Consider the following 115343-nt stretch of genomic DNA (forward strand, 5'->3'; position numbering starts at 1 on the left):
CGATGCGTTCGGCGAGGCCCAGATGATTGCCTGGACCAGCGTGCCGTGGGGTGTCGTCTCGCTCGCCGAAACCGAGGCGATCGTGCTGCCCCCCGCCGAGCGCGGTCCCGCCTTCGACCGCATGAAAGCGTTGGTCACCAGCCACTTCGAGCGCTTTGCGGCCGAAGTCGCGGCGGCCGAGCCGGGGCCGCTGCAACTGCTCGGCACCAGCGGCACGATCACCACGCTGGCCAGCGTCCACCTCGGCCTCGCGGCCTATGATCGGCGTCTGGTCGACGGCTGCTCGGTCGCGACCGATGCGCTTCGCGATATCGCTACGATGCTCAGTGACCGCTCGCCGGTCGAGCGCGCCGAGGTCGCCTGCATCGGCCACGAGCGCGCCGACCTCGTCGTCGCCGGCTGCGCGATCCTGATGGCGATCCTCGACGCCTGGCCCGCCCAGCAGGTCCGCGTCGCCGACCGCGGCATCCGCGAGGGCATATTGCGGACCCTGATGAACCTGGGGCTACGCGGATGAGCCTGCCGGGAAGCAAAGGCGGCAGCGGCAAGGGCGGGGGCAAGGCTGGCGGCGGCGGCAGTCCGGGGAGCGGCGGCGGCTCGGGCCGCTCGCAGGGCGGCAAGACCCGCGTCCTGACCGCCAAGAAGCGCACCAACTCGTCCAACCGCTGGCTCGCCCGGCAGCTCAACGACCCCTACGTCAAGGCGGCCAAGGCGGCCGGTTGGCGCAGCCGCGCGGCGTTCAAGCTGATCGAGCTCGACGAGCGCTTCAACCTGCTCAAGCATGCTGACCGGGTCATCGACCTCGGTGCGGCTCCCGGCGGCTGGTGCCAGGTCGTGCTGCAGGCCCGCCCGAAGGCGACCATCGTCGCGATCGACCTGCTGCCGATGGAGCCGATCGCGGGCGTCACCATCTTCGAGAAGGACATCCTCGACGACGATGCGGAGGCTGTACTGCGCGCGGCGCTCGGCGGCAGCGCGCAACTGGTGCTCAGCGACATGGCGGCAAACACCGTCGGTCACCGCATGACCGACCACATCCGCACCATGGCACTGGTCGAGACCGGCCTCGCGTTCGCTATCGACATGCTCGCGCCCGGCGGCGCGTTCGTCGCCAAGGTGCTGGCAGGCGGTGCCGACCCGGGTCTCGTTGCCGAGCTCAAGCGCCACTTCGTCGACGTCAAGCACGCCAAGCCTCCCGCCAGCCGCAAGGATTCGAGCGAGTGGTACGTCGTCGCGCAGGGCTTCAAGGGGCGGGTCGTCGAGGCTGATGCCGACCCCGAGACAGAGCTTGCGTCTGACGACGAATGACGGGCATTCAGCCCGCACCAGCGTCCCGGAGTCCCGCATGAAGTTCGTCGTCCTGCTTACCGTCCTTCTTGCCACGACTGCGGCACAAGCGAAGATCACCGACGTCGACCTCAAGCGCGATACCCAGGTCCTCAGCTCCGATGCCTTCGAGGGCCGCAAGCCCGGCACCCCCGGCGGCGACAAGGCGGTGGCGTACATCGTCCAGCGCATGCAGCAGATTGGCCTGAAGCCCGGCAATCACGGCAAGTGGACGCAGGACGTGCCGCTGGTGACGATTACCGCCAAGCCATCGACTGCGGGCCTGACCATCGAGGGCGGCGCCGCGCCGATCGCCCTCAAGTTCGTCGACGAGGAGGTCATCTGGACCCGCCACGAACAGCCGCATGTCGCCCTCAAGAAGTCGCCCCTGGTGTTCGTCGGCTACGGCGTCGTCGCGCCCGAGCACAACTGGAACGATTATGCGGGCCTCGACATGCACGGCAAGACCGCGGTCATCCTGGTCAACGATCCGGACTGGCGCAGCACCGACCTGAAGGGCGACTTCGGCGGGCGCGCGATGACCTATTATGGGCGCTGGATCTACAAGTTCGAGGAGGCCGCGCGGCAGGGCGCTGCCGGCGCGATCATCATCCACCAGACCGAGCCTGCGGCCTATCCGTTCAGCGTCGTGGTCACCTCCAACAGCGTCGCCAAGCAGCACCTCGCGACCACCGACAAGGGCGCGTCGCGGACCACCATCGAAGGCTGGATCACCAAGCCGGCGTCCGACCGGCTATTTGCCGCTGCCGGGCTCGACTTCGCCGCGCTTGAGGCGGCCGCGGCCAGATCGGGCTTCAAGGCCGTGCCGATGGGCGCTCTGACTGCCTCCGCGTCGCTCGACAACACGGTCGCCTACGCGGCCTCGCAGAACGTCGTCGGCATCCTTCCCGGCACGTCGCGCCCCAAAGAGACGGTTCTGTACACCGCGCACTGGGACCATCTCGGGCGCTGCCCGGCCGACACGACCGGCGACGACATCTGCAATGGCGCGCTCGACAATGCCAGCGGGGTCGCGGGCCTGCTGACCCTCGCCACCGAGGCGAAGCACGACACGCCGACGGCGCGTAGCCAGTTGTTCATCGCGGTGACGGGCGAGGAGTCGGGCCTGCTGGGTTCGCAATATTACGCCGAGCATCCGATCTACCCGCTCGGCCTGACCGCGGGCGGCGTCAACATGGACGTGCTGAGCGTCAAGGGACGCACGCGGGACGTCACCATCACCGGCGTTGGCAAGTCGGAGGTCGAGCCGATGTTCACGGCCATCGCCGCGAAGCAGGGGCGCGTCGTCGACCCCGAGGCGTCGCCCGAAAAGGGCAGCTACTACCGCTCCGACCACTTCAGCTTCGCCAAGGTCGGCGTGCCGATGGTGGCGGCCACCAGCGGCACCGACGTCATCGGCAAGGACCCGGCACACGACGGCAAGGCCTACGGCAAGTCGCTCGCCGCCGATTATGTCGCGAACCGCTATCACCAGCCCTCGGACCAGTATAACCCCGACTGGGATTGGAGCGGTGCCGTGCAGGATCTCGAGGCCTATTACAGCTTCAATCACGCGCTCGCGAACAGCAGCGCATGGCCGAACTGGTACCCAGCCGCCGAATTCCGCGCGGTCCGCGACAAGAGCCGGGCCGGCCTGTGACCGCCCGCCAGCCCGCCGAATGGACCCCGCACGCTGCGTGCTGGACCGCGTTCCCGTCGCATCCCGAGCTGTGGGAGGATGACCTCGCGGGTGCTCAGGCCGAGGTCGCGGCGATGGTCCGTGCGATTGCCGCTTCGGAGCGGGTCGAGTTGCTGGTCGCTTTCGACGAGGCCGAAGCCGTCGCCCGCGCCGCGCTGGAAGGGGCCAACGTCGGCTTCCACCGCGCACCTTTCGGCGACATCTGGCTGCGCGATACCGGGCCGCTGTTCATCACCTCGGCCGCCGGGATGGCAGCGGCCGGCTTCCGCTTCAACGGTTGGGGCGGCAAGTACCAGCTCGACGGCGACGACACCGTGGCGGCTGTAGTCGCGCAGGGTGCGGGCGTGCCGCTGGTCCGCCACGACTGGGTGCTCGAGGGCGGCGCGATCGAGGTCGACGGCACCGGCCTCGCGGTGACCACCGAGGTTTGCCTGCTCAATCCCAACCGCAACCCGCACCTGGATCTGGTCGAGATCGAGTCCCGCCTGCGCCGCGACCTCGGCATCGACCGCGTGCTGTGGCTCGGCGACGGGCTGGCGAACGACCATACCGACGGCCACGTCGACAACATCGCCAGGTTCGTTGCGCCCGGAGTATTGGCCTTGCCCTTGGCGTCCGGCACCGACGACCCCAACGCCGATGCCTTCGCCGATGCCCATGAGCGCGCCCGCGACTTCGGGCTGGACGTGGTCCTGATCCCATCACCGGGGCGGATCGAGCGCGACGGCGAGGCCGTGCCCGCCAGCCACATGAACTGGTACGTCGCCAACAAGACCGTCGTCGTTCCGGTCTATGGCACGCCCTACGAAGCCGCCGCGCTGGCTGCCATCGAGGCACTGTTCCCGACCCGCGAGGTTGTCGGACTGCGCGCCGACCACATATTGACGGGTGGCGGCTCGTTTCACTGCATTACGCAGCAAGTTCCCGCCTGAACGAACTCGCGCGTCATCCCGGCGAACGCCGGGACCCATCACCCGAAAACAGGAGATGGGTCCCGGCGTTCGCCCGGATGACGGGGGTCGAAGGACTACCAGCGCGATCACCGGAAGGATAAGAGGAGCCCGATGACCCAGATCACCGCCGCCGCGCTGCAGCTCTCCTTTACCGATGACATGGACGCCGACATCGCGGCAACCGTCGCCGAAGTGCGCAAGGCCGCGGCCGCCGGGGCACAGGTGATCCTGCCGCCCGAGCTGTTCCAGGGCTATTATTTCTGCCGGCACGAGCACGACAGCCACTTCGCGCGTGCCTTCCCGGCCGACGCGCACCCGGCGATCGAGGCCATGCAGAAGGTCGCGAAGGAGACCGGCACCTACATCCCGACCAGCTTCTTCGAGCGCGACGGGCCGCATTATTACAACAGCCTCGCGATGATCGACGACGACGGCAAAGTCATGGGCATCTACCGCAAGAGCCACATCCCCGATGGTCCCGGCTATGAGGAGAAGTTCTACTTCCGCCCCGGCAACACCGGCTTCAAGGTCTGGGACACTCGCCACGGCCGCATCGGCGTCGGCATCTGCTGGGACCAGTGGTTTCCGGAGACCGCGCGCGCCATGATGCTGATGGGGGCCGAGATCCTGTTCTACCCGACCGCGATTGGCTCCGAGCCGGCCGAGCCCAATCTCGACACGCGCCGTATGTGGATCCGCGCCATGATCGGGCACGCGGTGTCCAACGTCGTGCCGGTGGTCGCCGCCAACCGCACCGGGGTTGAAGAGGACCAGCGTTTCTACGGCAACAGCTTCATCGCCGACCAGCGCGGTGACATCGTCGACGAACTCGCGACCGACGTGCATGGCCATGTCATCGCCAGCTTCGACCTGGCGGAGGTCCGCGCCAACCGGGCCAGCTTCGGCTTTTTCCGCGACCGCCGGCCCGACCTCTATGGGCGTCTTGCCGAAGACCGGTGATGTTCAAGCCATTCCATTCTCTCGGAGCAACTGGATGAAGACCCGCCTGATGATCAGTGTAGCCGTCGCCGCGATGCTCGCCGTTCCGTTCGCCGCGAACGCCGCTTCTAAGTCGAGTGCCGCTGCCAGTTCCAACCCGCTGCTGGCCCCATGGACCGGGCCGTACGGGGGCGAGCCGGCGTTCGACAAGGTCCGCGTCGCCGACTTCGTGCCCGGAGCCGAGGCTGCAATGGCCGCTTCCATGCGCGAGATCGACGCGATCGCGGCCAACCCGGCACCGCCGACATTCGAGAACACCATCCTGGCGATGGAGGTCGCGGGCGCATCGCTGACCCGCTTTGGGGCCTATTTCGGGGTCTGGTCGGGAGGCCTGAATTCCCCCGAGTTCCAGGCTGCGGAGAGCATCATTGCACCGAAATTTGCCGAATTCGGTGACAAGATCACCCAGAATGTCGCGCTCTTCAAGCGCATCGACGCGGTCTACACCTCGCCCGACAAGGCGAAGCTGACGCCCGAGCAGCAGCGGCTGACCTGGGTCAACTGGAACCGTTTCGTCCAGCAGGGCGCGCGTCTCACCGCCGCCGACAAGGCGACTTTCGCGGCCAACAACCAGAAGCTCGCCTCGCTCTATACGAAGTTCTCGCAGAACGAGCTGAAGGACGAGGAGACCTACACTTTGGTCCTCGACAACCCGGCGCAGATCAAGGGCTTGCCTAAGCCGCAGGTCGACGCCGCGGCGGCGGAGGCGGCGAAGCGCAACCTGCCTGGCAAGTGGGTGATCACCAACACGCGCTCGTCGATGGAGCCGTTCCTGACCTATGCCGATGACCGTCCCAGCCGCGAGAAGGGCTTCCGCATGTGGACGTCGCGCGGCGACAATGGCGGGGCGACTGACAACAACGCCATCGTCACCGAGATCCTCCACCTGCGCGCCCAGCAGGCCAAGCTCATCGGCTACCCGACCTTCGCGCACTGGGTGCTCGCCGACCGCATGGCCAAGACCCCCGAGACCGCGCTGGCGCTGTCGATGCAGGTTTGGAAGCCCGCCGTCGAGCAGGTCCACAAGGACGTCGCGGTGATGCAGCAGGTCGTCGACAGCGAGCACGGCGGCTTCAAGATCGCGCCGTGGGACTATCGCTATTACGCCGAGAAGGTCCGCAAGGCGAAGTACGACCTCGATCTGAACGAGGTAAAACCGTACCTCCAGCTCGACCACGTCCGCGAGGCGATGTTCTGGGCGGCCGGTCAGCTTTACGGCTTCAAGTTCACCAAGGTCGACGGCCCGCCGGTCTTCCATCCGGATGTCACCGTCTATGAAGTCACCGGCCGCGACGGCAAGCACGTCGGCCTGTGGTATTTCGATCCGTACGCCCGCGCCGGCAAGAATTCGGGTGCGTGGATGAACGCCTACCGCGACCAGAGCCGCACCGAGGGCAACGTCCCGACAATCGTGTCGAACAATGCCAACTTCATCCGTGGCACTAACGGCCAGCCGACAACGATCTCCTTCGATGATGCCCGCACGATGTTCCACGAGTTCGGCCACGCACTACACGGCCTCAACTCGAACGTCACCTACGCGACTTTGTCGGGCACCAACACGCTGCGGGACTTCGTCGAGTTCCCGAGCCAGGTGAACGAAAACTGGTTCCAGACCCCCGAGGTCCAGCGCTTCCTGGTAAACGAGAAGGGCGAGCGCCTGCCCGATGCGCTGGTCGCCAAGATCAAGGCCGCGTACCACTTCAACCAGGCGTTCTCGGTCGTCGAGGCGCAGGCCAGCGCGATCATGGACATGAAGCTCCACCTCGCAGGCGACACGAACATCGACCCCAAGGCCTTTGAAAAGGCGACACTTGCCGAGCTCGGCATGCCGTCCGAGATCGTCATGCGCCACCGCATTCCGCAGTTCGGCCACATCTTCGCCGGCGAAGGCTATGCCGCGGGCTATTACGGCTACCTGTGGGCTGAAGTCCTCGACCACGACGCCTACGAGGCGTTCCTGGAGGCCAGCGGGCCCTATGACCCGAGCGTCGCCAAGCGCTTCCACGACACCATCATGTCGGTCGGCAACACCATCGATCCGGCGGTCGCCTTCCGCAACTTCCGCGGCCGCGATCCGAAGGTCGATGCGTACCTGAGGGACAAGGGCTTCCCGCTGCCCAGCGGGGCGGCGGCGAACTAGCGCGCGGCCACCGCCGCCGCGAATGCATCCTCGAACATCGCCGCGGTAAGCCGCCCGGTGTTCGTGTTGTAGCGCGAGCAGTGATAGCTATCGACCAGCGTCACGCCGGTATGGAGCTTGTGAACCGCGGCGTGGGCGAAGCGATGCTTGGGCAATTTGCCGCCGAGTGCCTTGACCGCCGACTGGTGCGCGATTGTGCCGAGCGCGACGACGACCTTGAGGTTGGGCAAGGCGGCCAATTGCGCCTCGAGGAACGGCCGGCAGGCGTGGATCTCGGTGACGTCGGGCTTATTCTGTGGCGGCACGCAGCGCACCGAATTCGAGATGAAGGCCCCGGTCAGCGTCAGCCCGTCATCGGGGCGGGCGTCGTAGACCCCCTCCGCCAGCCCGAACTTGAGCAGCGTCTCGTAAAGCAGCACGCCCGCGAAATCGCCGGTAAACGGCCGCCCGGTGCGGTTCGCGCCGGTCACTCCCGGAGCGAGGCCGGCGATGCACAGCCATGCCGCCGGGTCGCCCCAGCCCGGCACCGGCGAGTTCCACCAGTCGGGATGCGCAACGCGGTTGGCCTCGCGGTAGGCGACGAGGCGCGGGCAGCGTGGGCAGTCGCGCGGCGGATCGGCAGCGGCGGGACTGGCGGGGGCCGTCTCGAAGGGTGTGGCAGCGACGAGTGTGGAGTTGGTGAGCATCGCCGGCCTGTGTATGCGCAGGCGCAGATGGCGGCAAACCTCCTGATCGCGCTCGGCTCGAACCGACGTCACGGCCGCCACGGTGCGCCCGCGGGCGTGGTCGCGGCGGCGATGCTCGCGCTGACCGCTGCGGGCCTGAGAGTGCTGCGCCGCTCGCGCATCCACGCAACCGCGCCGGTGGGGCCAGGTGGCCGCTCCTACGCCAACGCGGTCGTTCTGGCCGACGGCGACCTGCCGCCGGCGGTGGTGATCGCAACGCTCAAGCGCATCGAGGCTCAGTTTGGCCGGCGGGGTGGCCGGCGCTGGGGTGACCGGGTGCTCGACCTCGACCTGCTCGCGGCGGACGGCGTCGTGCTGCCCTCTCGGCTCGGCTGGCGGCATGCATCGGCGGGGGCGATCGTTCCCCATCCGCGGCTGCACAGCCGCGACTTCGTGCTCGATCCGCTCGTCGAGGTTGCGCCCGACTGGCGCCATCCGGTACTCACTGCGACCGCACGCCAGTTGCGCGCCCGGCTCCAGCGCCGTAAACGCAGCCGCGGGAGCCCTTAGCTCAATCGGTAGAGCAACTGACTTTTAATCAGTAGGTTGCGGATTCGAGTTCCGCAGGGCTCACCATTCATCGGGAGACGGTTGCGCCAAGGCGCGTCCGGCGTCGAACCGCGGTTCCAACGAGGGCAAAGCCGCACACCAGCATCGTCCATGTCGCGGGCTCGGGTACGAACGACGTTGGGCCGCCCCCGGCGGACAGCACGATGTAGGTCAGGGTGTCCAGACTGAGGGAAAGACTGGTCGTCCCGGCCGCACGAACCGCGTTGAACGTCCCTAAATCGTGGCCATAGTCGGTTCCGGAATAGTCGAGAAAGAAGTCAGCCGGATTGAGATTGGGATCGTGGAAGACGCCGTCCGCGGGGTTCCCCAGCGGCGACACCGGGTAGACCGGATCGTGCCCGTCGAACATCGACAGCTCGGTGTCCGCTGACGCCACGTCCTGTCGTAGGCTGTTCGCGTTGATATGCAGCAAGACGTTGTAGTCGTTGACACCGGACGTCGATCCGTCGACGAAAACCGCCGTTCCCCCGATCCGTAAACTGCCCGTGACCGCAGGCGGGCCGCCCGTATTCGAGAGTGTGCTTGAATAATAATAGGGGCCCTGACCCCCGATATAGGTGGGGCCGCCGGTGACCTTGCCCTTGGAGGTGTCGATCTCGAACAGCACCGAATAAGCGGTCCCGGCGAGGTCCGACCCGACCGCGCCGAACAGGCCGGCTCCATCGATGCCGCTGCCGATGCCACCGGTGACCGTGACCTCGATTATCGCCGCCGACGCCGGGGCGACGGGCGCGCCCGCGAAGACTGCCACCAGGAGCCAGGCTCCAATCCTGGAATACCGCACTCAGGCCTCCCTCGAGCCGTCGCGCGACTCGTCGCGCAAGGGGGTGTGCCCTGCGGCGAAGGAGATGGTTTCACGGGTTCGGCGTCGCGGCAAGCCGTCTTTTGAACGGCATGGGATGCGGCAGCGGCGCCGGTTCAGTCGTCGCCGGTGAGGGTGACCGTGCCGTTGGTCTTGGCACCGCTCGCGACGACGGCGTAGGCAATCGTCTTCTCGCCCTTGGTGCCGCCGAGTCCGGTTGCGGTGCGCGCGACGCTCCAGCCCTTGGCCTTGGCCTCCGCCTCGGCGTGGACCAGCACCGCGTCGGGCGTGCCGGGGCTGGTGAAGCTGATCGTCACCTTGTCGTTCTTGTCGCCGTCCTTCTCGTGGGAGACGACGCTCATGCCGCGGACCTGCGACCCGGGCAGCAGGTTCATGCCGTCGACGTCGAAGCTCTTGCCGCCCATTTGCAGGCCGGGGATCTCGAGCGAGGCCTTGAAGTCGTCGGTGTCGATCTTGAAGCCGTTGTCACCCGCGGAAGCCGAAGCCTTCGTCCCCTTGGTGTTGAAGGTCACGGTCTTGTCGACGGTGACGCTGTTGTCGGCGTCCTTGCTATCGGACTTGGCGTGGCAGGCCGCGAGCAGGGGCAGGGCGACGAGTACAGGAAACAGTGTCAAAAAGCGCATAGTCGACTCCTTCGTGTATTAGCCAACTATATCACTTCGCCATTGGTGTCGCAACTTCATAGGGCATCGGCACCCGCGCCGGCTCGGGAGCATCCTCCCAGCCGCCACCGAGCGCCTTGAACACCGCGATCTGGTTGGTCACCAGCTGGGCATCCGAAGCGGCGAGGGCGGCTTCGGCGTTGCTCAGCGTGCGTTCGGCGTCGAGCACGTCGATGAAACTTTGAGCACCGGACGTGTAGCGCAAGCGGACGATGCGGACCGCCTCGATGTTGAAGTCGCGGGACAGGCGCAGCGCCTCGTTGCGGTCGCGCTCGCCGGCATAATCCGCAAGCGAGGTCTCGGTTTCCTGCAGCGCGCCGAGGATGGTGCCGTCGAAGGTGGCGAGCGCGGCCTCTGCGGAGGCGCGAGCCTGGCGGATGCGGGCGCGGACGACGGTGAAGTTCGGGAAGCTCCAGCTCAGCAGCGGCCCGACATTAAACGCGAAACTCGAACTCTTGCCGAGATCGTTGGTGTGGAGCGCCGAGCTCGACACGCCGGCACCGAGCGAGATGCGCGGGAACAGGTCGGCGGTGGCGACGCCGATGCGTGCGGTCTCGGCAGCGAGCCGGCGGTCTGCTTCGCGGATATCCGGGCGGCGCTTCAGCATAGCACTGCCATCGCCGACCGGGAGCGGGCGCTCGAGCAGCGGTGCCTTGGTGCAGACGGCGGCTTCGGGCAGTACCGTCTCGGGGGTCTGGCCGGTCAGGACCGCGAGCCGGTACAGCGCGCCCTGCCGCTGCGCGACGAAGGTTGGTACGGTGGCGCGGGTCGATTCGAGCTGGGCGCGGGCGCGGGCGACGTCGAGCGGGGTGCCTCGTCCTGCGGTGTAAAGGCGCTCGGTCAGGTCGAAGGTCTGGCGCTGGACCTCGAGCGAGTTTTTCGCAACCTCGACCTGCCGTGCGTTCGAGCAGGCGTCGGCGTAGGCGCGGGTGGTCTCGGCGGCGACGGTGATGCGGGTGGTGTCGCGGACCGCGGCCTCGGCTTCGTAGTCGGCGCGGGACGCCTGGATCAGACGGGTGACGCGGCCGAACAGGTCGATCTCGTAGCTGACGTCTAGGCCTGCAGAATACAGCCCGCTGGTCAGCACCGAGCTGCCCGTCGCTCCGCCGGCTGTTGTAGCCAGCGCCGTTGCGCTGCTCGCGCCGCCGAAGCGCTCGTACTGGGCTTGCACCGATGTCGAGGTGGTCGGCAGGCGTGCGCCACGGGTCTCGCTGAGTACGGCGCGGGCGCGACGCAGATTGGCGTTGGCGACGCGGATGTCGGTGTTGGCGAGGAAGGCCTGCCCGATCAGCCGGTCGAGGACCGGGTCGTTATACAGCCGCCACCACGTCGCCGGGGAGTCGCTCTGGTCGAAGACCGGACGCGCGGCGGCGTCGAACTTGCCCGAAGCCGAGGCCGGTGTGCGGGCGGTGTGGAAGTTCGGGCCGACGGCGCACGCTCCAAGCGCCAGCGCAGCGACGAGTGCGACGGGCTTCATTCCGCGGGCTCCGGAGCCGTGTCGGGTGCGGGCAGCAGCTTTTGACCGTCGTCATGGGGCCGCCGCGCGATCTTCGACGCCGCCCAGCTGGCGATGACGTAGAACACCGGAGTGAAGATCAGCCCGAAGATGGTGACGCCGATCATCCCGAAGAACACCGCGGTGCCCAGTGCCTGCCGCATCTCGGCGCCCGGCCCGCTGGCGACGACCAGCGGCACGACGCCGAGGATGAAGGCAAAGCTGGTCATCAGGATCGGCCGCAGCCGGGTCCGCGCCGCGCTTTCGGCCGCCTGCCAGCGGTCCTCGCCGCGCTCCTCCGCCTGCTTGGCGAACTCGACGATCAGGATCGCGTTCTTGGCCGCGAGCCCGACCAGCACGACGAGGCCGATCTGGGTCAGGATATTGTTGTCGAAGCCGCGCAGATTGACCCCGACGATCGCCGCCAGCAGGCACATCGGGACGATCAGGATGACCGCGAACGGCAGGGTCAGCGACTCGTACTGCGCCGCGAGCAGCAGGAACACGAACACCACCGCCAGCGCGAATACGATCGACGCGGTGTTGCCCTGGGTCTTCTGCTGGTAGGCGAGCTCGGTCCACTCGTAGCTGAAGCCATCGGGCAGTGTCTTAGCGGCGAGGTCCTCCATCGCTTTCAGCGCCTGGCCCGACGAGAAGCCGGGCTTGGTGTCGCCCTGAAGCTCGGCGGCCGGGTACAGATTGTGACGGACCATGCGGTACGGCCCCGCATCGTCCTTCAGCGTCGCCACCGAACCGAGCGGCACCATCGCCCCGGAGGCCGAGCGCACCTTGAGGTTGACGATATCCGACGGGGCCGATCGGAACGGCGCGTCGGCTTGCGCCGTCACACGATAAGTCCGACCGAACAGGTTGATATCGTTGATATAGGTCGACCCGAGATAGGTCTGCAACGTCGCGAAGACCTCCGATGGCTGGACCCCGAGCTGCTGCGCCTTCTCGCGGTCGATGTCGGCATAGATGCGCGGCGTGCCGGTGTTGAACAGCGTGAACACCGAGGTCAGCCCCTCGGTCTGATTCGCCGCCATCATCATCGCGAAGGTCGCCTTCTCGAGCGCCTCCGGTCCCTTCGAGCCGCGGTCCTGGACCATCATCTTGAAGCCGCCGCCGGTGCCGATACCGCGGACGGGCGGCGGTGCGATGACCAGCAGGTTGGCCGCGTCGATCGAACCGAACTTCTTGCGCAGGTCGCCGAGAATCGAATCGCCCGTCTGATGATTTTTGTGGCGAGTCTCGAAATCGTCAAGCGCCAGAAACATCGTTCCGGCATTGGGGGCGTTGGAGAAGCTCGCACCGTCCAGCCCAGCGATGTTGACGACGAGATGAACGCCCTTCACCGTCAGCGCCTGTTTGACCGCGTTTTGCATGACCGCATTGGTGCGCTGGAGGGTTGCCCCCGGCGGCATCTGGACGACGCCGATCAGATAGCCCTGATCCTGCGCCGGGATGAAGCCTGTCGGCGTCGCCGCGAAGCGCCACCCCGCGAGCCCGAGCAGGCAGACATAGACGACCAGGACGATACCGATCAGCCGGACCGTCCGCGCCGTCAGGCGCCCATAGCGATCCGAAAGCCAGTCGAAGCCACGGTTGAAGCCGTTGGCGGCGCGCTGCAGGGGAGCAAGGATGCCGCGCGGCTCATCGTGATCGGCTTGATGCGGCTTGAACAGCAGCGCTGCGAGCGCCGGCGACAGTGTCAGCGAGACAAGGCACGACAGTAGGGTCGCGGCCGAGATCGTCAGCGCGAACTGCTTGTAGAACTGGCCGGAAATGCCGCTGATGAAGGCGGTCGGCACGAACACCGCGCACAAGGTCAGGGCGATCGCGACAAGTGCGCCGCCGACCTCGTCCATCGTCCGAAAGGCAGCGTCGTGAGGGCTGTAGCCGTTTCTCAACTCGCGCTCGACGTTCTCCACCACGACGATGGCGTCGTCGACGACGATGCCGATGGCGAGCACCAACCCGAACAGCGACAGGTTGTTGAGCGAGTAGCCGAAGGCCGCCATCACCGCGAACGTGCCGACCAGCGATACCGGAATCGCGAGCACCGGGATGATCGCCGCGCGCCAGCTCTGCAGGAAGATCAGCACCACCAGCACGACCAGCGCGATCGCCTCGATCAGCGTCTCCTGGACGCTGTCGATCGACTGGCGGACGTACTCGGTCGGGTTGTACGGGATCGAGTAAGCGACGCCGGGCGGGAAGTCCTTCTTCGCCTCGTCCATTGTCTTGATGACGGCGGCGGCGGTCGCGAGCGCGTTCGAGCCGGGCAGCTGGGTGATGCCGAGGCCGACTCCGGGCGTGTTATTGACGTAGGCGTTGGTGCCGTAATCCTGCGCACCAAGCTCGATGCGCGCGACGTCACTGACCCGGGTCAGGGCCCCGCTCGGGTCGGCCTTGATGACGATGTCGCCGAACTGTTCCGGCGTGGTCAGGCGGCCTTGGGTCTGGACGCTGAGCTCGAAGCCCGAGCCGCCCTTGGCGAACGGCGGCGCACCGATGCTGCCGGCGGCGACCTGGACGTTCTGCCCGCGCAGCGCGGCGACGATCTCCGACGCGTCGAGGTTGCGCGCCGCGGCCTTCTCGGGATCGATCCAGATGCGCATCGCATAGTCGCGGACGCCGAAGACGTTGATGCCCCCGATGCCCTGCAACCGCAGCAGCTTATCGCGGACCTGCAGGGTCGCATAGTTCGACAGATACTGGATATCATGACTGCCGTCGGGCGAGGTCATGAACACCGCCATCAGGATGTCCGGCGTGTTCTTTCGGGTCGTCACGCCAAGCGCACGGACGGTGTCGGGCAGGCGTGGCTCGGCCGACGAGACGCGGTTCTGGACCAGCACCTGAGCGGTGTCGAGGTTGGTGCCGAGCTTGAACACGACGTTGATCGTCAGGGCGCCGTTCGCCGTCGATGACGACGTTATGTACAGCATGTTCTCGACGCCGTTGATCTCCTGTTCCAGCGGCGCGGCGACAGTGTCGGCGAGAACCTCGGCATCGGCACCCGGATAGCTGGCGGTCACGGCGACGGTCGGCGGCGCGATCTCCGGATATTGGGCGACCGGCAGGGTCGGATAGGCGAACGCGCCGATCAGCACGATCAGGATCGAGATCACCCCGGCAAAGATCGGCCGGTCGATGAAGAAATGCGAGAAGCGCATGTTAGCGAGCTGCCGCTGCCGACGTCGCGGAGGTCGCGGGCGGCTCGTTCACCAGGGGTACCTGCGGTCCGGTTCCGGGTGCTGGCGGGATGATCCTGCCCTGCTTGATCGTGACCTTGGTGCCGGGCCGCCCGCGCTGGACACCGGCGATGACGACACGGTCGGTCGGCTTGAGGCCGGAACGCACGACGCGCAGGCCGTCGACGATCGGCCCAAGCTCGACGACGCGCTGCTCGACCTTGTCGTCCTTGCCGACGACGAGCGCGGCCTTGCGCGACTGATCCGTGACGATCGCATCCTCGGGGATCAGCATGCCGTTGTAAGCGCCCGAACCGAGCAGGCGCATATGGCCGAACATGCCCGGCGTCAGGAAGCCGTCTGGGTTGCGGACCTCGGCGCGGCCGCGGATCGTGCCGCTGCCCTGGTCGAGGGCATTGTCGACGAAGTTCATCTTGCCGCGCCAGCGGTACTCGTTCTCGTCGCCGAGCTTGATGTCGACCGGGTTAGGCGAAATCCGCGACGACGGCCGGGTGCCGGCGCGATTGGCGCGCTGATACTTCAGGTAGACGGCCTCCGACCCGGTGAAGGTGAAATAAATCGGATCGAGCGCGACGATGGTGGTCAGCACCGAGGTCCCGGCGGTGACGTAGTTGCCGACATCGAGGCGGCGATCCGACAGGCGCCCGGCGATCGGCGCGGTGACGCGGGTGAACTCGACGTCGAGGGCGCGGGCGCGAACGGTCGCGTCACCGGCGGCAACCGAGGCTTCCGCCTGCTTATAAGTCGCCTCGGCCTGCTCGAACTCCTCCTTGCTGACGGCGTTGGCCTCCAGCAGCGTCTTGGTGCGGGCGAAGGTAGTGCGGGCGACTTCGGACGCGGCACGCAGGCGCTGGGCATCGGCCTTGGCTTGCGCCAGCACGGCCTCGAACGGCCGCGGGTCGATGACAAACAGCAGCTGCCCGACGCGCGCGAACTGCCCATCGCGGAAATTGATCGACTTGATATAGCCCGACACGCGGGGGCGGACCTCGGTCTCGCGGATCGCCTCGAAGCGGCCGACATAATCGTCCCAGTCGACGATCGGCTTCACGAGCGGATAAGCGACGGTGACTTGCGGCGCACCGCCGCCGGGGCCGCCCGGACCACCCGCGCCGTCCTGCTTCTTGCCGCACGCGGCAAGAGCAAGCACGAGGACGGCGGCCGGGATCAATATCTGACGCATCTGCACCCCGAGAATACCGCGATGCAGCATCTTGTAGACCCGGAGACGTACAATTGCCACCAGCTTCGGAGCGTGACTCAACTTAAGCTGCAGGTCGCCTCGCCGCGCCGAGATCAGATTCCGGCGAGCAGCGTCCCGGTCATCGCGACGAAGCCGGCGATGGAAGCGACGCCGATCGAAATACCGCTGGCATACATGACACGCTCGCGGCGCGGCGCGCGGATGCGCTCGGCGCGGGCGGCAGCAGCGACCATGCGCTTCACCGTTTCGGCGTGTCCGGCGGTGTAGCCGGCGGCGTGGAACACCGGCAGGCCATCGGAGCGACCGAGGCGGACGGCGGCGGCATAGCTGCGCAGCGCCTCCAGGCGCGGGTCGGCGAGCTCGTGGCCGCCGCGACGCGCCATCATGAAGTTGGCGATGCGGCGGACGGCGCGGCGCAGCACCGGCTCGACTGCGGTCGACGGGCGCTCGCTGCCCGAGGCGGCGAGGCCAATGACGCGCTCCTCGAGCGGCGTGAACGATGCGAAGTCGGTGCGGCTGCCCTGCGGCGCGGCCAGGCTGGGCAGACCAAATTGGCGGGAAGCGGCGTACATCGTTTCGAGCTTTCGTGAGAGGCGCATGGCGGCTCAGATATTTACGTTTCGGCGAAGTCACCAGTTGCAGCGGCGCTACTGCGGACGGCATGGTCGATGCACCGGGGTTGCATGCCGGTGCAGCGATCGTTGCTTAGATAGAACGGCTGCCGGCAGTCCGGTACGACCAGCCATGCATCGGTCTCATGTCGACCGTGCATGGCTGGATGGTCCGCTGCTCCGCCACCCGTTTACGAGACGCTGGCGTTGCGAACGGCGTCCTTGATGCAGCGCGTCTCGCTGGTGCGCGCCTGGAGGTCGCGGCCGTCGACCTTGCAGACGCTGCGGGCGGCCGACTTGATGCGGGCATTGAGGGCAGCGCGGCCCTGGGCATTGGCGAGGTTGAGGTCGGCATAGCTGACGGTCTTGCTCATCGGCGCGGCAGTTGCAGCGGCGGCGGGCGCGACGGCGATGGTCAGGCAGGCGGTGGCGATCAGGGCGGCACTGGCGGCGCTGACGAAGTTGCGGGCGAAAGACGAGGTGACGAACATTGCTAGGCTCCTTGGCAGAGGCTCCGGACCATCCGGCGTCCCATGCCAACTGCTTTGCATACGCCGTGCCAAGTGGGCCCGCCGAATCTGGCACTAATATAATCAAGGGCTTACCAGTCCATCACCGTGTTAGGGCGGTGACACGATGAACCTGTCTCGCCAATGAACGGGATTTTGCACCAGTTGTTGGGCAGGAGTGCCGCTCGCGAAACGACGTCCGAAATGTTGCTGCCCGGATGCGACCACGATACGGTCGTTTCCGGACAGTAGGGGATCTGAGCCGATGACCACGGTGCCGGAACTGCTCAAGCTTTCGCAGGCCGAACTCGACGCGCGCTTCACCGCCGCCGACGCCGGTTCGATCCCCGACGGGGAGGGCGTCGGCACCGCGATCATCGCGCCCGGCACGACGTGGAGCGACGAGATCGCCGCCGCCGTCCGGCTGGTCGCGTGGCAGGGCAAGATCTTCGATGCGGAGCACGGCTTCCTGCGCAACCACATCCTGCCGTTCGGCATCAAGGCGATCGTTGCCAAGGTCTACAAGGGTCCGAGTTGGCTCGACAGCAAGGAGTGCGTCGTCCTCGACTATTCGGAGACGTCGCTGATCGCGCAGTGGATCCGCGACGAGATCCGCGAAATCGAGCCCAGACTTTATCTGGGCAAGGTCTACTGGAACAAGACGCGGCTGATCGACTTCGCGCTGCAGTTCTAGGGCTCACCCAGGATCGCATCCGCGGCCTTTTCCGCGACCATCATGATCGCCGCCGAGATGAAGAAGCCCGGGATGCGTGGGAAGACGCTGGCATCGACGACCCGCAGTCTAGGCACGCCGCAAACCCGGAAGTCGGTGTCGAGCACGGTGCCGATGGCCGCGGTGCCGCAGGCGTGGTGGCCCCAGGCATGGTCGGCAATCCACCGCTCGAGCGCGGCGCCGGTGACGTCCGCGCCGGGCGAGAGTTCGGCCTCGATCAGGCCGGCCCGGTGCCCGGCGGCGGCGATCTCGCGGGCGATGCCGACCGCCTCGGCGACCGCCTTGAGGTCGAAGTCGCCGTCGGCGAAATACGCGAAGTCGATGACCGGAGGCGCCTTCGGGTCGAGTGAGGCGAGGCGCACGGTGCCGGCGCGGTTACGCGTGCGGCCTTTCAGGATCGCCCACGTCAGGCAGTCGTCGAATTGGCCGATTACACGCGAATAGCCCGTGGCATAGCCTTCGAAGCGCGCCACCAGCGCCATCAGCCACAGGTCGGCGTCGGGGCCGGTCGTGCCCGCCGACCGCCGCGACACCCCGAGCGCGACGCCGTTCGAGGTGTACAGGCCCTCTCGCTCGTGCCGTGCCCAGCGCCGGAACACCGGATCGCCGCGCTCGTAGCAGGCGGCAGCGAGCGCCGCCCAGGGCATGACCATCTTGCTGACGATCCCGACTTCGTAGCGGTCCTGGAGGTTGGCGCCGACGCCGGGGCTGTCGACCACGACCGGGATGCCGTGGCGCGCAAGTTCGTCCGCCGGGCCGATCCCCGACAGCATCAGAAGCTGCGGGGAGTTGAAGCTGCCGCCGCACAGGATGACCTCCTTGCCCGCGATGACCCGGCAGGGAGTGCTCGCCGCGGTCGAGGCACCGGGTGTCGCCCCGTACAGCCGCGCGCCCTTCAGATACTCGATGCCGACCGCCCGGCCCTCGGCATCGAGCATGATGCGCGTCGCCAGCGCGTCGAGTTCGATGTGCAGCCGCTCGGGATGGCGGCGCTGGACCTCGAGCAGGCGCTCGCGGGTGCCCTGCCGCGCGTGGCCGGTGGTCGACAGCGGCACCGTCCAGACGCCCTCCTGGCCCGCCATGCGTGCGTCGTTGGGGTCGCCCTTGCCCGTCAGCAGCCGCATCAGCCAGCCGCGCCTCCGCCCGACCGCGGCCATCGCGCTGACCAGCATCGTGCCCATCATCGTGCGGTCGCGGAGCACGTCCGCCGGCATCGCGGTCTCCACGCCGAGCCAGCCGCGCCAGCCGTGCGCGCTGGCGTCGCGGCCGGTCAGGCGGGCGAGCCAGCGGCGGACCGGGCGGTGGTGGCAGGCCTCGATGCGCTGCCAGTATTTACGCATGTTCGCCCCCGACCAGCTCGGGTCGCCGGTGAGTTCGGCGACGGCGTCCCAGTCGCCGGGCGGCGGCGGCATAATGATCATGGCGTTATGCGCGGTGCACCCACCCAGCGTGCCGGCGCGGGGGTAGAGGACGCCCCGGGCACCGCATTTCGGGTCGCGCGCGGCGCGCTCCGGGTTGGCATAGTGAGCGACCCGGAAATTCCACGCGGTCACCGCGTTCTCGGAGGCCTTGGCGTGGAAGCCGGGGACATCATAGTCGTCGCGTGCTTCGGGGGTGGAACGCGGGTCGCCACCCGCCTCCAGCACCACGACCGTCGCGCCGCGCTCGGCAAGCCGCGCCGCCAGAGTGCCGCCGCCCGCGCCCGAGCCGACGACGACATAGTCGGGGCGTTCGATCACGACTTCAGCGGCCCCGTCACAGGGTTTTCAGATACTCGACCAGGGCGCGCTTGTCGGCGTCCGCCAGCACCGGCTCCTTGCCCCAGCGCTTCTCGTCGGGGGTCAGGCCGTCCTGCTCGTTGAACTTTGCGGTGCCGAAGTAATGCCCCCGGTTGACCACCATGTCGGGGCATTTCGACAGCGCCAGCATCGGTGCTGCAAGGTCCGCGAAGTGCTTGCGCAGCGCCGCGTCGTCAGCGCCCTTGGGCACGCTCAGAAGGTCGAGCTTGAGCTTGAGCAGCAGCCCGGCGACCTCGCCGTAGTGCCTGGTCAACGACGCGCCCTCGGCGAGCGGCTGGATGTTCGACAGCAGGTTGACCGGCACCCCGGCGGGGATCGGCCCGAGGCTGATGTTGCCGCTCGCATCCACGAGTTGCGGCACCACGCGATGACCGGGACCGTCGAGCCGCCTCAGGAACGGCGGCACGTAGCCGCGCGGGATGAAGATCCAGCTGCGCTCTGAAGTCCGGTCGATGGTGCCGTCGACCTTGTTGCCGAGCACCGAATCCATCTGGCGGGTCTCGGGCCACAGCATCTGGCGGATGCCCGCGTCGAACATCGCCATCCGGCCCTGGACGCTCGGGTCCTGGTTGAACGGCCCGACGCTGTTGTTGAGGAGGTACGGCGCGGTCGACCACAGCGAGACCAAGCTCGGCGGCCGGGTATAGCCGCGCCCGCCGCCCGCCATCGCATAGGCCGAGCGCGCTCCGGTAAACGGGTTGGCGATCGTCACCGACCCGACCGCGGGCAGGGTCTTGTAGCTGGCGCTCGAGAAGTTGTCCCAGATGTTGCCGCCGATGGCGTTCGAGGCGAGCGGCGAACAGGCGTTGGTGCGCAGCAAAGTCGCCGGGATGCGCGCTTCCGTCGACAAATAATTGCCCTGCCGGAAGTCCGGCGCGGCCACGATCTGCCGCATCTGCGCCTTGTAACCCGGCGTCTGCGTCCACGCCCACCAGCGGGCGAAGCGCTGCAGATACTCCGGCCCACCGCCGCCGAGGCGAGCGTCCGCAGCTGGAACCGGCCCCTTGCTCGAATGGCAGCGTGCGCAGGTGTCGGCGAAGGCATTGCGACCGCGCTCCAGCGTCTCGGGCGTGGCGGTCAGGAACGCCGCACCGCCGGGGGCGCGCGCGAGGTCGTCCGGTCGTCCGGCCTTGAGGAAGAAGCGCGCCATGTCGGGCGTGCCGTCCTCGGTCGCGCGCCAGTAGGCGGAGTGGGCGCGGGCGCTCGCGATGGTGATCGGGCTTATCGGCTTGCCGCCGACGACCGGGTTGAAGTGCCGCAGCCATTCCTCTGAGAACAGCCCGATGTTGAGGTACACCCGGTTGAGCGCGCCGAGCGCCCCGACCGAGTCCGCGCCGTCCTTCAAAACGTGCGGAGTCAACACCTTATCGGGCGCAGTAAACAAACCGGTCAAGGGTCCGGACTTGATGTAATCGTTGAACTGGCGGTTGTCCTTCTGGCCGCCGGCGATGGTCTCGTTGCCGATGTGACGCGCCATCTCCAGCCGCTCGGGCAGGTTATAGATCGCGTTCATCGTCCTGGGATTGTTGATGTTGTCGCTCGACACCAGCGAGGTATCCATCGCGCCGGGCCGGTAGGTGCGGACCAGCTGGACCATGAAGCTGCGTGGGTCGGGCTTCACCATGAACAGCCGGTCGACCCACATATATTGCGCGCCGACCGTCGAGCTGAGGTTGGCGTAGGCAGGATGTGCCGGATCGGCGGGCGGATGCAGCGGGCTCGGTCCGATGTGGCAGAAACCGCACGACATGCCGACGCGGTAGGGGCGGACCAGCGTGGCGTCGTTGTAGTAGCTCGGGTCGGAATAGAAGCGCACCGGGTCCCAGCGGGCGCGGGCCTTGGCGTCGAAGTCGGGGTTGGTGAATAGTCGCAGCCCGACGATGCCGGTCGGCTCGCCGTACGCGCTGCCGATGGGCAGGGTGACGCCGCCGATGTCCGTGCCGCGCGCGCCGATCTTGACGCCCGGATACGCCTTGGCATCCGCGAACGGGTCGGGCGCGCAGGCGGCGTCGCGCTGGTCAAGGGGCAGGCCGAAATGCCGGGGATCGGGGCCCGTGGCGGCGGCGAAGCATGGCTCGTTGATGACGCCGAGGTATTGCCAGCGCTTGTCGCGCGCGAGGTCGGTGCCCGGCGGCGCGGCGACGATCTTGAGCAGGTCGAAGCCCCCGAAGGTCGGCCTCGACATGGTGTCCCAGAAGCGGTCGTCGCCGGCGGTCCAGACGTTCCACATGTTGCGGCCGCGGATCTCGGCCGGCGTCAGCGCGACGCCATTGTCCATGTCGTGGAAATAATCCTCCGACGCGTGGCGGAAGCCCTTGCCGTCGACCGCCATGCCGGCACGGACAGCCTCGTCTTCGACCGCCGCGGGCTTGCTGCAAGCTGCAAGCAGGAGTGCCGTTCCGATGATCCAGTGCGCCCGCATCGCATCGTCCCCCCCGCGTCTCGTCCAGCGCCAAAGCAACCTGCGACCCGGTGCGGCGGTAGACCCGCCGTCCATGCAACGATGACGCCGCTGCAGCCCCCCGGTCAAGCGATGCCTGACGTGTCTATCCCCGTAATCCTCGCTATCCACAGGCCAGAAGCTTGAGATTCCGCTTTGCAGACCCGGGGTCGAGGCACATCATCCACCTGTAGCCGGAAGCCGGACGGACGCTGAAAAGCCGAAGGAAAGCAGAAGGTTATAGCCGGGCAGACGAGCCGGAATGGCGTGCAAGCGCTGGACCGAGCGACGCGGCCGGGCAGGTGAAGCGAGACGACGTGCGAGCGTGTGAACAGACCGGGCAGCCGGCCGGTCCGCAGACCCGCCACGAACCGGACGTGGATCCCGGTGGGAGACTCCCGAGCCATCGGCCAAGCCTTCGGGCCTGGCTACCGGCGACGGACGATCCCGCTGAAGTGCCGCAGCACTGGCAGGGTCGCAGCGGCGAGAGCCGGAGCGAGACCGCAAAGCGCGGCGACACAGTAGGGGCCGGTGGCGACACCGGCCCCTATTTGCTTGATACGAATTGCTTCGGCTGATTGCTGCGTCAGAAGCTCTGGTGTCATCCCGGGCTTGACCCGGGACCCAGCTAACCCAGCGGTCCGGGCCCGGAGTGAGCTGGGTCCCTGGTCAAGCCCGGGATGACAGTAACAGGCTCGCGCCCTAGAACCGCGTCGACAACTGCACCAGCCCGCCGGTGCTGTCACCGCCCATGCTGACGCGCGTGCTGTCGTTCAGGCGCCGCGTGAACAGGAAGGCAGAGCCCTCGCCAATCGCGGCTCCGGCGACGACGTCGTACCAGTGGTGGTCGTGCGTGTGGACCCGGCTGTAGCCGACCAGCGCTGCGACCAGCTCGAATGGCAATCCTGTCTGCCACCCGTAGCGCGCGTGGAGATAGCCTGCCCCCGCGAACGCCAGCGAGGTGTGGCCCGACGGGAAGCTGTGGTTGCCGCCGTTGGGCCGGCGCTCGTTGACCGCGTACTTCAGGCCTTCGGTCGAGGCGAACGTCAGCGCGCCGGTCTCGGCGAGCTGGACGAGGCCATTGTGGTCGGAATTGAGGACGGTGATCCCTGCCGCAGCGACAGGAATGCCGTACGCGCCGAGGTCGGCAAAAAGGTGCCAGGCCTTGTCGCTGGCCGCGGCTGGTGCGGCGACCACGAGCGCCGCGACACAGGCGCCGATCGGCAGATTATAACGCATGCGAGGGTTCCCCTTCATCGTGTCCAGTTCACGTTCTTGACGTCTACGGATGTTAGCTCCGTTGAAAAACAGACGCCGCGGCGAGCGAAAACCGCAGCGACCTAGAGGGCGAGGCCCCAGAAACTGTCGACCACCATCGCCGCCGCAACCACCAGCGCCGCGACGCTGATGATCAGCACCGCACCCGCCACCATGTCCTTGATGACCTTGATTTCCGGGTGCAATTCGGGATGAAGCAAATCGATCACCGATTCCATCGCGGAGTTGATCAGCTCCAGCGCCAGCACCAGCGCGATCGTCACCGCGACCAGCGCCCACCACACCGGCGCCGGGCGCAGCACGAGCAGCGCGACGCCCGCCGCGGCCGCAAACAGGCAGTGGGTGCGGAAGCTGCTCTCGCGCCGCCAGCCGCTGCGCCAGCCTGCCAAAGCGAAGCCGACGCGCACGCGCAGCGGTCGGTTCTTGAAATCGTCCCCGGTCATTGCCTGGCACGATAGCAGTGTGCCGGTCCGGCGTCTTGCGTCCCCGTCTTGCATCCGTCGCCGCAGCCCGCGACAGTCTGCACGGGGAGATTAGTTGCTATGTTCATAGCCGAGGCCGCGCCCGTGGTTCACCTGCCATGGTATCGGCACCTGTACGTCCAGGTCCTGGCGGCGATCGCGCTGGGCGTGCTGGTCGGGGCGCTGTGGCCCGAGACCGGGGCCGCGTTGAAGCCGCTCGGCGACCTGTTCATCAAGCTCGTGAAGATGGTCATCGCCCCGGTGATCTTCCTGACCGTGGTCACCGGCATCGCCGGCATGAGCGAGCTGTCGAGCGTCGGGCGCATCGCGGGGCGGGCGTTCGCCTATTTCCTGACGGTGTCGACGCTGGCGCTGATCGTCGGGATGATCGTCGCCAACACCGTGCAGCCGGGCACCGGGTTGCACATCGACCCCGCAACGCTCGATGCGAAGGCGGTCCACGAATACACCGTCAAGGCCCACGACACGACGATCGTCGGCTTCATCAGCAACATCGTGCCGTCGACCCTGGTCGGGGCGCTGGCGGGCGGCGAGATCCTCCAGGTGCTGTTCGTGGCGATCCTGTTCGGTATCGCGATGGCGCTGGTCGGCGAGCGTGCCAAGCCGCTGCTCGGACTGTTCGAATCAGCAGTGCAGGTCGTGTTTCGCCTCGTCGGCATCCTGATGAAGGCGGCGTCGATCGGGGCGTTCGGGGCGATCGCCTTCACCATCGGCAAGTACGGCATCGCCTCGATCGTCAATCTCGCGGCGCTGGTCGGGACGTTCTACGCGACATCGCTGTTCTTCGTGCTCGTCGTGCTTGGCGTGATCGCCAAGCTAGCCGGCTTCAGCCTGTGGCGTCTGCTGGTGTATCTGAAAGCGGAGCTGCTGCTGGTGCTCGGCACGTCGTCGTCCGAAGCCGCGCTGCCGGCGCTGATCCACAAGCTCGAGGCGGCGGGATGCGCGCCGCGCGTGGTAGGACTCGTGGTGCCAACCGGCTATTCGTTCAATCTCGACGGCACGAACATCTACATGACGCTGGCGGCGCTGTTCATCGCACAGGCGTGCGACATCCACCTGTCGCTCGGTGAGCAATTGCTCCTGCTCGGCGTCGCGATGCTGAGCTCGAAGGGTGCGGCGGGCGTGACCGGCGCGGGCTTCATAACGCTGGCTGCAACGCTGTCGGTGGTGCCGAGCGTGCCGGTCGCGGGCATGGCGCTGATCCTCGGCGTCGACCGCTTCATGAGCGAGTGCCGCAGCCTGACCAACTTCGTCGGCAACGCGGTCGCCACCATCGTCGTCGCGGGCTGGGAGGGCGACCTCGACCGCGAGCGGCTGACGTCGGTCCTGTCCGGCAAGCCCGCGCCCGATCAGGTCAGGCCTTTGGCAGCCGGCTGACGATATCCTTGACCTCCTGCGCGCGGTCGGCGGCTGCCACCAGCACCGCGCCGTTGGTGACGACGATGATCAGGCCCGCGACGCCGAGCGTGGCAACCAGCGGCCCCTCGGTACGGACCAGGCAGTTGCTCGTGTCCGCGAGCAGGACCGGGCCGCGGGTGACGTTGCCGTGCGCGTCGGGGGTGCCGTGGGCATGGACCGCGTTCCACGAGCCGATGTCGGACCAGCCGATGTCGACGGGAACCACCGAGACCTTCGCGGCCTTCTCCATCACCGCGTAGTCGACCGAGATCGACGGCGCGCTGCCGAACGCGTCGGCGTCCGGGTGGACGGTCGTGCCCTCGCGGTGGGCGGCGGTGAACGCGGCGGTGGCAGCCGCATGCACAGCCGGTGCATGGTCGGCGAGGGCGGCGAGGTAGGCGTCGGCGCGGAACAGGAACAGGCCGCCGTTCCAGGCGAAGTTGCCGGTCGCCAGCATGGCCTCGGCCGTGGCGCGGTCGGGCTTCTCGACGAAGCGCGCGGCGACGTGGACGCCAGGTGCCAGGTCGGTGCCGGTCTCGATATAGCCGTAGCCGGTCTCGGGGCCGGTCGGCGCAATGCCAAAGGTCGTCAGCCAGCCCTCGGCGACCGTCGATGCGGCGCGCTCGACTCCCGCCAGCAGCGCCTCGGGAAGGTCGATGACATGATCGGAGGGCATCACCAGCATGACGCCCGCGGAGTCGCGTGCGGCGACCTCGAGGGCAGCCAGCGCGATCGCCGGGGCGGTGTTGCGCGCCATCGGCTCGACGATCGTTGCGGAAGCGTTAACGCCGATTTCGCCGAGCTGTGTCGCGATCGTCACGGCGTGCGCGGTACCGCAGACGATGACCGGCGCATGGTAGCCGGCACCGGCGGTGCGCAGTGCGGTCTCCTGCAACATCGTGCGCGCGCCGGTCAGCGCCAGCAGTTGCTTGGGGAGCGCCGGGACGGACAGCGGCCACAGGCGCGTTCCGGCTCCGCCGGACAGGATCACCGGCCAAATTATTGTATTCATGGTACTCGCCTTGGACCTTCGTGATGACAAATGCGGGACTTTGGCGTTAGGGTCGTCAACGGGGACGTAGCAACAAGGGCCGGGCAAAGCCAAGTGAAGCTGACCGATGTCGGCCTGTTCAGTCATCTGATCGCATGCGTCGGCTTCGCCGTGCTCGGGATCAGTGCGGTCTCCAGGCGCCGCGCCAGCGAAACCAGCCTGGCGCTCGGCGTCGCGGCGCTGACCACTGCGACGTGGGCCCTGGTCTATGTCGCGGCGGCGCGGTTCGGAGCTGGGCCCACCGCGTGGCTGTCGCCGCTGGAGACGTTGCGCAGCGCCTCGTGGATCGTCTTCCTGCTCTCACTGCTGAGGGTGTCGTGGTCGCTCGACGACCGGCTGCGCTCGTCGTTCGCAATTGCCGGCGCGATCGGGTTCGTCACCACCGTGCAGCTGATGCTCGATGTTTTCGGCCGGGCCGGCGAGGGCGGCGCACCGATGCTGGCGACGCTGTTCATTATTACCCGGTTGACCGTGGCGATCTCCGGACTGGTGCTGCTCCACAACCTGTACGTCAACGCGGTGGCGGGGACGCGAACCGGGATTCGCCTGCTGTGCATCGGGCTGGCGGGCTTCTTCGGCTACGACCTCAACCTGTACACCCTGCAGTTCCTGCTCGGGCACCTGTCGGCCGATCTGTACAACATCCGCGGCGCGGTCGACGCGATTGTCGTGCCGCTGCTGCTGATGTCGGCGAGCAGCTCGTGGGTGGCGCGGGTCCAGGTGTCCCGGCAGGTGGTGTTCCATACGCTGTCGTTCTCGATCATCGGAATCTACCTGATCACGATGGCGCTGACCGCCTACGGCCTCAGGCTGGTCGGCGGCGACTGGGGGCGCCTGCTCCAGATCAGCTTCCTGTTCGCGACCGCGATCGGCGGCGCAATCGTCATCGTCTCGCAGCGCTTCCGGGCCCGGCTCCGCGTTGTCATCGCCAAGAACTTCTTCGCCTACAAATACGACTACCGGCAGGAGTGGCTGCGCTTTATCTCGATTGTCTCGCGCACCGACGGGCAGCCGCTGGCGCAGCGCGTCGTGGAGGCGGTGTGCGTCGTCGTCGATGCGCCGGGCGGGGCCCTCTACATCCCAGGCGACGACGGCGGCTTCGACCTCGTCGACGGCTGGAACCGCGGCGGCTTCGTCGGCGAACGCTTGGCCCCGGCACCGGGGCTGGCGCGCTATCTCGGGACCCAGCAGCGCATCGTCGACTTCGACGAGTGGCGCGACGGCGAGGGTGCCTATGAGGGGCTGGCGATCCCGGTCTGGGCGGCGAACGACCGGCGGGTGTGGCTGGCCATTCCCCTCGTCCACCTCGACAGCCTGGCGGGCGTCATCGTGCTCGAGCGGACGTTGGCCGCGCGCGACCTCAACTGGGAGGATTTCGAGCTGCTGCGCACCCTCGGGCGGCAGGCGGCGAGCTATATCGCCGAGGCGCAGACCCAGACCGCGCTCGACGAGGCTGGCTCGTTCGACGAATTCAACCGGCGCTTCGCCTTCATCATGCACGACATCAAGAATCTCGTGTCGCAGCTCAGCCTGGTATCGCGCAACGCCGAGCGCCACGCCGACAACCCCGCCTTCCGCGCCGACATGGTGGCGACGCTGCAGTCCTCGGTGGGCAAGATGAACGACCTGCTGGCGCGGCTGGCGCAGCACAACACCGGCCGGCCCGACACGCCCGAGCCGGTCGACGCGGCCGAGCTGATCGGGCAGATCGTCAGCACCAAGCGCCGCCAGCACTCGCCGATCTACCTCGTCGTCGACAGCGGCCCGGCAACCGTCGCTGCCGACCCGGCGCGGCTTGAGCAATTGTTCATCCACCTGATCCAGAATGCCATCGACGCCAGCACTGCGGACGCCCGTATCGACATCGCGGTCAAGGCACACGCAGGGCACGGACAGGCCGGCCACGTCGTGGTCACCATCGCCGACCACGGCCACGGCATGTCGGCCGCCTTCGTCCGCGGCGAGTTGTTCAAGCCGTTCCGGTCGACGAAACCGGGCGGCTTCGGCATTGGTGCCTATGAGGCCCGGTCGATCGTTCGCTCCCTCGGCGGGAGTCTGGACGTTTTAAGCCGGGAAGGGGAGGGGACCGTCTTTACAGTGACCGTCCCGACGATAGCCGCGTCGGTGCCGGGTCCGGGACCGACGCTCGGGCCGGGTCCCGGACCAAATGCCGGTACGTGCGTGCCTGAAAGGAATGTTGCTTGAGTAGTGCGCCGGTCCGGAAACTGCTGGTTGTCGAGGACGACGAGGGACTGCAGCGCCAGTTGCGCTGGAGCTACGAGGACTATGACGTCGTCATTGCCGGCGACCGCACTGCGGCGCTGGAAGCCGTGCGCGCGTATTCGCCCGCGGTCGTGACCCTCGACCTCGGCCTGCCGCCCGATCCCGACGGTACCAGCGAAGGCTTCGCGACGCTGACCGAGATCCTGCGCGCCGCGCCTGAGACCAAGGTCATCGTCGCATCGGGCCACGGCGCTCGTGAGAGCGCGCTGCGGGCTATCGCTGCGGGCGCGTTCGATTTCTACGCCAAGCCGGTCGACATCGACGAGCTCGGGCTGATCGTCCGGCGCGCTTACCACGTCGCCGACCTCGAGGCCGAGAACCGCCGTCTGGCGGACGTCGTCGGCCCATCGGACGTGCTTGGCGGCATCATCACCGGCTCACCGGAGATGCTGAAAGTGGCGCGTATGATCGAGCGCGTCGCCGTCGCCGATGTCTCGGTGATGCTGCTCGGCGCCAGCGGCACCGGCAAGGAACTGCTGGCGCGCGGTCTCCACAACGCCTCGCTGCGCAAGAACAAGCCGTTCATCGCGATCAACTGCGCCGCGATCCCCGAGAACCTGCTTGAGTCGGAGCTGTTCGGCTACGAGAAGGGTGCCTTCACCGGTGCCGCCAAGACCACCGAGGGCAAGATCGAACTGGCCGAAGGCGGTACCTTGTTCCTCGACGAGGTCGGCGACATCCCGCTGCCGCTCCAGGTCAAGTTGCTACGCTTCCTGCAGGAGCGCGTCATCGAGCGCATCGGCGGCCGGCGCCCGATCCCGGTCGACGTCCGCATCGTGTGCGCCACCCACCAGGACCTCGACGCGATGATCATCAGCGGGCGCTTCCGCGAGGACCTGTATTATCGGCTCGCCGAGATCGTCGTCCGCATCCCGTCGCTCGCCGAGCGGCCCGGCGACGCGACTCTGCTGGCGCACCACTTCCTCGGCAAGTTCGGGCGCGAGCATGGCCGGCCGTTCAAGGGCTTCACCCCCGATGCCGTCGCCGCGATGACCGACTGGCACTGGCCGGGCAACGTCCGCGAACTCGAGAACCGCCTGAAGCGCGCAGTGATCATGGCGGAGGGCACCCGCCTCGACGCCAACGACCTCGACCTTGGCGACAAGAGCGACGGCGCGGCGGCACTCAACCTCAAGAACGCCCGCGAAACCGCCGACCGCCGCGCCATCCGCCTCGCCATGGCGCGCACCGAGGGCAACATCAGCAGCACCGCCAAGCTGCTCGGGGTCAGCCGCCCGACGCTGTACGACCTGCTCAAGCAATACGGGCTGGAGATACCGAACTAGGCGCGTTGGCGGCCAACAAGCCCAACCGGAGCCGGTAGCGCTTGCATCGCCGCCGACCGCCGCCTACACGAACCGCCGGTCGGAGCGTGGCGCAGCCTGGTAGCGCACTTGACTGGGGGTCAAGGGGTCGCAGGTTCGAATCCTGTCGCTCCGACCAGAACTTACCCCCAGCCAGCGAACCACTGCGTAGCGGTGGGGGGACGAACCATGGGTGACCCCGGCAGCGCGCTCGCAGCGCCGGTCCGGGGTTCGATCATCCAGCTGGAAGCGTGACCTTGGGCACCGTCGTGAATGGCTTGATCCCGAACTTGGGATAAGCCTCGGTCGGGTAGTAGAAAACCCCGTCCTTGACGACCATCGAGATCGTCTTGATCGCCTTCAGGTCCTTGGTCGGGTCGCCCGGAATCAGGAAGAAGTCGGCGAGCTTGCCCTTGTCGATCGAGCCCAGGCGCTGGTCCTGGCCGGTGTACTTGGCACTGTCGTAGGTTGCGCGCTTGAGGATCTCGGGGGCGGTCATGCCGGCCTTCTGGTACAGTTCGAGCTCGCGGTGATAGGTGAACGAGCCGCCGGTATCGGTCCCGAAGACGATGAACACACCGCGGTCGTGGAGCTGGCGGACGACCGCGACCAGCTTGTCGAAGGCGCCGCGGTACAACTTGTCGTCACCGGGCACGGACGTGTCGATCCAGGCCTTCATCGCGTCGCGGCGGTATCCGATCGGCATGTGGTCGATGTAGTCGACGGCCCCCGGCGGCACCTGGCCGTCGCGGTTCTGGGTCAGCTGCTCGTGGATACCGAGCGTCGGGTCGATCGCCTTCTTGCCGTCGACCATCAGCTGGATCGTGTGCTGGACCTTCGGCTCGTTCAGGTCGAGCGCCGGCAGCCGCTTCAGCGCGGTCAGGCGGAACAGGGTGCGGGTGTCCTCCTTCGGCCCGATCACCCAGCCCAGCACGAACTGGTTGATGTGGGTCATCTCGTCGTAGCCGGCCTCGATCATCTGGTCGGCGTTGGCGAAGGCCGGAACGTGTCCGGCAACGCGCATCCCGAGCTTGTGCGCCTCGGCGACCATCGCCGGCACCCAGGCCGGGTTCATGCTGTTGTAGATCTTGATCTGCCAATAGCCCCGCGCGCCGTACCAGCGCACCGCGTCGAGCGCCTGCTGCTGGCTGTCGACGAGGATGCCGTTGTTGGCGCTGAACGGGCTCTTCCCTTCGATGAAGCCGGAGCGGATGACGTGCGGCCCGCCGATCTCACCCGAGTCCATGCGCTTGATCAGCGTGTCGAGGACGGCGTTGTCGTTGCCCATGTCGCGGACCGTGGTGATGCCCGCGAGCAGGTTGAGCAGCGCGATGTCCTGCCCGATGTGCGCGTGCATCTCGTACATGCCGGCGACCAGCGTGCCACCGGCACCGTCGATGGTGACCTCGCCCGGCGTGGCGGGGCTGTCGACGGCTTCGACCGCCGCGATCTCCTTGCCGTTGACCAGCACCGAGACCGGTGCCGTCAGTGCGCTGGTGGCCGGATCGAACAGCCGGACGTTGCGGATGCGGACAGGTGCGCCGTAGTCGTGGGCGACGTCCTTCTGCATCGTCGTGAAGCGCGCCGTGGTCCAGTCGGCGGCCATGCCGCGCAGGCGCTTCTCCTCGGCCTCGTAGCCGGCCCGGACGATGATCGAGTTCGGGCTGACCGAGGCGAACAGCAGCCCCTTGTCGTCGAGCAGCATCGTCTCGGGGGTCAGGTCGATGCCGCTCAGGTCATAGCGCGTCACCTGCAGCGGTCCCCCCGCACCGGCGATTGCGAACGTCTCGCCTTTCTCCAGCCGCAGCGTGCCGCCGGGCAGGGCGGCCATCGTCATGCCGGGCTGCTTCAGCAGGGCCGTGGCGTAGAGCTGGTCCGACCACGGGCTGCCGCTTTGCGCGACATAGAGGGCCGCCTGCTTGACCTTGGCCGTACCCTTGCCGGTGGAGTCGGTCCACGTCGCGACATCGCCCTTGCGGTCGAAGTGCTCCTCGACCTTGCTGCCGAAGGTCGTCGCGCCGGTGATCGCCCAGCTGGTCGGCAAGCCATCGGCGCCGAGCGTGATGACCTCCGCCATCGTCGGGCCACGGCCGTTGTTCTTGATGTCGAAGTCAACCTTGACCGTGTCGCCCTGCCGGTCGGCAATCACGTGCCCGACGTTCTTGCCGCCGAAGATCGCGGTGAACTTCGCGGTCTCGGCGGAAGCCGTCGAAGCGAGCAGGGTGGCGGCGAGGCAGAGCGTTTTGATCATGTCCCAGCTATGTCACTCGCCCCCCGGAAATCAATGGGCTCCCGCAACGGCCGGTTCCGGCTTCCGCTCGCCTGGTTCGTGGGGGCGCCCCGGCGAGGCTGGCTGGGCCCGATGTTCGTAGGTAACGAACTCGGCGTGCCCGTAGACGGAGAGCAGCCTGGTGATCCGCGCGATCAGTCGCCGGTCGGCCAGGTCTCGCAGCACGGGCAGGCGTGACAACAGGCGGAAGACGCTCATCGTCAGGCCGATCTGCAGCGCGGCGAGGGTGAACCACGCCCGGTCGACGTTGCTGATCGTGACGCCCATCAGCGCGGCCGCCTGCCGGTCGCCGTTGAGGAAGTGCTTGAGGAAGAAGACGCGCGAAAAGCTGCGCTCGATGGTCCGGAACAGCCGCTGGCGCAAGGTTGCACCATCCCAGAGTTCCGCCGCCATCGTGGCGCGCACCAGGGAGCCGCAGATCCGGTCGTCGAAGCTGGCGCGCAGCGTCGCGCCCCGGACGTTCATGATATCGACGATACCCTGCGGCGTGTCGGGCAGCAGCGTCTCGGGCAGGCCGAGCAAGCGGCAGCGATAGCGCGCGAACTCGACGACGGCGCGCTCGTCCGGGGTGAATGCCGTCCGCCCCTCCCCGATGAGCTTGTACGACAGCAGGAAAATGTTGATCAGCCCGGCCGGCATCTGGTCGACCTGCGGGATCGGGAAGCCGTATTTCGCCTGATCCCACATCTTGGGCCGCCGCATGATGTTGAAGCGCACCATCGAGTGCATCAGCCTGACCATCGCCGCCGCTTTGAAGCCCGGCCCGAACCGGCTGAGCGCTCCCGGCAACGTCGTCACCGCGAAAAAGTTGGCGGTCTCCTTGACCCGGCGCGCCGCTGCGGAGTCCGACAAGGTGCCGGTCAGCGCCATCGGCAGCGCCGCATATTCGTTCATGAACGTCGCGATGAAGGCGCCACGGATCGCATAGGGCGACAGGTTCGCGGTGCCGTTGCGCTCCAGCCGGGCACCTTTCTCGACCAGTGCCATGTCGAGCCAGTCGGGCCGCTGCTCCATGTCGGCGATGAACGCGACGAGTTCCTCCGGGGCGTTCTCGACCGCTTCGATGCCGTGGTCGCAGGCGATGGTCAGCAGGTCGATCAACTCGCGGAACTTGAGAGTGGCCATCAGCGCGGCGTAGCGGTCGGCGGTAACGTCGCCCATCATGCTGTAGGCGCGCAGGCATTCGACCAGCTCGGTGTTCGCGAGGATCTGCGGTCGCTGCGCGGCGAGGCTCGGCGAAAGCGCCGACTTCACCTGTGGATCGATGGTGAAGCGCTCCGGATGCTGGTCGAAATCGAATGCCGCCCACAGCGCCGGCACACGCTCCCGTTGCGCCAGCACATCCGCCCAGATCGCCGCATTGCGCATTGTCGGTACCATGCTCTTGCCCCCGCCAGACCAAAACATATCAAGTGATACCTATTCGGAGTCAATGGCGGCGTTTTGCCCTCGAGGTTGACCTGGGATGCCGCCGACCGCTCTAAACCGCCGATGACATCCGCCGATCCCGTGGCAAGTCTGCCAGCCAAGCCACGCTACCGGCGCGGGCTGGAAAGCCGCGAGCGCATCCTGTTGGTGGCGTTGCAGGCCTTCGGCGAACGGGGCTTCCAGGCTGTCTCGACGCGCGAGATCGCGTCGGCGGCGCATGTCAACCTGCCCGCGATCCAATATTATTTCGGCAGCAAGGAAGGGCTCTACAAGGCCTGCGCCGAGCATATCGTGGCGCGCTACATGACGGCCAACCTGCCGGTAAGCGCAGCGGCGCTCGAGGCTGTGCTGAAGCGGGCGTCGCCGGGCACCTGCCAGACGCACCTGCTGAATGTCCTGACGACGCTGGGTCGTTTCCTGGTCGATTCAGACGAGGCACGCGGCTGGCCGCTGTTCATCCAGCGCGAGCTGGCCGACCCCGGCCCGGCGTTCGACATCCTGTTCGACCAGTTGTGGCACCCCGGCGTCGAACTTGTGGCCAAACTGATCGACGGCGCACGCGGTGACACCCCCGGCAGCGAAGGCTCGCGCCTCGAGGCGATCCACATGATCTCGGGCATCACCGCCTTCACCAGCGGGCGCGCGGCGATCGATCGCCTGCTGACCGACCCGCAGTCGCCGGTCGCGATCGCCGACCAGCTCTGCCGCCTGATCGAGCGGCAGGTCGCACTGGTTGCAGTGCAGGCGCCGTCCGCGCCTGACGGTGGGCATGACGTCGTACAGCGTGACGGAGTCGCCGTAAAAACTTGACAAATTGTACCAATTAGGTAATAAGATCGAGCTCCTCTTACTGGAGCATGCCACGGCATTTCTCGATGCGATCATCGGCCCCGTTGCGGGCCTGCTCGACAAATTGATCCCCGATCCGCAGGCGCGCGATGCCGCCAAGCTCGAATTGCTCCGAATGCAGGGCGGGCAGGATCTCGAACTGGTCAAGGCGCAGCTGTCGGCGATGGTCGCCGAGGCGCAGTCGACCGATCCGTGGACCAGCCGGGCGCGGCCCAGTTTCCTCTATGTGATGTACACCTTGTTGCTGTGGTCGATCCCGATGGGGCTGATCGCCGCCGTGCGCCCGGAGATGGCGGCCGCGATCGGCCAGGGCATGACCGGCTATCTCGCTGCGATCCCGGAGCCGCTTTATGCTCTCTTCGGAACCGGTTACCTCGGCTACACGGCGGCGCGCGAGTGGGGCAAATCACGGGTCGATCGGTGAGTTTCAGGTCGGTTGCTGGCGTGTCTGGCGCGGCTATAGAATCGTGCGAGGCGGTGCAGGCCGCGATTTCTCAAAAGGCTCGAGGGTGTAAACTCTGACAACTCTCGCGGCTCAAGGTGCCTGCCGGTAGCGTTTCGCCAGTTCGACATAGCCCGCTGCGGCGGCTCGGTTACGGTCGATCTCGGCCGTCGTCAGCCGCCGCATCGGAGCCGCCGGACGCCCGCCCCAAAGGTCGCCCGTCGGGATGCGCTTGCCCGGTGTCAGCAGCGCTCCGGCGGCGAGCATGGCGTCGCTCTCGATAACGCACCCGTCCATGATGATGCCGCCCATGCCGACGAAGGCGTGATCCTCGAGCGTGCAGCCGTGGATGATCGCGAGGTGTCCGATCAGGCAGTCGTTGCCGACGATCGTGGGGCGGGTGCCGGTGGTGACGTGGACGATGCTGCCGTCCTGGATATTGCTGCCGCGCCCGATCTCGATCGGCATGACGTCGCCGCGCAGCACGCAGTTGAACCAGATGCTCGCCTGCGCCCCGATGCGGACGTGGCCGATGACCTGGACACCGGGCGCGATGAAGGCGTCGGGCGCGATTGTCGGCAGGATGCCGTCGAAGGGGTGGAGGGTCACGGCCGCTGGATAAAGTAAGTGATGTGCGGCCGGACCAGGTGACCAACCGGGACCGCGGGGTGCTCGAAGTCGGCGGACGGGTCGCGGCTCATGCCGAGCCGCTCCATGACACGCCACGACTTTTCGTTGCTGGCCGTGGTGATCGCGGCGATGCGCGGGACCGCGGGGTTTGCAAAGCCGTGGCCCAGTGCCGCAAGTGCCGCCTCGGTGGCGTAGCCCTGGCCCCAGCCGTGCCGACCGAGCCGCCAGCCGATCTCGAAGTCGTCGGCGATCGGCGTGTCGGGTGCCCCGATCTTCAGGCCCGCCAGCCCGAGCAGCACGCCGTCGGTCTTGCGCTCGACCGCCCAGAAGCAGAAGCCGTGCTCGGCCTGCGCCGCGAGTTGACGGTCGACCTGCGCGTCGCTCTCGGCGCGGCTCATCGGGGCCACGAAGTAGCGCATCACGACCGGGTCGGCGTTGATCGCAGCGATCGCCTCGCGGTGGTCGTCGCGCCACTCGGCGAGGATCAGGCGCTCGGTCTCGATCATGGAAACAGCGGCGCCTGCAGCAGCCCGGTGGTCTCCGGCAGCCCGAACATCAGGTTGAAGTTCTGGATCGCTTGCCCCGACGAGCCCTTCACGAGGTTGTCGATTGCCGCGATGACCAGGGCCCGGCCGTGGATGCGGTCGGCGAAGACGTTGACCACGGCATGGTTCGAGCCGCGCACCATCCGGGTCGCGGGCGCGACGCCTTCGGGCAGCAGGTGGACGAACGGCTCGTCGATGTAGCGCGCCAGCAGAGCGGCGCGGAGGTCGGCGACGCTGCCACCGGTGAGCTCGACCGCGATGGTGACCAGCTCGCCGCGGTTGATCGGCACGAGGTGCGGCGTGAAGCTGATGCGGATGTCGCCGCCAGAGCGGCGGCCGATCTCCTGCTCGATCTCGGGCATGTGGCGGTGGCTGCCGATCGCATAGGGGTGGACCGCCTCGGCGACTTCGGCGAACAGGTTCGCCTCCTTCAGGCCACGCCCGGCGCCCGACACGCCCGACAGCGCATTGACCGAGACCCGCGCCGGATCGATCAGCCCGGCTTCGACCAGCGGCAGCACCGCCAGCAGCACCGCGGTCGGGTAGCAGCCGGGGCAGGCGACGATCTTCGCCTCCGGCAGGTCGGTGCGCGCGTACTCGGTCAGGCCATAGACCGCGTCCGACAGCAGCGCCGGAGCAGGGTGCTCACCGCCGTACCACTCGCCATAGGTCGCCGCGTCCTTCAGCCGGAAGTCCGCCGACAGGTCGATGATGCGCGGGCCGACAAGGGTCGATAGCAGCGCTGCCGACGCCGCGTGCGGCAGGCAGCCGAACACCGCGTCGATGCCGGTCCAGTCGACATCCTCGGCGCGGGTCAGGCGCGGCAGCTTCGGGTAAGGCGCGAAGTGCGGCCACACCTCCGCCATCGACAGCCCCGCCTTGGCGTTGGCGGACAGCGCCGTGATCTCGATGCCCGGATGCCCGAGCGCCAGCCGCACGAGGTCCGCGCCGGTGTAGCCGGAGGCGCCGAGGACGGCGATGCGGAGGGGAGTGGTCATGGCGGCGGACCTAGCCCAACAACCGCGCCGCGACCACGGCGTGATAGGTCAGCACCCCCGAGCAACCCGCCCGCTTGAACGCCGTCAGCGTCTCCAGCACGCCGCGGTCGCGCTCCAGCACGCCGGCCGCGACCGCCGCCTCGATCATCGCGTACTCGCCGGACACCTGGTAGGCGAAGACCGGGACCTCGAAGCGCTCCTTCACGCGGCGGACGATGTCGAGGTACGGCAAGCCCGGCTTGACCATCACCGAGTCCGCGCCCTCGGCGAGGTCGAGCGCGACCTCGCGCAGGGCCTCCTCAGAGTTGGCCGGGTCCATCTGGTAGGTCTTCTTGTCGCCCTTGAGGTAGCCGCCCGAGCCGACTGCATCGCGGAACGGGCCGTAGAAGGCGCTCGCGTACTTGGCGGCGTAGGCCATGATCTGGACGTCGTGGAAGCCCTCGCTCTCCAGCGCCGCGCGGATCACGCCGACGCGGCCATCCATCATGTCCGACGGCGCGATGATGTCGGCTCCGGCGCGGGCCTGGTTGAGCGCCTGCGCGACCAGCGCCTCGACTGTCACGTCGTTGAGGATGCGCCCGTCGTCGTGGAGCAGACCGTCGTGACCGTGGCTGGTGTAGGGGTCGAGCGCGACGTCGGTCAGGATGCCGATCCTGGCACCGCTGTCCTTGATGGCGCGGATGCCGGCGCACATCAGGTTGTCGGGGTTGGCGGCCTCCGCGCCGTCCTCGGTGCGGGCGCTGGCGGGGGTGTTCGGGAACAGCGCCAGGCACGGGATGCCGAGTGCCGCCGCCTCCTTGGCCGCCACTCCCAGCAGGTCGGCCGACAACCGGTCGACGCCGGGCATCGACTTGACCGGCTCGCGGACGTTTGTGCCCCCGGTCACGAAGATCGGCCAGATCAGGTCGGCGGGCGTCAGCAGCGTCTCGGCGACCATGGCGCGGGACCACGGCTGGGCGCGACTGCGGCGGAGGCGAAGGGCAGGGTAGGGGGCGTGGGTCATGCGCGACTGTTAGCGCCACGCCCCGTCGCGATCAAACCCGCGAGTCATTCGACCGGGACCCCGCCCAACGCTTGCGATAGCGCTGCTGCAAGGCGCGCACGCACTGTCGCGGTCAGCAGCTTGCGACTGGGATAGTCGGCCGGATCGAACGGCTCCAGGAAGCGCACCCGGACGTCGAAGCTGCCGCGCCGCCCGAGCGTCCGCCGGGCGTTCTCGGCCGCGCCCTCGGTACCGATCCACGCCAGGGCCTTGCCGGCATCGTCGAAGTCGAGCAGCACCGGTTGGACCACCATGCCCGGCGGCGGCGGCACCAACCCCTCGAACAGCGGTGCCTTGAAGGGCAGCAGGCTGCGCCCGTCGGTGGTCGTGCCTTCCGGGAACAGTGTCACCGGCTGGACCCGGACGATGGCGGCGCGCAGCCGGTCGACCTGCTCGCCGGCGGTGCGGCGCTCGGTGCGCGACACGAAGATGGTGTCGTTGAGCCGCGCCAGCCAGCCGATGATCGGCCAGCCGGCGATCGCGTCCTGGGCGACGAAGCTGGTCTTCACCAGCCCGCCGAGCACCGGGATGTCGATCCATGACAGGTGGTTGGCGACGTAGAAGACGTTGTCGCGGTGGGGCTCGCCCACGATCTCGACGTGCGCACCGCAGGCGCGTGCGGCCGCGCGGAGGAACATACGTGGCCACGGCGATCGCTTGCCCGCCAGTCGCCACAGCGCGTGCGCCGGCAGGCAGCCGGCTAGCAGCCCTCCGATCCAGACGGCACGACCGGCGATCCGCCACCCCATCCGCCACGTCGTATCGTGATCGTCCCCGCTCATAAGGGCCTTCTCGCAGCCTTTCGCGCTCGCGGGTAGGGGATGACGCGCCGTCGTGCGCAGGCTAGGTCGCGCCGGTGCCCGGCCCCATCCTCTTCTTCGATTCGGGCGTCGGCGGCTTGTCGGTGCTGGCGCCGGTGCGCGCCGCGCTGCCGCTGGCCCCGGTCGTCTACGCCGCCGACAACGCCGGCTTCCCGTATGGGCCAAAGAGCGAGATGGAGGTCGCGACGCGCGTCTGCGCGCTGCTCGGGCGGCTGACCGAACGCTACAAGCCCCGGCTGGTCGTGATCGCCTGCAACACCGCCTCGACCATCGCGCTGTCGCACGTACGGTCCGCGCTGGCGGTACCGGTGGTCGGCACCGTCCCCGCGATCAAGCCCGCCGCGGAGCACACCCGGACCAGGGCGATCGGCGTGCTCGGCACCGTCGCCACCGTTCGCCAGCCCTACCTCGACCGGCTGATCGCCGAGTTCGCCTCCGACTGCCTCGTCCTCCGCCACGGCTCGGGCGCGCTGGTCGAGCTGGCAGAGGCCAAGCTGCACGGCCACGCCACCGACCCCGCCGCCTACGCCCGCGAGCTGGGTGGCCTGCTCGACCAGCCGGGCGGCGAACGCATCGACACCGTCGTCCTCGCCTGCACCCACTTCCCCCTCGTCGCCGCCGAGCTTACCGCCGCCGCGCCGCGCCCTTTGACATTCGTCGACGGCGGGGCCGGGATCGCCCGCCGCGTCTCGCACCTGCTGCGCTCGACCGACTGGACCGGCAGCGCCCCGACCGGCCTCGCGGTGTTCACCCGGCCCGGCGACGATGTTGACGCCCTCGCGCCCGCCCTCCAAGGCTACGGCCTGACCGCATCCGAAATCCTGTGAGGCCGCCGTGGCAATGACCGACGCCGAACTGCTCGAGCGCATGAACACCAAGGTGCCGGCCACCTCTATCCTGCTCGGGACCCGCATCCTCGAGGTCGACAGCGCCGCCGGGCGCGTCCGCATGAGCTTTGAACCCCGCGCCGAGTTCTGCAACCCGATGGGCAACGTCCAGGGCGGCTTCATCGTCGCCATGCTCGACGACTGCGCCGCGGTGGCCGCCGTGGTCATGGCCCAGGAGCGCGTCGTCGTGCCGACCATCGAGCTCAAGTGCAGCTTCTTCGGTGTCGCCCGCCTCGGGCGGCCTCTGTATGCCGAGGGCCGCGTCATCAAGATGGGCCGCCGCATCGCCTTCATGGAGGCCGAACTGACCGACGCCGACGGCAAGCTGCTCGCCAAGCTTTCGACGAGCTGCATGCCGACACCGATGCCCGACAACGCTGTTATGCTGGACAACCCCCAATGACCGACCTTCTCCCCGGCGAAGCCGTCCTGACCGCACACCGCGGCCGCGCCCTGATCATCACCCTCAACCGTCCCGAGGCGCTGAATGCCCTCAACCGCGACATGTGCCTGAGCATCCACCGTGCTTTGATCGACGGCCTCGGCGACCCGGAGGTCGACCGCGTCATCATCGAGGGCACCGGCGACCGTGCCTTTTGCGCCGGCGGCGACGTCGTCGGGCTGTACCACTCGGGCCGCGCCGGCTCGCCCGACTTCGAGGGATTTTTCCACGACGAGTACCGGATGAACCAGACCATCGCGGTCTACGGCCAGGATTACATCGCCCTGATGGACGGCGTCACCATGGGCGGCGGCGTCGGGCTGTCGATCCACGGCCGCTACCGCGTCGCCACCGAGCGCACCCTGTTCGCCATGCCCGAGAGCGGCATCGGCCTGATCCCCGACGTCGGCGGCACCCACGCGCTCGCCCGCCTGCCCGGCGAGATCGGCGTCTGGCTGGCGCTGACCGGTGCGCGCCTGAAGGCGGCCGACTGCTGCTACGCCGGCATCGCCACGCACCACGTTCCCGCCGACCGCATCCCGCTGCTCCGCGAGCTGCTGGCCGACAAGGACGAGCCCGTCGTCGAGATTCTCGACACCCTCCACACCGACCCCGGCCCGTCGATGATCGAGCCGCTGCGCGACGCCATCGACTTTCACTTCTCCCACGACACCGTCGAGGCCATCCAGGCGAGCCTCGCCGAGGGCGACGACTGGGCCCGCGCCCAGCACGACGTCATCGCCCGGATGTCGCCGACCTCGCTCAAGCTCGGCCTGCGCGGCGTCCGCATGGGTGCCGGCCAGTCCATCGAGGCGGCGCTCCGCACCGAGTACCGCATGGTCAGCCAGATCAAGCACGGCCGCGACTTCTACGAGGGCGTCCGGGCCCAGCTCATCGACAAGGACAAGTCGCCGTTGTGGTCACCCGCGACGCTGGCCGAGGTCGATGACGCGGTGGTCGAGAGCTACCTGAAGGAGCCGGCGGGGGGCGACCTGACGTTCGAGTGAGGGGTCCAAGTTGACGCCAGTTCACGCCCAGACAGAGTTTTATTGCTTCTGGTCCCTTCCCTGAACGAGGTTAGGGAGCGCGAGAGTTGTCAGAGTTGACACCCTCGCGAGTTTCGTAAAATCGACGCGCCGTCCGCCAGTCCATATCCTTCCCGTCATTCCGGCGAAGGCCGGAACCCAGTTGCATTACGAGCACGGGGCTGGACCGTGCGATGTAGCTGGGTTCCGACCTTCGCCGGAATGACGAAACATGGGCCATCCCTGCTGTGTACCATATGGGCACATCTGTAGGACACAGGATTCTTGAGCGGCTTCTTGAGTTTCCAGCTTCAACGACCGTTATTGGTCGAAACCGGCCCGACCGCTTTTGAGCGCAATAAAGCTAAAGCGACGCTCGACTAGGCCTCGGTTTATCCGGGCACCGAGCCTGTGTCGGGTTCCGCCATGGCGTACCAGACGTCGGGACAGGTGCCGGCGTAATTGTCACTCGCAAACCGTTGGGACGTACTGTTCATAGTCTGTTGCTTTATGTCCCGAGACACGACATTTCCGTCTCTGTCGCCGGTGCCGGCTTGTCAGACGTGGCGACTAGCGGGAGACGCGGACCGGTCTCAGGTCGTGAAAGTCGAAGCTGAAATCGGCGAGCGGCGACAGTGCCTTGAGGCTGACTTGCGAGACCGCTCCGTCCGTCACGGTAAAGCAGGCGATGGCATCCTCGCCGGCTCCCCGCGCAAGACGAGTCCGGAAACAATCGCTGCCGAACGGCTCGAGCGCGCTCTTCAACGCGGGCGTGCGCGTGAAGTCGATAGCCAGAGCGCCGCCCGTTTTCGCGATCACGATATCGCCGTACCAAGGGTCCCGGTAGCGGCCGGTGTATTGATCGAGCGGCAGGCTCGGGCCACCCGGCGGCGCTTTGAAATCTCCGCTGCCGAGCAGTTGTGCAACCTGTTGCTGCTGCGCCGCGCGCACGGCCCGGGCGTCGCCAAGCCAGTCGTGCGACGGAGCGTCAAGTAGCAGGTCGAGGATTGCGTAGCGCAAGGCGGAAACGGCGTCGGCGTCTTCACAATTGCTATAAACCACGAAACCGATCTGATTGTCGGGCAACAGGGTGGTTCGCGTGATCTGTCCGGCGAGGCCGCCCGAGTGCGACAGCATGCGGTGGCCGCGATAGTCGGCAACGCCCCAGCCGAGCGCATAGGCGGACAGGACCGAGCGCTCCGGGTGGTCGGGGTCCGGCCCCCTGCCACTGGCGGTGATGGTGCGCGGCGTCCACATCTCCCTGGCTTGTGCTTCGCTCCACAGGCGCATGCCGGTCGGCAAAGCGCCTTTGCCGAGCTGAACCTGCAGCCACGGCACAATGCCCGAGACGCTCACGCAAATCCCGCCCGCCGGTCCGATCACCGCGGATTCAGACGGCGGAACGACCTCCATCCGACCGAGGCCGCGTGTCGGCGGACCAAGTCGCGCATGACGCGCAGCGTGATTGGGACCCGTCATCAGCGTGGTGTTGGTGATCGCATCGGCCATGCCGAGGGGCGCGAAGATGCGGCTGGCGACGAACTGGTCCCAGCTCAGGCCCGATACCCGCTGCAGCACGATCCCGGCCACGATGTAGAGGATGTTGTCGTAGGCATACGCCGAGCGGAACGGCATCGCCGGCTTGAAGTAGCGGAGTGCTGCCAGGATGTCCGCCGCACCATGATCGGTCGGCGGGACCTGCATCAGGTCGCCTGCACCGAGCGGCAGCCCGCTGTTGTGCAGGAGGAGGTCGCGGACGGTCATCATTGCCGTGACGGCCGGATCGTACATCTGGAACTCGGGCAAGTGCAGCGTTACCGGGTCGTCCCAGGAAAGCTTTTTCTCATCCACGAGCAGGGCCAGGCTGGCGGCCAGGAACGCTTTGCTATTCGAGGCGATGGCGAACTGGGTGTGGATGTCGATGCGTTCCGGGCGTCCTAATTGCCTTACGCCATAGGCCCGCAGGGCGGGCTCATGGCCCGGCCGGATGATCGCCACCGCGACGCCGGGGATCTCGAACGCCTTCATGAAGCGCGACACGGTGGCGTCGAGCGCGTCCAGCGACAGCGGCGCGGCGCGCGCCGTTCCCGGAGCCAGGACCGTCATGGCGGTCAGCGCGCCGAGCGGAGCGCCCTTCACCAGGTCGCGCCGGCTAACCTCGATGGGAGTTCTCATGACCTGTTCGCTTGCTGTGGCAGCCACAGGCGAAGCCGCTCGATCGCTTCTGCCACCTGCTCGGTCGAGACGGCGAAACTGAAGCGAACGAAGCGGCCGCCCCGGATCGGATCGAAATCCAGTCCGGGTGCCGTCGCGACCCCAATTTCGGTCAACATCTTTTTGCAGAAGCCGAGGCTGTCGTCGGTCAAGTGGGCAACCGAAGCGTAGATGTAAAAGGCGCCGTCGGGCGGGGCGATCTCGCCAAGGCCGAGAGCCGGCAGCGCATCGAGCAGGAGCGCGCGGTTGCGGCGGTAGGTCTCGACATGGCCGTCGAGCTCTTCGGTGCAGTCGAACGCCGCAAGCGCCGCGTGCTGGCTGAGCGATGGCGGCGTCAGGAACATGTTGCCCATGCGCTTGCGAGCCTCGTCGACGAGGTCGTCGGGGACGATCATCCACCCGAGGCGCCAGCCGGCCATGCTGAAATACTTGGAAAAGCTGCTGATGACGATCGCGTCCGGCGCATGCGCCAGCATCGTCTGCGCCGGCTCGCCGAAGCTGAGTCCATGATAGATTTCATCGGAGACGATGCGGATTCCACGATCCCGGCACAGCGATGCGATAGCGGCAAGATCGTCCACGGAAATGATCGTTCCGGTGGGATTGGCCGGGCTCGCGACGATTATCCCCTGCGGCGGCGGCTCGATCGCGGCGATGGCACCGGCGGTGATCTGGAAACGCTCCGGCGCGCTGCATTCGAGTTCGAGTTCGTCCATGTGCAGTGCGCGCAGGCAGTTGCGATAAGCGACATAGCCCGGCCGGGCGAGCGCGACACGGTCCCCCGGGACAAAGGCTGTCGTCAGCGCCAACACGAGTGCCGGGGAGGCGCCGCAGGTCAGCAGGATGCGCTCGGGAGCAACATCGACATCGTAGCGGTCGCGATAGTGCTGCGAGATCCGCCGCTTGAGCGGCACGCTCTCCCAATAGCCCATCGGATCGCTGTCGAGGATCGCCCTTGCCGCAGCGATGGCCCTCGCCGGCGCGCCGGTCGACGGCTGTCCGAACTCCATGTGGATGATCGATCGTCCTTCCAGGCGCAGCTTGTGGGCAAGCAGGCTGATGGCGATCGCGTGGAAAGGCTCGATTGATGATTTCAAGTCAGGATCCGATGGGAACGGCGAGAGTCCCGTCTTGCCATGGCACCACGCGGCCGCGCGAATAGCCATTCTGCAAATCTCGGACGCTCATTAGCTTGGCCAATGGGGTGTCCCACTACTCCGTCGGCGTGATGAGCGTCAGCATCTGTGCCTGCGTCTCGGTCATCGTGCGCGTCCACCAGGCGGCAAACTGACGAGCCGGCGAGCGGGCGTCGCCGGGCCGGTGGGTCATGACGCGGTAGCTCGGGCCAGGGATCGGTGCATAGGGCGTCGCCAGCACGAGTTCCCCGCGTTGCACCAGCCGTTGGACGATTGCCGCCCTGCCCATGGCAATGCCTTGGTCGCACAGCGCGGCGTGGTAGGCGAGGATCGACAGGTTGAAATGCCGGTCGGTGACGGGCGCGTTCGGCCACGTCGTACCGATGTCGCGCCGCCAATCGCTCCATTCAAGGTTCGGCGCCTCGCCCGCGCAGGGAACATCGTCGTGGAGCAGAACGATCGGCGGCGGCTCGCTGGACTGCAGCCGATCGAAATACGCGCGCGAGCAGACCGGAAAGAGCAATTCGCGTACTGCGGCGAGCTCGTGCATGCCGTCGGGGGTCGCGCCGGTGTAGTCGATGACCAGGTCGACACCCTCGTCGACGAGGCGCTCGGCAGTCCAGACGACGAATTCCGAGCGCAGGAATATCTCGATGCCAGGGTGCTCGCGGTAAAAGCTTTCGAGATGCGCCACCAGCCATTCGGTGGCGAGCGACGGCACGCAGCTCAGGACGATGGCGCCGCGCTGTTGCTTGTAGATGCGGCTGATGCTGTGGTTGAGCTCGTTGGCGACATTGGTCATCGAATCCATCAACAATGTGCCGGCATCGGTCAGGACGATGCGGCTCTTGTTGCGGATGAACAGCGGCGTTTCCAGTCGAGCCTCGAGCCGCAGCACGCGCTGGCTGACGGCACCCTGGGTCACTCCGAGGTGGCGGGCGGCGGCGGTAATCGAGCCGAAACGTCCCGCCGCGCGGAAAACCCACAAGTCCGATAACAGCTGTGCGTCCAGCCTGTGTGCATCGGCCTTTTGCTCTGTGGGAAACGCCATCGCTTCGATCTAGACAAGGCAGGCGGTAGCGGCAACGACCGCTACGTCTAATGACGGCATTAGGTTTGAGCGTTTGTCCTGCCCCGGGGGCAGTGGTTCCCTTTGACCGCGAGGCTCGCGACATGCGGGTCGCCCGCTTTAATCGCAGAATGCGACGGTGAGAGCAGATGACGATCAAGCGGCCCTATTTAATCTTCCTTGGTGATACACAGGGCGAGCCGAACACCAAGACCGCGTTCGGTCTCCGCGACTGGCTGCCTGACCAGATTATCGGGCAGGCACGCCTGTTCGGCTGCGACGTCGATCTGGGGTTGCCCGAATTGACGATGGATGAAGCCTTCGAGCGCGGTGCCGGCTCACTCGTGATCGGTGCGGCGCCGGTCGGCGGGCTGATGCCGGTGAGCTGGACGCCGAGCCTGATTGCGGCGCTCGAAGCGGGGCTCGACATCGTCAGTGGGCTGCATACGCGTCTGACCGATATCCCGGCTGTCGCTGAGACGGCTGCAAGGCTCGGTCGCGTGCTTCACGACGTTCGCTCGCCAATGCGGCAGTTCCCCGTGGCGACCGGGCGCAAGCGCAGCGGCAAGCGGATGCTGATGGTCGGCACCGACTGCGCGCTCGGGAAGAAATATTCGGCTCTGGCGATCGCTCGCGCTCTGACGGCGCAGGGCATCGACGCAGACTTCCGCGCTACCGGGCAGACCGGGATCATGATTGCTGGTGAGGGAATCGCGATCGATGCCGTCGTTGCCGATTTTATCGCCGGCGCCGCCGAAATGCTCTCGCCCGATGCGTCGGATGATCACTGGGACGTGATCGAAGGGCAGGGCTCGTTGTTTCACCCGGCTTATGCGGGGGTCACGCTCGGGCTGATCCATGGCTCGCAGCCGGATGCGCTCGTTCTCTGTCATCATCCACTTCGCCGAACGCTCAACGGCTATCCCGACTTCGCGCTTCCCGATCTTGCGACGGCGATGGACCTCTACCTGCGGGTCGCATGGCTGACCAATCCCGCGGCGCGTTTCGTCGGAATCAGCCTCAACACGTCCAAGATGCTGGCCGACGACGCGACGCGTTTGACGCGCGAGCTTTCGCGCCTGCACGGGCTGCCATGCTTCGACCCGATGCGATCCGACCTGCGGCCCCTGATCGACATGGTGATCCCGGAAGCGATACCCGCCTGATGCGCCTGACCATGACCTGCGAGACCACCGTCTGGCCGATGCGCGAGCGCTTCGCCATTTCACGCGGCGTCCATTATGAAACCGTCGGCTTGTGCGTGACCTTAGACGACGGCAACGGTAGCAGGGGACGAGGTGAGGCCTGCGGCGTGGATTATGCCGGCGAGACGCCCGCGAGCATGTTGCGACAATGCGCCGAGATAAATGCGGCAATCGAGGCGGGGCCGAACCGCGAGGATCTGCTCTCGCTCCTGCCGGCCGGTGGCGCGCGCTTTGCGCTCGACAGCGCTATGTGGGACCTCGAAGCCAAACAGACCGCCAAGCCGGCCTGTTTGCTGGCCGGGCTGGAAAGCCAGTCGCCGGTCGACACGGCGTTCACCATCGGAATACGGCCGGTCGCGGACTATGAAGGCGCGGCCCGCGGACGCGCGGAGCATCGCCTGCTCAAGCTCAAGGTGGACCACAGCGATCCCATCGGCGCGGTGAGGGCGGCGCGAGCGGGTGCGCCCGACAGCGTATTCATTGTCGACCCCAATCAATCGTGGAGCGTCGAGCAGCTCAAGGAACTCGCGCCACGTCTCGTAGCGCTGGGCGTCGTGCTTCTCGAGCAGCCGATCCCGGTCGGGTCGGAAGCCGGGCTCGGCGGCTATCGCTGCCCGATCAAGCTGTGCGCCGACGAACTGGTCAACAGTGTCGCCGATCTGGACAAGGTCGTCGGCCGGTTCGACGTGATCAATATCAAGCTCGACAAGGCCGGCGGGCTTACCGCCGGACTACTGCTTGCCGCCGCGGCGCGCGCCAGGGGGCTGGGTGTGATGGTCGGCTGCATGGCCGGCTCCTCGCTGACGATGGCACCGGCAACGATCCTTGCGCAAGGCGCGGACTTCGTCGATCTCGATGGGCCGCTGCTGCAATCGGCGGACTGGCCGCATCCGTTGCGCTACGAAAAAGGTCGAATATTTCCGCCGACAGCGGAGCTTTGGGGCTAGTGGCCGATCCAGCGCCGGCTGCGGCTACCTGGTTCGGACAGCCGCGCGGTCTGACTATCCTGTTCCTCACAGAAATGTGGGAGAAGTTCTCGTACTACGGCATGCGAACGCTGCTGATCTACTACATGGTCAAGCAACTGATGATAGGCCAGGCGCACGCCTCGCTGATCTACGGGCTCTACACCGCGTTCGTCTATTTCACGCCCATCCTTGGCGGCGTCATCTCGGATCGATGGCTGGGGCGGCGGCGGGCCGTCGTCATCGGCGGGTCGATCATGGCGCTCGGCCACTTCCTCATGGCATCCGAGGCGCTGTTCTACGTCGCGCTTGCGACGATTGCGATCGGCAACGGCCTGTACCTGACCAACCTGCCGAGCCAGATCGGCAGCCTGTACGCCGACGACGATCCGCGCAAGAACAGCGCGTACAGTGTCTATTATGTCGGGGTGAACCTCGGGGCGCTGCTCGCGCCGATCCTGTGCGGCACGATCGGTGAGATCTATGGCTGGCACTGGGGGTTCGGGCTTGCCGGGGTCGGCATGCTGACGGGCCTGCTGATCTATGTCTTCGGTGCGCGTTATCTGCCGCCCGAACCGCCGCGCACTGCGCACCCGGAACGCGTCGTGGCAGCGCGTCCGCAAAGCCCGCTGTGGTTGCTGTTCGGCGTCGCCGTGGCCGTCGCGATCCTGCGCGGCGCCTATGAGCAGATCGGGAACACCGTCGCCCTTTGGGCCGACGGCCAGGTCGACCGTCAACTGACGGCAAGCTTCACCATCCCGGTGACTATATTCCAGGCATTCAATCCGCTCCTGATCTTCCTCATCACGCCGTTCCTGATCCGGCGCTGGACCCGGCAGGCGAGCCTGGGGCGCGAGCCCAGTTCGGCAACAAAGATGGCGATCGGCGCAGCCGGGATCGCGTGTGCCTATCTGCTCCTTGCGGCCGCGACCTTCGCGACCAGCCGGCATGGCGTGCAAACCAGTTGGCTCTGGCTCGCCCTGTTCCTCGCGGTGCTGACTGCGGCAGAGCTGTGGGTGCTGCCGATCGGCGTTGGCCTGTTCGCCCGGCTAGCGCCGGCGCACATGACCGCAACGACGATCGCCGCGTGGTTCCTCGCGACCTTTGCCGGCAACCTGTTGGCGGGCCTGCTCGGGACATTGTGGAGTGCAATAACACCGGCAGTCTTCTTCGCGGCGATGGCAGGGGTCGCCGGCGTCTCGGCATTGGCGCTACTGCTGCTGAACGGCCCGACAACCCGTGCCGAGGCGGCGGCGCACGCATGACCGCGCCCCCGTTTCCGCGTGCCGATCTGGCAGCACTGATCGGTCAATATGGCAGTTCCGACTTCCTGCTCGATATCTTCGAGGATGGCGGCTCGCTGTGGGTCGAGGGGCTTGGGCAACCGTCGACGATGATCGATCGGGTCGGGCCGACGACCTTCGTCGATGCCTTCACCGGCCGGCAACTATACTTTGCCGTCGACGGCGCGACCCTCAACATCGGCGGCGCGAGCTTGCGCCGCTGCGATGTCGGGGCCGAGCGGATTGCACTTTTCCAGCGATCGCTCGATCGGCAAGCTGCTGACCTGTTGCAATCCACGACGATGGCGATCGAGGAGCTTGTGACGCTCGCGGACGTCGTGCCGGGAATCCGCGTCGATATCCGCTATGCGACGGCCCATAATTTCATGGGCTTTCCAGTGTACGACCGGGCCGGAGCCTACGCCCGTCCGTCCGTGGCAGCGGCGCTTGCCCGTGTCCAGGCGACCCTGTCGACGCAGGGCTACGGCCTGGTAGTCCACGATGCCTACCGGCCGTGGTCGGTGACCAAGTTGTTCTGGGACGTCGTTCCGCCAGAATACCGCGCCTTCGTCGCCGACCCGGCGGTCGGGTCGAAGCACAACCGCGGCTGTGCGATCGATCTCTCGCTGTGCGATGCTAGGACGGGTGTGTTGCTGGCCATGCCGTCGCGCTACGACGAGCCGACGGTGCGGGCGAGCAGCGCTTATCGCGGCGGCACGAGCCGGGCGCGGTGGCACCGTGATCGGTTGCGCGACGCGATGGAGGCAAATGGCTTCGTCGTGCAGCCCGACGAGTGGTGGCATTTTGATTTCAAAGCCTGGCAGGATTATCCGATCGAAGACGTAAGTTTCGCTGCTCTCGGCGGCGAATAGCGGCATTAGCTTTCGAAGTTTGTCTTTGCGCAGCGCGTGGGATCGCATGAGTCATGTTCGAAATTTTAGAGAAACGCTTTTACATCTCCGCCGATATCGAGGGAATCGCCGGCGTCGCATCGCGCGAAAACCTTAGCCCGGGCCGCTTCGAATATGAGCAGGCGCGCGACTGGATGACCGACGCCGTGCTCGTGGCGTGCGAAACGCTCACCGAACATGGCGCGACCGAAGTGGTCGTCAGCGACTCTCACGGCAACGGCCAGAATATTCATTGGGAACGCATGCCCGACCATGTCCGGTTGGTCCGCTCGTGGCCGCGTCCGCTCGGCATGATGCAGGGAATCGAGGGCGGCCCTTACGAGGGCGCGCTGCTGATCGGGTATCACGCGGGGGCGAGCAACATCGGCGGTACGCTGTCACACACCGTTAGCGGCGAATTCTTCCAGGAAATACGGCTGAATGGCGTGCCGTCTTCCGAAGCGGCGATCAGCGCTGCGATCGCCGGGCACTACGGCGTCCCGATACTCCTGATGGCAGGGGATGACGTTGCGGTCGAGGAAACCAGCGCCCTGCTTCCCGGTATCGCCACAGCCTGCCTCAAGAGCAGCTACGGCTTCCTTTCGATCTGCACGCTTTCGCCCGGTGCTGCCGAAAGGGTATTGCGAACCGGCGTCGCCGAGGCCGTCGAGAAAGCCGGTACGCTCGCGCCCTTTGCGGTTGCGGCCCCCGTGTCGCTGGAGATCCGCCTCCGCACCCGATTCATCGCGGAATGGCTGGCTTACCTGGATAACGTCGAGCGGATCGATGCGTTCACGATCCGCATGCAATGCGCCGATATCATCGGCGTGTCGCACTTTCTCCAGTTCATCACTGCGGCGCGCGGCGCTCTGGCGTGACCGGGCTCAGCCGAACTTCCCCCCGCAATTTCAGGCCACGATTAACTCATGACCAAGATCGCGATCATCGCCGGACCGTTTCAATTCAAGGCTCACCTGGAGGAAGCGCTTGCGCCAAAGACGTGCGCCATCTTTCGCGCCATGCTCCCGTACCGCGGGCGCTTCATCCACGTCCGTTGGAGCGGCGAGGCGCTTTGGATCCCGATGGGCGACGACACCCCCGACTTGCCGTTCGAGAACGCCACCAGCTACCCGGCGCCGGGCCAGATCGTTTTCTATCCGGGCGGCTATAGCGAAACCGAGATCCTGATCGCCTATGGCGGCGTGCGCTTCGCCAGCAAGCTGGGGCAGCTTGCGGCCAATCACTTCATGACAATAGCCGAAGGTGTCGAGCAACTTCCCGAGCTGGGCCGGCTTGCGCTGTGGGAAGGCTCGCAAGACATCGCCTTCGCGCTGGCGTGAACCGCCCGGTCGGCGCTGGTCGCTAATGGACGTATTAGATAAGACGCTTTGTCTCAAATTTGTAAATCAATTCTCCTGACCCTGGGAGCTGGCCGCTACGCCGCGGTGCAGCGAAGGGGATTTCGGTATGTTTCAGATCACGAGGGAAAGTGCGGTCCGTCGCCTCCACCCGATGCGAATGGGCAGCCTGCTCTGCGGCGCTGGAATGTCTGCCTTCCTCTGCACGGCCGCGCATGCAGAGACACAACCGAGCGCTGTTATTGACGACGATATTGTCGTCTCGGCAAACAAGCGGTCCGAACGGCTGATCGACGTTCCCGCGCCGGTAACGGCACTCGGCGCCGACCAGCTTGCCCGGACCCAGGCGGTTCGGCTGGAGGATTTCGCTGCCCAGGTGCCGGGCCTCAACCTGATCGTCAACCGACCGGGCGAGACCCAGATCGTCCTGCGCGGAATCACCACCGGCTCGCCGATCAGCTCGACGGTCGCGGTCTATATCGACGATACACCTTACGGGTCTTCAACCACTCAGGCCCGTGGCGGCTCCCTCAGTCCCGACCTAGATCCGAGCGACATCGAGCGGATCGAGGTACTTCGCGGTCCCCAGGGCTCCCTCTATGGCGCGAGCGCGTTGGGCGGCCTCGTGAAATACGTCAGCAAGTCTCCCGACCTGAAAGATGCAGCAGGGCGTATCGAAGTCGGTGGGAATACCGTCAGCAAGGGCGGCGAAGGCTATTCGGCGCGCGGCATGATCAACCTGCCAATCATCAGCGACAAGTTGGCGCTTCGCGTCAGCGGGTATGACCGCCGTGATGCGGGCTTCATCGACGACACCCAGCTCGGCGTGAAGGACATCAACAAGACCGATGTCTACGGCGGGCGCGCGGCGCTGCTCTGGCGCCCCAGCGACCAGCTTTCGATCGACCTGACCGCGACGCTCCAGAATCTGAAGGGCGACGGGTCTTCGGAAGAGGATATTGTCATCGCCGGCAAGGCGATCTCGGCAAGGACCGGCGAGCTCGAGCATGCGCGCTTCACCTTCGAGCCACGCAAGGCGAAGTATCGGCTCTACGGCGGTACCATCGACTATGACCTGGGCGGGGCGAAGCTCGTCTCGGTCACCAGCTACAGCACTCTCGTCCAGCACGCCGTCGCCGACCAGACCTACCAATCGGGCGCTCTCCTCGGCGTTCTGCTGGGCGCGCCCGGCGTCGGGTTCAGCGTTGGAGACGACATCGATCTCAGCAAAGTAACACAGGAAGTCCGTCTCCAGTCCGACACGAGCGGGCCGCTGGAGTGGCGCATCGGCGGCTTTTACACGCACGAGCGGGTCAATCGGCATCAACCGAGCCGGGCGTTCTTCTACGCCAGCCAGGCAACCATTCCGTTGCCCGCGCCCGTCTATTTTGCCGACCTCTATTCGAAATATGCCGAATATGCCGGCTTCGGCGACCTGACCTACCACCTGACCGAAAGCCTCTCGCTCTCGGCTGGGCTGCGCTACAGCACCAATGACCAGCAATACCACCAGACGACGGGCGGCCTCGCCGTCGGCCCGACGGCATCGCTCGCCAGCAAGTCGTCGGACGACAGCGTGACTTACCAGGTCTCCGCCAAATACAAGCTCGATAGCGACAACATGATATACGCGCGTGTTGCCTCGGGTTACCGACCAGGTGGCCCCAACGCCGTGACTCCTGCGCTGATCGCGGCCGGTGTGCCTGCCGAGTTCGGCCCGGACAAGCTTACGAATTACGACATCGGCTACAAGGCATCGCTGCTTGACCGCACGCTGACGCTCGATTTGTCCGCCTTCTACATCGACTGGAAGGACATCCAGATCCTGACCAATTTCGGCGGCTTCACCAGTGCCGGCAACGGCGGCACTGCGCGGAGTTACGGCTTTGAGGCGAGCGCCGCCTGGAAGCCGGTGACGGGCCTCAACCTGTCCGGCAACGTCGCTTACACCGATGCAACGCTGACTCAGGCCGTACCAAGCGTGAGCGGCGTCGACGGCGATCGGCTGCCGAGCGTTCCGAGATGGGCGGGCGGGCTGTCGGCGGATTACGACTTCCCACTTTCGGACACCATTGGTGCTTACGTCGGAGGTGGCTTCCATGCGATCGGGGCGCGGCGCTCGGGCTTCGCGACAGGGTCGCCGGCGATCTTCAGCCGCCCGGTCATGCCCGGCTACACCACGGTCGACCTCAGGGCCGGCGTCGTGCTGGGCGGGTACAGCTTGTCGGTCTATGCTAGGAATGTCGGTGACAAGCGCGGGCTGAACTTTATCACCTCGCTGAACAACAACGCCTATTCGGCGCCGTACACCGCCTCGGTGATCCAGCCGCGTACCATCGGTGTCTCGTTCGTCGCCAATTTCTAGCTCCGGCGTCGCTGGTGCCGCGGGTTCGAAAGGTAGAAGAATGACGTCGCCGCTGTTCAGGCTCATGTTGGCGTTCGGATGCGTGGCGCTGGCCGTCCCGGCATTGGCGACCAGCGCCACGGCACCGCTGGTCGATCACCATCTCCATATCTTTTCGCCGGCGTCGTCGCGGGTGCTGAAAGGGATATGCGCGGCGTTGGGCCCAGGCCATTGCCCGGACGAGGTCTCCAAGGAGCCGGGAACTGCCAAGGACGTTCTGCAAGCTCTCGACGCTGCGCATATCCGGCAGGGCGTCCTGCTCTCCGGCGCCTATTTCTTCGCGTCGCCGGCGGCGGCGGCGCAAAAGCTCGACGTGCCAGCCGAGACACGCGCGGAAAACACTTTCATCGTCGATCAGGCCAGACTCTCTTGTGGTCGGCTCATGCCATTCATCAGCGTCAGTCCGCTGTGGGATGGCGCGGTGGCGGAGATCGACTATTGGGGGAAGCACGGTGGGGCCGTGGGCGTGAAGCTCCACCTTGGCAACTCGGGCGTCGATCTAAGCTCGCGAGAACAGGTCAGGAAGCTTGCCGCGGTGTTCGGCGCCGCCGATCGCAACCATCTGGCAATCGTGATTCACCTTCAGACGCAGGCGAGCAGCTTCGGCCCCAAAGACGTCCACATCTTCCTGCGTGATGTCGCGCCAGCGGCCCGCCACGTTCCCGTGCAGATCGCACATGCCGGAAGCGGCGGCGGACTGGACAAGAACATTCTCGCTGGCCTGCAGGAATTCGCGACGGAAATTCGTGCGAGACCAAAGGAAACACGATATCTCTATTTCGATCTGGCGATGGTCCCCGACCTATTTTCCAACACCCGAAAGCTCTCCGCTCCAACTGGCGACACTCAGGCGTTGACAAGACTCATGCGGCAGATCGGATTGAAACGCTTCCTTCCGGCGTCCGACTACACTCTCGGCCTCGACCTGTCCGCTTATTATGCCAACCAGAAGCTGTCTCTTGCGTTAAGTGAACGCGAGTGGGCAAGTTTTCTGAAAAACAAGGCACCATATGTCATAACGCCGACGAAAGCTCGGGCACATCACCCATGGTTATACCCTCGGCCTTGTGCGCCAACATGATGTTGACGACTCCGGCGACCTTTCAGTTCGGTCTTACCGACAAAGCGCCGCCGTTGACCAACTTCAGGTCGCGGCTCGCCTCGAGCCCGCGCAGGTCGACGGGCGCGCTGCCGCTGTTCGTGTTACCGACCAAGACAATCGTTGTTGGCGTCGACTTGCTGAACCCGGGGAACTCGATGCGCGAGCCGGCAAGAATAAAATCGGGCTCGCAGGTCCCGGCGCTGGCTTCTTTCGGAGAGGTCATCGCGCGTAAGGCGGCCTACGGCGGCTTGGTTACGCCCGCGAAAAATGATCCTTGACGCGGGCGCGCTGCTCGATCGCCGGCCGTCAATTTCACTGATGCGTGATGTACGTGATTTCCGTCTTCAGGCGACCGAACGGCATCCAGAAATGTGCCAGAATGTCCTTCCGAGGACAAAGTGCATCCCATTGCGCAAGCAAAGAAACTTTTGACTTGCATTCTGTTGACGCTGTCGGAGTGGGCTAATACGATCCTGATCGGAGAACTGGAGTCGGATAATGCTATTTTCGCGCCGGACAGTGTTGGGTGGGGCAGCTACCGCAGCGGCGCTTCCGATCGTTCCGGGAAGCTACCGTGTGAAAGCCGCAGAACTCGAGAAATATTCGCGTCACGCGATCGATCTGGTTCACGGTTCGCTGATCATCGACATGCTTGCGCCGATCAAAATCGCGGAGGGACCGGAGTTCTACGCGGTCCGGATGAGCGCTCAGGACGAGGCGGACTTCCGGGCCAGCGGCATCACCGGCTTTCACCACGCGGTTGGGCTCGGCGGCCCCGATGCCTATCAAGATGCGCTCGAGTTCTTCGCGATCTGGGGCAACTACGTCGCGCGCAACGCCCATTTGTTCTGTGCAGTCGACAACGCATCCGACTTGGTTCGCGCCAAACGTGACGGCAAGTGCGCCATTATCATGGGGCTGCAGAACGCCGACCACTTCCGGCAGGTCGCCGACGTGAAGCACTTCTACGAGATCGGCCAGCGCTGCTCGCAGCTGACCTATAATTCGCAGAACTTCATTGGCTCCGGTTCCACCGACCGGGTCGACGGTGGGGTGAGTGATTACGGCGTGTCGATCATCAACGAAATGAACAAGGTCGGCATGCTGATCGATGTCTCGCACTGCGGCGACCGCACGACCCTCGACGCCATCGAGCTGTCCCCCAAGCCGATCGCGATCACCCACAGCAATTGCCGCGCCCTGCTCGAGCACCCGCGTGTCAAGACCGACGAGGCGATCCGCGCGCTCGGTAAGAAGGGCGGTGTGATGGGCATCACCGGGGTACGCAACTTCGTCAGCAAGACGGACCCGACGACGATCGTCAACGTCGTCGATCACATCGACCATGTCGTAAAGGTCGCTGGCATCGAGCACGTCGGTATCGGCACCGATTCAGACCTCAACGGGTACGACGACATGCCCCCCGAGATGAACAAGCAGCTGCGCGCCGGTTACAAGGACAGCTACGCTTTTCGAGACAAGATCGATGTCGACGGGTTCGACCACCCTCGCAAGATGTACGACCTCACCGATGAGCTGCTCCGCCGCGGTTATTCCGATGCGAACATCAAGGCGATCCTCGGCGGTAATTTCTACCGGCTGCTCGCTGCGACCTGGGGCGGCTGAGCATGGCAGATCATCAGTTCCAGGCGGTCGCGCTGCCGCAGCCCTACCTGCTGTTTCTGGGCCCCGCCGAAGCCGGGGCGGCGGGCGCGCGTTCGATGGTGATCGGCGTCGCGAACAGTGGCGGCTTCGTCCAACCGGGCTGGACCGCGTCGCTGTTCGAAGCGCTGGAGGCGGAGCTCGACCTGGTCGCCGGCATGCACTCCTGGCTCAGTGATATTCCCGGACTTGCGGATGCGGAGCGGCTCGGCCTGCCGGTCGCCGATCCGATCCGCGGCGGTGCTGCCTCGACCGCCTGGTCGACAGCTGCCGCGGCTGACCGGGACCCGTATCCGCGTCTTGCTCGATGCTAAAATATTGGAAAGTCTAAATTAACAGGGGGCGATCGATGAACGTCAGGACCATAACGACACTGTTGACGGGTACAGCAAGTCTAGCGCTGTCTGCCCCAGTGGTGGCGCAGTCGACCGCCGGTGAGATCGGCCAGCCAAACCAAGCGACCCTAACAGCGCCTGAGACCGCCCGAGTCGGTCAGACCGAAGCTACGCCCGACGCGCAGGATATCGTCGTCACCGGCAGTCGGATCCGGTCTTCGAACTTCGAGGCGCCGACCCCGGTGTTGGCGGTGGGCTCCGAGCTGATCGACCAGCGCGGCACGACCAATATCGCCAACGTACTGAACGAAATTCCGGCGTTCACCGGCACCCTGACGCCCGCCTCGACTAATCTGAACAGCCGCCAGAACGGCGTCAATGTGGTCGACCTGCGTGGGCTGGGAACCAATCGGAATCTCGTCTTGCTGAATGGTCGGCGAGGGACTCCGTTCGACGAGTTCGAGAATATCGACCTGAACGCCGTGCCGACGCTCGCCATCGAGCGCGTCGAAGTCGTCACCGGTGGTGCATCGGCCGCTTATGGTTCCGACGCGGTATCCGGTGTCGTAAACCTGATCTTCGACGAGAAGTTCAACGGCGTTAAAACCAACGTCCAATATGGGCTGGCGCAAGCGGGCGACGCGCAGGATTTCCGCGTGTCCGCCGCTTTCGGCACCAAGTTCGGCGGCGACCGGGGCCACTTCATGATCGCCGGCGACTACGATGACAACAAGGGTATTCCGGCGGGAAGTGCGCGTGCCTTCCAGCGGCGAAGCGCTGGGCTCGTCGCCAATCCCGCCAATGTCGACGACACCGATGGCAAGCCGGAATTTCTGATCCGGCAGAACTCGGTGCTGTTTCTGGCTTCGCCCAACGGCATCACCCTTCCCGGGGCCGGCCCGACCAGTAACCTCGAATTCTTCCCCGGCGGCGTCGTGCAGCCGCGCGTGCTCGGCGACAACATCGGCGGATCGCTGATGACCGGCGGCAGCGGCTCGCGGCTAGCGGACAGCGTTGCGCTGTACGTTCCAACCGAGCGCATCAGCGTGCTTGCTGCTGCGCATTATGACGTGACCGAAGGCGTGACCGCGTTCGGCGAGGCGAGCTACGCGCGATCGAAGTCGCGCGGGGCGCTGATCACCCCGTTCACCCTCGGCGATGTCACGATCCAGCCCGACAACCCCTATCTGCCGGCCAGCGTCGCGGCGCTGAACACGCCGTTTTCGTTGTTCCGCACCTTCGAGGAGATCCCGCCCATTGCCTCGGTCTCGGTCAGCAAGAACATGCGCTTCGTCGGTGGCCTGAAAGGTGAGTTCGGCCGTAACTGGTCGTGGGAGGTATCCGGCCAATACGGCCAGACCGATTTCAGCAACGATCAGACCAACAACCTCCTGCCGGGTAAGCTTTTACTGGCGGCCGACGCGGTCTTCGACCCGTCGCGCAACCAGATAGTGTGCCGCGCCAATCTGGGCGGTGCGAACGGCGCTCCGGGATGCGAGCCGCTCAACATGTTCGGCGCGGGTTCGCCGAGCCAGGCTGCACTTGCGTATATCGTCGGCACCGGCACGTCTGACACGCGCGTCAAGCAGACGGTGTTCGCAGGCAACATCGGCGGTGAGCTGTTCCAGGGCTGGGCGGGACCGATCCTCGCTACCGTCGGCATCGAGCATCGCCGCGAGAGCCTCGACCGCCAGGTCAATGCGCCCAACGCCAACGGCGAGTTCCTCATCGTCAACGCGCAGCCGCTTACCGGCAAGTTCAATGTCACCGAAGGCTTCGGCGAGGTCGCCGTACCGATCCTCGACGGCGCACAAAAGCTCGATTTCAACGCCGCAGCGCGCTACACGCATTATAGCACGGTCGGCAATGTCGTGACCTGGAAGACTGGACTGACCTTTAATCCGATCCAGGCGCTACGCCTGCGCGGGACCATCTCCCGCGACATCCGGGCGCCGAGCATCGGCGAGACTTTCGTCACCAGCGTGCTGTTGTTCGACAACGTCTCGAACCCGTTCGTGCCGGGCAGCGGGACGCAGCTCGTCCGGACACCGACATCGGGCAACGTCCACCTTCGCGAGGAGCGCGCGCTTACCAAGACCGCCGGTGCCGTCGTTTCGATCGGGCGCTTCAAGACGTCGGTCGACTGGTTCGACATCAACCTGAAGGGCGCAATCGGCACACTTAATTCCCAGTCGATTGTCGACCGCTGTTTTGCGGGCGACGAAGCGATCTGCTCGGCGATCACCTTCAACCCCGACAAATCGATCTACGAAATCCGCAACCAGAACCTCAATCTCGGAACCTTCAAGGTTCAGGGCCTGGACTTCGAGACGCGCTATTCCCTGCCGCTCGGCAATGGCACTCTCGATCTAGGCGTGGTCGCCAGCTATCTGATCCACAAGTTGATCGCCCCGTCGGGCGCGGCTCCGATCGATGTAGCGGGCGAGGTCGGTGGCGGGTCCGGTTTCGGCCTGCCGGACTTCAAGGCAACCGGAAGCATCAACTACGAGTCCGACAGCTGGGGTGCCTTCGCACAGCTGCGCTACATCGGCAGCGGCGTTTACGACGCCACCTACGGCCCCGAACAGCTCGCTGCGAGCGAGAACCACATCGGCGCGGTCGCCTATGTGGACATGTCGGTAAAGTACAAGTTCGGTCGAAGCAGTGGCGGCAACACCGAACTATACGCCGGCGTCGACAATCTCCTGAATCGCCAGCCGCCGGTCGTGCCGCTAGATTTCATCGCAAATTCTTCGACGAACGCCGCGATCTACGACGTGGTTGGCCGAAAATACTATGTTGGCGTACGGGCAAAATTTTGAAGTCGCGTCATCATTTTGCCAGCATCCTGTCGGACGATCTGGACACATCGGCCTGCTGAACGACCATGACTACATCGGATACGGCGATCTTCCCCCGGTCAGTAGTCGGTCTGGTCTGGCAGGCCGTCGTGTCCTAGATTCGGGTCGTCCAGGTTGAAGCGCCCTGATCAGCAGCGCCGCAAGCTTGCCGCAGGGATCACGGATAGTGTCCGGTGACTGTGCATCGCCGAGCCGCAGGCTTAATTTAGCCATTCCTTGGTCCACGCCCGCAAATGCTAGTAGTTGAGGTCCAAGCTGATCAAGCCACCCTGCGATGCAATCCAGACGACGCCGAGGAGCGACAGGGCAACCACGACCGCGCGCGATTTCGCACCCCAGCCGCAACCCGTCCGGAACATCGTGGCAGCGTTCGTTACCCCGATCACGGCGCCAACGATCGGAATGATCGCAGCGACCTGCATCGCCCTGATCCAGCCGTCCATGCCGTCGTTGTAGACGTCGAGATTGGTCGACAGGATCGGTGCGAGGATCGCATACCAGCCGCCGATGTAGAGCAGGTCGGCGAGTGCTGCGACGCGCGTCAGCCGGCGGGTCGTCGCCGCACGGCCCGTCACCGGATTTCGCGCGGGGCGGGTCCGCTGCAGCCATGCCGCGACCGGCCAGAGCAGGACGGTCAGCAGGACCAACAGGATCGACAGGCCGCCGACCCAAAGATTGAGGTCGGCGTTGCGGGCCAGCGACACCGGCTGCATGACGCCTACGGGGTTGGTGCTGTCGAGGATCTGGCGGTCGTGGCCGGTGCCGGTGACGAGCAGTTCGCGAACACCGCCGGCCTCGCGCCACAGGTTGGGCGCAATCTCGCGGAAGCGCTTGCCCTCGATCGAGGGGAGGCTGATCGAGCCGTCGCCGTTGTCGACGATCTTGTCCTGCTGGATCAGGTAGAACAGGCTGATGAAGCCGTGTTCGATCCGCCGGGAGTTTTCATAGCGGCCGGCGAGTGCCGCGGCGTGGGCGGCGGCACCGGCGATCTCCGGGGCGTCCTTGACCGGCGGCACCGGGAAATAGCGGTCCATGAACAGGTCGAACAGCCGTGACCGCGCACCGTAGACGGCATCGTTCTCGCCGCGGCTGTTGAAGCTGACGAATATCCCGAGCTTCTGGTCGGGCACCATGTTCAGGTCGGTGTGGAAGACGATGGTGTCGCCGCCGTGGCCGATTACCAGGTGGCCGTTGCGCGGGCCGTAGAAGAAGCCGTGGGCCAGCGTGTCGAAGCCGGGTCGCGGCTGGACCTCGGGCGTGTGCATCAGGCGCGAGGTCTCGGGCTTGAGGATCTGGACCTCGCCGAAGCGGCCGTCCTGGAGGTTGGCGATCATGAAGTTCGCCATGTCCGCGCCGGTCGCGGCGACGCTGCCCGCCGGTGCCGTGACGACGAGTTCGTAAGGAACCGGCGGCTGGTCGTCCTGCCGATAGCCTTTCGACATAAGCGGCACGAGCGCCGTCGGCAGCGGCTGGATGAAGGTCGTGTGCTGCATCTGCAAGGGTGTCAGGATGTGACGCTCGATGTACGCGGCGAACGGCTCGCCCGAGACGCGTTCGACGATATAGCCGGCCAGCGCGGCGCCGTAGTTGGAATAGGCCGGCATCGCACCGACCGGGAACAGCGGCGGGCGCCCGTTCTCCTTCAGGAACCGCTCGGTCGACTTGAAGCGCTTGGGGTCAGTGTCGATAACGTCCTTCAACCCCTCCTCGAAGCCGCCGCGGTGAGTCATCAGGTCGTTCATCGTGAGAACGCGACTGGTCTTCGTCACGACCTTGAAGTCGAGGTATTTGTTGACGTCGGCGTCGAGGTCGATCTTGCCGACCTCGACCTGCTGCATGACCGCGGTCCAGGTCAGCAGCTTCGATGTCGAGCCGATCCGCATCAGCGTGCGGTCGGGGTCCATCGGCGTCTTGGCGGCGACGTCGGCGTAGCCGTAGCCCTTCTTGAACAGCACGCTGCCGTCCTTGACGATCACTACCTGGGCGCCGGCGATCTTGCCCTGCTTCAGCGTTCCCGGGAAATAGCCGTCGAGCCAGGCGCCGACGTCGCTGGCCGTCAGTGCCGGTGGCGCGGACGCGTGCGAGGACCGGGGCGCGGGCGTCGCCGCCGTGCCGGTGGGCAGGGCAGGGGAGGGCAGCACCGTCGCAGTCGCAGTCGCGGGCGATCCCGGCGGCTTCTCCGCTGCACCCGGCAGGGCGATCAGCACGCACGCCAGCACTGCTGCCAGTCGCCAGTTCCCGCTCATCGGCTCGGTCTCCACGTGAAGGGGCAGGCGGATCACTTGGCTTCAGCAACCGGCTGCGGAGTGCGGCGCAGCGCCACCACGACCAGCAGCGGCACGACGTAGATCAGGATCAGCGCCCAGGCGAGCGCGCGGTAGCCGGAGGCGATCAGGGTGACCAGCCCGACCCGCTCGGCGATCAGCATACACGGCACCAGCAGCGCCAGCGCCGCCAGCGCCCGCACCATTGGGCTGAGCGTGATCCGCCGCGCCCGGGCGACACGCTCGTTGATCGCGTGCACGGCGCCGGTGCCGCTCTCGAGGAGCGCGGCGAAGATCATCGCCTGGAACATCAGGTGGAAGACCGGGTGGCCGAGCCGGACCAGGATATAGTCGGACGGCAGCACCGCGCCGGCGATGTCGGGCAGGAAGGCGGTCATCGCGACGAAGAACAGCAATGCCGGCAGCATCGCTAGCGGTCCCGCGACCAACCCGGCGACCACCGCGTCCCGGCCGTTGCGGAAATGCCGCGTCACCGGCAGAACGATCACCGCGCCGATGACGTTGTACCCGGCGTAGGTCAGGCCACCAAGCGCCCAGTCACCGGACGGCAGGGTGGCGAAGGCGGTGCCGATGCGGTCGCCGACGCCCGCGAGCGCGAGCCCGAAGAAGATCGCGTACGTCGCGTAGAGCAGCCCCGAAACCCAGACGAAGACGCGCTCGACGCTGGCATTGCCGAAGGCGACGCAGACGATGATGCCGGCCATCAGCGCGAGCGTGCCGACAGCCGGCGGCAAGGCCAGGGTGGCGGCGGCGATCGCCCCGGCCGCGGCGCCGAAGACCGCGAGGATAAGGATGACAAACACCGCATAGGCGAGCTCGAATGCCACCCAGCCGCGGCCGAGCAGAGCCTGGAAAAAGTGTCGGTAGTCCCGCGCGCCGATCTTGTAGGCGAAGTGGAAGGTGGCTGCGGCGACGACGGCCCAGATCACCGTCGCCAGAAGCATTCCCGCCAGCCCGCCCCACGGACCGGCGGGCAGGAAGAACTCGGCGATCTCGCGGCCGGTCGCATAGCCGCCGCCGATGATCACCGCCTTGAACGCCAGTCCCGGGAGCAGGAAGCGTCGGAAGCGGTCGGCGGCGAGGGTCATGCGCAGGCGTCGAGCAGGCGCTGGAAGGCGGGGCCGCCGCGGATCGGATCGGCAACCGGCAGGCCGAGGCGGGCGCTGGTCGCGGCGATAAGTTGCTCCGCCTTGTCCGCGTCCATGTCGGCGGTGTTCAGGCTGACGCCGGCACAGCGGATAGCGGAATTGGTCAGCTGGCCGAGCAGCACGGTGCGCTCGATGACGGTCTCGATCGACGGCAGTGGAAAGCCGGGAAAGCCCAGCATCATCTTGCGCCCGGGCTGGTGGCAGACGACGAACAGGTCGGGCTGACTGCCATGCAGCAGCGCCAGCGACACCGGTGCATAGGCGGGATGGAACAGCGACCCCTGGCCCTCGATGACGTCGAGATGGTCGGCGGCATTGTTGGGACTGAGCAGCTCGGCCGCACCGCTGGCGAAATCCGCGACTACTGCATCCAGGGCGATGCCTCCCCCGGCGATCATGATCCCGGTCTGCCCGCTGGCCCGAAAGGTCGCGGCGAGGCCGCGCTCGAGCAACCCTTTGGCGATGGCAAGGGCGGTGTATTTCTTGCCGAGCGCGCAGTCGGTGCCGACCGTCAGCAGGCGCCGCCCGGAGCGCTTGCGCCCGCTCGCCACCGGCAGGTTCGGTGGCGGCACGCGCAGGTCGATCAGTTGTCGCCCGCGCCGCGTCGCGAGGTCGCGCAGCGGCGCAATGCTGGCCAGCAGGACATGCATCCCGGCGACGAGATCGAGCCCGGCGTCGAGGGCGGCGATCAGTTCCGGCATCCACGACGCGGGTATGGCGCCGCCGGGGCTCGCGACCCCGATGATCATCGAGCGTGCGCCCTTGGCGGCCGCCTCGACCGGTGCCAGCCGCGGCAGGCCGGTGCTGACCCTGGCGGCCGGCAGCGCCCATTCGCCGAGGCAGCGGTCGCCGGCCCAGTCGCGCAGCCCGAACGCGGTCTTGGCGAACGCCGGCTCGACGGTATCGCCGAGGAACAACAGGTAGGGCGACGGCAGCGCGTGGATCGCGCCCACGGAAGGGTCTTCAGGTAACGCTTTACTGGCCATCGGCTTAAAATCCGGCGCCGAAGGTGAGGCCGATCGTGCGCGGGCGGATCACGCCGGTACCGGTCGCGCCGAGCGGAAAGGTGCTTTCGACGACGCTGGTCTTGCCCGCCACGTTGCCGAGGTTCTTGGCGTACGCCCCGACCGAGAAGCGCCCGAACTCGACCCCGGCGCGCAGGTCGGCCACCGCATAGGCCGGCAGGTTCGACCGGCCGCCATAGGCTGCGGTGTAGGTCGGGCTGAACAGTCCGGCCTGGTCGCCCAGGTAGCGGAGCGAGGCACCGACATAGGCTGTTGCGTGCGTGCCGACCGACCAGTCGTAGTCGCCATTCACCGAGACCGACACCTTGGGCGAGAAAGGCAACCGATCGCCCTTTCGGCCGCCGACGATGGGGTCGGTGTCCTCGGTCAGCTTGGCGTCGGTGTAGGCGCCGTTTACCGTGAACGCCAAGCCGCGGGTCGGTCGCAGCGTGGCGGTGAACTCGACGCCGTCGCTGGTCGCCTTGCCGCCGTTCGCGTTGACCCCGTAGGCGCCGATCTGCGCCAGCAGCTGGATGTTGTTCCAGTCGATGTGGAACGCCGAGACGTCGATGCCGAAGCTGCGATCGGCGGTTTCCGCCTTCAGTCCGACCTCGTAGTTGATCACGCTGTCGGAATGGTAGGTCTGCACCTCGACAGGTGCGGACGGCGGCACGATGTTTGGCCCGCCGGGGCGGAAGCCCTTGGCGAAGCGGGCGTAGACCGACCCGGTATCGCTGAACTTGAACTTGGGCGCCGCGGACCAGGTGAAGACCTTCTCCTTTGAAGCCGAGCTCAGCTCGGGCGGGGCGAGGATGCCGACGCCGTCCTGGTGCGCGCGCTGCTTGTTGCCGCTGTAGCGGCCGCCAACCGTGACGTCGAAGCGCGGACCGAAGTGCACCGTGCCGTTGGCAAAGCCTGCGAACTCCCGGTAGCGCGAGGTCAGCGCGCCGTCGAAAAGCTGCGGCAATCCGGCAAAGGTGTTGAAGGTGCCGGGGTCATAAGCCTCGACCTGCTGGATGATCGCGCCCTTCTCGTGGTCGTAATAACCGCCGATCAGCCATTCGAAGGTGTCGCTCTGCGGCGACGCGAGCCGGAGTTCCTGGGTGAAGCGGGTGTTGTTGGTATGCTGCGGCTCGGCAAGGTCGGCAGCCGGCCCGGTCGCATCGGAGTACAGGCCGAGCAGGGATCCGAAATAGACCGTCAGGTCGTCGCGCAACGACTCTTTAAGGGTGCTGTAGCTGGTCGACGACGTGAGAGTGCCGAAGCCGAGATCGACGTCCAGCGTGCCGTTGTACAGTCGATAGGCGATGTTGGTGTATTCGGGCACGAACTGCGACTGGACGTTTCGCGTTATGGTACGCAGGGTCCGCGGGTCGCTTTCCACGACCGAAGATGCGTCCGTGTCGAGGTTCTGGACGATCGCGGTCAGGCGCAGCGACACGGCAGTCGAAGGCTTGAACAGCGCCGACACGCGGCCACCGTAGCTTTTGCTGCCGTTGATGTTCTTGGCGACGTTGGAGCCGCCGATACCCGTTGAGTCGATGAAACCGCCGTAATCGCGGTAGAACCCGGAGGCGCGCACCGCCAGGTTCTGGGCGAGCGGCACGTTGATCAGCGCCGAGCCCATGTACGATAGGTCGCCGCCCGCAACAGTCTCGACGCTGGCCCGGCCGCGCGCCTCGAGCTTGTCGAAGTCGGGCGCGTTGGTGACGAACTTTACCACGCCGCCCAGCGAGCTGGCACCGTAGAGCGTCCCCTGCGGTCCACGTAGTACTTCGATGCGTGCCATGTCGAAGGTATCGAGCTCGCCGGCGAGGATGGCGCCGTTGACCAGGCCCGACGAGGATCCGAACGGTGTTTCGTCGACGTAGGTGGCGACAGTGGCGGCCGTGCCGCCGGTGTCGATGCCCCGCAGGATCAGGCGCGACTCACCCGGGTTGCTCTGGGAGATCTGCAGGCCGGGGACCAGCTTCGCATAATCCTGGAAGCTGAAGGCCTGTTGGCGCTCCAGCGTCTCGCCGCGCACGACCGATATCGACTGCGGCACGTCGATCAGGGCCTCGCTGCGCTTCTGGGCAGTGACGACGATGTCGCTCGACTGGTAATCCGGAGCCCCGGTGTCTGCGGCGGCAGTGTGCGTGTTCGACGCGACCTGCGCTGCGGCCGGGCTATAGACCAGAAAGGCGCCGAGAACGCTCGAAACGGAAAAACTTAGCCGTACCGCTTTCATCGACACGTTCCCCACCCAGCTGATCATGATTACGGATCATTTGTCCTAATCGGAGAATAGTCAATCTGATTCAGACAATCCCATCTTTTCTTCTAATTGCTGTGTCATCAGAAGCATGATGGCGGCTGCCGCGGCGATCGCGGCGAGGACGACGAAAAAGCTTCCGTGGCTAGTGCCGGTCCACAGGGTGCCGACGAACCCGGCCGCGAGGCTGCCGGCGAAGGTCGCCAGGAACCAGGCGGCGACGGTGGTGGCACCGTGTCCGCGCGGGGCCAGCCGGGCAAACATGCCCAAGCCTGTGGGCAGGATGTGCAGCTCGCCAAGTGTCAACACGATGAAGAATAGCACCAGCCACAGCCAATGCGCCGGGCCGCCGGCCGCCTCGACCCCGGCCAGCATCAGGTACGCGCCGGCGACGATGGCGGCACCCAGCGCCATCCGCCGCGCCGGCCGCTCCGGCACTCCGGCGAGGGCGCGGCGCCGCCACCAGATCAGCAGCGGCGGCGTCATCACCATGACGAGCAGTGGGTTGAGCGACTGGAACCACGTCATCGGGATCACCGCGCTGCCGACGCGACGGTCGACCCCGCCATCGGCCCACAGCGCCAGCGTGTTGCCGACCTGCTCATAGGCACCGCGGAACACCGTCACCGACAGCCCGATCGCCAGCAGCACCACAACGACGTTGCGCGCGAACTTCGACCGCGAGCCAGGAGTGTTCGCAACCCGCTTGGAGGCGGTCTGCGACGGCAGGTAACGCTGCCCCCAGACGTAAATTGCCAGTCCACCGAGCATGCCGACGCCGGCAGCGCCGAAGCCCCAGTGCCAGCCGAAGACTTCCCCCAGTGTCCCGCAGACCAGCGGCGCCAGAAAGCCGCCGATGTTCACGCCGACATAATAGACGTTGTAGGCCGAGCCGGCGCGGTCGTCGCCGGGCGGGTACAGGTCGCCGATCTGGCTGGGCAGGCTGGGCAGGAACAGGCCGTTGCCGAGTGCGATCGTGACCAGCGCCGGATAGAACAGCGCCTCCGAGGCCATCATGAAATGACCCGCCGCCATGACCGTACCGCCGATCAGGATGGCCCGTCTTTTGCCGACGAAGCGGTCGGCGACGAAGCCGCCGATGATCGGGGTGAAATAGGCGCAGGCGGTGTAGGCACCGTAGACCAGCGAGGCGCGGCCCTGGCTCATCATCAGCTGCTTGGTCATGTAGTAAACCAGCAGTGCGCGCATGCCGTAGTAGGAGAATTGCTCCCACATGTTCGTCAGGAACAGGATGGTCAGTCCGCGCGGATGACCGAACCAGGTCGGCTCCGCCGTCGTCATGCAGCGGCTCGACCGGACCCCCAGACCTCGGGCCCGACATCGAGCATGCCATCAGCATAGACCGCGCTCGGGACATCATCCTCGACCAGGAAGGTCGGGCCATCGAGGTCGACGAGGTCGCACACCTGTCCCAGGATGAAGCCGGGTGCCGTCGCGAGGCTGGTGCCGATCATCGTGCCGACCATGACGCCGAGCCCGAGCCGCCGCGCCTCGGCGGCCATCAACAGCCCCTCGGTCAGGCCGCCGCACTTGTCGAGCTTGATGTTGACGACATCGAAGCGGTCCTTGGCGTCGGCGAGGTCGGCCAGCGACAACAGGCTCTCGTCGCCCGCGATCGGGATCGGCGAGCGGTAGCCCTGGAGTTCGGCGTCGTGGCCCCGGGCGAGTGGCTGCTCCAGCAAGGCGATGCCGTAGTCGAGCAACCCCGCGACCAGGCGGTCGAGATCAGCCCGGGCGAACCCCTGGTTGCCGTCGACGCCCAGCCACGCCTCGGGCCGCGCCACACGGATTGCGGCGACACGCTCTAGGTCGAGATCGACGTCGCCGGTCAGCTTTATCTTGAGGGATTTGGCGCCGACATAGCTCGTCGCCTTCGCCGCCATCACCTCCGGCGTATCGGCGCTGACGGTAAAGGTGGTGACCAGCGGTTTCGTCCCGTCGAGCCCGACAAGCGCCCAGACCGGCTTCCCGGCGCGCGCCGCCTCCAGCTCCCACAGCGCCGCATCGACGGCGTTGCGCGCGCCGCCGGGAGGCAGGATGTGGCGCAGTTCCTCGCGTGTCGGAGCGGCCTCGATCGCTGCCTGCGCGCCCTCGATCGCCGCCCGCATGTGGGCGAGATCGTCGCCGAGGTAATAGGCGCCCGCACCCTCGCCGCGGCCGCGGTGCGAGCCGTCGTCGAGCGTCACCACCAGCACGTCGGCGACGTCGAAGACATAGCCGGCGATGCGGAACGGTTGTGCCAGCCGCAGCGTCCGGGTGGTAACGTCGATCGAGAGGCGCAACATCAGTAGTTCACCGTCATTGCGAGCAAGCTGTAGGTCGAGGCGACGTACAGCACGACCAGCGTCGCGAGCAGGACCAGCCCGCTCCACAGCTTGCGGGTCCAGCGCCGCCCGTCGCGCCACGTCAGCCAGGCGTTCCAGGCCGCGATCCCGACCGCCCCGACGAAGACGATCGCGCCGCCGATCTGGAGCAGCCACAGCCAGATCGCGGCGCTGTCGTTCAGGTTGCTGACGTCGGCGAACAGCACCGACAGCAGCGTCGCCCAGCCGGCGAGGACACCGAGTACCAGCAGCGCCATGATCCGCGTTGCCCGGTATGCCTTGAGCGCGGCGCCGGTAGCAGCGATCCTCGCGCCATAGTTGCGCCGGATCAGCCAGCCGACCGGCCAGTAGAGGAAGGTCAGCAGCAGGATCCCGAGGCTCGCGTACAGCGCAGGCAGCAGCCAAGCGGCGGAGCGCGCGATGGGAACGCGGTCATAGACCATGAACGGCGAGATCATGTCGAAGCTCCAGCGCACCGGCTGGCCGTCGACGACCTTGGCCGCCAGCCGGTCGTGGCCGTTGCGGTCGCGCCAGACGAACGGCGCGATCTCGTCTCAATGCTGGACCGCGCCACCGGGGCCCTTGAGCGCCGGGATGACCAGCTCACCCTTGTCATCGATGCTGACCTCGACTTGGCCGACCAGGTTGAGAATGTTGATGAAATTGCTCTCCGAGCGGCGGCTTATCTGCCAATGGCCAACCATCGCCTTCGCGTGTTCGCGCGAAGTCGTTGCATCGACACGGCCATCGCGGACGGTCGAGGGGAAGTAGCGGTCGGCGAAATCCTGGAACAGTTGGGCCCGCACGACATGCGCAGCGCCCTCCCGCCCGGCGCTGTTGAAGGAGACGTAGAAGCCGACGCCGTCCTTCATGAACAGGTGCAGCGAGGTGTGGAAATTGTTGGTGTCGCCGAGGTGCGCGATGACCTCGCGACCGTTGATGTTGGTCTCGAAGAAGCCCAGCTCCATCCGGTTGAGCGGCGGGATCAGCGACATCGGATTGACCCGGTCGAGCGGGCTGTCGTGCATCATCGCCGCGGTCTCGGGCTTCAGGATGCCGCGCCCATTCTGGAGGTGCGCGATCATGAAGCGCCCCATGTCGAGGCCCGACGAAGCCAGCGCACCGGCGGGAGCCGGGCCGACGAATTCGAAGCCCATCGGCGGCTCGGACGCGCGCTCATAGCCGACCGCCATGTCGGCCAGCAGCGCCTTGGGCAGCGGCTGGCGGAAGCTAGAATTATTCATGCCCAGCGGCGCGAAGATGCGCTGCTCGACGTAATCGTCGAAGGGCATGCCCGACACGCGCTGCACCATGTAGGCGGCCAGCGCCGAGGCCCAGTTCGAATAGTCGGGCGTGGTGCCGGCGTCGAAGATCCGCGTCGGCACCCAGGTATTCAGGTACGCCTCGAGAGACATGTTGATCTTGGGGTCGTAGAAAATGATGTTCTTGAGAACCTCCTCGAAGCCGCCGGTGTGCGTCATGATCTGGCGCAGGGTCACCGGCTTGCCGTTGCGCGGCGGTATCTTGAAGTCGAGATAGGTGTTCACGTCGGCGTCGAGATCGAGCTTGCCGGCCTCGACCTGCTGCATCACCGCGGTCCAGGTCACCAGCTTGGAGGTCGAGCCGGGCCGAAACAGCGTGCGCGCCGGGTCTACCGGGCGGCGCTTGGCGATATCGGCATAGCCGTAGCCGCGCGCCGCGATGATCTTGCCGTCCCTGACGACCGTCACGACCGCGCCTGCGATGTCGCCGTTGTGCAGTGCATAGGGCAGGTAACCGTCGAGCCATGCCCCGACATCGGCGCCGGTCAGTTCGTGGCTTCCCGCCGGTGCCGGCGGCGTGGCGGCGGCAAGCACAGGAACTGGGGCCATTGGACCTGCGGGGGTGGGGGGTGCCTGCGCCAGCGTCGCACTGCCGAACAAGGCTGCTGCAAGCAGAATCAGTCTTCCTGGACGCATCGCCGACACCCCTTTACCATTGCCGAAACGCCCAATCCTCTGTAAACACGATGGAACGCGTCGGATTGAGACATGTTGATCCGGATCGGAGAATTGGTCAACACGGCCTGAAAGGATTTTCGTGGCCTCAGTTCCGCCTACTTTGGGGGCGCTGCTTCGCGCCGTGAGATCGCGCGAGGGTTGGACCCTGAAGGAGATGAGCGCGAAAAGCGGCATCCCGGTATCGACCCTGTCCAAGATCGAGCACGATCGTCTGACGCTGACCTATGACAAGCTGCTGTCACTGGCGCAACGTCTTGGCCTGCGCCTGTCGGAGTTGTTCGCCGAGACCGATGATAGTCCCGTCCAGCCGGTCACCGCGCGCCGCAGCCTCAGCGACATGGCGCGTTCGGTCCGGGTGGAGACGCCGAATTATGACTATTACTATCTCTGCACCGAATTGCGCCGGAAGCGGATGATCCCGGTCATCACCAAGATCCGCGCGCGCTCGGCCGAGCAGTTCGGCGACCTCGTCCGCCACAGCGGTGAGGAATTCCTGTACGTGCTCAGCGGCAAGGTCGTCGTCCAGACCGAATTCTACGATCCCGTCACCCTCGAACCCGGCCAGGCGCTCTACATCGACTCGAGCATGGGCCATGCCTATCTCGCAGCGGAAGACTGTGAAGAGGCGGAAGTGCTGGCGGTGATGTCCAGTGCCGAGGAAGAGTTGATGGAATCGCTGCTGACCCTGCATGAGGAGCAGCGCCAGAGCGGCGACGCGGTGAACGAGAACACGCCGCCCCTGATCGGCCAGCGCCGCGCGATGCGGACCCGTTGACGCGCTCAATCGTCGCCCTGCTGGCAGGTCGCTGCTGCTGACCTCCGCAGCCGTCGCGGTGCCTTCCGCGTCGATGGATTATTCCGCCCGCGTCGCGCGCGTCCTCAAGGCGACGCCGCTGCTCGATGGGCACAACGACTGGCCCGAGGTGCTGCGGGAGCGCGAGAACGACGCGCGCTGGACCGTCGACCTCAACGACCTGTCTGGCAGCAATGATCGCTACAACACCGACGTCTCCCGCCTGCGCAAGGGCTTGGTCGGTAGGCAAATCTGGTCGGGCTGGGTCTGTGCCGACCTGCCGGGCAAACAGCAGGTCGAGCAGACGCCGGAGCAGATCGACCTCGTCCACTCGATCGCGGCACGCTATCCGCAGGTCTCCACCATCGCCCGCACCGCCGACGACGTCATGCCCGCTCATATGGTCAGTCGCATTGCTTCGATGATCGGCGTTGACGACGGTGGTCAGATCGACGGCAACCTGTCGGTGTTGCGCACCTATGGGGCGCTCGGCGCAGGCTAACTGACCCTGGCCCACTCGCGGACCATCGACTGGGGCAATTCCGCCACAGACGATCCCAGGCACCACGGCCTCGCCGACTTCGGGCGCCAGGTCGTGCTCGAGCTCAACCGGCTCGGCATGCTGTTGGATTTCAGCCACGTCAGCGAGGGCATAGCCGAGCGCGGCCAATCTTTCGGCACACTCCAGAACGTGGTGCCGATGTCGAAGGCTTCCGGAAATACGAGCACACCGGCGTGGAGCCCCCGCGTCCGGCCGGAACGAACAGTTGCCCCAGCATCGCCAGGCCATCGGCAGAATAACGAACGGTCTCAGGGCTCATGTCGACCTCCTGCTTCAGTTTTGCTGCACCTGCACCGGCGTTCCGCTCTGACCAGGAATGCCTGGCGTGATGACAAGATAACGCTGTTGTATGGGCGTGCCCGGTTGCACGAGCGCGCGGATCGGTCCCGTTGCATTGACGATCGCTGCACCGGAAGAATTGGTCTTGAAACTCGCCAATGGTTCGATGTCGCCGCCGCCATCTGCGGTAGTGGCCAACCCGAGTACGTAGGGCGCGGTCGGCGAGAGGCCGGTCACGGCAGCTTCGAGGATCTGGACGAGGCCCTGATCGAACAGACTGACGCTAGTCGGTGCCGGGCCGCTGGCGCCGCGGACGCCAAGGGTGATGTGCGTCACGCCGCCGGCAATGCCAAGTGGCTGAAGCCCGCTCGTGCCGTCACCGCTAGGAACTGCGTTGGCCACGTAGTTCACCGCCTGCGCGGCCTGGCCGATCGGGATCGACGCGATCACCTTATTGCTCGCGGTGTCGATGGCGACCAGTGCGTCGTCATTCTCGAGACCGACGTAGACACGTGTACCGTCACCCGACGGCCAGATTCCGTGCGGCAGCTTGCCGACCGCGATCGTCGCGACCTTGGCGAAAGTGTCACGGCGGAACACCTGCACCTGGTTGAGCCCACCAACCGTGACGTAAGCCAAATGACTACGTGCAGTGTCGACGAAATTGACTTGGTTGGTGATCGGGCCGGTATCGAGCACTTTCAGTGTCGCGAACGGCGGCTTCGCGTCGATCACGACGGTCTTGCCGGTGTCCTTCAGCGTGTACCAAAGCTGCTTGCCATCCGGTGTCGCGGCTAGATTGGGGCAAAAGGGACTGAGCTGCGTGACGCGCCCGACCTCGGCGCGGCTCGCGATATCGAAGACAACGAGCTGCGGGTTGAACGACGAGCAGACGTACGCAAAATGGCCGTCGGGCGAGAAGATCGTCATTCCCGGGCCACCCGGCGTCTTCACACGGGCAGTTTCCTCGTACGTCTTGGCGTCGAGCACCGAGACATAGTCCTCACCGCGTACGGTGACCCACACCTCGCGACCATCGGGTGTGAAGAACGCTTCGTGGGGCGAGCGCCCGATATAGGTGGTGTGCTTGACGGCGTTGGTGGCGGTGTCGATGAAGGTGACCGAGTTCGAGCCGATCGACACGACCGCGATGGTACGACCGTCGGGCGCGAACCCCACGCCATGGACGAGCACCTGGCCGCGATAGAGCGGGCTGAAGTTCGTCGGCTGTGGCTCGCCGAGCCGGATGACACCAAGCAGCCGGTTGGTTGAAGGGTCGACAACGGAAACGGTGTTGGAGAACTGCTCTGCCGCATATACGCGGTCGCGCGCGCTGATCGGAATGTCGGGCGCCGCCGCAGCAAATGGCGCTTGGCCGGCATGGGCCGAGGTCACCGCGTAGAGCATCGCAGCGACCGCGGCGCTTCGTATGCGCAGGGTCACCTTACTCTCCCCTGCTGGGTGGGCACCGGCACTGCTGCGGAAAGCGGGCGCCCGATGGCCATCCGCATCGCATCGATCTCCTGGGTTTGCCCGACGATGATTTCCTGGGCGATGCGCCGCAGCTGCGGATTGGTACCGTAGCGCAGCTCAAGCACAGCCATCTCGACGGCACCGCGATGATGTGGCTCCATCATGTTGACGAAATCCACGTCGACATCGCCCGATGGCGTGGCGTTCATAGCCGCCATCATCTTGGCCATTGCGACTTTGTTCGCATCGACAAACGCAGCCTCGGGCGCACCGGCACCTGCGGGGGATCCAAGTGTCAAAGCGGCTACGGCGGCGGACATCAAACCGAGCTTGAACATGAACTCAATCCTCTCTGGCTCAATGGTTGCCAGAACTGTCGGTCTTCGGAATGACGAACTCGACGGCTTGACTGGTGAACGGCACGTGGTTGGCGTTGACCAGTTCGATCAGCACCTTGTGGCGGCCGGGCGGCATGCCATTCATGATCAGGGACTCGCCGCTGGCGTCAGCCCAGTGCCATGGCAGGTCGTCGACGGTGACGTGGATATGGCCGATGCGCGGCGTCACATCGAGGGCATTGGGCCCGAAGGTCGGCGTGATACGCAGGTTCTCGGCGCGATACTGGATGACGACGCGCCCGAACGACAGCGGACCGGGCACCGGCGGATCGACGATCAGACGTGGTGCAGGCTGCGGGCGATCGAGCGGGACGACGCCGGGTGCGCCGAGGATATCGCGCGCGCTCTGGGCGGCCAATGGTTCGGACATGGTCATGGCTCCGATCAGCAGGAGGGTGCGGGTAAGGCTCACTTCGCCACCTTGCGGTCGAGGAAGTCGTGGATCAGCGGCGCCATCACGTGTAGCTGGTCCTCCAGCGCGAAATGGCCGGTATCGAGCACATGGTATTCGGCCTTGGGCAGGTCGCGCCGGTAGGGCTCGGCTCCCGCGGTCGGGAACACCTTGTCGTTCTTGCCCCAGACGATCAGCGTCGGCGGCTGATACTTGCGGAAGAATGCCTGGAATTGCGGATACAGTGCGACGTTGCTGCCGTAATCGTGAAACAGGTCGATCTGTATGTCCTTGTTACCGGGTCGGTCGAGCAGCGGCTGGTCGTGACGCCAGTTGGCGGGATCGATCCGGGATTCGTCCTGCATGCCATCCTGATACTGGAACTTGGTGGTCTTCAGCGTCACCAAGAACGACAGCGCGTCGCGGGTCTTTGCCGTCGGGTGGGCCCAGTCGGCCTTCATCGGTTTCCAGAAATCGCCGAGACCTTCGTCATAGGCATTGCCGTTCTGGACGATAAGGGCGCTGACCCGCTCCGGGTGCTTGAGAGCGAGGCGATAGCCGACCGGTGCGCCGTAATCGAACAGGTACATGGCATACCGCTTCACGCCGAGCTGGCCGAGCAGGCCGTCGATCAGCGTCGCATAGTGGCCGAACCCATATTCGAACTTGTCGTGGGGCGGTGCGTCGCTTTCGCCGAAGCCCGGGTAGTCGGGTGCGATGACATGATAGCGGTCAGCGAGCAGGGGAATAAGGTTGCGGAACTGGTGCGAGGAGGTCGGAAACCCGTGCAGCAGCAGGACCACTGGGCCGTCCTTCGGACCGGCCTCGACATAGGCAATCTTGACGCCCTCGAGGATCGCGGTCCGGTAATGAGGGACGGGTACCGACAAGATATGGTGCACAGGGGCGGATCGCACCGGAACGGCGGCGCTGGCGAGCAGCAGCGTGGCGAAAGCGAAAGTCGCGAAATTGCGGCGCATCGTAAGTCTCCTTCAGGAAAGCGGCTCAGACGCCGCGGTAGACGAGGGCGGTGAACAGGGCGGGATCGATCAGCGAACCGCCCCACCTGGCATCGAACTGCGCGGTCGGGCGGGCGGCGATGGTCTGGGCAAGCGACTTGCCATGCGCCTTCAGCGCCGCGACCCTGGTCCGCGACGCGACCAGCATGTCGCGAAAGGCGACGAGCGCGGCGCGGTCGCCGACCGGCCCGTGACCGGGGATGACGATGGTGCCGGGGCCGACGATGCGCAGGTTCTCGTTCGCGGCACGGATCGCGCCGTCGATGCTGCCGCCGGTGACATAGTCGATGAACGGATAGACCCCGTTCCAGAAGGTGTCGCCGGTCTGGAGGACGTCGGCGTGCTCGAAGCGCACGTAGATATCGCCGTCGGTGTGGCCGGAGCGGTAATGGCCGATGCGAACGGTCTCGCCGCCGAATTGCAGCGTCTTGTCGCCGGCCAGAACCACGTCGGGCAGCGCGCTGGCCGCGACCGGCGTGAAGGTATGGCCCCACTCGACGATGGTATTGGTCTGCTTCAGTCGCTCGATGGCCTTGGGATCGGCGATCAGCGCTGCGCCGGTCTTGCGCACCCAGCCGTCGCCGTCGCTATGGTCCCAGTGCCAGTGGGTCAGGATCACGGTGCGCAGCGGCTGCGCGCTGAGGCCGGCGATTGCCGCCTTGATCTTTGCCTCCGACACCGCGATGCCCGCATCGACCAGCAGCACGCCGCGAGGCCCGGCGAGCACGCCGATATTGCCGCCCGAGCCGTCGAGCATGGCTATGCCGCCGCGCAGCTTGTGGACCGTGACCGGGCTGGTTGCCGCGACGCGGTTGATCGTGTCGTAGGGCGTCGGCTTGCCGGCAAGCGCCGGCGCGGTCACTAGGCCGATGCCGAGCAGCAGCAGGGCGGCGGGTCCTGCCAGGCGGCTCGGCAGCGGCAGCTCGGTGCCGGTGCAGCGGTTGAGGAGGGATTCGGTCATTGCAAAGCTCCGGGATGAGGCGCGGGCGCAGTGGGTCGTTCGCGCGTCGGCGCGATTTGAAGATCGATCGGGATTTGCCGAACGGGTCGGCAGCGAATTACGCTTTCAGGAACGCCAGCAGATCGGCGTTGATGATCGCCGCGTGCGTCGTCGGCATGCCGTGCGGGAAATCCTTGTAGACCTTGAGCGTGGCCTTCTGGAGCAGCTTGGCGGATAGCGGCCCGGCATCGGCAAACGGCACGATCTGGTCGTCCTCGCTGTGCATGACCAGCACCGGCACGGTGATCTGCTTGAGGTCCTCGGTGAAGTCTGTCTCTGAGAACGCCTTGATGCAGTCGTACTGCGCCTTGGTGCCGCCAATCATGCCCTGCCGCCACCAATTGTCGATGACGCCGGGAATGGCTTTCACGCCGGGGCGGTTGAAGCCGTAGAACGGGCCTTCCGGGACGTCGCGGTAGAACTGCGCGCGGTTCGACATCGCGGCGCGGTAACCGTCGAAGACATCGATCGCGCTGCCGCCGGGGTTGCTCGCCGACTTCAGCATGACCGGCGGGATGGCGCTGATGATCGCCGCCTTGGCGACCCGGCCGGCACCGTGGCGCGCGACGTAGCGAATGACTTCGCCGCCGCCGGTCGAATGGCCGACGTGGATGGTGTTGCGCAGGTCGAGATGCTCGACGAGGGCGGCACAGTCGGCCGCGTAGGTGTCCATCTCGTTGCCGAGCCAGGTCTGCGTCGAGCGTCCGTGGCCGCGGCGGTCGTAGGCGATGACGCGGTAGCCCTCGCCCATGAAGAACAGCATCTGCGCATCCCAATCGTCGGCGCTCAGCGGCCAGCCGTGATGGAAGACGATCGGTTGGCCAGTGCCCCAATCTTTGTAGAAGATCGAAGTGCCGTCCTTGGTTGTGATCGTGCTCATTACCGGTCCTTTCGTCGGGGCTGAGGGAACCCGGGCGATGGCCCGGGTCGAGAAATCGGGGAATGCGAGCGATGCCGCCGCCGCAATGGTCAGGCCGGCCAGAACTGCGCGCCGCGGGGTACCGTAGGCATAGTCGATCGGACTATTCGTGTCGGTCGATGCAGCCATTGGACTGGTCCCTTTCGACGCCCTTGGTGGGTCTCGTAGGGTTAGACGCAGGCCTGTTCAGAACCCCCACCGACAAAGCGGGCGGTGACGCGAATTATTTGGCAGCGATGATTTCAAGATGATCGGTGCCGACCGCGACGACACGCACCGGATAGATTTCGGCCACCGTTCGGGCGAAGCGCGCGGCGTCGTCGGTGCGGAAGCTGCCGCTGACCCGGTAGCCGGCGACCTTGGGATCGCGAACGCGCAGCGGCGTCGCGGCATAGCGGTTGAGTTCGGCGGCGGCGGCCGACAGCGGCGTGTCGTGAAAGGTGACGACGCCGCGCTGCCAGTCACCGACGGCACCGACATCGGCGGCACTGACCACTGGTGCCCTATCGCCGCGCGCCACGAGCTGCTGGCCGGGCAGCAGGAAGATCGGCGGGCCACCGGTGCGCACCGCGACGCTACCCTCGACGAGGACGACACGCATCAGGCCCGGATCGGCGCGGACCTCGAAGCGGGTGCCGAGCGCGGTCACCGAGCGATCCGCAACGGCGACGATGAACGGCCGTGAGGCGTCGTGAGCGACGGCAAACACCGCCTGCCCGTGCAACAGCTCGACGCGGCGTTCACCGCCGGCGCGGAACTCGACGCGAAGCGCGGTATCGGTGTTGAGCGTGACGTTGCTGGCATCCGCCAGAGCAAAGCTGCGCCGCTCGCCGTGCCCGGTCGCGAGCATAACCGGCACAACGTCAACGCCGGCAAGCTGGGTCGCCGCCGGGCCGTCGGGCCCGCGCGTCAGGAAGGTCGCGCCGCCGACCAGTGCGACGGCTAGCGAGGCGGCGATCGCGTACTGCCACGGTGCGCGGCTACGGGCCACCGCTGGCGCCGCGGGTTCGGCTCGCAGCGATCGGAGCTCCGGCGCATCCGGCGTTATCTGCTCCCACAACTGGCAGGCGCTCGCCCATGCCTTACCGTTGGCGGGATCGCTTTCGAGCCACGGGATGAAAATGTGATCGTCGCCGTCGTCGCTGTCGTCAGCCATATCCTGCCGAACCAGCAGGAGCGCAGCCGCCTCCTCGGGGGGCAGGCTCTGCAGGTGCTCGAGTGTGAGGGCTTCGCGAATCACGCGACGCACCCGGGCGAGGTCAGCAGATGTTGCGCGGCGCGCGCCATCTGCTTTTCGACTGCGCTCACCGAAATCTCGAAATGCACTGCGATATCCTTGTAATTCTGTCCTTCCAGGCGGCGCAGGACGAAGATCGTCCGCGTCCGCTCGGGCAGGTTCATGAGTGCCGCTGCCACGGCCCGTAACGCCTGACGGTTCTCGGCGACCCGTCCTGCATCGAAATCGGTGCCGCTGTGCCGCTCGGTGTCGAACGGCACCTGGTCGTCGGCGTGGCGCACAGTGCGGCGCCGATGACGGTCGGCAAGCACGCTGGCAGCAGTCTGAAAGACGTAGCCGCCAAGGTTCTCGACCTCGCCGCCCTGGCGGGCGGCCACCCGCACGAACACCTCCTGAACGAGATCCTCGACGTCATTCACGTCACGCAGTTTGCGGCGGAAGAAGCGGACCAGCGCCGGGCGAAAGGCGACCACGTCCTGCGCACTAATCGGCATCGCTGCTGCCATGTTCGTTTCCCCGCCTACCGATCGATGGTGAGCGAAAGCTCGGATCGGGTCGAGTGGGTTGGGCGATCGGCGAGGCGCGAGTGCAAGCGTGACTTAGGAGTCCTGATGGTCGCACCTATGATGACGCACGCCCGCCGCAAATCCTCACCTCGCATGTCGGTCAGCTGCCGAACGGCACGGCGATAGTCAGCTCGATCCGTCGACGGCGCGGGTCGCCGTAATAGCTATAGCCGGTTGTGTTCGGATCGGTGACGGTCGGCGGCCGGTGATCGAGCAGGTTGACGATGCCGAGGCGCAGCTGCGTCCCGCGCGGCACATATCCGCGCCATCCATCCGCAAATTCGTAGGCACCCGAGAAATCGACGTAGAACTGCGCGGGGATGAAATTGCTTCCCTGGTACGCCAGCAGCTGCGCGTTCCGAACCGGTGACGCCGCAGTCGCGACCTGGTAATGCGCGTAATACTGGCCGTTCAAGCCAAGCCTCAACGATCCCGACGACCAGTCGAAGCCACCGTTGCCGCGCCATTCGAGCGGTCCGTCGCTGTAGCCGACGCGCTCGAGGTGTGGCTGGCCCGGGCCGCTTTGCTGCCAGTAGCGAGGTTCCCAGGTTGCATTGGCGTAGACGCGGAATGTCCCGTGCTTCGTCATCAGCGGATAGTCGATGTTGAGATCGAGCGCATCGATCCGGCTCCGCGCGATGTTGCCGGTGGTCAAGTCGACGCGGGTAACACGGCCACCGGTAAAACCGAGCGCCTGGTCGGCGGCGGTCAGCGGCGCGCGCTCGATCCGACCCGGATACAGGCTCTCGTCAGCGAGCAGGCCCAGCACCGAGACACCTGGCAGCCGACCGATCTCGCCGCGCTTGTCGATCCGCGTGAAGTCGGCGGAGGCGCGCAAACCGTCGTCGCCGAATGGCGTGACGACGATTCCGGCCGACAGGCTGCGGGCGTGTTCGGGCCGGAGCGTCTCAGCACCGCCGAAGACATATTGGTAATCGCTGCCGCCGCCGATCGGCTGTCCGCCGCGTTTGGGATCGGGTTCGCCGCCCGATCGGCGCAGCGTCGTCGAACCGATCTGGGCGACCGAGGGTGGCAGGATGCCCGTCGAGACGCTGGCGCGCAGCATGAGGTCGTCGATCGGTCGGAACTTGCCACCGACAGTATAGGCCAGCGCGGTGTTGCGGTTCTCGATCGGCGGCGCGTCGAGGCTGACCAGCGTGATCGTGGCGGGCAATGTCGTCTTGACGGTGTCGCGGCGCAGCGCGAGCTGGACTTCGAGGTTGCGGAGCAGGCCGCCCGCACCGCTGATCGGTAGGCGCAGCTCTCCCAAAAGCGAACCGGTTCGCTGAATAATTCGGGGCAGGTTGATACTCAGCCGGGACGTGCCGGTGTCCGCCAATGTGTAGGTCGACGCGGCGGTATGCTCGCGGCGCTGCTCTGCCGACAACGATAGCGTTGCGGGGCCACCGGGCAGGTCGAGCAGCGGACCCGCCAGCCGCAGCGTACCGTCGTTCAGTCGGCTGACCTGCCGACTGAACGAACGCTCGGTTCGGCCATAGCTGTTCAGCGCCGCCACGAAGGCGCCCCAATCGCCGAGCGGATCGAGCGTCGCGCGACCGGCGACCGGCGTGCCGTAGCTATAAGCGAGATAGCGATAGTCGCCCGAGCTGTTGCGAGCCGTGCGGCTCGTCTGGCGGGCGAACCCGCCGGTATATTCGAGGTTGGCCCGCCATTGCCTGGGCAGTGCCGCGATCAGGCCGCCGGTATAGCGGAGCACGTGGATGTCGGTGGCTTGCGTCGCCGCCACCGAACTCTGCGGAAACGACAGGTGGATGTCCTGCTGAAACGGGTTTGTCGGGCTGTCGGCGGCGATGAAGTCGGTCACGCCCTGGGGCCGGCCATCGAAGCGGCCATTGTCGCGCGTGTCGATGACGTCGACGATCGCCTCGATACCCGAACCGCCGAAACGGTGCCGGGCGTTGAACAATATGCCTTGCCGACGTGGTCGACTGACAATTTGGTCGCGTTTGCCGCCGAGTCCATCCGACAAGCGAAGGTCGATACGCCCGGCATTGGCGAGAAGCAGCGCGTTGCGCTGGTCGGTATTGCCGCCGAGGCCGAGCGGCAGCGAGGTGATGCTGCTGCCCAGCGCAGCGCCGCCGAAGCGCTGGTCGAGCACCAAATTGTCGGCGCCGAACACGTTGATGCCGGCGCCGCCGGGGAGGCTGGCGAGGAGCGTCGACGGGTCGTTGGCATATTGGCGTTTGGCAGCGCGCTCGATATAGTCGCGGTCGCCGTAGCGGAGCGTGCCGCCGTCGCTCTTGCTGAAGGCGAACATGATATCGGTTTGCCCGTGGTCGGGGGTGAACCCGAGACGGGTTTGCAGACGCACCTCGGGTGCGTCGCCACGCGTGGTCAGGCCGGTCGTGAGGGTGGCGTCGGCACCGCGGTAGTTGCGCCTGAGGATCAGGTTGACGACTCCCGAGGTCGCGCCGGGCCCGTAGATACCGCCGGCGGTCGCGGTCAGCGTCTCGATACGATCGATGGCGTCGATCGGAATGCCGTTGATGTCGGGTTGGTTGAACGCATAGGGTATACCCGGCAGGCTCGGCATCCGGCGTCCGTCGACCAGCACCAGCATTTGTGCCGTCCCGAGACCCCGCAGGTTGATCTCCGAACGGGTCGTTCCGAACCCGGTAGAGAAATCCTGCGCCGGGCTGGCGATCTGCGCATTCGCGGGTAGCCGGGACCGCGTGAATTCCTGGATGCTGCCACTATGCGAGTCCTCGATCTCGCGGCGGGTCGACACCTGATAGGGCTGGATGTCGTCTTCGCTGCGCCGGATATCGCCGTTCTGCGCCCGATGCCCGACGACAAGAATCTCGGGGATCGTATCTACCGGATCAGGTAGTTGGGGAACGGGCGTGTCGGCAATGGCATTGATCACGAATGCGCCGTCGCCAGTCCGATGGAAGCCAAGGTTCGAGCCAGCCAGTAATGTCGTCAGCGCCGTCTCGACACTCATCCTGCCGTTCAGCGCGCGACTTGAACGAGCCCCGATCAACGCTTCGGAAAATAGGATGTCGATAGCCGACTGCTTGGCGAGATCGGTCAGCGCCGCCGACAGCTTGGCTTCAGCCACACTGATGCTGCAAGTCCCCGCATTGGCCTGTCCCCGCCCGGAAATAGGCTAAGCGAAATTCAAGCCGATGGGCAGTGGGATTTCGCCAGCGGCTGCGTCTAACTCGACGAGCAATAATGGAGAATTGTGCTTGGCGCGCAGGGAAAGGACGGGGCGACGGAAGTCGAGTTGCTGTATCAGATGGTGGTCACAGTGGAGCTGCCCCAGCCGCCCGCTATCAATCGCAAACGCAACTCGGCCGGCGTTATACAGGTGGCACCGCGCCACGCGGCTCCCATTGAATGGCGGCCTATGGGCGCTAGCAGCCGCCGTCGAGCCACCCCGCCTTCAACTCCTGACTCCCCCGCTGTCTTTTCGGGGTGACGCCGTCCCCCCAACCCGCCACAAGCCGCCGCATGGCCGGTGGACTTGTAGCTCTCCTCGACGACGTGGCGATGATCGCGAAGCTGGCGGCGGCGTCGCTCGATGACGTCGCGGGGGCGGCGGGGAAGGCGAGCCTGAAGGCGGCGGGCGTCGTCATCGACGATACCGCGGTGACGCCGCGCTACGTCACCGGGCTGACCCCCGACCGCGAACTGCCGATCATCGGCAAGATCGCGTGGGGCTCGCTGAAGAACAAGTTGCTGTTCCTGCTGCCGGCGGCGCTGCTGATCGATGCGTTCGCGCCGTTCCTGCTGACCCCGCTGCTGATGATCGGCGGCACCTACCTCTGCTACGAGGGCACCGAGAAGATCGTCGAACTGGTGTTCGCGCATGGTCACGCCCTCGACGAGGAGGAGGGTAGCGCCGACCCCGCGACGCTCGAGGCGCAGAAGGTGTCGGGCGCGATCCGCACCGACTTCATCCTGTCCGCCGAGATCATGGCGATCGCGCTGGGCGAGGTCGCCGAGGAGCCGTTCGCGACCCAAGCGGCGGCGCTGGCCGCGGTCGCGGTCGCGATCACCGTCGGAGTTTACGGGGTCGTCGGGCTGATCGTGAAGATGGACGATATCGGGCTCCACCTTGCCAAGCGCGGCTCGGCGGCGGTGAAGGCGCTCGGGCGCGGCTTGGTCAAGGCGATGCCGGTGCTGCTGACCGCGCTGGCGGGCATCGGCGTCGCGGCGATGATCTGGGTCGGCGGCGGCATCCTGGTGCACGGCCTCGCCAAGTACGGGGTCACGTGGCCGGAGCATGTCATCCACGCCGGCGCGGTCGCGAGCGGTGACGCGGTGCCGGCCGTGCGCGGCGTGATGGAGTGGCTGGTCACGGCGGCAGGATCGGGCGTCGTTGGTCTGGCGGCGGGAGCGGCCGTGGTCGCGGCGATGCTGGTCTACCACCGCATCCGGCCTGCCCCCGCCCACTGAGGTCGACGCGCACGATCGGCGGGAGTACGCCTGAGGCTACCGGTGGAGGCGGAGCGATCCCGTGGACGAAGCGATGACGACAACCCCGACAGTCCTCGCCAGCTTCCGACCGGGGCTCGTCTGGGGCTTCGATTTCGTCGACGGCATGGCGCGCATGATCGAGGCCGAGGGACCACCGCTCGATGCCGCGGGACCGGCCGGGGGCATGCGCTGGCTCCACGTCAATCTCGCCGACCAGTGGACCCGGCGCTGGATCGAGGCGGCGGCGATCCCGCCGGCCGCGCGCGAGCTGATGCTGTCCACCGACCACCACCAGCGCATGATCGTCGTCGACGACGCCGTCGCCTGCGTGGTTCACGATTTCGAGCGCGATTTCAACGCCGAGACGGTGGCACGGATCGGCGCAATGTCGTTCGTACTGACGCCGACGCTGATGGTCACGGCTCGGCAGCATCCTTTGTGTGCCGGCGACATCGTCTACCAGCGCATCCAGTCGGGCACCCGCCTGACCAGCCCTGCCGCGGCGCTCGAACTGATGATCAACGCCATCGTCGAGATTGGCAGCCGGCAGAAGGATGCTCTGCTTGCAACTGTCCAGGCCAGCGAGGATGCGCTGATGGAACACAACCGCGCGCCGGACAATCGGGTATTGTTCGGGGTGCGCCGCCGTGCCGTGCTGCTGCGGCGGCAACTCGGCGGCCTGCGCGGCGTGCTCGGCCGGCTCGAGCGCGACGAGGACCTGCCCGAGGCTCTGCTGCCGAGCGTCGAGCGGCTGGCGCAGCGGGCCGCGGCGCTCGACGGCGATGTCGTGCTGCTCGACAGCAACCTCCGCCAGCTGCGGGAGGAGGTCGACGTGCAGACCGCGGCGCGGACCAACCAGAACCTGTACATCCTGTCGATCCTGACCGCGCTGCTGCTGCCCGCGACGCTGGTCACCGGGTTCTTCGGGATGAACACCGGCGGGCTGCCGCTGGCGACCGGCGGGCACGGCACCTGGCTCGCGCTGATCCTCTCGGTCGGCTCGTCGCTGGCGGTCTATGTCTGGCTGGCGCGGCGCGGATTCTTCGGTAGTTGAGCGGGGTACGGTCGTGATCGCGCGTTGCCCCGGCCCGCGCCATCTACTAGATATGGTGCCGTTCCGACGCCAGCCACACGAGTCCGCCATGTCGATCATCGCCATCGCCAGTGATCACGCCGGCTTCGCGCTCAAGACGGTGCTGGCCGACCAGCTCCGGGCTGCCGGCGAGACCGTCCTCGACCTCGGTACGAACAGCGAGGCGTCGGTCGACTACTCCGACTACGGGTTCGCCGTCGCCAACGCGGTTGTGTCGGGGCGGGCAGGGCGGGGCATCGCGATCTGCGGGTCGGGCATCGGCATCTCGATCGCCGCCAACCGCGTGCCGGGCATCCGCGCCGCGCTGTGCACCAGCGGCCTGATGGCGCGTTTTTCGCGGACCCACAACGACGCCAACATCCTCGTCCTCGGCAGCCGCATCATCGGCGTCGAGGTCGCGAAGGATTGCGTCGAAGAGTTCCTTAACACCGCATTCGAGGGCGGCCGCCACGCGGCGCGCACCGCCAAGCTCGATCAATCCTTCCGGGAGGCAGCAGAATGAGCAGCGCACCAGCAGTCGCGATGCGCCCCGAGGGCTTCTTCGAGGACGGCGTCGCGACGGTCGATCCCGCAGTGTCCGCCGCGATCGACAGCGAGCTCGACCGCCAGCAGAACCAGATCGAGCTGATCGCGTCGGAGAACATCGTCAGCCGCGCCGTGCTCGAGGCCCAGGGCTCGGTGTTCACCAACAAGTACGCGGAAGGCTATCCGGGCAAGCGCTATTACCAGGGCTGCGCGCCGTCCGATGCGGTCGAGACGCTGGCCATCGAGCGCGCCAAGCAGCTGTTCCACTGCAGCTACGCCAACGTCCAGCCGCACTCCGGCGCGCAGGCGAACGGCGCGGTAATGCTGGCGCTGGTCAAGCCCGGCGAGACCATCCTCGGCATGAGCCTCGACGCGGGCGGCCACCTCACCCACGGCGCTGCACCGGCAATGTCGGGCAAGTGGTTCAACGCGGTCCAGTACGGCGTCCGCCGCGAGGACCATTTGATTGACTATGACGAGGTCGAGCGCCTCGCCCGCGAGCACCAGCCGGTGCTGATCATCGCCGGCGGCTCGGCCTATCCGCGGGTCATCGACTTTGCCCGCTTCCGGCAGATCGCCGATGCCGTCGGGGCTAAGCTGATGGTCGACATGGCGCACTTCGCCGGTCTGGTCGCCGCTGGGCTGCACCCGAGCCCGTTGCCGCATGCCGACGTCGTCACCACGACCACCCACAAGACGCTCCGTGGCCCCCGCGGCGGCATGATCCTGTCGAACGACGAGGCGCTGGGCAAGAAGTTCAACTCGGCGGTCTTCCCCGGCATGCAGGGCGGCCCGCTGATGCACGTCATCGCGGCCAAGGCGGTCGCGTTCGGCGAGGCGCTGCGGCCCGAGTTCCGTGACTATAGCGCCGCCGTCATTGCGAACGCCAAGGTGCTCGCGGCGAAGCTCGTCGAGCGTGGCTGCGCGGTCGTTGCGGGCGGTACCGACACCCACCTCGCGCTGATCGACCTTAGCCCCAAGGGCATCACCGGCAAGGACGCCGACGAGGCGCTCGAGCGCGCCGGCATCACCTGCAACAAGAACGGCGTGCCCTTCGACCCGCTGCCACCGACCAAGACCAGCGGCATCCGCGTCGGCTCGCCCGCCGGCACGACCCGCGGCTTCGGCCTCGCCGAGTTCGCGGCCATCGGCGACATGATCGCGGACGTTCTGGACGGACTGAGCGCCAACGGCGAAGCGGGCAATCATGAGGTCGAGGCGACTGTCAACGTCCGGGTCCGGGCGCTGTGCGCGCGCTTCCCGATCTACCCGGCGTGAGTATGCCCCCCCGTCATCCCCGCGCAGGCGGGGACCCATCCCCCCGAAATGCCGGGCTGATGGGTCTCCGCCTGCGCGGGGATGACGGCCAGATTCTCAGCGTGTTGCGCTAGATGCGCTGCCCATTCTGCCTGCACGACGACAGCCAGGTTAAAGACTCGCGCCCGACCGAGGATAGCGCCGCGATCCGGCGCCGGCGGCAGTGCCCGGCGTGCGGCGCGCGCTTCACGACCTTCGAGCGGATCCAGCTACGCGAACTGACCGTGGTCAAGAAGTCGGGCAAGCGCGAAACCTTCGACCGCGACAAGCTCGCGCGTTCCATCGAGATCGCCTGCCGCAAGCGCCCGATCGACGAGGGCAAGATCGAGCGGCTGGTGTCGGGCGTCGTCCGCCGCCTCGAATCCGTCGGCGAGAGCGAGATCAACGTCGGCACCATCGGCGAAATGGTGATGGAGGGCCTGCAGGCGCTCGATCCGGTCGCCTACATCCGTTTCGCCAGCGTTTACCGCGACTTCCGCGAAGCCCGCGACTTCGAGACCTTCGTCGGCACCCTGTCGAGCTCGGTGGTACCGCTGCCGACCCGCCGGCTGGCACGCGAGGCGGAGTGACCCAGTCACCACCGGCGGTCATCCTCGCCCGCCCGCAGCTCGGCCAGAACATCGGGGCGTGCGCACGCGCGATGCTTAACTTCGGGCTGACCGACCTGCGGCTGGTGGCACCGCGCGACGGCTGGCCCAACCCCGATGCCGGCCCGGCGGCGAGTGGCGCGGACAGCGTGCTGGCGGGGGCCCGGGTGTTCGATACCGTCCAGGCGGCGATCGCCGATCTTGGTTATGTCTATGCGACGACGGTGCGCGGGCGCGAGCTGACCCGCCCGGTGGTGACGCCCGCCGGAGCCGCTACCGAAATGCGGGCACGTCCGGCGAAATCGGGCCTGTTGTTTGGGGCCGAGCGTTCTGGATTGCTGACCGAGGAACTGGTCATCGCCCATGCGATCCTGACGATTCCGGTCAACCCGGCGTTCGGCTCGCTTAATATCGCGCAGGCGGTATTGCTGACGGCTTATGAATGGTTTCGGGTCGGTGACTCGACGCCGGCATCGGCTCTGGCGAACTACGCGGTGCCAGCACCGCACGCTGAACTCGAGGGTCTGATCGAGGCGACCAGCGAGGCGCTGGCGGTCGCCGGCTACTTCGCGCCGCCGGAAACGGTTGCCGCTAAGCGCCTGACATTGCGGAACCTGCTCACGCGTCCTGCCTATTCCGGCAAGGAGGTGCGGACGTTGCGCGGCATGATTACGGCGCTTGGCAAGGGCCGAGGTCCCCGCCGGCAACCTTAGCTACCGGCGGGGCTCGTCGTTCAGGTCAGGTCGGTAATCGCCCTCAGGCGACGCGGACTTCGTCCATCGGGACTTCGGGATCGCGCAGCGCGTAGCCGCGGCCCCACACCGTCTCGATGCACCCGGACGCGCCGGTACCCGCCGCCGACAGCTTCTTCCGCAGCTTGCAGATGAAGACGTCGATGATCTTCAGCTCGGGCTCGTCGCGGCCGCCATAGAGGTGAGTGAGGAACATTTCCTTGGTCAATGTCATGCCCTTGCGGAGCGACAACATCTCCAGGATCGCATATTCCTTGCCGGTGAGATGAACCCGGCGTCCGCCGACTTCGACGGTCCGGGCAGCCAGATCGACTGACATCGGTCCAGTAACCACGATCGAACGGGCATGGCCCTTCGACCGGCGCACGAGAGCGTGGACCCGCGCCAGCAGTTCGGCGCGCTGGAAAGGCTTGGTAACATAGTCGTCGGCACCGAGGCCGAAGCCAGACACCTTAGCCTCGGTCTCGCCGTTGCCGGTCAGGATTATAACCGGTGTACCGATGCGAGCAACGCGCAGGCGCCTGAGCACTTCATAACCGTGAAGGTCAGGCAGAGTTAGGTCGAGAAGAATGGCGTCGTAGTCATAGACGCGAGCCAGCTCGATGCCGTCCTCGCCCGTCGCAGCCGTCTCATGCTCGAGTCCGGCACCACCGAGCATAAGCTCGATGGACCGTGACATCAGCCGGTCGTCTTCAATAATCAGGATACGCATTACTAACCCCCAAGCCCTGGGTTGGAAACACAACGCCCCCTCCGACGCCGGTGAACATCCGTTCACGACATCAAGTATGTTGGTTTCGCCGGCAGTAGCAAGCGTTAACAAGACCTATACCTTCGATAGTGGTCGAAATGTCTAGTCTGGAACCGCCTCGAAAATTGGCCGGTAGACCTGGACGCGGGTCACCCAAAGGCCGGGGACTCCGGCGCAGGCGAGGGCTCGTTCCCACAACGCGAGCTCTTCGGCGCTGATCGAATATCGATTACATGCCTCGATCCGGTCGATCAATCCACCCGCGATGGCGGCGAGAATTTCAGCCTTTCGCCGGGTAACCCACCGCTTTGTTTCGGTGCCGGGCAGGTCGTTCAAGGTTAAAGGACCGTACGGACCCGGCACGGAATCGGGACGCGGGCCGACTTCGTACATCATCGTACAAACTCCAAAGCAACACACTCGCAATTTGTATGAACGGCGCTGTCTGGTGCACCTTTACGTCCGACATGTTTAACCGTGCAGTCACCAGGGACTTGACTGCAGCGACGGTCGGACTAGCTGCGGAGGCGTGTCCGCAGACCAGCCAGTTTTGCCGCCCCCCGGCACTCGCGTCGTCGTTGCGATGTCCGGCGGCGTCGACAGTTCGGTTGTCGCGGCGCTGTGCGTCGAGGCCGGCTGCGAGACTATTGGCGTGACTTTGCAGCTTTATGACGGAGGAGAAACAATTCGTCCGGGTGCCTGTTGTGCCGGTGCAGACATCCGCGATGCACGCGGTGTGGCGGCGCGACTCGGGATCGCGCACTATGTCCTCGACTATGCCAGCGCCTTTCAAGCCGCTGTAATCGACGAATTTGCCGACAGTTATGCCGCGGGCCGGACCCCGGTGCCGTGCGTGACCTGCAACCGCACGGTCAAGTTTCGCGACTTGCTGAGCGTCGCCCGCGATCTTGGAGCCGATGCGCTCGCGACCGGGCACTATGTCCGCCGTGTCGAAGGCTCCGGCGGTCCGGAACTGTGGCGCGGCGTCGACCCTGCCAAGGACCAGAGCTATTTCCTCTACGCGACGACCCGTAACCAGCTCGACTATCTGCGCTTCCCGCTCGGCGGCTTGAGCAAGGCCGTCGTCCGCGGCCACGCCACACGCCTCGGCCTCGCAGTCGCCGCCAAGCCCGACAGCCAGGATATCTGCTTCGTCCCCGGCGGCGATTATGCGGCGGTGGTCGGCAAGCTGCGGCCCGACGCGGTCGCGCCCGGCGAGATCGTCGACCTGGGTGGCAGCGTCGTCGGCAGCCACGACGGCCTGATCAACTTCACCGTCGGCCAGCGGCGCGGCATCCGGGTCGGCGGGTCGCCGGCACCGCTGTACGCCGTCCGCCTCGAGCCCGAGACGCGCCGGCTGGTGGTCGGGCCGCGCGAGGCGCTGGCGGTGTCCGGCGTGGCGCTCGAGGATATCAACTGGCTCGGCAGTGCGCCGCCCCGCGACGGCGAGCCGCTGAGCGTCAAGGTGCGATCGATGGCGATGCCGGTGTTGGCGACGCTCGCGGGCTGCGGGCTCGTCTTCGCCGCTCCCGAATACGGAGTTTCGCCAGGGCAGGCGGCAGTCTTCTATGCCGGCGACCGCGTGCTCGGTGGCGGCACGATCGTCGCGACGCAAAATGCGATGCTTGCGGCCTGAAGCTCGGGCGGCGTGTCAGCAATCACCGTCAACCGATTGACGCTGTCGGCGAATTGACGGTCCGAAGCGTCGGTAATGTGACACCTCAGGTGCTGCTTCCCTAGGAACGGTCGCTTGGCACGGACCTTGCGAAGCATGTCCCGAAGAGGGGCACCGCGATGGCATTCACCGGGTTCGAGCGAGACTGCGATACGGTAGCGGCGCTGGCCGCCGATGCACCGGTCACCGTGATCGGGCGCGGCGAAGCGGTCCCGGACACGGTCCACGTCCGCGTCGCGCCCGCCGCTCGGTCGAAGGTTCGCCTGGGCGTCGTGCCGGGTTGCCTCGCCGAACTTGACGTCGCTGCTCCCGACCGACCCTTCGCCGCAGCGCTGATCGTGGCGCTCGCGTTGCCCGACGGATTTGCGGCGGCCGCAGCCCCCGCCAGCCTCGCCCTCAACGCGCTCGCCGAGCGCGTCGCGGCCCGTCCGGTCACGATTTTGATTCAGGGCCCGACCGGAACGGGGAAAGAGGTCCTTGCCCGCCGTATACACTTGTGTTCCCCCCGCCGCGATGGTCCCTTCATCGCGGTCAACTGCGCCGCGCTCCCCGAGGCAATGCTCGAAGCCTTGCTCTTCGGACACGAGCGCGGCGCCTTTACCGGCGCTCAGGCGGCCGCGAAGGGCCTGATGCGCGCCGCCCACGGCGGGACGCTGCTGCTCGACGAGATCGCCGAACTGCCGCTCGGCAGCCAGGCCAAGTTGCTCCGCGCCCTGCAGGAGCGCGAGGTGCTGGCGATCGGCGCGACGGTCGCGACACCCGTCGATGTCCGCGTCATCGCCACTGCCAACCGCGACCTTGTCGCCGAAGTCGCTGCCGGTCGCTTCCGGGCCGACCTTTACTACCGGCTTGCGGTCTTCCCGTTCGCCACGACCGCGCTCAAGCAGCGGCCCGAGGATCTTCTCCCGATAGTCGCGACGCTGCTGCTGCGGCTTGCGGGTGGTGCACCGCCATGGCCGACGCCGGGGGCGCTGGCCGCTCTCGCCGCGCACGACTGGCCGGGCAACGTGCGCGAGCTGGCGAACGTCCTCGAGCGCGCCTTGATCTATGCCGAGGGTGGGCAGATCACCGCGCGCGACATCGTCCTCGACAGCGCGCCGCCCGGTTCCGCTCCCGCCGTGCCGCTTGGCCTCCAGGTCCGCGAGCAGGAGCACGAGGCGATCCGCCGGGTCTTGAACGCCTGCGCCGGACGCCGTGGCGACACGGCGCGCCAGCTCGGCATCAGCGAGCGCACCTTGCGCTACAAGCTCGCCGCGATGGCCGGCGGCGGTGAGCGGGCGACACTCCAGTGAGCGCGGCAATCGGCGGCGCGATCGGCGGCTTCGACAGCAGCGCGGTCCTCGTCCTCCGCGCCCAGATCCTTGCCAAGAACGCTGCACTCGCGCCGGCGAAGGCGACCCCGCCGCAGGGCTTCGCCGCCGCCATCGACACCGCGCTCCAGTCGGTCAACGGCGCACAAACTGCAGCCGGCAGCGCCAGCGCCGCTTATGAACGCGGCGACACGGCCGATATCGCAAGTGTGATGCTCGCCCGCCAGAAGGCCTCGATCGGCTTCGAGGCGACCCTCCAGGTCCGCAACAAGCTTCTCGCCGCCTATCGCGACGTGATCAGCATGCCGGTATGACTGCGCTCGCGCTCAGCGACCTGCGCAGCGGCGGCGCATTGCGGCTGCGCTTCGAGCGTCTGATCGCGCAGCCCGCGATCAAGCGCACGCTGCCGTGGATCGCGGTCGCGGTCGGGATCGTCGTCCTGGTCGCGGTCGTGCTGTCGCTCAGGGGCCGGGACTGGACCGCGGTCTATCCGGGCCTCGCCGAAGCCGACAAGTCCGCGGTCGTCGAGGCGCTGCGCGTCGCCGCCTTCGACGTCTCGATCGACACCGACACCGGTGCCGTCCGCGTGCCCGCCGACCGGGTCGCTGCGGCGCGGATATTGCTCGCCGGGCAGGGCCTGCCGAAAGCCGCGCCGAGCGGAGCCGCGATGCTCGACGCGATGCCGCTCGGCACCAGCCGCGCCGTGGAGGGCGCCCAGCTGAAGGCGGCGCAGGAGCACGACCTCGCTGCCAGTATCGAGCTGATCGACGCCGTCGAGCACGCCCAGGTCCACCTCGCCGCGCCAGAACCGTCGGTGTTCATCCGCGACCATGCAGCGCCGTCGGCCTCGGTGCTGGTGACGCTGGCGCGGGGCCGCACGCTCAGCGACGCGCAGGTCCGCGCCGTCGTCCACCTCATTGCGTCCGGTGTTGCGGGTCTCGACCCCGAACGGGTCAGCGTCGTCGACCAGACCGGCACGTTGCTGACCACCGAGGCCGGCGGCGAGCTTGGCGAGTCCGGGCGCATGCTCGACGTCGAGGCGCGGACCGCCGCCACCGTTCGCCAGCGCATCGTCGCGCTGCTGACGCCGATCCTGGGACGCGACAATTTCTCCGCGCAAGTCACCGCCGACCTCGACTTCGCCGAGAACGCCGCGACCCGCGAAAGCTACGACAAGGGCGCGCTGACCAGCGAGCAGGGCAGCAACACCACGGAGACCCCGCCACCGCCGGCGCGCGGCATCCCCGGCGCGCTGTCGAACACCGTGCCCCAGGCGGCGCAGGTCTCGATGACCCCGCCCGCCGCGCTGCCGGCACCGGCAGCCCCCGGCCCGCAGGGCAGCTCGACCTTCGCGCGCAACTTCGAGGTCGGCAAGGCGGTGTCCGTCACCCGCGCCGTGCCGGGCCAGCTGCGCCGCCTGTCGGTCGCGGTCGTCGTCCGCAGCGACGCGCTCGGCACCACCAAGGGGCAGGCGGCACAGCTCGCGTCGCTGACCGCGCTGGTCAAGGGGGCGGTCGGCTATGACGGCCGGCGCGGCGATGTCGTCACCGTCGCCGGGCGGCCGTTCGTCGATGTGGACGCGACCGGCGAGACCGCGTGGTGGCGGCCGGTCGCGAGCCAGGCAGCACAGGGAATGCTCATCCTCGCCGGCTTCGCGATGCTGGTCTTCGGCATTGGACGGCCGTGGCTGCGCTCCCGCATCGCCCCGGCAGTCGCGCCGGAAATCGTTGAGGACGTGCCCCAGTTGCTCGATTATTCCGGCAAGCTGGCCGAGGCCCGGGCGCTCGTCGGCAGCGACTCTGCGCGCGCCGCCGCGGTCGTCCGCGGGATGATCCGCGCATGATCCAGATGCCGCTGTCGGGCGCCCAGAAATGCGCGGTGCTGCTGCTCCTCCTCGACGAGGGCGCAGCGGCGGCGCTGCTCCGCGGCCTCGAGCCGCACGAGGTCCGGGCCGTCGGCGACGCCATGGTCTCGGTCGCCGAGATCGACCCGCGCGCTATCGACGCCGTGCTCGATGACTTCCTCGCCGCGCATTCGGAAGTCGCCGCGCTCGGCCGCGACGGCGCGCAGCTTCGCGACGTGATGACCCAGGCGTTCGGCGCACCGCGCGCCGCGACCGTGCTCGATCGCCTCGGGCCGTCGGTCACCGCGCCGCCGTTCGCCGGGCTGGCGTGGGCCGAACCCGCGCAGATCGCCGCGCTGATCGCCGCCGACCACCCCCAGGTCGGCGCCGTCATCCTCGCGCATTTGCCCGCCGAGATCGCGTCGGTGGTCGTCGCCGCGCTTCCCCCCGAGGTGCAGGCCAGCGTCCTCGTCCGCCTCGCCCGCCTCGGCCCGGTGTCGACCGCGACGATCGCCCGCCTCGAAGCCGACGTCGAGCAGCAGCTTCGCGAACTCGTCGCCGCACAGCCACCGGAGGGACGCGGCGGTACCGCAGCCGCCGCCAAGCTCGTCGGTCAGGTCACCGATCCGACCAAGTTGCTCGAGGTCCTGCGCGGCGTCGATGCCGAACTCGGCGACGCCATCGCCGAGCAGTTGTTCGTCTTCGCCGACCTGATCCGCATCGACTCTCGCGGCCTCCAGGCGATCGTCCGCGAGGCCGATCCCGAAATCCTCGTCGTCGCGCTCGAAGGTGCCGACGCAGCGCTCCGTGCCCACATTTTCGCCGCCATGTCGCAGCGCGCCGCCGCCCAGATCGAGGACGAACTGGCCTCGCTCGCCCCCCTCAAGCGCGAGGAAGTCACCGCCGCGCAGGCGAAGATCGCCGCCGGAGTCCGCCGCCTCGCCGAGAACGGCGCCCTGATGCTGCCGGGGGGTGCCGGGTATGTCTGACGCGATGCTCGCGCCGCTATCGACACTGTGGAGCGCGATGTCGCCCGCGCGACCCGCCGTGACACCGCCGGTGGATGTCGGCGCGATCGCCGCTGCCGCCGAGGCGCAGGGCTTCGCGCGCGGCCGGGACGAGGTGGACGCCGCACTCGCGCCGGCATTCACGACTCTGGCCGCAGCCGTGGCCGCTCTCGACGCCGCGCTGGTCATCGACCCGGCGACGCTGCAGCCGTTGTTCGTCGACCTCGTCACGCGCATCGCGTCGGCGGTCGTTGGGGGCGAGCTTCGTCAGTCGGGCGATGCGGTCGAGCGGCTGGTCGCCGAGGCTCTCGGAGCGGTCGAGGGTGGTAGCGAGGCGACGCTGCATCTCAGCGCCGATGATGCCTCATTCTTCCGTCATCCCCGCCTTCGCGGGGATGACGGGGAAGATAGTGGCAGTGACCTCCCCCGCATCGTCATCGACCCCGACCTCGCCCCCGGCGAAATCCGCGTCGAGACCGCCACCCACGTCTTCGCCGCGTCGCTCGACGCTCGCCTCGCCGCGATCGTCGGTGCCCTGTGACCGCAACCGCAGCCCTCGCCGAGCTCGCCCGCGACGCCGTTCCCGGCCCGCCGCCCGGCCCGCGCATCGGCGGCCGCGTCCTTGCCTACGACGGGCTGACCATCGACTGCACCGGCCTCGCCAGCCGCGTCGGCGCGATCTGCAGCGTCGGCAGCCAGCACATTCCCGCCGAGGTCATCGGCTTCCGCGACGGCCGGACCCTGCTGATGGGCCTCGCCCAGCCCGGCGCGCTACTCCCCGGAGCGGCGGTCCTGCCGCTCGCCGACGCCGCGCGCGTTTCGGTCGGCGAGGCGCTGCTCGGGCGCATCCTCGATGGGGGCGGGCGACCACTCGACGGCGGCCCTGTCCCGCGCACCGAGACGCGGGTGCCCCTCGATCCGCCCGCTATCAATCCGCTGCGCCGCTCTGCGGTCCGTGAGGTCCTCGACTGCGGCGTCCGCACGATCAACGCGCTGCTCACCCTCGGGCGCGGGCAACGGGTGGGCATCATGGCGGGCAGCGGCGTCGGCAAGTCGGTGCTGCTCGGCCAGATCGCGCGCTACTCCGCGGCCCAGGTCGTGGTCGTCGCGCTGATCGGCGAGCGCGGCCGCGAGATCGGCGATTTCGTCGCCAGCCAGCTCGACGCGAAGTCCCGCGCCCGCACGCTCGTCATCGCCGTCGCTGCCGACGACGCGCCGCTGCTCCGCGTCCGCGGCGTCATGCGCGCGCATGCCGTGGCCGAGCACTTCCGCGCGCAAGGCCGCCACGTCCTGCTCATCGTCGACAGCCTGACCCGCGTTGCGCACGCCCAGCGCGAGATCGGCGCGGCATTGGGCGAAGGCCTCGGCGCCCGCGGCTATCCGCCGTCCGCGATCGGCCTGCTGCCGCGCCTCGTCGAGCGCGCCGGCAACGACGCCGAGACCGGCGGCTCGGTGACCGCGATCTACACCGTGCTGGCGGACGGCGACGACATGAACGACCCCGTCGTCGATGCGGCGCGCGGCGTCCTCGACGGCCACATCGTGCTGTCGCGCGCTACCGCCCAGCTCGGGATCTACCCGGCGATCGACATCGCCGCGTCGGTCAGCCGCTCGATGCACGACCTCGTCGAGCCCAGCCACGCCGCCGCCGCCGCCAAGTTCCGCCGCGCCCAGGCGCTGATCGACGCCAACCGCGACCTCGTCCTGATGGGCGCCTACGCCCCCGGTCACGACGCCGCGCTCGACGCAGCACTGTCCGCCCGCGAGGCGATGGAGGCGTTCCGCACCCAGCCCCGTAGCGAGCGCGCCGGCTTCGCCGCCTCGGTGGCCGCCCTCCACGCCGCGGTGCCGGGATGAACCGGCTCGCGCGCCTCCGCACGATCCGCACGGTCGAGCTCAATCGCGGCCTGCGCAGCCTCGCCGACGCCCAGCGCCGCGTCGGGCAACTGGCCGACATGCAGTTCCGGATCGGGCGCCTCGGTGCCGAATTGCCGGCCGGCGACACCGTCGGCGCGCGCAAGGCCGCTTCCGCAGGCCTCGTCCGCCTCGACGAGGCCGCTGGGCAGGTCGCGACCGCGCTCGACGGGGTCCGCGGCCTGCGCGACGGCGCGATGCTGGCCGCGGCGCGCCTCCGCGTTCGGGTCGATGTCGTCGACCAAGCGATGGCCCGCCGATGAACATCGCAGCCAGCCTGCCTGCGCTGTCGACGGACGTGGCGATTCCTGGCGTCGCGCCGACCGCGACAGCCGAGTTTCCCGTGCTGTTCGCGGCACTGGTATCGGCTCCGGTGCCAATCTCCACCTCCGTGCCGCTACCGATTCCCACGCCCCCCACCGCGATTTCGCTGCCGGTGAACATTGTGCCTGCGGAACTGGACGCCGGCGCCAAGCCGCAACCCGGGCATGATGATCCGGACGCGGACGCGGACGTCGATCCGGACGTCCTGCCGACCCCTGTTGCCGATCTTCTGCTGCTGGCGGTCCCGGCGATTGCCGTGCTGCTGATCGGCTCGCCTGCGACATCGATCGAGCCGAAGCCTTCGGCCATCGCGATCCCGGTTGATGTGCCGTCGGTTTCGCCGTTCGTGCGAACTGCTGCGTCGCCACCGCCAGCGTCCGGCGAGACAGCGACGTTGCAAACCGTGTTCGCGCGGCCCAGGTCGCGCCTTCCGGTCCGAGCGGCTGAAGCCATCGTGGCCGGCGCGCTCGAGTTGGCTCGGCCTACCGCAAAGCTTGAGCCAAGGTTGCTCGCCACGCCTGCTCCTGCCGAGCCGCCAGCGCAGCCGGTCATCGGCGGCCCTGCCGGCGTTCCAGTCGCTGCGCCGGATCTCGTACCCCAACCAGTCACGGTCCAGCAGACGACGACAGAGCTCTCGCCGGTAGCGCCAGCGGTCACCGCACCGAGTGGTCTGCCGGTTGCCACTCCGGCTCCAGCCGCCACGGCAATTGCTGTAACTGCCGGACCTGTCGCCGCATCGCCCGCGACCGTCTCCGTCACCCCGGTTCCTACATCCGAAACACGAGCCACGACGTCCCAAATGTCGCGCCCGCTCCGCAGCCGCGACCAGCCCACCGACCTCGCCCTGCCGCAGTCGACGCCTGCCTTCGCGACATCCGAGGCTCCCCACGATGTCGCCCCATCGCTCGCGACCACCGCCCCTCGCGCGACCGGCCACGACCCAGCCCCGTTTCCCATCACCGCCCACATCGTCGACACGGGCCCAGGCAGCTTCGACCTCGCCACCGACCGGCTTGGCGCAGTCCGCGTCGCGATCGAGGCGCGCGACACGCGCGTCGGCGTCCAGTTCACCGTCGATACTTCCGCCGCCGCGAGCCTCCTCGGAGCGCAGCCCTCTCGCCTTGCCGATGCCGTCGCAACCAGCGGCAATAGCTTTGACGGGGTCTCGGTCGACGTGCGCAGCGGAGGCGGAAACGCCAACGCCAATGCCAGCGAGGGCGGGGGTGGGGGTGGCCGCCCACCCGCCGAGCGCCGCGATCCCGCACGCACCGCCGCGCTCGAACCCCGCCCGCTCCCCCGCGCCCTCCGCGCCGACCGCTACGCCTGAGGTAAGCCATGGCCGACCCTGACCCCAAGGCGAAGAAGGCCGGCAAGGGCGGTGCCGCGCTCAAGGTCCTGCTGATCGTCGGCGCGTTTGGCGGCGGGGCCGCGGCGGGTGGCCTCGGCGCGGTGATGGCGTTCGACGCGATGCCCGGCAAACTTGGGCTCGGCGCCCCGTCGCACGAGACGTCGAAGCTCGAATATGTCGAACTCGACAACGCCTTCACCTCGAACCTCGTCGACACCGGGCGGTTCCTGCAGCTGCGGATCGCGGTCTCGACCACCGGCGGCCCGAGCACGGTCGCGGCGCTCCAGCAGCACAAGCTGGCGATCGTCTCCGCCGTTCTCGGGGTCCTCGGCGACCTGTCGGAGGCCGACGTCGCGGGCGGACCGGCCAAGGCCAAGCTGCGCCTCAAGCTCCGCGAAACCGTCGACAGCGTGCTCCGCCAGAAGGCGAATGTCGCCGGTATCGACGAGGTCTTCCTGACCAGCCTGGTCGTCCAGTGAACGACGTCCAATGAACGACGGGGCCCCCCGCATTACCGCCGGCTACGATGACGCCGCGCCGCGTGAAATTGTCTTCCCGCCCGCCTCGCGTCGCTCCGAACCGGCGCTGCGCGAGGTCGACGCCGTCGCGCTCGGCAAGTCGCTGGCGGCAAGGCTCGGGGCCCTGTGCGATATCGCCGCGACCGCCGCCCCAGCCTCCGGAGAACCCCTCGCGATGAGCTGGTGGCAATCCGAGGAAGGCGCATTGTTCGGTATCGGCGGCGGCGCGAAGCTCGCGTCCGCGTTGCTCAACCGCCAGTGCGGCGGCGCGTTCGAGGAGGACGGCGCACCGGTATCGTCGCACGCGCTCCGCTGCCTCGGCGAACTGGTCGTGCAGCTGCGGGCCGCGCTGATGCCCGATGCGACCGGCTGGACGCCCGTGAAATCCGACCTGCCGGCGGAGAGCTTCACCGTCACCCTCGGCACCGTCCGCGACCGCATCGACCTCGTCGCCCAGGCCCCGGCGCAACCGGCCTGCGCCCCCGTCGATCACTCGGAGTGGCGCGCGCAGTTGCGCCGCGTCCTCGGCGGGTTGGCGATCCCGGTGCGGCTGGTGCTCCACGAGGGCAATGTCGCGGTGCGCGCCGCCCGCGCCTTCAAGGTCGGCGACGTGCTGCCGATCGCCACCGCGCACGAGGTCGGCCTGCGCATCGGCAGCCACGCGCTCGCGCGCGGCCACATCATCGACGCCGACACCGGCAGCCCTCGCGTCCGCATCGTCGCACGCTCGCGCCGGACGCCCGCTTTTGGAGACCAGGCATGAACGCGGTGACCAACGACGCTTTCGAGGCCGCCATCGAGCGCGCCGGTCTGGGAGCGCTCGGCGGCATCGAGATGCGGCTGTCGGTCGAGATCGGCGCGACCCGCCTGACGCTCGCCGAGCTGGCCGAACTCGAGCCCGGCGAGGTCATCGAGCTCGACCGCCGCAGCGACGAGCGCATCGACATCCTGGTCAACGACCGCCTGCTCGCGAAGGGTGAAGTCGTCACCATCGGCGACCGCTTCGGGGTCCGGATCGTTGAACTGGTCGATGGCGGTGCGCGGTGACCGACTACGTGCTCCGCCTAGCGCTGGTGCTGCCGCTGCTGTTGCTCGGCCTGGGCGGAGTGCTGTTCGCGGCGAAGCGCGGGCTGATCCGGCTGCCGGGCGTGGCGACGGGGGAGGCTCCGCTGAAGCTGGTGCAGGTCGTCAATCTCGGGCCGGGGGCGAAGCTTGCGGTCGCGGAGTTCGCGGGCGAGCGGCTGTTGATCGGGGTCGGGAAGGACGGCGTGCGGTTGCTGGTCGGAAGGCTCGGCGAGGGCCAAGCGCCCACCCCTAGCCCCTGCCCTGAAGGGGAGGGGGACCCCCTTGTTCTTTCTGCTCCCCTCCCTTTCAAGGGAGGGGTCGGGGCTGGGTTCTTGCTGCAAGCGAACTTCGCGAGCCCGGTCACCCCCGCATGAACCCCGACGCCCCCCTGACCGCGCTGGCCGCCGCCCCGCTCGCGCTCCCCCTCCAGATCCTCGTCCTGATGACGGTGCTGACGCTGCTGCCGTCGCTCCTCCTGATGATGACCGGCTTCACCCGCATCCTGATCGTGCTGGCGATCGTGCGGCAGGCGATCGGGCTCGGGCAGGCCCCGCCGAATCAGCTGCTCGTCGGCCTCGCGCTGTTCCTGACCCTGTTCGTGATGCGCCCGACGGTGACCGCGATCGAGACCCAGGCCTATCGCCCCTATGCCGCCGGCACGCTCCCCGCCGAGGCCGCGGTCGGGCGCGCGGGCGCGTTGCTCCACGCCTTCATGCGCGCCCAGACCCGCGAGAAGGACGTCCGCCTGTTCGCCAACCTCGCCCACGCCGGGCCGTTCGCCAGGCCCGCCGACATTCCGATGACCATCCTCGTGCCCGCCTTCGCGACCAGCGAGCTCAAGACCGCGTTCGAGATCGGGTTCCTCGTCTATCTGCCGTTCCTGGTCATCGACCTCGTCGTCGCCAGCATCCTGATGGCGCTCGGCATGATGATGGTGTCGCCGACGTTGATCTCGCTGCCGTTCAAGCTGTTGCTGTTCGTCCTTGTCGACGGCTGGGGGCTGCTGATGGGGTCGCTTGCCGCCAGCTTCGTGGGGGCCGGATGACCGACGCCGACCTCGTCGCCGACGCCGCGATCTCGGCGCTCAAGACGGTGCTGATGATCGGCGCGCCCGTCGTGCTGCCGGTACTGGCGTCGGCGCTGCTCGTCGGGCTGGTCCAGGCCGCGACCTCGATCAGCGAGGCGACGCTCAGCTTCGTGCCCAAATTGGTGGTCGCGGGCGTCTCGCTGCTGCTGTTCGGCGCGCTGATGCTGCGGCTGCTGACCGACTTCACCCTCGAGCTGTACGACCGCATCCCGGCGCTGCTCCATTGATCGCGAACTGGCTCGCGGCGCCCGAGGCCGAGATGCAGCGCCTGCTGTTCGCCAGCCTGCGCACCGGGTCGGCGCTCGCCCTGCTGCCCGGTATCGGTGCGACCTTGCTGCCGATCCGGGTCCGCGTTGGGCTGTCGCTCGCGGTCGGGCTGCTCGTCGAGCAGGTCGCGACCATCGCCGCTCCCGGCGGCCCGGCGCTGGTCGGCGCGGTCATCGGCGAGATCGCGATCGGGGCCGCGGTCGGCGTCATGCTGCAGGCGATCTTTGCGTCGGCGCAGGTCGCAGGCGAGATGCTCAGCCAGGCGATGGGCCTCGGCTTCGCGACCATTCTCGCGCCCGGTGGCCTGACCAGCCCGGTGCTGACCACGTTCCTGTCGCTGCTGATGTGGCTCGCTTTCGTCGGCAACGACGGCCACGCGCGCCTGTTCGCGCTGATCGTCGAGAGCTACCGGACGCTGCCCCCGGGCACGATGGCCGACCCGCTCGAGGTCGTGCGTTTCGGCGGCGTCGCGCTGTCGACCGGGCTGATGCTGGCGCTGCCGGTCGCGGCGGTGCTGGTCATCGTCAACCTGTGGCTGGCGGTGCTGGCCCGGAGCGCGCCGCAGCTCAACCTGTTCTCGATCGGGTTTGCGACGCTGATGGCGGCGGGGCTGGCGGCGCTGCCGCTGGCGTTCCCGGCGCTGCTGGCGGGGATGGGGCAGGGGGTCCTCGGGGGTGAGGATGCGATCGCGGCGCTGCTGGGCGGGTGAGGTCCGCTACCCCCATTGTCATCCCGGCGAACGCCGGGACCCAGTTTCGCTGCGCACTCGGACCCTCGGACAAAGCTGGGTCCCGGCGTTCGCCGGGATGACATGTTCGGCGCGGGGGCTCTGAAATGTCCACCGAGAAAACCCATGATCCCACCGACAAGCGCAAGCGCGAAGCGGCAGTGCGCGGCGAGGTCTGGCAGTCGCGCGAACTCGGTACCGCATTGGTCACCCTAGCCGGTCTCGCATGGCTGTGGCTCAGCGGCAGCGCGCTGTTCGCTGCCTGCGCGCAGGTCCTGCGCGGCGGCCTGAGGGTCGGACCGGACCGCCAGCTCGACGTCGCCGCGCTGCTCGGGCCGCTCGAAGCCCCGCTCGTCAGCTTCGCGCTCCTCGTCATTGCTGGAGGCATCGCCGGCCCCCTGCTGCTCGGGCCCCGCTGGTCGGGCGGCGCGCTGACCCCGAAGCCGGGGCGGCTCAACCCGCTCGCGGGCCTCAAGCGCATGGTCGGGGCGGAGGGCCCGGTAGAGCTCGGCAAGGCGGTGCTCAAGGCGGCGCTGCTCGGCGGTGCCGGCTGGTGGTCGGTCGGGCACGCGCTCGGCCTCGACGGCTTCCCGGCCTCGCCCGGGGGAGCGGCGGCGGCGACCGGCGCGACCATACTCCACCTGATGACTGCGCTCACCGTCACTCTCCTGCTGATCGCCGCGATCGACCTGCCATGGCAGCGCTCGCGCTGGCTGGCGAAGCTTCGCATGACGCTGCAGGAAGTCCGCGACGAGCAGCGCGAGAGCGACGGCAACCCCGAAACCAAGGCCGCGCAGCGCCGCATGGCGCGGATCGGCGCCAAGCGCGCGCTTCGTCCCGCAATGGCAGAAGCGACCGTCGTCACCGTCAACCCGAGCGAATTCGCGGTCGCGCTGCGCTACGTGCCGGGCCGCGACAGCGCTCCGGTCATCGTCGCGCGCGGGCGGGACGTGATCGCCGCCGCGATCCGCGAACTGGCTGCCGAGCGCGGCGTGCCGGTCCTCCGCTACCCCCAGCTGACCCGAGCGATCTTCTTCACCGGCAAGATCGGTGAGCCTATCCGCGACGACCTCTACGCCGCGGTTGCGGCGGTGCTGGCGTACGTCTTCAGCATCGATGCGGAGGCCGGGTCCACTGCGGCCGCGCCCGAGATCGCGGTCCCGCCAGCGATGCGCTTCGACGAATTCGGTCAGCGAGCTTCGTGAGCGTCCGCCAGCGGCTTTACCTTGAATTCCATCGTTGCTCCGAGCCTTGCCATTACCCGCTCCGCCTCGAGCGTCCTGCAGTCGTCAGGCCGCTTCGAACGGCAATCGGTAGGCGGAGCCGGGTCGTCGCTGGCGCGGACGAATATCCGGGCATACTCGGCACCGACGCTGTAGCCGCGGACGACCACAGAACCGTTGGCATCAAGGACCTGAAAGTAGCGCTTGCCGCTTTCTGTAGCCACCTCTGCGGCACGATACATCGCCAACTGAAACGCGAAGCCGCGGCCCTCGTCGCTTCGCGTGTTGGCCACGATCTTCCAGGTTCCATCGGGGCGAAGCTTGCTACTATACCCCGTCCCGAACAAATCGGTCGATCGGTAGAGACGTGCCTTAGCGAGAAGACCGGCGTCAGCTGGGGATGCCAGGGATCCCAACGCAACGAGCGCCGCCAATCCGCTGACCCAGCGTCTACGTTCCTGCGACATAGCCCCGTTCTCCCCCTGGCTGCCCACTACGCGCGTAAAATGAAAGTTTGGCTTCATGCGTTAATGCGCGGCTGGACGCCGCCGTTAACCCTGGCATGACGAGCATCGCCAACTCCCTCGGCGTCGGCTCCGGGATCGACACGAAGGCGTTGATCGACGAGCTGGTCGCGGCCGAGCGCAAGCCGCGCGACGACGCTTTGACCGCGCGCAGCGACAAGGTCACGGCGCGGATCTCGGGCATGGCGCAGGTCACCTCGGCGCTCGACGCTCTGGTCGCGGCGATGGCGAGCCGGACGCGGAAAGGCGCGCTCGGGCCGCTGCCCGCGACCAGCGATCCGTCGGCTTTGACGGCGCGTGCGACCGCCGGCGCGACCCGCCTGCTCGAGCCGACCAGCATCGAGATCAAGTCACTCGCCGGCGGGCAGTCACTGGTCTCGGTCGCGGTCGCGTCGTCGACCGCGACGGTGGGCGAGGGCACGCTGACGATCACGCTCGGCACAATGACCCCGGACGGGGCGGGTGACTTCGCCTTCGCGGGGGCGGCGGCGGGCATCGACATCGTCATCGACAGCAAGAACAACACCCTCGCGGGCCTGGCGGCGGCGATCAACAAGTCGGGTACCGGGGTCCGCGCCAGCATCATCGACGACGGGCAGGGCGCACGGCTGGTGCTCAAGGGTCCGACCGGCGCGAAGTCGGCGTTCATCGTCACCGCGACCGGCGATGCGGGCCTTGACCGCTTCCTGTACAAGCCCGGCACGCCGACGATGGTCTCCGCCGGCACCGCCCACGACGCGAGCCTCGTCGTCGACGGCGTCAGCGTGACGCGGCCGTCGAACACCATCACCGACCTCGTCGTCGGAGTCAGCCTCGACCTCGTCAAGGCGGCTCCCGGGACCGTCATCACGCTCGGCGCCAACCGCGACATCACCGGGCTGACCACCGCGGTCAACGACCTGGTTGATGCGGTCAACGCGCTCCACAGCCTGACTCATGCACTGACCACCGGGGCCACCGAGGCCGGCGCTGCGGCACCGCTGGCGGGCGACGCGACGCTGCGCCAGGTCGAACGCCAGCTGCTCCAGTTGACCGCGACCGGCACCGGCGGGCTGGCGAAGCTCGGGGTGACGACGTCGCGCGACGGCTCGCTGTCGGTCGATTCCGCCAAGCTGTCGGCGGCGCTGGCGAGCGATCCCGACGGCGCGGAGGCGCTGCTGGCGGGCCTCACCGCGACCGGCGGCGCCCTGACCAAGGTTCGCAGCGCGCTGGGGACGTCGACCGACACCCGGCTGACCCGCGAGCAGAGCGCGGTCGCCACCGCGCGCGCCAAGCTCGAGACCAGCATGACGACGCTGCGTGCCCAGCTGGTCAAGCAATATGCCGCGATGGAGCAAGCCGTCGGGGCCTTCAAGGCGACCCAGAGCTTCCTCGACGAGCAGATCAAGGCCTGGAACAAATCCGACAGTTAAGGAGACACCGATGCCGTCCACCGCGCGCGCCGTCAGCCAGTACCGCGAACTCGACCTTGCCGGGCGGGTCGCCGCCGCCTCGCCGCAGCAGCTCATCGGTATGCTGTTCGACGGTCTGCGCACCGCCCTCCGCGCCGCCGAGCGCGCCATCGAGCAGGGCCAGGCCGGGCCGCGCATCCGGTCCGTGACGCGGGCGCTGTCGATCCTCGACGGGCTGGAGACGTCGCTGGATTTCGTCGCGGGCGGCGGTGTCGCGCGGACGCTGGCAGCGCTTTACGGCCAGCTGCGCGCGTTGATCGTGGCGGGCAATGCGGAGGCGCGGCCGGAGCTGCTCGGGGTCGCGGCGGAGCGGGTGCGGACGCTGGGGGAAGCGTGGCGGGGGGTGGCCGCTTAGGAGAGTTAGAAGGGCTCGGCCCTCATCGTCACCCCGGGCCCCAATGTCATCCCGGGCCCCATTGTCATCCCGGGCCCCATTGTCATCCCGGGCTTGACCCGGGACCCAGCTAACCCCGGGGCCCGGGCTCGGAGGAAGCTGGGTCCCGGGTCGAGCCCGGGATGACAATTCAGCTGCGAAGAGCGCCTAGCACGCCGGCAACCGGCTGATGTTCAACCGCCGCATCTTCTCGATCAGCGTCGTCCGCCGCAGCCCGAGCCGCCGCGCGGTCTCCGCGACGCCGCCCGCCGTGCTCAGCAGCGTTCGCTCGATGTACCCCTGCTCGATCGCGTCGAGCACCTGCTTGAGGTCGACGAACGCGTCATCCGGCTCGACCACCCGCGGCAGCGGCCGGCGCACCGCGACCGGGGCGAGCCCGCGGACGACGCTGTCCGCCAGCTGGAGCGCGGTGGCGCGGTCGACGGTCTCGCCCGGATGGAGCGCCGAGGCGCGGTCGACGAGGTTGCGCAGTTCGCGGATGTTGCCGCGCCACGGCAGCTCGCGGAGAGCGTCGAGGGCCGGCACGCTGAACTCGACCCGGCGGGCCGGCACGCCGCGCGCGACGAAATGCTCGATGAGTGGCACGATGTCGTCGCGCCGCTCGGCCAGCGCCGGCATGGCGATCTCGACCACCGCGAGCCGGTAGAACAGGTCCTCGCGGAAGTTGCCCGCGGCGACCGCGGCGCCCAGATCGACGTTGGTCGCGGCGACGACGCGGACGTCGACGGGCGTACCGATCATGCCGCCGACCCGCTCGACGACGCGGGTTTCGAGGACGCGGAGCAATTTGACCTGCATCGCCAGCGGCATGTCGCCGACCTCGTCGAGGAAGAGGGTGCCGGTGTCGGCGAGTTCGAAACGCCCGCGCCGGGCCTTGACCGCACCGGTGAACGCGCCCGCCTCGTGGCCGAAGATTTCGCTTTCGATGAGCTCGGCGGGGAGGGCGCCGCAATTGACCGCGACGAACGGCCGGGCGGCGCGGGCCCCACGCTGGTGCAGCAGTTGCGCGACGACCTCCTTGCCGCTGCCCGAGGGCCCGGTGACGAGCACGGTCGCGCTGCTGCCAGCGACCCGGTCGATCATGTCGCGCACCGCGGCAATCGCGTCGCTGACGCCGATCAGTTCGGCCAGTTCCAAGCCATTGCGCTGCATCCGAGCCCTTTCGGTCGATGTGCAGCCGTGCCCCTCCGCGCAGCCGTCGATCACCCATACAGAGTTTTCCACAGACTTATTCAGTATGGGTCCGAAACGGTTTGTTCAGTTGTGCTACCTTGTCTAGTTACCACCGATTGAGCGGTTTTCCCGGTTAAGTTAAAGGAATTGTTAATGACCGACGCCCGCCTCGTTGTATTCGCGGGCCTCGGCGACGGGTTTTTGCCTAGCCGATTGTTTGCAGCCGACAACTTGGAGACCGAGTCGTTCGCCAGCGCCGCCGAACTCCGCGGTATCCTTGCCGACCGCTACGACATCGCGCTGATCGTCATCGACCTGAGCGTCGCCGACGCCGCCTTGCTCGACCTGCTGCAAGGCCCCTCGGCACCGCGCGCGGTCTTCCTGGTCGGTCGCGGCGACGATGCCCGGATCACGCTCAGCCCCAACGTCGTCGGCTATGTCGATGCGGCGACCTCGATGTCCGCACTCCGTGACGCGGTGCTCGACGCCTTGCCGCGCTCCGCTCGGATCGCGGTCGGCGACTTCTCCGACCGCGATGCCCAGCGGCTCAACTCGCTCGGGCGCGAGGTCGAGCGCATCGCCCGTGCCCTCACGGACCTTGCCGCCGCCAGCCAGCTGGAGGCCAGCGCCGCGTCACCCGTCGATGCCGCGCAGGTCCGCGAAGTCATCAAGCGCCGGCGCGACCGCGAGCGGTTCTTTCCCGCCGAGCTGTTCTCCGACCCGGCCTGGGACATGCTGCTCGACCTGACCGCGGCGCGGCTCGAGCATCGCCTCGTCTCGGTCTCCAGCCTGTGCATCGCGGCTGCGGTGCCGACATCGACGGCGCTGCGCTGGATCCGCAACCTCTGCGACGTCGGCATGTTCGAGCGCAACATCGACCCCGACGACCTCCGCCGCGGCCTGATCAGCCTCGGCGCGCCGACCGCGGACCGGATGTTCGCCTATCTGGCGAGGCGCGGCGCGGCAGCGGCTTGAGGCGATAGCCCGGCCATGAAGGCGCGGACGTCGGCGGCGGAGCGGTCGGGCGTCTCCTCCATCGGCAGGTGGCCGACGCCGTCGTAGATAACGGTGCGAGCGTTCGGCAGGTTGCGTCCGTACCAGGCCGCTGAAGTCACGGGAATGAAACGATCTTCGCGTCCCCACAGGATCAGGGTCGGAACAGTAACCCGCTTCAGCTCGGCCGCGGCGACGCTGCCATAGCCTTGTGCGAAACGCTGGAGGGTCGCGGTGCGGTTACCCGGATAGCGCAGCAGTTCCCAGTAACGGTCGATCGCGGCGTCGGTCATTACCGACTTGATGGAGACTGCGCCGCTCAGCCCGTCCGCGACCAGCCATCGCGGCGTGATGCCGGCGACGAAGTCGCGGAGGACAGGGATCTCGGCGATGCGGAATGCCAGCGGTGTGTCGCGGGGGCCGGTCGGGGGTTGTCCGCCCGCGTCGACCAGGATCAGTCCCGTCAGTCGCTCCGGGTGGGTTACCGCGAAGCGCGCCGCGATGCCGCCGCCCATCGAGTTGCCGGCCAGCACGAAGCGCGACAGGCCCAGCCGGTTGGCCACTGCAGTGACGACGCGCACCGACGCGGCGGTGCTATAATCGTTATTCGGGTCAGGCCCCGTCAGGCCATGCGCCGGCAGGTCGAAGCTAACGATCCGCGTGTTGCCCTTGAGCCGGGCCACCCACGGCTCCCAAGTGTGCAGCGAAGAGTTCGACCCGTGCAGCAGGACCAGCACCGGGGCATCGCGCGGTCCCTCGTCGCGCAGGTGGACGGTCAGATTCGGCAGGACGTCCACGAACTGCGATGCCGGGGAGGCGTATTTGGCACGCAACGCAGCGACAGGTATGTCGGGCGTCCGCACGGCGAACCAGCCTGCGACCAGCAGAACCACGATCGCCACAACAACCCACGGCCAGCGGCGCGCCCGTACCGCCGAACTCAAAGCGGCACGATCCTGACCGGCAGGCCGTCCTTGGGCTTGGGGATCGGGAACATCTGGAAGTCGCCCTTGTAGCCCGGCGCGAGTTCGATCCGGTTGTCCGCCAGTAGCGTGAACAGGAACGCCTTCGCCTGCATGTAGGCAAAGTGCAGCCCGAGGCACATGTGCTGGCCGCCGCCGAACGGCACCCACGCATATTTGTGGCGGCCCTTGGAGTTCTCCGCCGAGAAGCGCGTCGGGTCGAAGCGCTCCGGGTCGGGCCAGATTTCGGGCATGCGGTGGGTCATCATCTGGTTGATGCCGATGTGGCTGCCGGCGGGGACGACGTGGTTCATGAAGGTGAACTCACGCAGCGCCCGGCGTGGCATCGACGGCACCGGCGGGATCAGCCGCAGCGCTTCCTTGAACGCCCACTCGCATTGCTCGAGCTTGCCGAGAGTCTCGTAGGTCAGCGGCCCGCCGGTCTCGGCCTTCACCGCGTTGATCTCGGCGCGGAGCTTGTCCTGCCACTCAGGATTCATGCCGAGATAATAGACCGTCGAGGTCAGCGACGAGGTCAGCGTGTCGTGCGCCGCCATCATCAGGAAGTTCATGTGGTCGATGATTTCCTGGTCGGTCAGCGCCACCCCGTTCTCGTCGCGGGCGTTGACGATCTGCGTGAAGATATCGTCGCCTGCCTTGCCCCGGCGCTTGGGGATTTCCTTGCCGAAGAATTCGCACATGTAGGCGCGGCCCTTCACGCCGCGGCGCATCGCGGTGAACGGCATCGGCGTGCGGACGATGCCGGTCGCGGCCAGCACCATGTCGACGAAGGCACGGTTGATCTTGTGCGCCTCGGGACCCCACTCGACGCCGAGGAACGACGCGGCCGCGAGGTCGAGGGTCAGCGCCTTGATCGCCGGATAGAACTTGAACTCGGTCGACTTGGGCCAGGCGGCGATGCCGCGCTCGATGCCGCCGGTCAGCTGGCCGAGGTAATGCTTCATCGGCTCGGGCTTGAACGCCACGCCGAGCGTCTTGCGGTGGATGCGGTGCTGGTCGAAATCCATCAGCATCAGGCCGTGCGGGAAGACCTGGTCGAGCACCGGGCCCCAGCCGAGCTCCGACGAGAAGATCTTGTCCTTGTTGAACATCACCAACTCGTTCGCCTCGGGACCGATCATCGTCACGCCCCAGCCGCCGAAATCCTGGCGGCGGAAGACCCGGCCATACAGGTCGACCATGCGCTGGCTGTAGCCGAGCGGGTCACGCAGGAAGTTGATCGTCCGCAGCACGCTGATCTTCGCGGGCTTCATGCCGGGGATGTGAGTCAGCTCGTTGTAGCTCGGCTCCGGCAGGTTGGCGGGGATGAAGGCCGAGGCGGGCGTCGGTGCGTTCATGGCGCGGACTTTCGTTCGGAGTGCGGAGCAAAGATACGCACATTAGCCTTTCGAGCACAACTCGAATGTTGGGCGTGGGATCGCAAGCATTTTGCTGTAGCGGTCAACCTAACTGTGCAAGGGCAAGGGAGCGGGCCTGTGAAGCGGGGATTTTTGGCGGCGGTGGTGCTGGCAGCGGCAGTTTCGCCCTGTGCGGTGATCGCCGCCGGTATCGGCATCATGCCCGGCCAATGGGATATCGCGGTGACGACCGAGAGCATGGAGATGGAGGGCATGCCGCCCGGCGCCGCCAACGCGATGCGCGGCAAGGCGGTTCACCTGCAGCATTGCATCACCCCGGCCGACGCCGCCAAGGGCCCGCAGGAGATGCTGAAGTCCGACAAGTCATGTACTTTCGGCCGGATCTCCACGACCGGAAACGTCGTCCACGCCGAGATCACCTGCAAGCCAGCGGGCGGCGGCACGATGCACTCGGTCAGCGACTCGACCTACACCCCGACCGGCTTCACCTCCCACGGGCGTACGGTGATGACCGGACAGATGAAGATGACGGTGGTCGCGACGACGGTGGGCAAGCGCGTCGGGGCGTGCACGAAGTAGGAGCGGGACGCAGGTTCGGTTGAAGCTCGGTTGTCATCCCGGCGTCGGTTGTCATCCCCGCGCAGGCGGGGACCCATGATCACCGAGTTCGAGACTTGAGGCGATGGCCGGTGTTCATGGGTCCCCGCCTGCGCGGGGATGACAATGAGAGAGGCTAGGTGTCCGTTACAGCAGGAACACGCCCTCGATCACCGTCACGCACTTTCCCCCGAGCACCACCCGGTCGCCCTCCAACCGGCAGGTCAGGTGCCCACCGCGCGCGCTTGCCTGGAACGCCGTGAAGCGGTCACGGCCGAGGCGCTTGGCCCAGTAGGGCACGATGACGGCGTGGGCGGAGCCGGTGACCGGGTCCTCGTCGATGCCCGCACCGGGTGCGAAGGCGCGGCTGACGATGTCGGCTCCGGAGGGATCGCCGTCGCCGGGCGCGGTCGCGATGCACAGCGAGTCGCCGTCATCGCTGGCGTCGCCGTCGCTGAGCGCGGCCAATGCACGGAAGTCGGGCTTCAGCGCGCGGACCTCGGCGGCGGTGGCATAAACTGCGACCAGATAGCCACCGCTGCGAGTCAGGATTTCGTCCGGCGTCGCCCCGAGTGCCTCGGCGAAGCCGGGCATCGGGTTGGGGGTCGCGGGCCACGCCGGCAGCGACATGCTCAGCGCGTCGCCGTCGCGGGCTACCGACAGGATACCGGCCTTGCGGGTCGAGAAGCGCACCATGTCGCGGGCCGGTTCGCGCGTCAGCAGGTAGTGGCCGCTGGCGAAGGTCGCGTGCCCGCACATCGCGGCTTCGACCGTCGGGGTGAACCAGCGCAGGTCGTAGTCGGCTTCACTGGTGTCGGTCCGCGCGACGAGGAAGGCGGTCTCCGACAGGTTGTTCTCCATCGCGATGGCCTGCAGCGCCGCGTCCTCGAGCCACGCGTCCAGCGGCATCACAGCGGCCGAATTGCCCGCGAACGCCCGGTCGGCGAAGGCGTCGATCTGGTCGAAGGGGACGCGCATCAGCAGGCCTTCTCGGCGGGGGAGTGGCCAGGGTCGTAATGGCCGACGGGGTCGACGTGGATCAGGATCTCGGCCCCCGGAAAGGCGGCGGCGACCCGCGCCTCGGTCTCGTCAACGATCTCGTGGGCGCAGGCGACGGTCATCAGGGGGTCGAGCCAGATGTGGAACTGGATGAAGTCGGTGACGCCGCTGGAGCGGGTGCGGAGCTCGTGGATGCCCTCGACACGCGCGACGCCCGACACGGCGATCAGCAGCCGCTGGCGCTTCTCCTCGGGCCATTCCTTGTCCATCAGCATGTCGACCGCGGCGCGGGCCGAGCGCAGCGCGCCGACGACCAGGTAGACCGCGATGCCGATGCCGAACGCCGCATCCGCCCCGTGCAGCCCGACGATGAGCTCGAGCACCAGCGCCGCGATGACGGCGATATTGAGCAGCAGGTCGGACTGGTAGTGGAGCTGGTCGGTGGCGATCGCGACCGAGCCGGTCAGGCGGACGACATGGCGCTGGTACAGCACCAGCAGGCCACTCAGCACGACGCCGATCGTCGAGACGCCGATGCCGAGGTCGGCGCGCACCGGAAGCTCGGTGACGCTGAACTGCAGCACCGCGCGCCAGCCGATGCCGAGGCCCGACGCGACGATCAGCAGCGTCTGGAGCAGCGCCGCGATCGCCTCCGCCTTGCCGTGGCCGAAGCGGTGGTCGTCGTCGGCGGGTTGCGCGGCGAGGCCGACCGCGAACAGGGTCATCAGCGAGGCCGCAAGGTCGAGCGTCGTGTCGGCCAGGCTGCCGAGCATCGTCATCGACCCTGTCGCATACGCCGCCCACGCCTTGAGGCCGAGCAGGACCACCGCGACCGTCGACGACGCCAGCGCCGCCCGACGTGTCAGGGTGCCGCGTTCGGCCCTCGTCACGACCGGAGCCCTGTCACGGGTAGAGCAGCCCGCTCGTCCAGCCGTCGCCGGAGCGGGTGAACAGCGTGCGGTCGTGGAGCCGGTTCGGGCGGTCCTGCCAGAACTCGATGGCGGCGGGCACGATGCGGAAGCCCGACCAGCGCGGCGGGCGCGGGACGTCGCCGCCTTCGAAGCGCGCGGTCGCGTCGGCCAGCCGGGTCTCGAACGCGGCGCGGTCGGGCATCGGCCGCGACTGGTCCGACGCCCAGGCGCCGAGCTGCGAGGTCCGCGGCCGCCCGGCGAAATAGGCGTCCGCCTCGGCATCGGGCACCAACTCCGCATCGCCGCCCATGCGGATCTGGCGGAGCCGCGACTTCCAGTGGAAATCGGCGTGGACCGCGGGGTTGGCGGCAAGCTCGCGGCCCTTGCGGCTGTCGAGGTTGGTGTAGAACACGAAGCCACGTCGGTCCCATGCCTTCAGCAGCACGATGCGGACGGAGGGGCGCCCGGCGGGTGTCGCGGTCGCGAGCGCCATCGCGTTGGCATCGTTCGGCTCGCTGTCACGGGCCTCGGCGTACCAGTCGGCGAACCAGTCGAAAGGGTCGGTGTGCATGGCGCCTGATAGGACGCAAAGCGGCCGCGCGAAACCTCCTGCGATGATTGGCCCCGCACCCCGGCTCGGTGAAGCCGGCCCAGTGTGTGCCATCGGCCACAGCCGCCAAGCTCGATCTTGAAAGGCGATATTATTGTGGAACCGCTGGGCGCCCTGCAAATTGTTGCCGTTTAACCCCGCATCGGACACGTCGCGTCCGCCTGCCGGGGCATATCCGGGGCGAGCAGCCGGTAGGAACGACACGATGTTTTCGGCTTTAGAGCAAGCCTTGGTTGCAGACAATTCACCCCCACACGTCCTCGTCGTGGACGATGAAGTCCTGATCCGCATGATCATGGCGGACGAGTTGCGCGACGCCGGCTACCAGGTCATCGAAGCCTCGAGCGCCGACGAAGGACTGGCCTTGCTGTCGGCTGGCGTGTCGGTCGACTTGATGATCACCGACGTCCGGATGCCGGGCGACCTCGACGGGCTGGCATTGGCCAAGGCGGCGCGGCGCTTGCGGCCCGAACTCGCGATCATCGTCAGCTCGGGGCATGTCCGGTCTGCCGACAGCGACTTGGCGGGTGTCGTCGACGCCTATCTGCCCAAGCCCTATCTGCCGGTGCAGCTGATCGAGATGGCGCGCGGGCTGCTGGCCGACGCCTCTTGAGCAGACGCCCCGACGCGCCGACGGCGCTCGCCCTGCTGGCCGAGCCCGACGTCATCGCCCGGCACACGCTCGCGGAGTTCCTCCGCAATTGCGGGCTGCACGTGGTCGAAGCGGCGACCAGTGAAGCAGCGATCGCGGTGTTCAACGAGTCCGGGTTCGACATCGACATCCTGCTGTGTGACGCAAAGCTGGGCGGCGAACTCGGCGGCTTCGGACTGGCGCGCTGGGTTCGCGAGCATCGCCCCGCGGTCGACATCGAGTTGACCGGCAGTCTCGCCGCGACCGCGGGCGCCGCGCACGAGATCTGCGAGGAAGTTTCGAAAGGTGAGGTGTCGAAACCCGACCATTCGAAATCCGATCAGCCGAAGCCCGACCAGTGGCGCCCCGAGCCGTCGAAGCTTCGCCCGGGCGAGGACCCCCAGAGCGTCGTCGACCGCATCCTGCAGCTGCGCGCGGCGCGGGACCGCAACCGCTAGACCGCGACGACCTCGACCTCGTGCCCCGCGATCGTCGCCGTGTCGCCGACGCGCTTGCCGATCAGCGCGCGGGCCAGCGGCGAGACATACGACACGCTGCCGTTCGCCGGGTCGGCCTCGTCCTCGCCGACGATGGCGTAAGTCTGGCGGCGGCCGTCGTCACGCTCGAAGCTGACCGTGCTGCCGAACACCGCGGTGCCGTCGTGGGGCTGCGGCTCTACTAGCTGTGCGCTCGCCCGCCGTGCCGACCAATAGCGCAGGTCGCGCGTCGCCCGTGCCATCGCGGTGCGGTCGGCGGAGATCGCGCCGCCCGCCTGCGCGTCGGCATAAGCGGCCTTGGCCGCGGTCAGCTCGGCATCGAGCGCGGCGAGGCCGGCCGGGGTGACGAGGTTCGGGTGGACCGAGATCGGCCGGTCGGGCAGGTCGGCGGCGACCGCCTCGCTGTCGGACTCTTTGGTGAAGGCAACGCTCATGGGCCTAACTTAGGGGGTCGGGGGCGCAAACCCAACCTCCCGGCTCCCCGTCATCCCGGCGAACGCCGGGACCCATCTCCCGAATTCAGGTGATGGGTCCCGGCGTTCGCCGGGATGACGGCGAAGAACCTCCACCCCACGCTTTACACCGCCGATTGTGTTGCCCATTTAAGCCGTGTTGCGCGGCAACCACAGTCGCGTTCGTCAAAAGCTGCTATCGGACGACACATGAGAGACCCGTACACCGTACTCGGCGTCGCGCGCGGCGCCACCGATGCCGAAATCAAGAAGGCGTATCGCAAGATCGCCAAGGACAATCATCCCGACCGCAATGCCGGGAACGCCGTCAAGCTCGAGCGCTTCAAGGAGGCCTCGGCGGCGAATACCATGCTCACCGACCCCGACCTCCGCGCGCGCTTCGACCGCGGCGAGATCGATGCCGACGGCCAGCCCAAGGCGCCGCCAGGTTTCGGCGGGGGAGGCGGGGGCTTCGGCGGCGGCGGCGCCCAGGGCCCGTGGGGTGCGCGTTCCGGCGGCGGCGCATCCAACTTCGAGTTCGGCAGCGGCGGTGGTGACGCCGGCGACCTGTTCTCGGAGCTGTTCGGTCGCGGCCGCAGCCCATTCGGCAATGGCGGCGGCGGTGGCGGCGGCTTCGAGGAGCAATTGCGCCGCCAGGCCCCCAAGGGCGCCGACGTCGCCTACCGCCTGTCGGTGCCGTTCGAGGATGCCGCCATCCTCAAGCCGCAGC

General features: G+C 67.3%; 107 protein-coding genes, 2 tRNA genes and 2 pseudogenes (2 of these 111 only partly in view). 62 read left to right on the top strand and 49 right to left on the bottom strand.

The window, feature by feature from the left end; translation table 11 throughout:
• From KX816_08430 to KX816_08455, 6 genes are all read left to right on the top strand, one after another.
• Window positions 1–517 carry the end of a Ppx/GppA family phosphatase gene (locus KX816_08430; GenBank protein ID QXQ07997.1) on the top strand. The gene continues 518 nt to the left of window position 1, outside the view, so 517 of the gene's 1035 nt are visible here — the last part of the coding sequence; the start codon falls outside the window, past its left edge; the stop codon is at window positions 515–517.
• Window positions 514–1308, top strand: coding sequence for an RlmE family RNA methyltransferase (locus KX816_08435; protein QXQ07998.1), 795 nt, complete (start codon window positions 514–516; stop codon window positions 1306–1308). The genes KX816_08430 and KX816_08435 overlap by 4 nt, the downstream gene beginning before the upstream one ends.
• Window positions 1309–1345: 37 nt before the next feature.
• Window positions 1346–2986, top strand: a complete 1641-nt coding sequence (locus tag KX816_08440) for a M28 family peptidase (protein QXQ07999.1) — start codon at window positions 1346–1348, stop codon at window positions 2984–2986.
• Window positions 2920–3957 (top strand): agmatine deiminase family protein, encoded by a 1038-nt coding sequence (locus KX816_08445; GenBank protein QXQ08000.1) that lies wholly within the window; start codon window positions 2920–2922, stop codon window positions 3955–3957. Before KX816_08440 ends, KX816_08445 begins: the two co-directional genes overlap by 67 nt.
• Before the next feature lie 132 nt (window positions 3958–4089).
• Complete coding sequence (gene aguB, locus KX816_08450) at window positions 4090–4938, top strand: N-carbamoylputrescine amidase (GenBank protein QXQ08001.1); 849 nt, start codon at window positions 4090–4092, stop codon at window positions 4936–4938.
• Window positions 4939–4972: 34 nt separating this feature from the next.
• Window positions 4973–7120, top strand: a complete 2148-nt coding sequence (locus KX816_08455; protein QXQ08002.1) for a M3 family metallopeptidase — start codon at window positions 4973–4975, stop codon at window positions 7118–7120.
• On the opposite strand, the gene KX816_08460 is transcribed toward KX816_08455, so the two are convergent.
• Complete coding sequence (locus KX816_08460; GenBank protein ID QXQ08003.1) at window positions 7117–7806, bottom strand: uracil-DNA glycosylase; 690 nt, start codon at window positions 7804–7806, stop codon at window positions 7117–7119. The two genes, KX816_08455 and KX816_08460, sit on opposite strands and share 4 nt — an antisense overlap.
• A gap of 27 nt (window positions 7807–7833) precedes the next feature.
• On the opposite strand from KX816_08460, the gene folK reads away from it, so the two are divergent.
• Both folK and KX816_08470 read left to right on the top strand, forming a co-directional pair.
• A complete protein-coding gene (gene folK, locus KX816_08465) occupies window positions 7834–8355 on the top strand; it encodes a 2-amino-4-hydroxy-6-hydroxymethyldihydropteridine diphosphokinase (GenBank protein QXQ08004.1) in 522 nt (173 codons plus the stop codon).
• Window positions 8346–8421, top strand: a tRNA-Lys gene (locus KX816_08470). Before folK ends, KX816_08470 begins: the two co-directional genes overlap by 10 nt.
• 1 nt (window position 8422) lies before the next feature.
• Here KX816_08470 and KX816_08475 read toward each other — a convergent pair.
• The 7 genes from KX816_08475 to KX816_08505 form a co-directional block, all read right to left on the bottom strand.
• Window positions 8423–9166 carry a PEPxxWA-CTERM sorting domain-containing protein gene (locus KX816_08475; protein QXQ08005.1) on the bottom strand — a complete coding sequence of 248 codons (744 nt, stop codon included), beginning with the start codon at window positions 9164–9166 and terminating at the stop codon, window positions 8423–8425.
• 167 nt (window positions 9167–9333) lie between these two features.
• Window positions 9334–9861, bottom strand: coding sequence for a hypothetical protein (locus tag KX816_08480; protein ID QXQ08006.1), 528 nt, complete (start codon window positions 9859–9861; stop codon window positions 9334–9336).
• Between the two features lie 31 nt (window positions 9862–9892).
• Window positions 9893–11377 carry a TolC family protein gene (locus KX816_08485; protein ID QXQ08007.1) on the bottom strand — a complete coding sequence of 495 codons (1485 nt, stop codon included), beginning with the start codon at window positions 11375–11377 and terminating at the stop codon, window positions 9893–9895.
• Window positions 11374–14574, bottom strand: a complete 3201-nt coding sequence (locus KX816_08490) for an efflux RND transporter permease subunit (GenBank protein ID QXQ08008.1) — start codon at window positions 14572–14574, stop codon at window positions 11374–11376. The genes KX816_08485 and KX816_08490 overlap by 4 nt, the downstream gene beginning before the upstream one ends.
• A 1-nt stretch (window position 14575) precedes the next feature.
• Entirely contained in the window at window positions 14576–15877 is a 1302-nt protein-coding gene (locus KX816_08495) for an efflux RND transporter periplasmic adaptor subunit (protein ID QXQ08009.1), read from the bottom strand.
• Between the two features lie 32 nt (window positions 15878–15909).
• Complete coding sequence (locus KX816_08500; protein QXQ08010.1) at window positions 15910–16389, bottom strand: hypothetical protein; 480 nt, start codon at window positions 16387–16389, stop codon at window positions 15910–15912.
• A 230-nt stretch (window positions 16390–16619) separates the two neighbouring features.
• Window positions 16620–16919: a UrcA family protein gene (locus KX816_08505; protein ID QXQ08011.1), complete on the bottom strand. Its 300-nt coding sequence runs from the start codon at window positions 16917–16919 to the stop codon at window positions 16620–16622.
• Window positions 16920–17202: 283 nt separating this feature from the next.
• On the opposite strand from KX816_08505, the gene KX816_08510 reads away from it, so the two are divergent.
• Window positions 17203–17631, top strand: a complete 429-nt coding sequence (locus KX816_08510) for a hypothetical protein (protein QXQ08012.1) — start codon at window positions 17203–17205, stop codon at window positions 17629–17631.
• Here the strand turns inward: KX816_08510 and KX816_08515 are convergent.
• The 4 genes from KX816_08515 to KX816_08530 all read right to left on the bottom strand — a co-directional run bounded on the left by KX816_08515 (window position 17628) and on the right by KX816_08530 (window position 23630).
• Window positions 17628–19409 carry a GMC family oxidoreductase gene (locus tag KX816_08515; protein ID QXQ08013.1) on the bottom strand — a complete coding sequence of 594 codons (1782 nt, stop codon included), beginning with the start codon at window positions 19407–19409 and terminating at the stop codon, window positions 17628–17630. The genes KX816_08510 and KX816_08515 overlap by 4 nt on opposite strands.
• A 16-nt stretch (window positions 19410–19425) precedes the next feature.
• Window positions 19426–21891: a hypothetical protein gene (locus KX816_08520; protein QXQ08014.1), complete on the bottom strand. Its 2466-nt coding sequence runs from the start codon at window positions 21889–21891 to the stop codon at window positions 19426–19428.
• Between the two features lie 720 nt (window positions 21892–22611).
• Window positions 22612–23148 carry a phosphatase PAP2 family protein gene (locus KX816_08525; protein ID QXQ08015.1) on the bottom strand — a complete coding sequence of 179 codons (537 nt, stop codon included), beginning with the start codon at window positions 23146–23148 and terminating at the stop codon, window positions 22612–22614.
• 101 nt (window positions 23149–23249) lie between these two features.
• A complete protein-coding gene (locus KX816_08530) occupies window positions 23250–23630 on the bottom strand; it encodes a diacylglycerol kinase (protein QXQ08016.1) in 381 nt (126 codons plus the stop codon).
• Window positions 23631–23729: 99 nt separating this feature from the next.
• On the opposite strand from KX816_08530, the gene KX816_08535 reads away from it, so the two are divergent.
• Window positions 23730–25046, top strand: a complete 1317-nt coding sequence (locus KX816_08535) for a dicarboxylate/amino acid:cation symporter (protein ID QXQ08017.1) — start codon at window positions 23730–23732, stop codon at window positions 25044–25046.
• Here KX816_08535 and KX816_08540 read toward each other — a convergent pair.
• Window positions 25024–26079 (bottom strand): mannose-1-phosphate guanylyltransferase/mannose-6-phosphate isomerase, encoded by a 1056-nt coding sequence (locus KX816_08540; protein QXQ08018.1) that lies wholly within the window; start codon window positions 26077–26079, stop codon window positions 25024–25026. The two genes, KX816_08535 and KX816_08540, sit on opposite strands and share 23 nt — an antisense overlap.
• Before the next feature lie 93 nt (window positions 26080–26172).
• Between KX816_08540 and prsK the strand changes: the two genes are divergently transcribed.
• The 3 genes from prsK to KX816_08555 all read left to right on the top strand — a co-directional run bounded on the left by prsK (window position 26173) and on the right by KX816_08555 (window position 29844).
• Entirely contained in the window at window positions 26173–28323 is a 2151-nt protein-coding gene (gene prsK / locus KX816_08545) for a PEP-CTERM system histidine kinase PrsK (protein ID QXQ08019.1), read from the top strand.
• Window positions 28320–29687, top strand: a complete 1368-nt coding sequence (gene prsR, locus KX816_08550; protein ID QXQ08020.1) for a PEP-CTERM-box response regulator transcription factor — start codon at window positions 28320–28322, stop codon at window positions 29685–29687. Before prsK ends, prsR begins: the two co-directional genes overlap by 4 nt.
• Before the next feature lie 80 nt (window positions 29688–29767).
• Window positions 29768–29844: transfer RNA gene (locus KX816_08555), tRNA-Pro, on the top strand.
• 96 nt (window positions 29845–29940) lie between these two features.
• On the opposite strand, the gene KX816_08560 is transcribed toward KX816_08555, so the two are convergent.
• Window positions 29941–31956, bottom strand: a complete 2016-nt coding sequence (locus KX816_08560) for an amidohydrolase family protein (GenBank protein QXQ08021.1) — start codon at window positions 31954–31956, stop codon at window positions 29941–29943.
• A gap of 30 nt (window positions 31957–31986) precedes the next feature.
• A complete protein-coding gene (locus KX816_08565) occupies window positions 31987–33375 on the bottom strand; it encodes a DUF2236 domain-containing protein (GenBank protein QXQ08022.1) in 1389 nt (462 codons plus the stop codon).
• Window positions 33376–33486: 111 nt separating this feature from the next.
• On the opposite strand from KX816_08565, the gene KX816_08570 reads away from it, so the two are divergent.
• Together KX816_08570 and KX816_08575 are read left to right on the top strand one after the other, a co-directional pair.
• Window positions 33487–34233: a CerR family C-terminal domain-containing protein gene (locus tag KX816_08570; protein ID QXQ08023.1), complete on the top strand. Its 747-nt coding sequence runs from the start codon at window positions 33487–33489 to the stop codon at window positions 34231–34233.
• 40 nt (window positions 34234–34273) lie between these two features.
• Entirely contained in the window at window positions 34274–34696 is a 423-nt protein-coding gene (locus tag KX816_08575; GenBank protein ID QXQ08466.1) for a holin family protein, read from the top strand.
• Between the two features lie 111 nt (window positions 34697–34807).
• Here KX816_08575 and KX816_08580 read toward each other — a convergent pair whose 3' ends face one another.
• From KX816_08580 to KX816_08600, 5 genes are read right to left on the bottom strand one after another with little or no spacing between them, the layout of a single operon-like run.
• A complete protein-coding gene (locus KX816_08580; GenBank protein ID QXQ08024.1) occupies window positions 34808–35323 on the bottom strand; it encodes a gamma carbonic anhydrase family protein in 516 nt (171 codons plus the stop codon).
• A complete protein-coding gene (locus tag KX816_08585; protein QXQ08025.1) occupies window positions 35320–35850 on the bottom strand; it encodes a GNAT family N-acetyltransferase in 531 nt (176 codons plus the stop codon). Before KX816_08585 ends, KX816_08580 begins: the two co-directional genes overlap by 4 nt.
• Complete coding sequence (gene argC / locus KX816_08590; GenBank protein QXQ08026.1) at window positions 35847–36887, bottom strand: N-acetyl-gamma-glutamyl-phosphate reductase; 1041 nt, start codon at window positions 36885–36887, stop codon at window positions 35847–35849. Before argC ends, KX816_08585 begins: the two co-directional genes overlap by 4 nt.
• A gap of 10 nt (window positions 36888–36897) precedes the next feature.
• Window positions 36898–37890: a porphobilinogen synthase gene (hemB, locus tag KX816_08595; protein QXQ08027.1), complete on the bottom strand. Its 993-nt coding sequence runs from the start codon at window positions 37888–37890 to the stop codon at window positions 36898–36900.
• Window positions 37891–37934: 44 nt separating this feature from the next.
• Complete coding sequence (locus tag KX816_08600; protein ID QXQ08467.1) at window positions 37935–38678, bottom strand: 1-acyl-sn-glycerol-3-phosphate acyltransferase; 744 nt, start codon at window positions 38676–38678, stop codon at window positions 37935–37937.
• Window positions 38679–38785: 107 nt separating this feature from the next.
• Here KX816_08600 and murI point away from each other — a divergent pair, with 107 nt between their 5' ends.
• From murI to KX816_08615, 3 genes are read left to right on the top strand one after another with little or no spacing between them, the layout of a single operon-like run.
• Window positions 38786–39577, top strand: coding sequence for a glutamate racemase (gene murI, locus KX816_08605; protein ID QXQ08028.1), 792 nt, complete (start codon window positions 38786–38788; stop codon window positions 39575–39577).
• Window positions 39578–39590: 13 nt separating this feature from the next.
• The gene (locus KX816_08610; protein QXQ08468.1) at window positions 39591–40040 is read left to right on the top strand and encodes a PaaI family thioesterase; all 450 of its coding nucleotides are present in this window, start codon (window positions 39591–39593) and stop codon (window positions 40038–40040) included.
• Window positions 40037–41086 carry an enoyl-CoA hydratase/isomerase family protein gene (locus KX816_08615; protein ID QXQ08029.1) on the top strand — a complete coding sequence of 350 codons (1050 nt, stop codon included), beginning with the start codon at window positions 40037–40039 and terminating at the stop codon, window positions 41084–41086. The genes KX816_08610 and KX816_08615 overlap by 4 nt, the downstream gene beginning before the upstream one ends.
• Window positions 41087–41674: 588 nt before the next feature.
• Here the strand turns inward: KX816_08615 and KX816_08620 are convergent.
• The 3 genes from KX816_08620 to KX816_08630 all read right to left on the bottom strand — a co-directional run bounded on the left by KX816_08620 (window position 41675) and on the right by KX816_08630 (window position 45505).
• On the bottom strand, window positions 41675–43306 hold the full coding sequence (locus KX816_08620) for a serine hydrolase (protein QXQ08030.1): 1632 nt from the start codon (window positions 43304–43306) through the stop codon (window positions 41675–41677).
• Window positions 43276–44415 (bottom strand): aminotransferase class I/II-fold pyridoxal phosphate-dependent enzyme, encoded by a 1140-nt coding sequence (locus tag KX816_08625; protein QXQ08031.1) that lies wholly within the window; start codon window positions 44413–44415, stop codon window positions 43276–43278. Before KX816_08625 ends, KX816_08620 begins: the two co-directional genes overlap by 31 nt.
• A 115-nt stretch (window positions 44416–44530) precedes the next feature.
• Window positions 44531–45505 (bottom strand): LysR family transcriptional regulator, encoded by a 975-nt coding sequence (locus tag KX816_08630; GenBank protein ID QXQ08032.1) that lies wholly within the window; start codon window positions 45503–45505, stop codon window positions 44531–44533.
• Window positions 45506–45672: 167 nt separating this feature from the next.
• On the opposite strand from KX816_08630, the gene KX816_08635 reads away from it, so the two are divergent.
• The 12 genes from KX816_08635 to KX816_08690 all read left to right on the top strand — a co-directional run bounded on the left by KX816_08635 (window position 45673) and on the right by KX816_08690 (window position 59549).
• On the top strand, window positions 45673–46689 hold the full coding sequence (locus KX816_08635) for a DUF1611 domain-containing protein (GenBank protein ID QXQ08033.1): 1017 nt from the start codon (window positions 45673–45675) through the stop codon (window positions 46687–46689).
• Window positions 46689–47675, top strand: a complete 987-nt coding sequence (locus KX816_08640; protein ID QXQ08034.1) for a dipeptide epimerase — start codon at window positions 46689–46691, stop codon at window positions 47673–47675. Before KX816_08635 ends, KX816_08640 begins: the two co-directional genes overlap by 1 nt.
• Window positions 47675–48958, top strand: a complete 1284-nt coding sequence (locus KX816_08645; GenBank protein ID QXQ08035.1) for a peptide MFS transporter — start codon at window positions 47675–47677, stop codon at window positions 48956–48958. The genes KX816_08640 and KX816_08645 overlap by 1 nt, the downstream gene beginning before the upstream one ends.
• Window positions 48955–49848 carry a M15 family metallopeptidase gene (locus KX816_08650; protein QXQ08036.1) on the top strand — a complete coding sequence of 298 codons (894 nt, stop codon included), beginning with the start codon at window positions 48955–48957 and terminating at the stop codon, window positions 49846–49848. The genes KX816_08645 and KX816_08650 overlap by 4 nt, the downstream gene beginning before the upstream one ends.
• Before the next feature lie 53 nt (window positions 49849–49901).
• The gene (locus KX816_08655; protein ID QXQ08037.1) at window positions 49902–50744 is read left to right on the top strand and encodes a M55 family metallopeptidase; all 843 of its coding nucleotides are present in this window, start codon (window positions 49902–49904) and stop codon (window positions 50742–50744) included.
• 48 nt (window positions 50745–50792) lie between these two features.
• Window positions 50793–51206: a DUF3830 family protein gene (locus KX816_08660; GenBank protein ID QXQ08038.1), complete on the top strand. Its 414-nt coding sequence runs from the start codon at window positions 50793–50795 to the stop codon at window positions 51204–51206.
• A 205-nt stretch (window positions 51207–51411) separates the two neighbouring features.
• Window positions 51412–53589, top strand: coding sequence for a TonB-dependent receptor (locus KX816_08665; protein ID QXQ08039.1), 2178 nt, complete (start codon window positions 51412–51414; stop codon window positions 53587–53589).
• A 40-nt stretch (window positions 53590–53629) separates the two neighbouring features.
• Window positions 53630–54709, top strand: coding sequence for an amidohydrolase family protein (locus KX816_08670; protein ID QXQ08040.1), 1080 nt, complete (start codon window positions 53630–53632; stop codon window positions 54707–54709).
• Window positions 54706–55008 (top strand): hypothetical protein, encoded by a 303-nt coding sequence (locus KX816_08675; protein ID QXQ08041.1) that lies wholly within the window; start codon window positions 54706–54708, stop codon window positions 55006–55008. The genes KX816_08670 and KX816_08675 overlap by 4 nt, the downstream gene beginning before the upstream one ends.
• A gap of 220 nt (window positions 55009–55228) precedes the next feature.
• Window positions 55229–56356 (top strand): dipeptidase, encoded by a 1128-nt coding sequence (locus KX816_08680; protein QXQ08042.1) that lies wholly within the window; start codon window positions 55229–55231, stop codon window positions 56354–56356.
• A 2-nt stretch (window positions 56357–56358) separates the two neighbouring features.
• On the top strand, window positions 56359–56706 hold the full coding sequence (locus tag KX816_08685; protein ID QXQ08043.1) for a hypothetical protein: 348 nt from the start codon (window positions 56359–56361) through the stop codon (window positions 56704–56706).
• Between the two features lie 35 nt (window positions 56707–56741).
• Window positions 56742–59549 (top strand): TonB-dependent receptor, encoded by a 2808-nt coding sequence (locus KX816_08690; protein ID QXQ08044.1) that lies wholly within the window; start codon window positions 56742–56744, stop codon window positions 59547–59549.
• Between the two features lie 275 nt (window positions 59550–59824).
• Here KX816_08690 and KX816_08695 read toward each other — a convergent pair whose 3' ends face one another.
• From KX816_08695 to KX816_08725, 7 genes and pseudogenes are all read right to left on the bottom strand, one after another.
• Complete coding sequence (locus KX816_08695; protein ID QXQ08045.1) at window positions 59825–61834, bottom strand: beta-lactamase family protein; 2010 nt, start codon at window positions 61832–61834, stop codon at window positions 59825–59827.
• A gap of 32 nt (window positions 61835–61866) precedes the next feature.
• Window positions 61867–62961, bottom strand: coding sequence for a hypothetical protein (locus KX816_08700; protein ID QXQ08046.1), 1095 nt, complete (start codon window positions 62959–62961; stop codon window positions 61867–61869).
• Complete coding sequence (locus KX816_08705) at window positions 62958–64007, bottom strand: DUF1611 domain-containing protein (GenBank protein QXQ08047.1); 1050 nt, start codon at window positions 64005–64007, stop codon at window positions 62958–62960. The genes KX816_08700 and KX816_08705 overlap by 4 nt, the downstream gene beginning before the upstream one ends.
• 4 nt (window positions 64008–64011) lie before the next feature.
• Complete coding sequence (locus tag KX816_08710) at window positions 64012–66255, bottom strand: TonB-dependent receptor (GenBank protein QXQ08048.1); 2244 nt, start codon at window positions 66253–66255, stop codon at window positions 64012–64014.
• 60 nt (window positions 66256–66315) lie between these two features.
• Entirely contained in the window at window positions 66316–67581 is a 1266-nt protein-coding gene (locus KX816_08715; protein ID QXQ08049.1) for a peptide MFS transporter, read from the bottom strand.
• Complete coding sequence (locus KX816_08720) at window positions 67578–68585, bottom strand: dipeptide epimerase (protein ID QXQ08050.1); 1008 nt, start codon at window positions 68583–68585, stop codon at window positions 67578–67580. The genes KX816_08715 and KX816_08720 overlap by 4 nt, the downstream gene beginning before the upstream one ends.
• Window positions 68585–70582 (bottom strand): annotated as a pseudogene (locus KX816_08725) (serine hydrolase). The gene KX816_08720 and the pseudogene KX816_08725 overlap by 1 nt, the downstream one beginning before the upstream one ends.
• Window positions 70583–70703: 121 nt before the next feature.
• Between KX816_08725 and KX816_08730 the strand changes: the two are divergent.
• The gene (locus KX816_08730; GenBank protein QXQ08051.1) at window positions 70704–71399 is read left to right on the top strand and encodes an XRE family transcriptional regulator; all 696 of its coding nucleotides are present in this window, start codon (window positions 70704–70706) and stop codon (window positions 71397–71399) included.
• 73 nt (window positions 71400–71472) lie between these two features.
• A pseudogene (locus tag KX816_08735) lies at window positions 71473–72066 on the top strand (dipeptidase).
• Window positions 72067–72252: 186 nt separating this feature from the next.
• Here KX816_08735 and KX816_08740 read toward each other — a convergent pair.
• The 9 genes from KX816_08740 to KX816_08780 form a co-directional block, all read right to left on the bottom strand.
• Window positions 72253–73665, bottom strand: a complete 1413-nt coding sequence (locus KX816_08740) for a beta-propeller fold lactonase family protein (GenBank protein QXQ08469.1) — start codon at window positions 73663–73665, stop codon at window positions 72253–72255.
• Between the two features lie 32 nt (window positions 73666–73697).
• Complete coding sequence (locus tag KX816_08745) at window positions 73698–74051, bottom strand: DUF305 domain-containing protein (protein ID QXQ08470.1); 354 nt, start codon at window positions 74049–74051, stop codon at window positions 73698–73700.
• A gap of 37 nt (window positions 74052–74088) precedes the next feature.
• Window positions 74089–74505 (bottom strand): hypothetical protein, encoded by a 417-nt coding sequence (locus KX816_08750; protein ID QXQ08471.1) that lies wholly within the window; start codon window positions 74503–74505, stop codon window positions 74089–74091.
• Window positions 74506–74537: 32 nt separating this feature from the next.
• On the bottom strand, window positions 74538–75500 hold the full coding sequence (locus tag KX816_08755; protein ID QXQ08052.1) for an alpha/beta fold hydrolase: 963 nt from the start codon (window positions 75498–75500) through the stop codon (window positions 74538–74540).
• A 25-nt stretch (window positions 75501–75525) separates the two neighbouring features.
• Entirely contained in the window at window positions 75526–76500 is a 975-nt protein-coding gene (locus tag KX816_08760; GenBank protein QXQ08053.1) for an MBL fold metallo-hydrolase, read from the bottom strand.
• Between the two features lie 97 nt (window positions 76501–76597).
• A complete protein-coding gene (locus tag KX816_08765) occupies window positions 76598–77419 on the bottom strand; it encodes an alpha/beta hydrolase (protein QXQ08472.1) in 822 nt (273 codons plus the stop codon).
• A gap of 262 nt (window positions 77420–77681) precedes the next feature.
• Window positions 77682–78698: a FecR domain-containing protein gene (locus KX816_08770; GenBank protein ID QXQ08054.1), complete on the bottom strand. Its 1017-nt coding sequence runs from the start codon at window positions 78696–78698 to the stop codon at window positions 77682–77684.
• Window positions 78695–79201: an RNA polymerase sigma factor gene (locus KX816_08775; protein ID QXQ08055.1), complete on the bottom strand. Its 507-nt coding sequence runs from the start codon at window positions 79199–79201 to the stop codon at window positions 78695–78697. Before KX816_08775 ends, KX816_08770 begins: the two co-directional genes overlap by 4 nt.
• A gap of 160 nt (window positions 79202–79361) precedes the next feature.
• Window positions 79362–82343: a TonB-dependent receptor gene (locus tag KX816_08780; GenBank protein ID QXQ08056.1), complete on the bottom strand. Its 2982-nt coding sequence runs from the start codon at window positions 82341–82343 to the stop codon at window positions 79362–79364.
• A gap of 395 nt (window positions 82344–82738) precedes the next feature.
• Between KX816_08780 and KX816_08785 the strand changes: the two genes are divergently transcribed.
• The 6 genes from KX816_08785 to KX816_08810 all read left to right on the top strand — a co-directional run bounded on the left by KX816_08785 (window position 82739) and on the right by KX816_08810 (window position 87942).
• Window positions 82739–83686: a DUF808 domain-containing protein gene (locus tag KX816_08785; protein ID QXQ08057.1), complete on the top strand. Its 948-nt coding sequence runs from the start codon at window positions 82739–82741 to the stop codon at window positions 83684–83686.
• A gap of 205 nt (window positions 83687–83891) precedes the next feature.
• Window positions 83892–84761: a magnesium transporter CorA gene (locus KX816_08790; protein ID QXQ08473.1), complete on the top strand. Its 870-nt coding sequence runs from the start codon at window positions 83892–83894 to the stop codon at window positions 84759–84761.
• Between the two features lie 88 nt (window positions 84762–84849).
• On the top strand, window positions 84850–85302 hold the full coding sequence (gene rpiB / locus KX816_08795; GenBank protein ID QXQ08058.1) for a ribose 5-phosphate isomerase B: 453 nt from the start codon (window positions 84850–84852) through the stop codon (window positions 85300–85302).
• Window positions 85299–86603, top strand: a complete 1305-nt coding sequence (locus KX816_08800) for a serine hydroxymethyltransferase (protein ID QXQ08059.1) — start codon at window positions 85299–85301, stop codon at window positions 86601–86603. The genes rpiB and KX816_08800 overlap by 4 nt, the downstream gene beginning before the upstream one ends.
• Window positions 86604–86716: 113 nt before the next feature.
• A complete protein-coding gene (nrdR, locus tag KX816_08805) occupies window positions 86717–87211 on the top strand; it encodes a transcriptional regulator NrdR (GenBank protein ID QXQ08060.1) in 495 nt (164 codons plus the stop codon).
• Window positions 87208–87942 (top strand): RNA methyltransferase, encoded by a 735-nt coding sequence (locus tag KX816_08810; GenBank protein QXQ08061.1) that lies wholly within the window; start codon window positions 87208–87210, stop codon window positions 87940–87942. The genes nrdR and KX816_08810 overlap by 4 nt, the downstream gene beginning before the upstream one ends.
• A 43-nt stretch (window positions 87943–87985) precedes the next feature.
• Here the strand turns inward: KX816_08810 and KX816_08815 are convergent, their stop codons facing one another.
• Both KX816_08815 and KX816_08820 read right to left on the bottom strand, forming a co-directional pair.
• Window positions 87986–88693 carry a response regulator transcription factor gene (locus KX816_08815; protein ID QXQ08062.1) on the bottom strand — a complete coding sequence of 236 codons (708 nt, stop codon included), beginning with the start codon at window positions 88691–88693 and terminating at the stop codon, window positions 87986–87988.
• 141 nt (window positions 88694–88834) lie between these two features.
• Window positions 88835–89125: a DUF1153 domain-containing protein gene (locus tag KX816_08820; GenBank protein QXQ08474.1), complete on the bottom strand. Its 291-nt coding sequence runs from the start codon at window positions 89123–89125 to the stop codon at window positions 88835–88837.
• A 190-nt stretch (window positions 89126–89315) separates the two neighbouring features.
• On the opposite strand from KX816_08820, the gene mnmA reads away from it, so the two are divergent.
• The 17 genes from mnmA (at window position 89316) to KX816_08905 (ending at window position 103022) form a co-directional block, all read left to right on the top strand.
• Window positions 89316–90368, top strand: coding sequence for a tRNA 2-thiouridine(34) synthase MnmA (gene mnmA, locus KX816_08825; GenBank protein QXQ08475.1), 1053 nt, complete (start codon window positions 89316–89318; stop codon window positions 90366–90368).
• 158 nt (window positions 90369–90526) lie between these two features.
• Window positions 90527–91699, top strand: a complete 1173-nt coding sequence (locus tag KX816_08830; protein QXQ08063.1) for a sigma 54-interacting transcriptional regulator — start codon at window positions 90527–90529, stop codon at window positions 91697–91699.
• Window positions 91700–91719: 20 nt separating this feature from the next.
• Entirely contained in the window at window positions 91720–92031 is a 312-nt protein-coding gene (gene fliE / locus KX816_08835; protein QXQ08476.1) for a flagellar hook-basal body complex protein FliE, read from the top strand.
• The gene (gene fliF / locus KX816_08840) at window positions 92028–93560 is read left to right on the top strand and encodes a flagellar M-ring protein FliF (protein QXQ08064.1); all 1533 of its coding nucleotides are present in this window, start codon (window positions 92028–92030) and stop codon (window positions 93558–93560) included. The genes fliE and fliF overlap by 4 nt, the downstream gene beginning before the upstream one ends.
• Window positions 93557–94549: a flagellar motor switch protein FliG gene (locus KX816_08845; protein QXQ08065.1), complete on the top strand. Its 993-nt coding sequence runs from the start codon at window positions 93557–93559 to the stop codon at window positions 94547–94549. The genes fliF and KX816_08845 overlap by 4 nt, the downstream gene beginning before the upstream one ends.
• Window positions 94542–95108 (top strand): hypothetical protein, encoded by a 567-nt coding sequence (locus KX816_08850; GenBank protein QXQ08066.1) that lies wholly within the window; start codon window positions 94542–94544, stop codon window positions 95106–95108. Before KX816_08845 ends, KX816_08850 begins: the two co-directional genes overlap by 8 nt.
• Complete coding sequence (locus KX816_08855; GenBank protein QXQ08067.1) at window positions 95105–96424, top strand: FliI/YscN family ATPase; 1320 nt, start codon at window positions 95105–95107, stop codon at window positions 96422–96424. The genes KX816_08850 and KX816_08855 overlap by 4 nt, the downstream gene beginning before the upstream one ends.
• Window positions 96421–96744: a hypothetical protein gene (locus tag KX816_08860; GenBank protein QXQ08068.1), complete on the top strand. Its 324-nt coding sequence runs from the start codon at window positions 96421–96423 to the stop codon at window positions 96742–96744. Before KX816_08855 ends, KX816_08860 begins: the two co-directional genes overlap by 4 nt.
• The gene (locus KX816_08865; GenBank protein ID QXQ08069.1) at window positions 96741–98132 is read left to right on the top strand and encodes a hypothetical protein; all 1392 of its coding nucleotides are present in this window, start codon (window positions 96741–96743) and stop codon (window positions 98130–98132) included. The genes KX816_08860 and KX816_08865 overlap by 4 nt, the downstream gene beginning before the upstream one ends.
• A gap of 8 nt (window positions 98133–98140) precedes the next feature.
• Window positions 98141–98632: a flagellar basal body-associated FliL family protein gene (locus KX816_08870; protein ID QXQ08070.1), complete on the top strand. Its 492-nt coding sequence runs from the start codon at window positions 98141–98143 to the stop codon at window positions 98630–98632.
• Between the two features lie 10 nt (window positions 98633–98642).
• Window positions 98643–99434: a hypothetical protein gene (locus KX816_08875; protein ID QXQ08071.1), complete on the top strand. Its 792-nt coding sequence runs from the start codon at window positions 98643–98645 to the stop codon at window positions 99432–99434.
• A complete protein-coding gene (fliN, locus tag KX816_08880) occupies window positions 99431–99718 on the top strand; it encodes a flagellar motor switch protein FliN (protein ID QXQ08072.1) in 288 nt (95 codons plus the stop codon). The genes KX816_08875 and fliN overlap by 4 nt, the downstream gene beginning before the upstream one ends.
• The gene (locus KX816_08885; GenBank protein QXQ08073.1) at window positions 99715–100110 is read left to right on the top strand and encodes a flagellar biosynthetic protein FliO; all 396 of its coding nucleotides are present in this window, start codon (window positions 99715–99717) and stop codon (window positions 100108–100110) included. The genes fliN and KX816_08885 overlap by 4 nt, the downstream gene beginning before the upstream one ends.
• Window positions 100107–100781, top strand: a complete 675-nt coding sequence (fliP, locus tag KX816_08890; protein QXQ08074.1) for a flagellar type III secretion system pore protein FliP — start codon at window positions 100107–100109, stop codon at window positions 100779–100781. Before KX816_08885 ends, fliP begins: the two co-directional genes overlap by 4 nt.
• Window positions 100778–101050, top strand: a complete 273-nt coding sequence (locus KX816_08895) for a flagellar biosynthetic protein FliQ (protein QXQ08075.1) — start codon at window positions 100778–100780, stop codon at window positions 101048–101050. The genes fliP and KX816_08895 overlap by 4 nt, the downstream gene beginning before the upstream one ends.
• Window positions 101047–101799: a flagellar biosynthetic protein FliR gene (locus KX816_08900; protein ID QXQ08076.1), complete on the top strand. Its 753-nt coding sequence runs from the start codon at window positions 101047–101049 to the stop codon at window positions 101797–101799. Before KX816_08895 ends, KX816_08900 begins: the two co-directional genes overlap by 4 nt.
• 125 nt (window positions 101800–101924) lie before the next feature.
• On the top strand, window positions 101925–103022 hold the full coding sequence (locus KX816_08905) for an EscU/YscU/HrcU family type III secretion system export apparatus switch protein (GenBank protein ID QXQ08077.1): 1098 nt from the start codon (window positions 101925–101927) through the stop codon (window positions 103020–103022).
• Here KX816_08905 and KX816_08910 read toward each other — a convergent pair.
• Entirely contained in the window at window positions 103007–103507 is a 501-nt protein-coding gene (locus KX816_08910) for a hypothetical protein (GenBank protein ID QXQ08078.1), read from the bottom strand. The two genes, KX816_08905 and KX816_08910, sit on opposite strands and share 16 nt — an antisense overlap.
• A gap of 95 nt (window positions 103508–103602) precedes the next feature.
• On the opposite strand from KX816_08910, the gene fliD reads away from it, so the two are divergent.
• Window positions 103603–104976 carry a flagellar filament capping protein FliD gene (gene fliD / locus KX816_08915; protein QXQ08079.1) on the top strand — a complete coding sequence of 458 codons (1374 nt, stop codon included), beginning with the start codon at window positions 103603–103605 and terminating at the stop codon, window positions 104974–104976.
• 10 nt (window positions 104977–104986) lie between these two features.
• Window positions 104987–105370, top strand: a complete 384-nt coding sequence (gene fliS, locus KX816_08920) for a flagellar export chaperone FliS (GenBank protein ID QXQ08080.1) — start codon at window positions 104987–104989, stop codon at window positions 105368–105370.
• 186 nt (window positions 105371–105556) lie between these two features.
• Here the strand turns inward: fliS and KX816_08925 are convergent, their stop codons facing one another.
• Window positions 105557–106561, bottom strand: a complete 1005-nt coding sequence (locus KX816_08925; GenBank protein QXQ08081.1) for a sigma-54 dependent transcriptional regulator — start codon at window positions 106559–106561, stop codon at window positions 105557–105559.
• A 174-nt stretch (window positions 106562–106735) separates the two neighbouring features.
• Between KX816_08925 and KX816_08930 the strand changes: the two genes are divergently transcribed.
• Window positions 106736–107557, top strand: coding sequence for a hypothetical protein (locus tag KX816_08930; GenBank protein ID QXQ08082.1), 822 nt, complete (start codon window positions 106736–106738; stop codon window positions 107555–107557).
• On the opposite strand, the gene KX816_08935 is transcribed toward KX816_08930, so the two are convergent.
• Together KX816_08935 and KX816_08940 are read right to left on the bottom strand one after the other, a co-directional pair.
• The gene (locus KX816_08935; GenBank protein QXQ08083.1) at window positions 107524–108519 is read right to left on the bottom strand and encodes an alpha/beta hydrolase; all 996 of its coding nucleotides are present in this window, start codon (window positions 108517–108519) and stop codon (window positions 107524–107526) included. The two genes, KX816_08930 and KX816_08935, sit on opposite strands and share 34 nt — an antisense overlap.
• Window positions 108516–109895, bottom strand: a complete 1380-nt coding sequence (locus KX816_08940) for a cytochrome P450 (protein QXQ08084.1) — start codon at window positions 109893–109895, stop codon at window positions 108516–108518. The genes KX816_08935 and KX816_08940 overlap by 4 nt, the downstream gene beginning before the upstream one ends.
• A gap of 138 nt (window positions 109896–110033) precedes the next feature.
• On the opposite strand from KX816_08940, the gene KX816_08945 reads away from it, so the two are divergent.
• Window positions 110034–110495, top strand: a complete 462-nt coding sequence (locus KX816_08945) for a DUF3617 domain-containing protein (GenBank protein ID QXQ08085.1) — start codon at window positions 110034–110036, stop codon at window positions 110493–110495.
• 165 nt (window positions 110496–110660) lie between these two features.
• Here KX816_08945 and KX816_08950 read toward each other — a convergent pair whose 3' ends face one another.
• Genes KX816_08950 through pdxH form a run of 3 tightly spaced genes read right to left on the bottom strand, consistent with a single transcriptional unit; the run spans window position 110661 to window position 112994 of the window.
• Complete coding sequence (locus KX816_08950) at window positions 110661–111491, bottom strand: PhzF family phenazine biosynthesis protein (GenBank protein ID QXQ08086.1); 831 nt, start codon at window positions 111489–111491, stop codon at window positions 110661–110663.
• On the bottom strand, window positions 111491–112378 hold the full coding sequence (locus KX816_08955) for a cation diffusion facilitator family transporter (protein QXQ08477.1): 888 nt from the start codon (window positions 112376–112378) through the stop codon (window positions 111491–111493). Before KX816_08955 ends, KX816_08950 begins: the two co-directional genes overlap by 1 nt.
• Before the next feature lie 37 nt (window positions 112379–112415).
• Window positions 112416–112994, bottom strand: a complete 579-nt coding sequence (pdxH, locus tag KX816_08960; GenBank protein ID QXQ08087.1) for a pyridoxamine 5'-phosphate oxidase — start codon at window positions 112992–112994, stop codon at window positions 112416–112418.
• A 304-nt stretch (window positions 112995–113298) separates the two neighbouring features.
• Here pdxH and KX816_08965 point away from each other — a divergent pair, with 304 nt between their 5' ends.
• Both KX816_08965 and KX816_08970 read left to right on the top strand, forming a co-directional pair.
• Window positions 113299–113646, top strand: coding sequence for a response regulator (locus tag KX816_08965; GenBank protein ID QXQ08088.1), 348 nt, complete (start codon window positions 113299–113301; stop codon window positions 113644–113646).
• Complete coding sequence (locus KX816_08970; protein QXQ08089.1) at window positions 113643–114122, top strand: hypothetical protein; 480 nt, start codon at window positions 113643–113645, stop codon at window positions 114120–114122. The genes KX816_08965 and KX816_08970 overlap by 4 nt, the downstream gene beginning before the upstream one ends.
• On the opposite strand, the gene greA is transcribed toward KX816_08970, so the two are convergent.
• On the bottom strand, window positions 114119–114595 hold the full coding sequence (gene greA, locus KX816_08975) for a transcription elongation factor GreA (protein ID QXQ08090.1): 477 nt from the start codon (window positions 114593–114595) through the stop codon (window positions 114119–114121). The genes KX816_08970 and greA overlap by 4 nt on opposite strands.
• Before the next feature lie 228 nt (window positions 114596–114823).
• Here greA and KX816_08980 point away from each other — a divergent pair, with 228 nt between their 5' ends.
• Window positions 114824–115343, top strand: partial view of a DnaJ domain-containing protein gene (locus tag KX816_08980; GenBank protein QXQ08091.1) — the 5' portion only. The gene runs 455 nt beyond the window's last position; only the first 520 of its 975 coding nucleotides appear in the window; its start codon is at window positions 114824–114826; the stop codon falls past the right edge of the window.

The sequence above is a fragment of the Sphingosinicellaceae bacterium genome (genome assembly GCA_019285715.1).
GTDB lineage: Bacteria > Pseudomonadota > Alphaproteobacteria > Sphingomonadales > Sphingomonadaceae > Glacieibacterium.

Coding starts and splice junctions, on each gene's coding strand:
- KX816_08435 (QXQ07998.1), top strand. CDS start 514: ATGAGCCTGCCGGGAAGCAAAGGCGGCAGCGGCAAGGGCGGGGGCAAG.
- KX816_08440 (QXQ07999.1), top strand. CDS start 1,346: ATGAAGTTCGTCGTCCTGCTTACCGTCCTTCTTGCCACGACTGCGGCA.
- KX816_08445 (QXQ08000.1), top strand. CDS start 2,920: ATGGCCGAACTGGTACCCAGCCGCCGAATTCCGCGCGGTCCGCGACAA.
- aguB (QXQ08001.1), top strand. CDS start 4,090: ATGACCCAGATCACCGCCGCCGCGCTGCAGCTCTCCTTTACCGATGAC.
- KX816_08455 (QXQ08002.1), top strand. CDS start 4,973: ATGAAGACCCGCCTGATGATCAGTGTAGCCGTCGCCGCGATGCTCGCC.
- KX816_08460 (QXQ08003.1), bottom strand. CDS start 7,806: ATGCTCACCAACTCCACACTCGTCGCTGCCACACCCTTCGAGACGGCC.
- folK (QXQ08004.1), top strand. CDS start 7,834: ATGGCGGCAAACCTCCTGATCGCGCTCGGCTCGAACCGACGTCACGGC.
- KX816_08480 (QXQ08006.1), bottom strand. CDS start 9,861: ATGCGCTTTTTGACACTGTTTCCTGTACTCGTCGCCCTGCCCCTGCTC.
- KX816_08485 (QXQ08007.1), bottom strand. CDS start 11,377: ATGAAGCCCGTCGCACTCGTCGCTGCGCTGGCGCTTGGAGCGTGCGCC.
- KX816_08490 (QXQ08008.1), bottom strand. CDS start 14,574: ATGCGCTTCTCGCATTTCTTCATCGACCGGCCGATCTTTGCCGGGGTG.
- KX816_08500 (QXQ08010.1), bottom strand. CDS start 16,389: ATGTACGCCGCTTCCCGCCAATTTGGTCTGCCCAGCCTGGCCGCGCCG.
- KX816_08505 (QXQ08011.1), bottom strand. CDS start 16,919: ATGTTCGTCACCTCGTCTTTCGCCCGCAACTTCGTCAGCGCCGCCAGT.
- KX816_08510 (QXQ08012.1), top strand. CDS start 17,203: ATGACCACGGTGCCGGAACTGCTCAAGCTTTCGCAGGCCGAACTCGAC.
- KX816_08520 (QXQ08014.1), bottom strand. CDS start 21,891: ATGCGGGCGCACTGGATCATCGGAACGGCACTCCTGCTTGCAGCTTGC.
- KX816_08525 (QXQ08015.1), bottom strand. CDS start 23,148: ATGCGTTATAATCTGCCGATCGGCGCCTGTGTCGCGGCGCTCGTGGTC.
- KX816_08530 (QXQ08016.1), bottom strand. CDS start 23,630: ATGACCGGGGACGATTTCAAGAACCGACCGCTGCGCGTGCGCGTCGGC.
- KX816_08535 (QXQ08017.1), top strand. CDS start 23,730: ATGTTCATAGCCGAGGCCGCGCCCGTGGTTCACCTGCCATGGTATCGG.
- KX816_08540 (QXQ08018.1), bottom strand. CDS start 26,079: ATGAATACAATAATTTGGCCGGTGATCCTGTCCGGCGGAGCCGGAACG.
- KX816_08560 (QXQ08021.1), bottom strand. CDS start 31,956: ATGATCAAAACGCTCTGCCTCGCCGCCACCCTGCTCGCTTCGACGGCT.
- KX816_08565 (QXQ08022.1), bottom strand. CDS start 33,375: ATGGTACCGACAATGCGCAATGCGGCGATCTGGGCGGATGTGCTGGCG.
- KX816_08570 (QXQ08023.1), top strand. CDS start 33,487: ATGACATCCGCCGATCCCGTGGCAAGTCTGCCAGCCAAGCCACGCTAC.
- KX816_08585 (QXQ08025.1), bottom strand. CDS start 35,850: ATGATCGAGACCGAGCGCCTGATCCTCGCCGAGTGGCGCGACGACCAC.
- argC (QXQ08026.1), bottom strand. CDS start 36,887: ATGACCACTCCCCTCCGCATCGCCGTCCTCGGCGCCTCCGGCTACACC.
- hemB (QXQ08027.1), bottom strand. CDS start 37,890: ATGACCCACGCCCCCTACCCTGCCCTTCGCCTCCGCCGCAGTCGCGCC.
- KX816_08600 (QXQ08467.1), bottom strand. CDS start 38,678: ATGGGGTGGCGGATCGCCGGTCGTGCCGTCTGGATCGGAGGGCTGCTA.
- KX816_08610 (QXQ08468.1), top strand. CDS start 39,591: ATGACCGACGCCGAACTGCTCGAGCGCATGAACACCAAGGTGCCGGCC.
- KX816_08615 (QXQ08029.1), top strand. CDS start 40,037: ATGACCGACCTTCTCCCCGGCGAAGCCGTCCTGACCGCACACCGCGGC.
- KX816_08630 (QXQ08032.1), bottom strand. CDS start 45,505: ATGGCGTTTCCCACAGAGCAAAAGGCCGATGCACACAGGCTGGACGCA.
- KX816_08635 (QXQ08033.1), top strand. CDS start 45,673: ATGACGATCAAGCGGCCCTATTTAATCTTCCTTGGTGATACACAGGGC.
- KX816_08640 (QXQ08034.1), top strand. CDS start 46,689: ATGCGCCTGACCATGACCTGCGAGACCACCGTCTGGCCGATGCGCGAG.
- KX816_08650 (QXQ08036.1), top strand. CDS start 48,955: ATGACCGCGCCCCCGTTTCCGCGTGCCGATCTGGCAGCACTGATCGGT.
- KX816_08655 (QXQ08037.1), top strand. CDS start 49,902: ATGTTCGAAATTTTAGAGAAACGCTTTTACATCTCCGCCGATATCGAG.
- KX816_08660 (QXQ08038.1), top strand. CDS start 50,793: ATGACCAAGATCGCGATCATCGCCGGACCGTTTCAATTCAAGGCTCAC.
- KX816_08665 (QXQ08039.1), top strand. CDS start 51,412: ATGTCTGCCTTCCTCTGCACGGCCGCGCATGCAGAGACACAACCGAGC.
- KX816_08670 (QXQ08040.1), top strand. CDS start 53,630: ATGACGTCGCCGCTGTTCAGGCTCATGTTGGCGTTCGGATGCGTGGCG.
- KX816_08675 (QXQ08041.1), top strand. CDS start 54,706: ATGATGTTGACGACTCCGGCGACCTTTCAGTTCGGTCTTACCGACAAA.
- KX816_08680 (QXQ08042.1), top strand. CDS start 55,229: ATGCTATTTTCGCGCCGGACAGTGTTGGGTGGGGCAGCTACCGCAGCG.
- KX816_08685 (QXQ08043.1), top strand. CDS start 56,359: ATGGCAGATCATCAGTTCCAGGCGGTCGCGCTGCCGCAGCCCTACCTG.
- KX816_08690 (QXQ08044.1), top strand. CDS start 56,742: ATGAACGTCAGGACCATAACGACACTGTTGACGGGTACAGCAAGTCTA.
- KX816_08695 (QXQ08045.1), bottom strand. CDS start 61,834: ATGAGCGGGAACTGGCGACTGGCAGCAGTGCTGGCGTGCGTGCTGATC.
- KX816_08700 (QXQ08046.1), bottom strand. CDS start 62,961: ATGACCCTCGCCGCCGACCGCTTCCGACGCTTCCTGCTCCCGGGACTG.
- KX816_08705 (QXQ08047.1), bottom strand. CDS start 64,007: ATGGCCAGTAAAGCGTTACCTGAAGACCCTTCCGTGGGCGCGATCCAC.
- KX816_08710 (QXQ08048.1), bottom strand. CDS start 66,255: ATGAAAGCGGTACGGCTAAGTTTTTCCGTTTCGAGCGTTCTCGGCGCC.
- KX816_08715 (QXQ08049.1), bottom strand. CDS start 67,581: ATGACGACGGCGGAGCCGACCTGGTTCGGTCATCCGCGCGGACTGACC.
- KX816_08720 (QXQ08050.1), bottom strand. CDS start 68,585: ATGTTGCGCCTCTCGATCGACGTTACCACCCGGACGCTGCGGCTGGCA.
- KX816_08740 (QXQ08469.1), bottom strand. CDS start 73,665: ATGCTCTACGCGGTGACCTCGGCCCATGCCGGCCAAGCGCCATTTGCT.
- KX816_08745 (QXQ08470.1), bottom strand. CDS start 74,051: ATGTCCGCCGCCGTAGCCGCTTTGACACTTGGATCCCCCGCAGGTGCC.
- KX816_08750 (QXQ08471.1), bottom strand. CDS start 74,505: ATGACCATGTCCGAACCATTGGCCGCCCAGAGCGCGCGCGATATCCTC.
- KX816_08755 (QXQ08052.1), bottom strand. CDS start 75,500: ATGCGCCGCAATTTCGCGACTTTCGCTTTCGCCACGCTGCTGCTCGCC.
- KX816_08760 (QXQ08053.1), bottom strand. CDS start 76,500: ATGACCGAATCCCTCCTCAACCGCTGCACCGGCACCGAGCTGCCGCTG.
- KX816_08765 (QXQ08472.1), bottom strand. CDS start 77,419: ATGAGCACGATCACAACCAAGGACGGCACTTCGATCTTCTACAAAGAT.
- KX816_08775 (QXQ08055.1), bottom strand. CDS start 79,201: ATGGCAGCAGCGATGCCGATTAGTGCGCAGGACGTGGTCGCCTTTCGC.
- KX816_08785 (QXQ08057.1), top strand. CDS start 82,739: ATGGCCGGTGGACTTGTAGCTCTCCTCGACGACGTGGCGATGATCGCG.
- KX816_08790 (QXQ08473.1), top strand. CDS start 83,892: ATGCGCTGGCTCCACGTCAATCTCGCCGACCAGTGGACCCGGCGCTGG.
- rpiB (QXQ08058.1), top strand. CDS start 84,850: ATGTCGATCATCGCCATCGCCAGTGATCACGCCGGCTTCGCGCTCAAG.
- KX816_08800 (QXQ08059.1), top strand. CDS start 85,299: ATGAGCAGCGCACCAGCAGTCGCGATGCGCCCCGAGGGCTTCTTCGAG.
- nrdR (QXQ08060.1), top strand. CDS start 86,717: ATGCGCTGCCCATTCTGCCTGCACGACGACAGCCAGGTTAAAGACTCG.
- KX816_08815 (QXQ08062.1), bottom strand. CDS start 88,693: ATGCGTATCCTGATTATTGAAGACGACCGGCTGATGTCACGGTCCATC.
- KX816_08820 (QXQ08474.1), bottom strand. CDS start 89,125: ATGTACGAAGTCGGCCCGCGTCCCGATTCCGTGCCGGGTCCGTACGGT.
- mnmA (QXQ08475.1), top strand. CDS start 89,316: ATGTCCGGCGGCGTCGACAGTTCGGTTGTCGCGGCGCTGTGCGTCGAG.
- KX816_08830 (QXQ08063.1), top strand. CDS start 90,527: ATGGCATTCACCGGGTTCGAGCGAGACTGCGATACGGTAGCGGCGCTG.
- fliF (QXQ08064.1), top strand. CDS start 92,028: ATGACTGCGCTCGCGCTCAGCGACCTGCGCAGCGGCGGCGCATTGCGG.
- KX816_08845 (QXQ08065.1), top strand. CDS start 93,557: ATGATCCAGATGCCGCTGTCGGGCGCCCAGAAATGCGCGGTGCTGCTG.
- KX816_08850 (QXQ08066.1), top strand. CDS start 94,542: ATGTCTGACGCGATGCTCGCGCCGCTATCGACACTGTGGAGCGCGATG.
- KX816_08860 (QXQ08068.1), top strand. CDS start 96,421: ATGAACCGGCTCGCGCGCCTCCGCACGATCCGCACGGTCGAGCTCAAT.
- KX816_08865 (QXQ08069.1), top strand. CDS start 96,741: ATGAACATCGCAGCCAGCCTGCCTGCGCTGTCGACGGACGTGGCGATT.
- KX816_08870 (QXQ08070.1), top strand. CDS start 98,141: ATGGCCGACCCTGACCCCAAGGCGAAGAAGGCCGGCAAGGGCGGTGCC.
- KX816_08875 (QXQ08071.1), top strand. CDS start 98,643: ATGAACGACGGGGCCCCCCGCATTACCGCCGGCTACGATGACGCCGCG.
- fliN (QXQ08072.1), top strand. CDS start 99,431: ATGAACGCGGTGACCAACGACGCTTTCGAGGCCGCCATCGAGCGCGCC.
- fliP (QXQ08074.1), top strand. CDS start 100,107: ATGAACCCCGACGCCCCCCTGACCGCGCTGGCCGCCGCCCCGCTCGCG.
- KX816_08895 (QXQ08075.1), top strand. CDS start 100,778: ATGACCGACGCCGACCTCGTCGCCGACGCCGCGATCTCGGCGCTCAAG.
- KX816_08905 (QXQ08077.1), top strand. CDS start 101,925: ATGTCCACCGAGAAAACCCATGATCCCACCGACAAGCGCAAGCGCGAA.
- KX816_08910 (QXQ08078.1), bottom strand. CDS start 103,507: ATGTCGCAGGAACGTAGACGCTGGGTCAGCGGATTGGCGGCGCTCGTT.
- fliD (QXQ08079.1), top strand. CDS start 103,603: ATGACGAGCATCGCCAACTCCCTCGGCGTCGGCTCCGGGATCGACACG.
- fliS (QXQ08080.1), top strand. CDS start 104,987: ATGCCGTCCACCGCGCGCGCCGTCAGCCAGTACCGCGAACTCGACCTT.
- KX816_08925 (QXQ08081.1), bottom strand. CDS start 106,561: ATGCAGCGCAATGGCTTGGAACTGGCCGAACTGATCGGCGTCAGCGAC.
- KX816_08930 (QXQ08082.1), top strand. CDS start 106,736: ATGACCGACGCCCGCCTCGTTGTATTCGCGGGCCTCGGCGACGGGTTT.
- KX816_08940 (QXQ08084.1), bottom strand. CDS start 109,895: ATGAACGCACCGACGCCCGCCTCGGCCTTCATCCCCGCCAACCTGCCG.
- KX816_08950 (QXQ08086.1), bottom strand. CDS start 111,491: ATGCGCGTCCCCTTCGACCAGATCGACGCCTTCGCCGACCGGGCGTTC.
- pdxH (QXQ08087.1), bottom strand. CDS start 112,994: ATGCACACCGACCCTTTCGACTGGTTCGCCGACTGGTACGCCGAGGCC.
- greA (QXQ08090.1), bottom strand. CDS start 114,595: ATGAGCGTTGCCTTCACCAAAGAGTCCGACAGCGAGGCGGTCGCCGCC.